Source organism: Paenibacillus sp. FSL E2-0178, assembly GCF_038593005.1.
Lineage (GTDB): Bacteria > Bacillota > Bacilli > Paenibacillales > Paenibacillaceae > Paenibacillus_AQ > Paenibacillus_AQ phytohabitans.
The window spans coordinates 3,861,860-3,977,202 of the sequence record NZ_CP151953.1 but is presented as its reverse complement, the minus strand read 5'-3'; the positions used below and the strand labels follow the sequence as shown (position 1 = coordinate 3,977,202).

Sequence of the window (115,343 nt, the reverse complement as noted above, 5' to 3'; positions counted from 1 at the left end):
TCCGGCGTATTAGTTGGTTTTCCGGTGTATTAGTGAGTTCGGCGTATTAGTTAGTTCATAGTAATTTTCCTGATGTACGCCCGCAGGCCAGCCCTCTGTTCTGTCCAGCATATGACGGCAATCATGAAAGAGAAAATCACTTGTTAGCAGCGGTAACGTCACACCTATCCTCACTATGCAAACGTGGAAGCGGATACCGGTTCCAAGATCTGGATACGTGATTTTCCATGCTCTTCCGAATCGCCCAGCCCCCGCCACATATAGGAAGAATCCTTGTCCATGAGACGTCTCCTTTCCTTGACGCTGAGAATTAACCATGAGTATAATGAATCCAATAATCAAGGGAGGCAAGTAATGAACAAGCCAAATGAAATTATCGTTGTTCTGGATTTCGGGGGACAGTATAACCAGCTTATCGCGCGCAGAATTCGGGACCTGGGGGTATACAGCGAGCTTCTGCCGTACAATACACCAATGGAGAAGATTAAGGCACTGTCGCCAAAAGGGATTGTTTTCTCAGGCGGGCCAAGCAGTGTGTACGCTGAGGATGCACCACATGTAGATCCGGCGATTTATGAACTCGGACTTCCGATCTTCGGAATCTGTTACGGGATGCAACTGATGGCCCAGCAGCAGGGCGGCAAGGTAGAGCGCGCATCCAAGCGGGAATACGGCAAAGCGGATGTGGAATTCTCGCCAGGGTCCGTGCTTGCAGCAGGTCTTGAGAGCAATCAGACCGTATGGATGAGCCACGGGGACCATGTCGTGGAGCTTCCGGAAGGCTTTAAGCTGGATGCCGGGACAGAGAGCGCTCCAATCGCAGCTATGAGCAACGATGCACGCAAATTCTTCGCCGTACAGTTCCATCCTGAGGTGCGCCACTCTGTGAACGGGAATGAGATGATTTCGAACTTCCTGTATGAGGTCTGCGGCTGCGAGGGCAAATGGACGATGGAGTCGTTTATTGACGATGCCATTAAGGATATCCGCGACAAAGTCGGCGACAAAAAAGTGCTCTGCGCACTCAGCGGCGGTGTAGATTCCTCTGTTGTGGCTATGCTGATTCACCGTGCCATCGGCGACCAGCTGACTTGTATGTTCATTGACCATGGCCTTTTGCGCAAAGGTGAAGCGGAGAGCGTTATGGAGACTTTTGTCGGCAAATTCGATATCCATGTGGTCAAAATCGATGCCCGTGACCGCTTCCTCGGCAAGCTGGCCGGTGTTTCCGATCCCGAACAGAAACGTAAGATCATCGGTAATGAATTCATTTATTGCTTCGACGAAGAATCGGCCAAGCTGGGTGATTTCTCATTCCTGGCGCAAGGCACGCTGTATACAGATATCGTGGAGAGCGGTACAGCAACGGCTCAGACGATTAAGTCCCACCATAATGTAGGCGGGCTGCCTGAAGATATGAAATTCAGTCTGATCGAGCCGCTGAACACCCTGTTCAAAGATGAGGTCCGTAAGCTGGGTGAGGAACTCGGCATGCCGCATGCCATCGTTTGGCGTCAGCCTTTCCCGGGTCCGGGTCTGGCCATCCGTGTACTGGGTGAAGTAACCGAAGAGAAGCTGACTATTGTTCGTGATTCGGACTTTATCCTGCGTGAAGAGATTGCCAAAGCCGGTCTCGACCGCGAAATCTGGCAGTATTTCACCGCATTGCCTAACATGAAGAGTGTTGGCGTTATGGGTGACGAGCGTACGTATTCCTATACCGTAGGTATCCGCGCTGTAACTTCCGTAGATGGAATGACCGCAGACTGGGCACGTATTCCGTGGGATATTCTGGAGAAAATCTCCGTGCGTATCGTCAACGAAGTCGATAACGTGAACCGCATCGTGTACGACATTACTTCGAAGCCGCCTGCAACGATTGAGTGGGAGTAGGTCTCAGTAACAGCTGACTATCAAATTCCGGAGCCGGAACGCCTACCTTGGCGTTTCCGGCTTTTTTGTTGATATATGGGCATGCCGTTTCTATTTGAGAAACTTCTCTTTTCTGCTCCGCATACAAACACAAGGACAGTCAAATGCTATACACAGAAAATGATGCCACCCGGCTATCCGGCTTAGCGCTCCACCATACGTGTATAACCTGGCTTGAGTACAGTACCGTCCGCGTTTATACCGCGAGGTTTGGCGGATCATCCCTGAACCAAGCGGAATTTGTCATGAAAATGTTCGATTTACGAACAATTGTATGAACCTTACGCTTAATGTTCGTATTTACCATTGACAACTCATGTCATATACACCTAAAATGATAAAGCGCTACAGCAAATACATATTCGTATAATTCCGGGGATTGGCCCGGAAGTCTCTACGAGGTCACCGTAATGACCTGGCTACGATTAAGAAGAGCAGCTTAGCTGGAAGTCCGGTTAACACCGGATATGCCGGACAAGAATCTCTTTTTTCGGGCCGGTGTCTTCCCAGATGCCGGCTTTTCTGTTGCTGTGATGGCATAACATACACCTTAGGGGGAGAACAATTTGAATCGCTTTTTCAAGTTGAAAGAGAACGGCACCACAGTACGCACAGAGATCATGGCCGGTTTGACCACGTTTATGGCAATGGCTTATATCCTATCGGTTAATCCCAATACCCTGACTGCCTTTGGCCGCATTGATATGGGCTGGTATTCCGTATTCCTGGCTACAGCACTTGCAGCAGGTATTTTCACAATTGCCATGGGATTATTCATTAACTTCCCGGTAGCTCTGGCACCTGGTATGGGCCTTAATGCATATTTTGCTTCCGTAGTGTTGTCTTCGGCAACCACCGAACATGAGTTTACCTGGCAAATGGGTCTTACTGCGGTATTTATCTCCGGTATTATCTTCATCCTGCTGACCGTTACCCGGGTCCGGCAAATATTGCTTACCGCAATTCCTGACAGCCTGAAGCATGCCATCACGGTCGGTATCGGGATGTTCATCACTATTATTGGCCTGAAGAACAGCGGATTGATGACGATCGGCGTTGAAGCCGGTAATGACATTGCCGCTAATAAATTCACGGATGTTCTTTCCTTCGAGACTGTAATTCATATGGGCAGCCTGGAGAACACCGATGTTCAGCTCGTAATCATCGGCCTGCTGCTGATCTCCATCCTGATGGTGCTGCGCGTACGCGGCGCAATCCTGTTCGGTATTCTGGGTACTACGCTGGCTGCGATCCTGATGGGCGCTGTAGATTTCAGTTCCATTAATGATTCACAAGCCCATTGGATTCCGGACTTCACGCAGCTCAACTTCTGGGAATTCGACTGGGAAGGCATTATGCACACCGGTATCGTTTCCGCAATTGCTACCTTTACCTTTGTAGAATTGTTTGATACCTTCGGTACACTTGTAGGTACTGCTGAACGTGCAGGAATCATGAAGGATGCTGAAGAAGGCAAAAGACGTGTTGGTAACGCCATGTTTGTAGATGCAGTAGCCGTTGCCGGTGGTGCGATGCTGGGTACTTCCACAACCACTGCTTATGTTGAGAGTGCTGCCGGTGTAGCTGAAGGCGGACGTACGGGTCTGACTGCAGTAACTACAGGTGTGTGCTTCCTGCTCGCATTGTTCCTGGCTCCGATTGTAGCGCTTATTCCCGGCCCTGCAACAGCCGCTGCACTGATTATTGTCGGTGTCCTGATGGCCCAATCCATCCGCGACATTGATTTCCAGGACATGGTCCTGGCGATCCCGGCCTTCCTGACCTTTGTTATTATGCCTTTCACTTACAACATCGCTAATGGTATTTCATTCGGGATTGTCACTTATGTTATTCTGGCTTGCGTAGCGAATGTGGCTGGCAAGAAGAAATATGATATCCACTGGATGATGTGGGTACTGGCTGTTCTGATTATTCTGCGTTATGTTCTGATCGGCAGCCAAGGCTAAGAGAGAACGAACGACATCCATTTTTAAGTATACGGTTCCTTCATTAATATGAAGGGGCCGTTTTTTTTATAAAAATATAAGAATTTATTTGCTTCACGCTATCAATTATCCTTCTATTTCTCGCTGAAACGGTACCGTCCTTATAAAAGGACGGCAAAGCCGTTTCTACTTGTTATAGAAATGTACAGGTTTCACTTGAGAATCCCTCATAAGGAGGCTGCAGCCGGGGTTAACCTCTGCTTTACCCTTTTCTTCATCCAGTATTTAGATTATATTGTTGAAGAGGTGATAAACGTTGTCCGGCTTACTTACGAGAGCTTACAAATCCTGCATTAACAATCCCTGGCCGTACCTATTGTTTCTGCTGGGGGCAATCGTTCGTATCATATACATAAATTCTATTCCTCCGGGACTGAACCAGGACGAAGCATCTATCGGCTATGATGCCTACGCCATTCTTCACTACGGGATGGACCGCAATGGTGTACATCTGCCCGTTCATCTTATCGCCTGGGGCAGCGGACAGAATGCGCTGTATGCCTACTTGTCCATGCCGTTTATTCTGCTGTTCGGCCTGACGCCGCTGTCTGTGCGGGCACTTAGTCTGGTCATGGGCTTACTGGCCATGATTGTCTTCTACCTGATTATGAAACGGCTGTCCGCCTCATCCGGAGCAGGAATCGCTGCCATATTCTTTATTGCAATCAATCCCTGGCATATTATGATGTCCAGGTGGGCGCTGGAATCGAATCTGTTTCCCACGATGATTCTGATAGCTGTGTACCTTCTGCTAAGATCCTTCGACAATCCGAGATGGTTTTATGCGTTTACCGGCATGCTGGCCCTCTCGCTGTATGCCTATGGAACAGCTTACTTTTTTGTCCCGTTATTTGCACTTGGTACGGCAATTCTTCTATTGTATAGCAAGATACTTAAGCTCAGGACTCTTGTGTGGAACAGCCTGCTGTTTGCAGTAATGGCCCTGCCTATACTATTATTTATTGTTATTAACCGTTACTCCATGCAGGACATAGCCACTCCATTGTTCACTATTCCCAGGCTTACGATGCCGCGTGTGGAGGAAATCTCCTCTGTGTTCAGCGGACAGCTGGGGAGGGCAGCTGCGGATAACTTCAGTGCATTCAGCAAGCTTATGCTTAACGGGACTGACAGCTTGCCATGGAATTCAATTTCTCCTTATGGCTATGCGTACCCGATCGCGCTGCCCTTTGCACTGCTGGGGCTGGTTGTCCTCATACATTCGTGGTGGACCAGACGGCGGGAGAACACAGGGTATGGAGTCTTGCTGCTCTGGTTCCTGATTGCCGTGCTGATGGCGTTTATTACAAGTGTAAACATCAACCGGATCAATATTATTTTTTATCCGTTCATCATGCTGGTAAGCGCCGGATTTGTGTGGCTTGCGGGGAGAGTCAAGGGGGCTGCCGTATTGGCCGCTGCAGTGTTTACAATATTTTTTGCCCTGTTCTCTAATGATTATTTCCGTGAGTTCCCCGGCCGGATCGGACCGGCTTTTTATGATTCTTTCGGCGAGGCGGTGCAGTATGCCTCCGAACACAGCCCGGGAGAAATCTATATTACCAATAATGTGAATATGCCCTACATTTATGTGCTGTTCTATGAGCGGATCAATCCGCATGACTTCCAGGATTCCGCCGTTTATGCCAATCCGGGAGAAGCTTTCCAGCGTGTATCCTCCTTTGGGAGATACAGATTTGATGATTTGAACATGGTGCCTGCAAATGCCGCATATATCTTTGGGAATAGCTCTCCGCTTCCTGCGGCAAGTACAGAATATACAGTTAAGCGTTTCGCCAACTACAGCGTAATGCTTACTAAAGACAAAGCGGACGGGCTTCCGGCAGCTCCGGAGGTTCCTGCTGCTGAATTTAGGAACGGGGGGTTTGAAGAAGGGACTTCGGGCTGGACATTCTCTGCGGGAACGGGAGTGGCTGACAATAAGCCTTACGCCGGAACTAGGCTGGCTTATCTTGATGCGGGAGCTGACAGAAGCGTGTCACAGGTTTTTGCTGCGGCAGCCGGTGACTACAAGCTATCCGCCATGGTTAGTGCAGGCGGCAGCGGCGGCGGGAAGATCGGAATCCGTGCAGCCGGCACTGTGCTGGCAGAAGCCGAACTGCAGGCAGGGGAAGATTATCATCAGGTTACACTTCCTGCGGTCACGCTGGAGCAGGGAATGCAGGCAGAAGTTTACATAACCGGCGGTAACGGCTGGATTAACATTGACGAGGTGAGGGTAGAACGATGACCAAGAATACACGCGCGGCGGCAACCGTTATACTGATGCTCTTATTATTTATTCTTCCTGTAACAAACGTTTATGCTGAGGGGAATTTACTGCAGAATCCGGGTTTTGAGGATGGGGAGGACGGTGCGCCTGCCAGCTGGAGCAAAGATATGTGGATCTCGGGCGATGCCTCCGGTCTGCTGTCCGTTCAGTCCGAGGATGTTCACTCCGGCAGCAAAGCGGCAGTCATTGAGAACCTTGAACCCAATCACCTGAAGTGGGTACAGACGGTTGCCGTTTCGCCGGACAGCTACTATAAGATCTCGGGTTATGTCAAAATAGTCAGTACAGCAGGCGGGGGAATGGGTGCTAATATATTCCCGGTCGGGATTGGCGGCGGTTATCCCGCCACCCAGGATACAGCCGGCGAATGGCAGTATCTCGAGTTCATCGGCCAGACCGGCAAAGAGCAGACCGAGATCGGGATAGGTGCTGCCCTGGGCGGATATGCCAACCTGATTCAGGGCAAGGCCTATTTCGATGATCTGTCCGTAGAACAGCTGGATGCAGCTCCGGAAGGCGCGAACATTGTATCGCTGGACAGCGGGGCGCCGGCGGCCGGGGCGGATGCGGGCGGCGGGAGCCAGCCGGCAGAAACACCGCATAAGGTGTCACCTGCCAAGCTGCTGCTGATATCGGCAGTATTCAGTGTGTTCTTTGCTCTTTTATATCACAGAGCCTTCAGCAGTAAACGCCTGCTGAACCAGCAGGACGTGATCTATACACGCTGGCTGTATGTCCTGTTTGGGGTAGCGTTCATTCTGCGGATCTGGATTGGCCTGACTGCGCAGGGCTATCAGAATGATATGAATACATTCATGGCTTGGAGCCATCGTCTGACTGACCTTGGTCCGGGCAAGTTCTATGAAGAAGGCTATTTCGCGGATTACCCCCCAGGCTACTTATATGTACTGTACCTGCTGAGTCTGCTCCGCGGATTGTTTAATTTTGCGGGCGGATCAGGCGCAGAGACTGTGCTATATAAGCTGCCGGCCATCATCTCCGACCTCGTGCTCGGCTGGATCATCTACAAAGGCGCGCGTGCCAAGATCGGCTCCGGACTTGCGATCGGGCTGATGATGCTGTTCCTGTTTAACCCGGCAGTGCTGATGGACTCTGCAGCGTGGGGACAAGCAGACTCCTTCTTCCTTATCTTCCTGCTGCTCAGCATAATGGGAGTAGTGGATAGAACCTTTGTGCGTGCAGCAATCTTTTTCGCCATTGCCACACTGATCAAACCGCAGGCGCTGATTTTCACACCGGTCCTGCTCTTTGCCTTCTATCATCACCGTGCTTGGAAGCAGCTTGCTCTGGGCGCTGTCTACGGACTGGGGATATTTGCTCTGCTCGCAGCCCCGTTCTTCTGGAATAACGGCGGTTTTGCCGGAGTGATCGATTTATATAAGAGCACTTTATCTTCTTATCCGTATTCTACGGTTAATGCATTCAATCTTTATGCTTTGACGGATCCGATGTGGTCGGCACTTGATGTTACCTGGCTGGGCATACCGTACCGAATATGGGGCTTTGTTTTCATTCTTGTGGCGGTAGCTCTTGCAGCTTATTATTCGTTTAATACCAAGGACCGCAAGGATCTTTCTAAATCGTATTTCCTCGGCATGGTGCTGATCACCGTTGTCTTTGTATTTGGCACCAAAATGCATGAACGCTACCTGTATCCTGTTCTGCTCCTGTCTCTATTCACCTTCATTGAGAGCAAGGACCGGCGTTTCCTGACACTGTTTCTCGGATTCTCGCTGACTCAATATATTAATGTAGGCTATACGCTGGCCTATCTCAATACCGGCAGCAATCCGCCGACAGACGGAATTGTCCTGGTTACAGCGATTACTACCGTAGTTCTGGCATTATATCTGCTGTATGTTGGGTACGATGTATATATCCGCAAAGCAACAAAGCACCTGCCAGAGCCTGTTTCAACGCAGGCTGCATTTGAAGCAGATATGCGGCTTGCAGAGGGGATTCAGCCCCTTGCCAAGCAAGAACGTCGTTCCCCGCTGAAGCTGCAGCGCCGGGACTGGATCTGGATGATCGCGATCACAGTACTCTATGGAGCGCTTGCGCTTTATCATCTGGGGGATACCAAGTCGCCTGAGACCCTGTGGGAGCCTGCCGCCAGCGGCGAGAGCTTCTATGTGGATCTGGGGCAGGCCCACCAGCTGGAGCGGGTAAATATCTTCGGCGGTGTCGGCACAGGCAAGTTTCAGCTGGAGTTCAGCCAGACTCCGGATAATTGGAGCAGCCCGCTTGATGTGAGCGAGGATGTCGGCAATGTCTTCATATGGAAAAGCCAGCCGCTGAACGTATCGGCAAGATACGTCAAGCTGACAGTCACCTCTCCGGGCTTCACCCTGAACGAAGTGGCGTTCTATGGCCAGGAGGCACCGAAGACGCCTCTGCCAATTGCCGGTGTTACACCGGATGCCGCTGCGGCCTCCAAAAGAGGGACGCCGGCCAATCTGTTCGATGAGCAGTCGATGATCCCGGAAAACTCGAATTTCATGAACAGTACGTATTTTGATGAAATCTATCATGCACGGACGGCTTATGAACATTATCATGATATTGTTCCTTATGAGAATACGCACCCGCCGCTTGGCAAGCTGCTGATCGGTGCCGGCATGGAGCTGTTTGGCGTCAATCCGTTTGGCTGGCGTATCATCGGCACCCTGTTCGGCATTGCAATGCTGCCGCTGATCTATATCATGGCGATGCGGCTGTTCCGGAAGACTACCTATGCTGCATTAGCAGCCGGACTGTTCGCCCTGGACTTCATGCATTTCACCCAGACGCGCATTTCGACGATTGATGTATACGGCGTATTCTTCATTATGCTGATGTTCTATTTCATGCAGCGGTATTATACGATGAACTTCTACCGTATGCCGCTGCGCACAACGCTGGTTCCGCTTTTCTGGTCCGGACTGTTCTTCGGAATTGGAGTGGCCTCCAAGTGGATTGTTCTCTACGGTGGAGCAGGACTTGCGGTGATGCTGGCGCTGGCGCTGTTTGAGCGGTATAGGGAGTATAAGGCCGCAGGCCGTCTGCTGGCTGAAGGCAAGCTGACCGGTCAGGAGCTCAAAGCTGCCTGCCGGACAGCGGACCAATCCTTCTGGAAGAACACCATCATCACTTTGGCCAGCTGCATCATATTCTTCATTGCGATCCCGGTTATCATCTATAGTCTGTCCTTTGTCCCGGCGCTCTCTGCTTCGGCGGAAGGCTTCACCATTAAGGGATTGATTGATGCCCAGAAAAATATGTACAACTATCACAGCCAGCTTGTAGCAACGCATCCGTTCGCCTCCTCCTGGTGGGAGTGGCCGTTCATGAAACGTCCGGTATGGTTCTTCAGCGGCGGTGAAGGATTGCCGGAAGGCAAGGCCAGCAGTATCGTGACCATGGGGAATCCCCTCATCTGGTGGACAGGAATCTTCGCTATGCTGGCAGCCGTGTGGCTTACCGTGAAACGCAGGGACAAGAATCTGTACATGATCTGGATCGGGTTCTTCTCACAGTATGTTCCGTGGATGCTTGTGCCGCGTGAGACGTTCCTGTACCATTATTTTGCGATGGTGCCATTTATGATTCTGTCGGTTGTCTATGTCCTGAAGCTGCTTGACAGCAGATTCGGCGACGCCAAATACCTGCGGTATGCCTATGTGGCTGCTGCAGCCATCCTGTTTGTAATGTTCTATCCGGTGTTATCCGGAATGCAGGTTAACAGCAGTTATATCAATACTGTACTGCGCTGGTTCCCTTCCTGGGTATTCTAGGGGCACTATTTAAGAAGGCACATGTTTCAGAAGACAGTTTTATTGCGGGGGATCTCGTAGAAACTTATAGGAGGAACTAAGGTGAAAGCCAGATACAGTGTAATTGTCCCCATGTTCAATGAGGAGGAAGTCATTCAGGTAACCTATGAGCGGCTCAAAAAAGTAATGGATGGTTGCGGCGATTCCTATGAACTGGTTTTCGTCAATGACGGCAGCCGGGACCGCACGGCGGAGATCATGCGCGAGATCAGCAGCCGGGATGAGCATGTCAAGCTGATCGACTTCTCCCGTAATTTCGGCCACCAGGTGGCGATTACGGCTGGTATGGATTATGCCGAAGGCCAGGCAGTCGTGGTGATTGACGCAGACCTCCAGGATCCTCCTGAGGTAATTCTGCAGATGATTGCGAAGTGGAAAGAGGGCTACGAAGTCGTGTATGCCAAGCGGTTGAAGCGTCACGGGGAGACTTTCTTCAAGAAAGTCACCGCTAAGATCTTTTACCGTCTGCTCAGCAGTATGACCAGTGTTGAAATCCCTACCGATACCGGTGACTTCCGGCTGATCGACCGTAAAGTCTGTGATGTGCTGCGCGGTCTGAAGGAGAAGAACCGGTACGTACGGGGTCTGGTGAGCTGGGTAGGCTTCCGGCAGACCATGGTAGAATATGTGCGGGAGGAGCGCTTTGCCGGGGAAACGAAATATCCGCTCAAAAAAATGATCCGGTTTGCGCTCGACGGCATCACCTCCTTTTCCCACAAACCGCTCAAAATCGCATCCTATATCGGATTCTTTCTGTCCTTTTCCAGCTTCATCTATCTGTTCCTGGTATTGTTCCAAAAGGTCTTTACCTCCTGGACTGTACCCGGATGGGCATCTATAGTCGGCGTGAATCTGCTCTTCAACGGGATTGTGCTGATGCTGCTGGGGGTAATTGGTGAGTATATCGGACGGATCTATGATGAGTCGAAGGACAGACCGCTCTATATTGTACGTGAGACCAAAGGCTATCCGGATGCGGAAATAGAAGACACGCGGAAGGAAAGCGATTATGCCAGATAAGAGATGGAGTGCGGGGTTCATCCAGTTCCTGAAATTCAATGCGGTAGGCCTGCTGAATACACTGATTGACTTTGCTGTATTCACACTGCTGCATTCCCTTGGGATGATCAACACCCCTGCGCAGATTATTTCCTATAGCGCCGGTACGGCCAACAGCTTCTTCTGGAATAAAAAGGTGACCTTCCGCGACCGGGACAGAGGCAATAAAGAGGGCTTCGACCGTATGCAGCTGGTCAGGTTTATCGTGCTGAACCTGGTGGTGCTGGGTATATCGGTGCTGCTGATTCATATATTGACCGATTCCCTTGGTATTCAAGTGCTGATCGCCAAAGTGCTGGTCACATTTGTTACGGTGATCATTAATTTCTTCGGAAGCCGGAAATGGGTATTCTGAAAATTAAGAAGCATTGCTTCTTAATTTTTTCCGGGAGGGTAACATCTATTCTATATTACGGAGGCGATTGTCATGCGGAAATTATCCTATTTGATTATACTTGCCGGGGTACTGATTATGCTCTATCCCAAAGGAAGCGAATGGTACAATGACCGTCAGCAGCAAAAGCTGCTGGAAGAGGCTGAACAGGCCTACAGTGAAATCGTTCCGTCTGCCTCAGCTCCGGCCAGTGCTGATCTAAGTAAGCCTTACGCGGAAGTAACCCAGCTGCTGGCGGATGAGTCGGCTGCGGAAGAGCCAGAACCCTCTGCTGCGCCTGAGATTGAAGTCGGAGGCAAGGTGATGGCAATCATCGAAATCGACAAAATAGATCTGAAGCTGCCTGTGCTCGAAGGCGCCACCAAGGCGAATATGAAGCATGCTGCTGCGCATATGAAGGAGACGGCTCCGCTTGGCTCTGCTGGCAATGCTGCAATTGCAGCGCATAGATCAAGAACTACGGGAAGGCTGTTCAACAGATTGAATGAAGTCGGAGTCGGGGACACTATTTCCGTTACAACCGGCAAGCAGGCGTACAATTATGTAGTTTATGATGTGACTATTGTGGAACCAACCGATGTATCCGTATTGAAAGGGAATAAGGATGACAAGATTCTAACACTCATTACTTGTGATCCGCTGGTGAATCCAACGCATAGACTTATCATTCACGCAAAGTTATCGTGATGTTTGTAGAATAATGACGGAAAAACTTAAAATACTTAAAATTTTTATTTGTTTTCGCGGAAATCTAGTGATTTAGGTCTTGATAATAGAAATAGATATGGTAAGATATAACTATACAAAGCTAATACACGATAAACGGCAAACCTATCGAAAGGTAGGGACGCAAAGCTAGAGGGCCTTCCCGTAAGGATGGCAGCCAGCTACCGAATGAAGAGGCTTTTTTTGTTTGTTCTTATTGTGAATCTAGCATTTTATGGTAGAAGCAAGGACAGATAAAGCTTATACGATAACGGCAAACCTATCGAAAGGTAGGGACGCAAAGCTAAAGGGCCTTCCCGTAAGGATGGCAGCCAGCTACCGAAAGGGGTTTTATCCAATGAAGAAGTTCTATTTAATGTTGGTTACACTATTCGTAGTGGTTACGTCGGTGCAGACAGGTACAGCTCAAGCTGCTAATGCAGATGCAAGCTGGTTGAACATAGGTCAACTTGATCAGGGTGTTATCGGAGTTTCTTATAATGTTCCTAAGGATAAGAAGATTAAGCTGATGATCACCAAAGATAATAACAGCTACACCTACAACTTATACACTTCCAAACCAACTGAAACATTCCCGCTTCAACAAGGTAACGGTTCATACAAGGTTTCCGTACTTGAGAACACTACCGGCAACAAATACAAAGTAATCTCTTCCGAGACGGTAGATCTTAGCCTGAGCAACGCCAACGCCGTATATCTGAGCTCCGTACAGAATGTTAAATGGAGTTCTTCCGATAAAGCAGTTCTGAAAGCAACACAGCTTACACAAGGTTTGACATCAGATGAAGACAAAGTGAAGGCTATCTATAATTATATCGTAACCAATGTGAAATATGATTATTCCCTGGCTTCCAGTGTAACTACAGATTACATCCCTAACAACGACAGTACCCTGGCTACCAAGAAGGGGATCTGCTACGATTACGCTTCCTTGTTCGCTACTATGCTTCGCAGTGAAGGCATTCCTACCAAACTGGTTATGGGTAACACAAGTTATGTGACGTCTTACCACGCTTGGAATGAAGTGTTCCTTAATGGCAAATGGGTAACTATTGATACTACAGTTGATGCTGGACTTGCCAAGAACAGCAAAACAGCAGATCTGGTTAAAGTGGCAAGTAAATATACTGCAGCTAAGTTCTACTAAGAGCACAGATGCATTCATAGTTTCATTGAGGATAACCCGCGTATTAATTAAGCGGGTTATTTTTATTTTGGAAAAGGTTGCTTTTTGGTAGAGAGATAGGGTATTATAAATAAGCGTTGTTGGAGCGGCAAACTTAATAAGAAATGACTTAAATAAGTGATTTTAAAATAAAGCTTGCATTACTCGAATGAACGTGATATATTATAAGAGTTGCTGGTGACGCGGTAAGCGCCGCTGACAACGAGCTTGATCTTTGAAAACTGAACAACGAGTGAGTATCGGAAATCACGAAAGTGACTTCCAAAATAGAGAATGTAAATTCTCGTCAGATGTTTCAAAATGAGCAATCGCTCTTTCTAAAACCAATTTGGAGAGTTTGATCCTGGCTCAGGACGAACGCTGGCGGCATGCCTAATACATGCAAGTCGAGCGGAGTAAGAATGGAAGCTTGCTTCCATTCTTACTTAGCGGCGGACGGGTGAGTAACACGTAGGCAACCTGCCCTCAAGACTGGGATAACTACCGGAAACGGTAGCTAATACCGGATAATTTCTTTCCTCTCCTGAAGAGAGAATGAAAGGCGGAGCAATCTGCCACTTGGGGATGGGCCTGCGGCGCATTAGCTAGTTGGTGGGGTAACGGCTCACCAAGGCGACGATGCGTAGCCGACCTGAGAGGGTGAACGGCCACACTGGGACTGAGACACGGCCCAGACTCCTACGGGAGGCAGCAGTAGGGAATCTTCCGCAATGGGCGAAAGCCTGACGGAGCAATGCCGCGTGAGTGATGAAGGTTTTCGGATCGTAAAGCTCTGTTGCCAGGGAAGAACGTCCGGTAGAGTAACTGCTACCGGAGTGACGGTACCTGAGAAGAAAGCCCCGGCTAACTACGTGCCAGCAGCCGCGGTAATACGTAGGGGGCAAGCGTTGTCCGGAATTATTGGGCGTAAAGCGCGCGCAGGCGGTCATTTAAGTCTGGTGTTTAAACCTTGGGCTCAACCTGGGGTCGCACTGGAAACTGGGTGACTTGAGTACAGAAGAGGAAAGTGGAATTCCACGTGTAGCGGTGAAATGCGTAGATATGTGGAGGAACACCAGTGGCGAAGGCGACTTTCTGGGCTGTAACTGACGCTGAGGCGCGAAAGCGTGGGGAGCAAACAGGATTAGATACCCTGGTAGTCCACGCCGTAAACGATGAGTGCTAGGTGTTAGGGGTTTCGATACCCTTGGTGCCGAAGTTAACACAGTAAGCACTCCGCCTGGGGAGTACGGTCGCAAGACTGAAACTCAAAGGAATTGACGGGGACCCGCACAAGCAGTGGAGTATGTGGTTTAATTCGAAGCAACGCGAAGAACCTTACCAGGTCTTGACATCCCGATGAAAGCATTAGAGATAGTGCCCCTCTTCGGAGCATCGGAGACAGGTGGTGCATGGTTGTCGTCAGCTCGTGTCGTGAGATGTTGGGTTAAGTCCCGCAACGAGCGCAACCCTTGACTTTAGTTGCCAGCAGGTTAAGCTGGGCACTCTAGAGTGACTGCCGGTGACAAACCGGAGGAAGGTGGGGATGACGTCAAATCATCATGCCCCTTATGACCTGGGCTACACACGTACTACAATGGCCGGTACAACGGGAAGCGAAACCGCGAGGTGGAGCCAATCCCAGCAAAGCCGGTCTCAGTTCGGATTGCAGGCTGCAACTCGCCTGCATGAAGTCGGAATTGCTAGTAATCGCGGATCAGCATGCCGCGGTGAATACGTTCCCGGGTCTTGTACACACCGCCCGTCACACCACGAGAGTTTACAACACCCGAAGTCGGTGGGGTAACCCGCAAGGGAGCCAGCCGCCGAAGGTGGGGTAGATGATTGGGGTGAAGTCGTAACAAGGTAGCCGTATCGGAAGGTGCGGCTGGATCACCTCCTTTCTATGGAGAATCGTTTCCTGCAACGGAAACATTCAAATCGGAAGTATTACTTCCAAAACTCAGGTTTAGGCCTGTTACTCACTCGTTGGTCAGTTTTGAGAGTTTAAGCTCTCATCTTTACCTTGATCCTTGAAAACTGAATACCGAAACGAATTTGCGTTTTAGAACATCTTTTAGCTGAAACTTGTGAAAGCAAGTTGAAATAGTTATTAGTGCAGAACGAAGGTTTTCGATTGTGCAGCGACCTTTGGCTTTGAATGTGTTGGTGAATGGAGCAATCCATGAGCGGCATTCAAAACAAGAGGAGCAAGCAAGCGAAACACCGGAGTGACGGTTAAGCTAATAAGAGCACACGGAGGATGCCTAGGCGCCAGGAGCCGACGAAGGACGTGGCGAACAACGAAACTGCCTCGGGGAGCTGTAAGCAAGCTTTGATCCGGGGGTGTCCGAATGGGGAAACCCAGCTGTGGTAATTCGCAGTTACTCATTTCTGAATACATAGGAAATGCAGAGGCAGACCAGGGGAACTGAAACATCTAAGTACCCTGAGGAAGAGAAAACAATAGTGATTCCGTCAGTAGCGGCGAGCGAACGCGGAACAGCCTAAACCAAGGGGCTTGCCCCTTGGGGTTGTGGGACGTCTCACATGGAGTTACAAAGGAATATGGTAGGCGAAGAGGTCTGGAAAGGCCCGCGATAGAGGTAAAAGCCCTGTAGCCTAAACTGTGTTCTCTCCGAGACGGATCCCGAGTAGTGCGGGGCACGTGAAACCCCGTATGAATCCAGCAGGACCATCTGCTAAGGCTAAATACTACCTGGCGACCGATAGTGAAACAGTACCGTGAGGGAAAGGTGAAAAGCACCCCGGAAGGGGAGTGAAATAGAACCTGAAACCGTGTGCTTACAAAAAGTCAGAGCCCGATCTATGGGTGATGGCGTGCCTTTTGTAGAATGAACCGGCGAGTTACGTTTAACATGCAAGGTTAAGGTGAGAAGCCGGAGCCGCAGCGAAAGCGAGTCTGAATAGGGCGATTTAGTATGTGGACGTAGACCCGAAACCGTGTGATCTACCCCTGTCCAGGGTGAAGGTGCGGTAACACGCACTGGAGGCCCGAACCCACGCATGTTGAAAAATGCGGGGATGAGGTGGGGGTAGCGGAGAAATTCCAATCGAACTCGGAGATAGCTGGTTCTCCCCGAAATAGCTTTAGGGCTAGCCTCGGTGAATGGAGTGGTGGAGGTAGAGCACTGATTGGGTGCGGGGCCCGCAAGGGTTACCAAGCTCAGTCAAACTCCGAATGCCATTAACTTCTTGCCGGGAGTCAGACAGTGAGTGCTAAGATCCATTGTCAAAAGGGAAACAGCCCAGACCATCAGCTAAGGTCCCCAAGTGTGTGTTAAGTGGGAAAGGATGTGGAGTTGCACAGACAACCAGGATGTTGGCTTAGAAGCAGCCACCATTGAAAGAGTGCGTAATAGCTCACTGGTCGAGTGACTCTGCGCCGAAAATGTAACGGGGCTAAACACACCACCGAAGCTATGGCTAGATGCTTTGCATCTGGGGTAGGGGAGCGTTGTATGTAGGTTGAAGGTGTACCGTAAGGAGCGCTGGACAGCATACAAGTGAGAATGCCGGTATGAGTAACGAAAAGATCAGTGAGAATCTGATCCGCCGAAAGCCCAAGGTTTCCTGAGGAAGGCTCGTCCGCTCAGGGTAAGTCGGGACCTAAGGCGAGGCCGAAAGGCGTAGTCGAAGGACAACAGTTTGAAATTACTGTACCACCGTAATCCGCTATGAGCGATGGGGTGACGCAGGAGGGTAGTGACGCGGACTGATGGATGTGTCCGTCTAAGCAGTGAGGCTGATGTGTAGGCAAATCCGCACATCGATAAGGCTGGGCTGTGATGGGGAGCGAAAATTGTAGTAGCGAAGGTCATGATCTCACACTGCCAAGAAAAGCCTCTAGCCAGGAGAAGGTGCCCGTACCGCAAACCGACACAGGTAGGCGAGAAGAGAATTCTAAGGCGCGCGGAAGAACTCTCGTTAAGGAACTCGGCAAAATGACCTCGTAACTTCGGGAGAAGAGGTGCCTCGGTAGGGTGAATAGCCCGAGGGGGCCGCAGTGAAAAGGCCCAAGCGACTGTTTAGCAAAAACACAGGTCTGTGCGAAGCCGCAAGGCGAAGTATACGGGCTGACGCCTGCCCGGTGCTGGAAGGTTAAGGGGAGTGGTTAGGAGCAATCCGAAGCTGTGAACCGAAGCCCCAGTAAACGGCGGCCGTAACTATAACGGTCCTAAGGTAGCGAAATTCCTTGTCAGGTAAATTCTGACCCGCACGAATGGCGTAACGACTTGGGCGCTGTCTCAACGAGAGATCCGGTGAAATTTTAATACCTGTGAAGATGCAGGTTACCCGCGACAAGACGGAAAGACCCCATGGAGCTTTACTGCAGCTTGATATTGAATTTGGGTACGATCTGTACAGGATAGGTGGGAGCCGTTGAGGCAGGAGCGCAAGCTTCTGCGGAGGCGCCGTTGGGATACCACCCTGATCGTATCTAGGTTCTAACCTAGTGCCCTTACCGGGTACGGGGACCGTGTCAGGCGGGCAGTTTGACTGGGGCGGTCGCCTCCTAAAGAGTAACGGAGGCGTTCAAAGGTTCCCTCAGAATGGTTGGAAATCATTCGAAGAGTGCAAAGGCATAAGGGAGCTTGACTGCGAGACCAACAAGTCGAGCAGGGACGAAAGTCGGACTTAGTGATCCGGTGGTACCGCATGGAAGGGCCATCGCTCAACGGATAAAAGCTACCCTGGGGATAACAGGCTTATCTCCCCCAAGAGTCCACATCGACGGGGAGGTTTGGCACCTCGATGTCGGCTCATCGCATCCTGGGGCTGAAGTAGGTCCCAAGGGTTGGGCTGTTCGCCCATTAAAGCGGTACGCGAGCTGGGTTCAGAACGTCGTGAGACAGTTCGGTCCCTATCTGTCGTGGGCGCAGGAAATTTGAGAGGAGCTGTCCTTAGTACGAGAGGACCGGGATGGACGTACCGCTGGTGCATCAGTTGTTCCGCCAGGAGCATGGCTGAGTAGCTACGTACGGACGGGATAAGCGCTGAAAGCATCTAAGCGTGAAGCCCCCCTCAAGATGAGATTTCCCAATTAGTAAGACCCCTTGAAGACGACGAGGTAGATAGGTTGGAGGTGGAAGTGCAGCAATGCATGGAGCTGACCAATACTAATCGGTCGAGGGCTTATCCAACAATTCTAACACGCAGATTCGTTTCGGATTCAGTTTTCAGGAATCAAATTGTAATTTATAGAGCTCAAGCAGTTCTATAGAGAAAATTTGTTTTCAGCATTTGGCGATGCTGAGACCTGAATTATAGCATTTGTATATCAAATGCCCGTTTGGTGGCGATAGCGGAGGGGTTCCACGCGTACCCATCCCGAACACGACCGTTAAGCCCTCCAGCGCCGATGGTACTTGGACCGAAGGGTCCTGGGAGAGTAGGACGCTGCCAAGCACATGAAGCCATTGTTGAGCAATCGACAATGGCTTTTTTGTGTCCTATAGAGAATAGTATTACAATTACATTACTTATGGCCTTATTTCTGGTGCTTGTTGTGAATTTTGTGCATAGCTTGTGTATAATTCGGTGGTAAATAGAAAGAAATGAAAACTTATACACATGTGGATAGATTATATTTTTTAACAAGTACTCCCCAATTCATGTGGATATCGTATTAGATAATGTGGATACAACAGAGGAAATTGTGGATGGATGCGTAAAGGAGCGTAAAGTTATGGACAAGCACGGCAACCTTTTGTGGACAGAGGATTTTATGGTTCATGCAAGTGACACTGATTTTCGGTCAAGAGGCAAGCTATCTTTTCTTCTTGATATTATGCAGCGTGCTGCGGATTCGGCTGTAAGCAGCCTGGGTCTAAGTATTGATACAATGCTTAATGCAAGAATGGGCTGGATGGTTATCACACTCGATCTGGATCTTCGACATTTACCGTCGCCTAACGAGCTTCTTAATGTGCGTACCTGGAGTAAAGGAAACAAAGGAGCGCTCTGGCAGCGGGATTATCGGATTTTTGATAGTAATGCTGTAGAACTGGCGGCGGCACGCTCAATCTGGGCGCTTGTGGATATGGATAAGCGGAAGATCCTTCGTCCGTCAGCCCTTCCCATTGCTGTAGAGCCTTATTTGGAAGATTCGGTCGGAAGCCTCCCGGACAAAGTAGTGATTCCCGCTGATCTTTCTCTGCAGGAAGCCTTTCGCTATCAAGTAAGGTATAGCGGGCTCGATAATAACGGGCACCTGAACAATGCAAGGTATGTAGATTTATGCTGCGATGCGCTAACCCTGGAGGAATGGGGAGAACTGGAACTCAGAGGTCTTCACATAACCTATGCGCAGGAAGCCCAGTATGGCGAGGAAATCAGTATTTTACGGTCCTCCCGGACTGAAGAAGGAGTATATGTACGCGGCCAAGGCGGGGACAAGGTGTTTTTTGAAGCTTGTCTAAGGTTTGAGAGATAAACCCTTAACAACAACAGACTTAAATGTAATATCTTCTTATGGCAGGCACTCTGTTTTCAGAGAACCCCGCAAATTCCCAAGACGGTCACGGTCAGACCTTATACGTTTACATTGGATAGTAAGCTAAATCTCTTGAAAGATGCCAACGGTGAAAATGTGAAGACTTATTATAAAGAGCTTGAGACTACTATAGTGATTCCTTAAATCATAAACTCCATTGCGTAAAATGAGCTGGGTTCTTGTCCGCATTTGCATAGCAGGTGCGGATTTCTGTGTAATTATAGCAGCGTTAACGGAATGTAGATCTCACTTACCGAGTTGGGATTATCTGGTCCGAGATAGTCTTTGCCATAATATTCAAATTCATAAGTGAGGTTTAGGCGATAATCGGTTCTGGGCAAAAATACACCATAGATATATTTGTATGTAGCGGAGACTTCTGCTGAGGGACCTCTATGCAGAAATCGGAGATACCTCGCCGGAGGTAAGGTGTGGACAGGCAGATTGTTATCTGCGTTTTCTCTGTTTGTCTGAAGCTTAGTACCAGGTGGTAAAGGCAACGAGGCGTTCAACTCACAGGCACAGAGAAGAGAGAATCCGCTATTCTCATAATCATCCGGCCAATAGCCAAGCTGATAATACCTCTCCGGAAGCTTACGTTCGGGTATAGAGGAGATACTGCTGAATATCTGTTCCCAAGCTGCTCCAATAATAGAATGATCGTTGTTAACGGTAATAAATGGTCCCTGGAGCCTGATTTCCCCGAGCTCAATAATTTCGGGAGATGCTGTATTATGGCCTGTCCAGTGCGGAAGATCCATTCCCCGTATGGGATGGAGCAGCATAGGGATATCCGGATTTGATTTTTGGCGGATACGGGTGGGGGTGGTATGGAGCAATCTTTTGAAGGCACGGGTGAAGGTCTCATAATCATTAAAAGAATAATCCAACGAAATATCCTGAAAGGTGCGCCAGGGACTTCTCAGAATCTCACGTGCAGCCTCGGAAATTCGACGTCTTGCGATATAGTCGCCGGGTGTCAGCCCGGTAACCCCCTGGAACAGCCGAATAAAATGATACAGCGAATAACCGCTCACTCTGGAGAGGGTCAGGACAGACAATGGTTGCTTCAGATTGGATTCAATGTACTCAATCGCTTGCAGAATAAGCTTGCAGTTAGTCATGAGCTCTCTCCTCGTACTAATTTACTCTAGAGCCCACTCCCCCCAGGAGGCAGCCCATACAGGGACTCTGACATGACGGACACGGTCGGTAGCAGGAAAATAGGCTTTGATATCGAGCACAGGCGTTCCTGGATAGGCATCCAGTCCGGTAACCTCAACAATTCCCTGTTCAACATCAACGGACACAATTCCGGCAACAGAAAGGCCTATAGGATTAGGGCGTACGGGAGAACGTGTGGCAAATACACCAGTTACCGGAGCCTCATATGGAGGCTCAATCTGCGTAGTACGCCGGAAGGCATCGTCTGCAAATTCATGAATCCACCAGAGAATCTGGCAGTGGCTGAAATCAGCCAGCCCCTTCAAGGCAGGTCTGTATTGCGGTTTAATCTCGAGACGCAGGTTGTGCTGTGATCCGGATACGGATACTACACCTACTGATATAACATTATACGGTTCTGTTGTGAGCATTGGCTGTGACTCCTTTCGGCTGGGGAATAATTCTAGTTTATCTGAAATGAAGCGAAATCAGCCTGATGATATTTGCGGTCTTTTATCCCGTGGTATAATAGGTTGTTGATATGGAGGGGAGAGAATTATGAAGGTACTGGTACTGGCGGAGAAGCCATCGGTTGCCCGGGAGATTGCCCGGGTGCTGGGCTGCGGAAATAAGCAAAAGAGCTATATGGAAGGTCCGAAATATGTGGTTACCTGGGCTCTGGGGCATCTGGTTGGCCTGGCTGAGCCTGAGGACTATAACAATAAATATGCTACCTGGGCATTGGAGGATTTGCCGATTCTTCCGGAGAAGGCCAAGCTTAAGGTGCTGCGGGAGACCAGCCAGCAATACAAAGCGGTACAACAGCTGATGAAACGGCAGGATATTGAGGAGCTGATCGTTGCGACGGATGCTGCGCGTGAGGGTGAGCTGCTGGCACGCTGGATCATGAATATGGCTGGGTGGAAAAAGCCGTTCAAGCGGCTGTGGATCTCCTCGCAGACGGATAAGGCGATTAAGGAAGGCTTCGCCGCACTTCGTCCGGGCAAGGACTTCGACCGGTTGTATGAGTCTGCCCGCTGCCGTGCAGAGGCGGATTGGATGATCGGACTGAACATTACGCGCGCCTTAACCTGTAAGTTCGGTGCGCCGCTCTCGGCAGGACGTGTACAGACACCTACGCTTGGCATGATTATGGACCGGGAAAATGAAATTACGGACTTCCGTTCCCAGGAATATGATCAGCTGACTGCCGATTTCGGCAATTTCCAGGCGGGATGGCGTGCGCAGGGCGGGGACGGCCGGATTTTTGATAGAGACAAGACAGGTATCCTGAAGGAGAAGCTGACCGGCCGCAGCGGACGGATCACCAAGGTGCACAAAAGCGAGAAAAGCGAACCCCATCCGCTGGCCTATGACCTGACGGAGCTGCAGCGGGATGCAAACCGTAAATTTGGCTTTTCGGCCAAACAAACCTCAAGCCTGCTGCAAAAGCTGTATGAACAGCATAAGCTGGTTACTTATCCGCGTACGGACAGCCGCTACCTGACTGCCGATATGACGGGTACGCTAAAAGAAAGATTGGACAGCGTAGCAGTCGGACCGTATGCGGCCCTCGCCAGACCGCTACTGCGCAAACCGCTGCCGGTTACCAAACGTATTGTTGACGACAGTAAGGTCAGTGACCATCACGCAATTATTCCAACAGAGCAGACGGTATTGCTTAATCTATTAAGTGCAGAAGAACGGAAGCTATATGATCTGATTGTACGGCGGTTCATCAGCCTGTTCTATCCTCCGGCACGTTATGATGCAGTAGCTGTGACGGTGAGCGTAGAGGGAGAAACCTTCCAGGTTAAAGGAACCACGGTTAAGGACGCGGGCTGGCGTGAAGTCTATGGCGGGGACATGAGCTCGGATGAGGATGAGGAGAGCTTAGCTGACGAACCGGCAGCGGGCAGCGTGAAGCTGCCGGAGCTGCGGGAGGGCAACAGCGTGAAAATTGAGCGCTGCATCATCAAGCCCGGCCGGACGCAGCCGCCGAAGCGTTATAATGAAGCTTCGCTGCTGACACAGATGGAGAAGTACGGGCTGGGAACACCGGCAACCCGTGCGGATATCATCGAGAAGCTGGTCAGCTCGGATACGATTGAGCGGCAGGGTAATCTGCTGCATCCGACCGGCAAAGGCAAGCAGCTGATCGGACTGGTCTCAGGACAGCTGCGCACTCCGGAGCTTACGGCACGCTGGGAAGCGGAGCTGGAGAAGATCGCGCGCGGGCAAGGGCGTCCGGAGCCTTTTCTGCAGGGCATCCGCAGTATGGCCCAGGAGCTGGTGTCCGGGGTCAAGAATAGCGCAGCGGAATACAAGCCGCATAATGTCTCTAACAGCCATTGTCCGGAATGCGGGACAAGAATGCTGGAGAAGAAGAGCAAACGCGGCAAGCTGCTGGTCTGTCCCAAAGAGGACTGCGGCTATACCCGGGCAGGGGAGAAGCAGCTGTCGAACCGCCGCTGTCCGCAGTGCCATAAGAAGATGGAGCTTAAGGAAGGCAAGGCAGGGATGTATGTGCAGTGCCTCGGCTGCGGGATTACGGAGACAATGGATAAGGATCATAAGCATATCAACAAACGCGAGCAGCAGAAGCTGGTCCAGCAGTACAGCAAGCCGGAAAGCGCCAGCGGCTCTAACCTTGGTGAATTGCTGAAGGCAGCGATGGAAGCCAAGCAGAAGGGGAAATAAAAAAGCCTAAAGTGTAAGGGCAACAGTGCATTAATGAAGTGAGCAGCAAACAACGAGCGAAGATACAACGAAGATAAAAACGAAGATACAACGAATTTAAAAACAAAGATACAAGCAAGATACAACGAAGATAAAAGCAAAATACAACGAAGATGCAAGCCAAGATACAAACGAAGATACAACGAAGATAAAAGCAAAGATAAAAGCAAAGATAAAAGCCAAGATACAAACGAAGATACAAGCGTAAGACTAGTTAACGTAAAAGCAGCATGTTTATTCTAAGCTCTGTTATATAGAAGTTAGTTTCCCTTCCAGAGAGGGAATGCTTCGAGAACAACAAGACTGCCGGAGCATCCGGTGGTTTTGTTGTGTTTATGGAAATCGCGGAGCTGGCTGGTGTATAACAGAAGATTAAGTGTAATGTTACTTTACGAAGGCTGTCCAAGGGGCGGCAGATATGTTTTACTTAGAAGATTGAAGTTGGACAGGGTTATTAGGGTTCCGGCAAATATAGTGGAGCGGGTGATGAAGTGGCGGTGGCTAAGCAATTAGAAGGTGAAGTCCAATCGGTACAAGGCTCAGGCAAGAGGGGGGGCAGCCGGTTTTTCTTTTTGGTGATTGTCTTTATGTTCTGGTTCTCTTCTTATATCTATGTGCCTGTATTGTCTCCGTATGTGGAGCATCTGGGAGCTTCTTATGTCATGGTTGGAGCGGTGCTGGGCGTATACGGCCTGATGCAGATTCTGTTCCGGCTGCCGATCGGGATCGGTTCGGATTATCTTAACCGGCGGCGGCCGTTTATTTATCTGGGGCTGATCGCCAGCGGAGCAAGCTGTCTGCTGTTCCTGGCTGGTGCTCATCCGGGCTGGGCGCTGGCTGCACGTGCCGTCTCAGGGATTGCGGCCTCCGCGTGGGTCGTGTACTCGGTGATGTTCGCGGGGTATTTTCCGAAAGAAGAGGCTGGTAAAGCGATGGGCATGCTGCAGTTCACGACGGTTATTGCCCAATTGACCAGTATGATGATCAGCGGCTATATGGTTGATCACTGGGGCTGGAACACTCCGTTTATTATCGGTGGGATTGTGGCGGCGGCAGCGCTGCTGCTTGCACTACGTCTGCCTGAACAGAAGCAGGAGAAGCGGAATGCGATTCAGATCAAAGATCTTGCCGGAGTAGTCAGGGAACCGCTGCTGGTCAAGGTATCGCTTTTGTCCGTGCTGGCGCATTGTGTACTGTTCATTACGATGTTCGGCTATACGCCGAATCAGGCGCTGGATATTGGAGCGAGCAAAGAAAGTCTCGGCTGGCTGACGCTGGCTTTCATGCTGCCGCATGCGATTGCCACACTGTACGGCTCACGTCTATTCGGCAAATGGCTTGGGGACCGGGGAACGTTAATGCTGGGTTTTGCCGGGAGTGCGGTATTCACGCTGCTGATTCCCTCTATGCCTACTCTAGCCGCTCTCTGTGCAACGCAGATTGGGAACGGCTTCATGCAGGGTCTTATTTTCCCGCTGCTGCTGGGTAAATCGGTGTCGGGAGTCGCTCCGTTCAAACGGGCAACGGCTATGGGCTTCTATCAGGCGGTGTATGCCATAGGGATGTCAGGGGGACCATTTGTTGCGGGATGGATGAGCGCGGCGTATGGACTGACCGGCGGTTTCTGGCTTGGCGGAATTGCGGCGCTGCTTGCTGCGGTGCTGTCCTGGCTATGGATCAGAGAGGCCGGAGAACCGGGCACAGGGAGCAGACAAGAGCGGCGGATACTTGGCAGGCAGGGTTAGGTTTATTGTAATAGAAGGGGTCCCCGCAAAGTACCTGAGTGATCACCTGCGCCAAAACCTCACTTGGTGGGGGAACTTATTGGTTTTTTGCCGGAAAGGGTAATATAATAGAGAGTAGATAGGATGCAAGGAGGAGGGGCCGGAAGGATGGTCAAGGTTGTATTGCTGTGGTTCGCACTGATCAATATTATCGGGTATGTGGTGATGTCGGAAGACAAGAACAAGGCCCGCAAAAGACGGGATCGGGTGCCGGAGAAAACACTGTTTCTGCTCGCGTTCATGGGCGGCGCGCTGGGTGTGCTGATTGCCATGTACCGCAAGCGCCACAAGACGAGGCATACTTCCTTCAGGATCGGAATTCCGCTGCTGCTGCTGCTGAATATCCTGCTGTATGGATATTTTTTGAGTTAAGTTTCTTGTAGTTTGGCTAAGGCTGTACACAATAGAAAGAGGTGGCGTATATGTTATTCTCTAAAATTTTGCTAGCCTATGACGGTTCGAAGGCTTCCAATCAGGCATTGGAACGGGCGATTGAACTGGCCAAGGTAACTCCAGGGTCCTCCCTGTACGTCGTACACGCATTTGAATTCCCGCGGTTCTTCATCGGGGAAGCTCTCGCGCCTCTGCCGGCATCAGTGAACAAGGATTATTATGACCTCGCGGTCCAGACTACGGATGAAGTGAAAAGCCGGCTGGAAGCCGAAGGCCTGAACGCTACTGTGGAATTGCTGCAGGGATCGCCTGCCGAAGTGATTCTGTCCTATGCCAAAGAGCACACGGTGGATGTCATCGTTATCGGCAGCCGCGGGCTTGGCGGAATCCGGGAGTTCGTTCTGGGCAGCGTCAGCCACAATGTAGTGCAAAGTGCGCGCATTCCGGTGCTGGTTGTTAAATAAACTAGACTCAATATATGATAAATATGTATTAAAGGAGCGCTGCGGCGTTCCTTTTTTATTTGACCGAAATACACAAAGAGCTGATAGGGAATGTTGTGGCAGCATTCGTCTTGCCTAACAGGCGGACTGCTGCGGTGAGCAAAATATACGGTAAATCCGGATTAAGCCAAGACCGACAAATGACCGATAAAAAATAGAAAGAGACCACAATACGGAGGATGTATCACCCATTGAACAAGTTAATAAAAGCAGCTTCCATGATCGTACTTCCCTTGATTTTATTGGCACTGGCCTATATGGCTTATCACAATGTCCAGGCTTTATCCGCACCACAGTTGGATCTGGTGAAGCTTGCACCCTATCCGGTCTTTGTGATTGGAGGGGGACTCGCCTGGAAATTCAACCGCAGCCGGGAGTTTTTCCTGCTGCTTATGTTTGCGCTAGCCTCGTTATCGTTGCAGTATTTGCCCAAGCTTCCCGGGAAGGAGGCTTCCATCGCTTTACCCGGTTTATATCTGCTCCTGAGTATTCTGCTGCCGCTCAATATTCTACTCTTTTCCTTGTTGAAAGAGAGAGGGATCTTCAGCTTGTGGGGATGTATCCGGATCGGCGGGATTGCGGCTCAAGCAGCTGCGGGGATCTGGCTGCTGATGCCGGAGCAAAGCGGGGTGCTGCAGCGGTTGAATCAGAATCTGATGCCGCTGAATCTTCCGGTGCAGACGCCATTGTCTCAGGTATCCATGCTTGTCTTTGCTATGGCATGGATCATTCTGCTGGTCAAACAGATTAGGCGCAGATCCTCGCAGGATATCGCCTGTATGGCTGTGCTGCTGGCAATGTTCTATGTAATGAATCTGGAATATCAGCCCGTCGCCTACGCCCTGCTATGGATTGTGTCGGGGATCATTCTGGTGGCTTCGATCATCCAGGATTCCTATGCGATGGCATTCACGGATGAGCTTACCGGCCTTCCCTCCAGACGGGCGCTGAAACAGGATATGATGAAGCTGGGGATGAACTACGCCATTGCCATGCTGGACATCGACCATTTCAAAAAGTTCAATGATACCTATGGCCACGATACCGGTGATGAGGTGCTGCGGCTGGTGGCATCCATAGTTAAAGAGGTAAGCGGAGGCGGTAAAGCGTTCCGTTACGGGGGGGAGGAGTTCAGCATTCTTTTCCCGGGTAAAAGTATCCAGGATACAGTGCCGCATTTGGAGGAGCTGCGGGAACGGGTATCGAAGCGCGGGTTCGCATTGCGGGGGAGCAGCAGGGGAGGCGGCAAGACCAAACAGCGTTCAAAAGCGCGAAGCGCAAAGGCCGTTAAACAAATCTACATCACAATAAGCATCGGGATCGCCCAAAAGAATGAAAAATTCAAGAAGCCGGATGCCGTCATGAAAGCAGCGGATACTGCTTTATACCGGGCTAAGAAGAAAGGGAGAAACTGCGTTAGTAAGTAGATTTTGCGGACAAGTTGTTCTATTAAACCATAAAATACATAACTTCTTAAGATGGCTATCATCCAACCGGCTAAAGCGCCCAATCCACATTGTGATCAAATGAAATACTATCTATTTTTCAGAACAGCGATTCTCCTTAGTCGGAGAATCGCTGTTTTGCTTTTTTTGGAAAAGATTCTGCCAAAAAGCGAACGTTTTTCAGGGAGGGTAAGATAATGTTCGTGTTTAAGTTGACATACAGTGTAGGGGGTTGTTAAACTTAAGGCATAAACCGCTCGTATATATCCGGGGATAGGGCCCGGAAGTTTCTACCCGGGAACCGTAAATTTCCGGACTACGGGGATTTGAAGACATAAGACGACATCGTTTACGGCCTGCCCGTGAGAGTTGATGCTGTCCTTTTTCCTGTCGCTCCTTGAGGGGAGTGGGCGGAAAAATGTCTATTATTTCCTCCGCAGTCCGAATTTCCCGCAAAATGCGTTTGGAAATCGGGCTTTTTTTGTGCGTATTATGGAAAACTATAGCGAAATGGGTCAAGATAGAAGATGAGGTTGCTTAACCATTCATAAGAACGGAAGGCAGGTTGAATCATGTCAGTGCAAGTATCTGTCATCATGGGCAGTAAATCGGACTGGGAAACAATGCAGCATGCTTGTGTTGTGCTGGAAGAGCTTGAGATAGCCTATGAGAAAAAAGTTATATCGGCCCACCGTACGCCAGATCTTATGTTTCAATATGCGGAGGAGGCGGCTGCACGCGGTCTGCGGGTGATCATAGCCGGTGCTGGCGGAGCGGCGCATCTGCCGGGGATGGTGGCAGCGAAAACGATCCTTCCCGTAATCGGAGTGCCTGTGCAGTCCAAGGCGTTGAACGGCCTGGACTCGCTGCTGTCGATTGTGCAGATGCCGGCTGGCATCCCGGTAGCCACGGTAGCCATTGGCCGTGCCGGAGCTACGAATGCAGGGCTGCTGGCTGCGCAGATCATCGGTGCTTTCGAGCCGGAGGTGGCGAGAAAGGTGCAGCTGCGGCGCGAGGCGATCCAGCGCGAAGTGCTGGAAAGCAGCGAGACGCTATGAGACCGGGTGAGTCGAAGACCGGAGGCTCGGAGAGCTTGGCGCAGCAAAGAGCAGAGCGGGATCAAGCTGGAGCTGAGAGAATGGGGCGCCGGGAGGAGGCAGCCGCTGGTGCTGTTGAAGCACCAGGGGCGGGGACGCCCCGGACGCTGCTGCCCGGCGCGACGATCGGCGTGCTCGGCGGCGGGCAGCTCGGGCGCATGATGGCGCTGTCCGGCAGCGCCATGGGGTACCGCTTCGTGGCGCTGGACCCTGCGCCGGATGCGCCCTGCGGGCAGGTTACGCCGCAGATTATTGCGGCGTACAACGACCGGGACGCGGCGCGTGAGCTGGCGCAGCGCGCGGACGTGATCACGTACGAGTTCGAGAACGTCGACGCGGGCGTAGCCGCGCTGCTGACGGAGGAATCGTACGTGCCTCAGGGCAGCGCGCTGCTGTATACGACGCAGCACCGGCTGCGCGAGAAGGCGGCCATCGAGGCGGCGGGCGTGCCCGTTGCCCCGTACCGCAAGGTCGGCAGCCTGGCGGAGCTTGAAGCCGCGGCTGCCGAGCTGGGCCTCCCCTGTGTGCTGAAGACAGCCACAGGGGGGTATGACGGCAAGGGACAAGCCGTCATCCGCCTGCCGGAAGAGCTGGCAGCAGCGTTCCGGCAGGTAGCGCCGGGAGCGGCGGCTCCAGCACCGCAAGCAAGCGGGGCAGCGGCTTCGCCCGACTCGCCGGGAGCGGCTGAAGCGAAAGACGCTGCCGAGGCCACGCCACACGCACCCGAGCTGGTGCTGGAGAAATTTATCGCCTTCCAATGCGAAATTTCGGTCATTGCCGCCCGCAGCGCGTCAGGTGAAGTCAAGAGCTTCCCGCCCGCCGAGAACATCCACGTAGACAATATCCTGCATCTCTCGATTGTGCCCGCCAGGGTGCCGGAGGAGATTCAGCGGCGGGCCTGCGGGCTGGCCGAGCAGATCGTCTCCGGCATGGATGCCGTCGGACTGCTGGCTGTGGAGATGTTCGTGACGGAGGAAGGAGAGCTATTCGTCAACGAGCTGGCTCCGCGTCCGCATAACTCCGGGCATTACACAATGAATGCCTGCGTAACCTCACAGTTCGAGCAGCATGTGCGGGCGATCTGCAATCTGCCGCTGGGCGACACTACGCTGCTTACACCTGTAGTCATGGTGAATGTGCTCGGCCAGCATCTGGAGGGTGCCATTCAGGCGGCCTGCAGCGCGGACGAAGAATCAAACCGGCTTGGGGTATCCCCTAAGCTTCATATATATGGCAAGACTGAGAGCAAGACCGGCCGCAAAATGGGCCATATCAACCTGCTCTGCAAGGACACCGGAGACGGCCTGTCCTGGGTAGAGCAAACTAACCTTTGGAGGAACTGACAAGCTATGATCGAACGTTACAGCAGACCTGAGATGCGGGCCATTTGGACCGAAGAAAATAAATTTAACGCGTGGCTGGAAGTTGAAATTTGCGCCTGTGAGGCTTGGGCCGAGCTGGGAGTGATCCCGCATGAGGATGCCGCGAAGCTGCGCAAGGACGCCAAATTCGACATCGCGCGGATCGACGAAATTGAACAGGAAACGCGTCATGATGTGATTGCTTTTACCCGTGCAGTATCGGAGAGCCTGGGTGCAGAACGCAAATGGGTGCATTACGGACTGACCTCCACGGACGTTGTCGACACGGCACTCGGCTACCTGCTGCGTCAAGCCAACGAAATTCTGGAGCAGGATATTATCCGGTTCATTGAGATTCTTAAAGATAAGGCAGTAGCCTACAAGGATACCCCGATGATGGGCCGCACACACGGCGTACACGCCGAGCCAACGACTTTTGGCCTCAAAATGGCGCTGTGGTATGAGGAAATGAAGCGTAATCTGGAGCGTTTCCGTCATGCGGCGAGCGGCGTCCAATTCGGCAAAATCTCCGGGGCTGTCGGCACCTATGCCAACATCGACCCGTTCGTTGAAGAATTTGTCTGCCGCAAGCTGGGCACCAGCCCGGCACCGATCTCCACGCAGACCCTGCAGCGTGACCGTCATGCGGAGTACATGGCTGCGCTGGCACTGGTTGCCACTTCGCTGGACAAGTTCGCTACTGAAATCCGCGCTTTGCAGAAGAGTGAGATCCGCGAGGTGGAGGAAGCTTTTGCCAAAGGTCAAAAGGGTTCATCCGCTATGCCGCATAAGCGCAACCCGATCGGCTGCGAGAACATCTCCGGCCTGTCCCGCGTGATCCGCGGCCATATGGTTACAGCATACGAGAACGTGCCGCTGTGGCATGAACGCGATATCTCGCATTCCTCGGTAGAGCGGATCATCCTGCCGGATGCGACCATGCTGCTGAACTATATGCTGAACCGCTTCGGCAATATCGTGAAGAACCTGACCGTGTTTCCGGACAATATGAAGCGCAACATGAACCGCACCTTCGGTGTTCCGTTCTCCGGCCGCATCCTGACGAAGCTGATCGACAAAGGCTTCAGCCGCGAGCAGGCATACGACACTGTACAGCCGCGTGCGATGCAGGCCTGGGAGGAACAAACCCAGTTCCGTGACATCGTTGAAGCTACACCGGAAATCACTGCCGTGCTTAGTCCGGAAGAGATCGAGGATGCCTTCAATCCTTCCTGGCACCTCAAGCATGTGGACACCATCTTCCGCAAGCTGGAGCTTATCTAATTAAAAAAGGTGAGTCAGTGGTGAACTGATGAGCTGGAGAAGATATGGGCGGAGTGTTGGGGAGTTGTTCCCTGGAAGCGAAGCAACAGGGGGAATACGATTAGGCATTAGGGTTAAAGGAGGAACGGAGAGGAATTTTGGAACTGGAAGAAGCGTCAGCGTTCGCCTTTATGTTTGGATTTCTACCGCTGCCAGCGGTTCAAATCAGGAAATTCAAACATAACAGCGATCGGAAGTCCAAAATTTCCCGCAGTGACCCTATTAACCCGAAGGAGCTTTCAATTCCTTTGATGCGAAGCGAAGGAAACAAAGCGCCCCAGGCGCTTTTAGCCCAAATATACGCAAGATCATTTGTTCAAGGGAGGAAAGGTCATGACATCAACGGCCGTATCCACTGCCGTGGAACTCGTAAATGCACCGCTGCTCTACAAAGGTAAGGTTCGTGAGCTGTACGATTTGGGGGATGAGGTACTGATTGTCGTTACGGACCGCATTTCCGCATTTGATTACGTGCTGGACCCGGCGGTGCCGGACAAAGGCAATGTGCTTAACCGGCTTAGCGCCTTCTGGTTCGGCCAGACCAAGGAGCTCATTGAGAACCATGTGGTTCATATCGACGTGGACCGGCTCGGGGATATTGTACGGGACCGCGAAGCGCTGAAGAACCGCATCATGGTGGTCCGCAAAGCAGAGCGGATTGATATCGAATGTGTCGTGCGCGGCTGTATTACCGGCGGCGGCTGGCGGCAGTATCAGGAGACCGGCAAAGTGAACGGCATCAAGCTTCCCAAAGGGCTGCGCAAGAATGCGGTGCTGACCGAGCCGATCTTTACGCCGGCGGCCAAGAATGATGTCGGCCATGATGAGGACATTCCTTTTGAGCAGATGCAGGAGCTGATTGGCGCGGAGCTTGCGCTGGAGCTGAAGGAGAAGAGCCTGAAGCTGTTCGCTTTTGCCAGAGAATATTGTAAAGACCGCGGCATCATCCTCGCCGATTGCAAATTCGAGTTCGGGCTGCTGGACGGCAAGGTCATCCTGATTGACGAGATTTTCACACCGGATGCTTCCCGCTTCTGGGCCAAGGACAAATACGCGCTGGATATCGAGATCGACAGCATGGATAAGGAGCCTGTACGGACCTACCTGCTGGCATCCTCCTGGGATAAGAACAGCACGCCGGACCCTCTGCCGCTAGAAGTCGTTGAAGAAACATCACGCCGGTACCTGGACATTTATCACCGCCTTACCGGTAAGTCCTTATAGATTATCTGATACGCCTGTTCCGACCAGCAGCAGCCAACTTTTAATTGCATTCTCTGCAGTTATTTTGCCCGAAAAAGATGCCGTTTGCTCTTTAACTGTATCTGATACAACTAAAATGTGTGAAATGGCCTGAAAAGCAGATTTTCCAGAGAAATAGCTGTACGAAATGCAACTATAGTTGTTTTTACAGGAGATATTGAGATTATAGCTGTACATTATGCAGTTAAGTTAGCTGCCTGCAGTGAAGTGATTTGTTGCAGCTCACCGTTAGAGGTTAGCACATCGTTGTAATGTTGCGTTAGCTCATTAAATTTTAGGAGGAACTACAAGCGTATGTTAAAAGCGACAGTCTACGTCACCATCAAGAAAAGCGTGCTCGATCCCCAAGGTGTAGCCGTGCAAGGGGCGCTGCATTCCGTAGGTTTTCAGGAAGTTGAAAGTCTGCGTATCGGCAAATATATGGAGCTGACCCTCGATACCGACAACCGCGCTGAAGCGGAAGGACGCCTCAAGGATATGTGCGAGAAGCTGCTGGCCAACACGGTGATCGAGGATTACCGCTACGAATTGGAGGACTAAAAGTCATGAAATTTGCTGTACTTGTCTTTCCGGGCTCCAATTGTGACATTGACTGCTACAAAGCAGTAGAAGACAGCCTCGGCGAACCTGTAGATTATGTGTGGCATACGGCGACAGATCTGTCGGCTTATGACTGCATTCTCGTGCCGGGCGGCTTCTCTTATGGTGACTATCTGCGCTGCGGCGCAATTTCCCGGTTCGCTCCGGTGATGGCTGAAGTGGCCAAAGCGGCGGAGCAGGGCAAATTTGTGCTCGGCATCTGCAACGGGTTCCAAATCCTGACCGAAGCCGGCCTCTTGCCAGGCGCTCTGCGCCGCAACATGTCGATGAAGTTCCGCTGTCATGACACGGTGCTCAAGGTAGTGAATAACACAACTCCGTTTACGATCGACTATGCGCAGGATGAAGAAATCGTTATTCCGATTGCGCATGGCGAAGGCAATTACTATTGTGATGAAGAGACGCTGGCTGAGCTCAAAGCTAATAATCAAATCGTATTCACTTACAGCGACAACCCGAACGGTTCAGTCGCCGATATCGCCGGAGTCAGTAATGTAGCAGGCAATGTGGTTGGTATGATGCCTCACCCGGAACGCGCAGCGAATAGCCTGCTTGGTTCGGAAGACGGCAAACGGATGTTCACATCCATTCTTACATCGTGGAGGGATCGTTATGACGCAGCAAGTATCCGCTAAGGAGCCGACCGCAGAGCAGATCGCGGAGCAGAAAATCTACAGTCAGTTCGGTGTATCGGACAGCGAATATGAGCTCATTACTTCCTTCATGGGACGTAAGCCTAACTATACAGAAATCGGTGTGTTCAGCGTGATGTGGTCTGAGCATTGTGCCTATAAAAACTCGAAGCCGCTGCTCAGCCGTTTCCCGACAAGCGGACCGAAGGTGCTGATGGGACCGGGCGAAGGCGCAGGGATTGTTGATATCGGAGACAACCAGGCGGTTGTTTTCAAAATCGAGAGTCACAACCATCCATCGGCAGTTGAGCCTTATCAGGGCGCGGCGACCGGGGTGGGCGGGATTATCCGCGATATTTTCTCCATGGGTGCAAGACCGGTGGCGCTGCTGAATTCCCTGCGTTTCGGAAAGCTTGAGAGCGACCGGGTAAAATATCTGTTCGAGCATGTTGTGTCCGGAATCGCAGGCTACGGCAACTGTATCGGCATCCCGACCGTCGGCGGAGAGATCATGTTCGATGACAGCTATGACGGCAATCCGCTGGTTAATGCGATGTGCGTGGGCCTGATTGATCACGATAAAATCCAGCGCGGTGTCGCCAAAGGGGTAGGTAATCCCGTATTCTACGTGGGTCCTCCTACAGGCCGTGACGGCATTCATGGTGCGACCTTCGCCTCGGTTGAGCTCAGTGAAGAGTCGGAAGCGAAACGTACGGCGGTACAGGTTGGCGATCCGTTCATGGAGAAGCTGGTTATGGAATCTTGCCTGGAGCTGATCGACAGCGGCATCGTACTTGGTATTCAGGATATGGGCGCAGCCGGTCTTACCTGCTCCAGTGCGGAAATGGCAAGTAAAGCAGGCAATGGTCTGGAGCTGTATCTGGATCAGGTGCCGCAGCGCGAAGACGGCATGAGCCCTTATGAGATGATGCTCTCGGAATCCCAGGAGCGGATGCTGTTCGTGGTTGAGCCTAAGGATGAGGCACAGGCTCAGGAAATCTTCGACCGCTGGGGCGTGATTTGCCGCAAAGTGGGTAAGGTAACGGATGACGGCCGCCTGAAGCTGTTCCATCACGGTGAAGTGGTCGGCGACATGCCGGTAACAGCTCTGGTCGATGAATGTCCGATTTATAATAAACCATCGGCAGTTCCTGCTTACTATGAGGAGAATGCCGCGGTGGATACGCTTCGCTATGATGAAGTCACCGATCTGGGCGGCGCTCTGCGCACCGTACTGGGCTCGCCTACGGTAGCAAGCAAAGCATGGGTGTACAACCAGTATGATTATATGGTCCGCACCAGCACGGCGGTTCGTCCGGGTTCCGATGCTGCAGTGGTAACCATCCACGGTACACGCAAAGGCTTGGCGATGACTACGGACTGTAACGGACGTTATGTCTATCTCGACCCTGAAGTAGGCGGACGGATTGCCGTCAGCGAAGCCGCACGTAACATTGTCTGCTCCGGTGCCCAGCCGCTGGCGATTACCGACAACCTGAATTTCGGCAGTCCGGAGAAGCCGGAAATCTTCTGGCAGATGGAACGTGCGGTAGACGGTATGGCTGAAGCCTGCCGTGTGCTGGATACCCCTGTAATTGGCGGTAACGTCAGTCTGTACAATGAAAATGCTTCAGGAGCTATCTATCCGACACCGGTTGTCGGTATGGTGGGTCTTGTAGAAGATACCGATCATATTACAACTCAGGCCTTCAAGCAGGAAGGCGATTCGATTCTGTTGCTTGGTGTTACAAAAGCAGAGCTAGGCGGCAGTGAATTCCAGTATGCTGTTCACGGCCTGACCGAAGGACGTCCGCCAGAACTCGATCTGGCAACGGAACGCAAGCTGCTGGATGCCGTACTTGCTGCGATCCGCAGCGGGCTGGTCCGCTCGGCGCATGACCTATCCGAAGGCGGCCTGGCCGGAGCGCTTGCAGAAAGCTGTATCAGCGGCAAAACCGGAGCGAATATTGAACTGTCTGCCGGCGGACTGCGCCCTGATGTGGCGCTGTTCAGCGAGAGCCAATCCCGGATTATTCTGACTTCGGCGCCTGACCGTGCGGAAGAACTGAAAGCGGCGGTTGCCGCATACGGCGTACCTGTAGAGATCATTGGAACCGTCGGCGGGGACCGCCTGCGTGTTGCTCTGGACGGAGCAGCTGCACTGGATGAAGCAGTTACTGAACTTAAGACCATTTGGGAGGATGCTATTCCATGTCTTATGAAATAAAGACCGGGAAAGAGCAGGAAGCCCCTATCCTGTGGACCGGCGACTTTTACAACGAAGGAACGGGCTCGGGAGATATTTTTGACACATTAAAAGAAGAATGCGGCGTCTTCGGGGTCTTCGGACACCCGGAAGCTGCTTCCATGTCCTATTACGGCCTGCATGCCCTGCAGCACCGGGGCGAAGAGAGCGCGGGCATCTGCGTAGCGGATGGGCGCGACTTCAACTACCACCGCGGCATGGGCCTGGTGAAGGAAGTGTTCGACAAAGACAAGATCGCTTCGCTGATCGGAGATATGTCCATTGGACATGTGCGTTACTCTACCAGTGGAGATAGCCGGCTGACCAATGCGCAGCCGCTGGTCTTCAAATACCGTGACGGTGATCTCGCGATTGCCACAAACGGCAACATCGTGAATGAACCTCTGATCCGCAAACAGCTGGAGCAGGGTGGCTCAATCTTCCAGACCACCAGCGACACCGAGGTGCTGGCGCATCTGATCGCGCGTTCGCAGAAGGATTTTGTCGAAGCCACGAAGGATGCCCTGGCCCAGCTGGTTGGTGGTTTCGCCTTCCTGCTGATGACTAATGACAAGCTGATTGTTGCTTCTGACCCGCATGGCTTGCGTCCCTTAGTGATGGGCCGGTTGGGCGAAGCTTACGTCTTCGCTTCCGAATCCTGTGCACTCGAAGTCATCGGCGCTAAGCTGGTACGCGATATTGAGCCGGGTGAGCTGCTCGTGCTGGATCAAGACGGCTTCCGGGAAGAACGCTTCGCAGAACCTAAACGTAAAGCGCTGTGCGCAATGGAATACATCTACTTCGCCCGCCCGGACAGTGATCTGAACGGCTCCAACCTGCACTCCGCCCGCAAGCGGATGGGCAGCCGGATGGCGCTCGAAGCCTTCGTGGATGCCGATATCGTAACCGGCGTGCCGGATTCCAGTATCTCTGCAGCCATTGGCTACGCCGAGCAGACTGGCATCCCGTACGAGCTTGGACTGATCAAGAACAAGTATACCGGCCGGACCTTCATCCAGCCGAGCCAGGAGCTGCGTGAGCAGGGCGTGAAGATGAAGCTCAGCGCCGTGCGCCGTGTCGTGGAAGGCCAGCGCGTAGTCATGATCGACGATTCCATCGTGCGCGGCACGACCTCTCGCCGGATCGTGAATCTGCTGCGCGAGGCCGGAGCGGCTGAGGTTCACGTGCGGATCACCTCGCCGCCGTTCAAGAATCCCTGCTTCTATGGCATCGATACCCCGGACCGCCGCGAGCTGATCGCCTCTTATAAGACGATCGCCGAGATGTGCGAGGAGATCAATGCGGACTCGCTTGCCTTCCTCTCACCTGATGGACTGATCCAGTCCATCGGCGGCTATAATAGTGACGATTACAAAGGCGGACTATGCCTGTCCTGCTTCGATAATGATTACCCGACGCAGGTGGATTTCGGCGGGGAAGAGAAGGACGGATGCAGTTGTTAAAAGGGTGCCCATCCCCCTAAGTCCCCCTTGCGAAGGGGGATTCCGGAGGGCGCTGCCCTCCGGCCACCCGAAAGTTTGGTGGTAGGAGTTTCCTCTAAACTTGCTAAGAGGGCGTGGGTGCGGGTGCACGCTTTGTCCCTGTGTGCTGCGCACGGCCGGGACACGCTTCACGGCGCTGCGCGCCCTGGCGGCATGCTGCCCGCCGGGCCCTGGCTCCAGAACCTGTCCTGTTTGCTGCCGCAAATCCGGAGGTTCTGTCACCCAAGGATGCGCACGGCTTCGCCCCGTGCGCTAGAGGCTCCCGCCCCCGTCCTGTTTGCTAACGCAAAATCGGGGGGTCTGTCGCCTAAGGATACGCACGGCTTTGCCCCGTGCGCCTGAGGGCTCCCGCCCCCGTCCTGTTTGCTAACGCAAAATCGGGAGGCCTGTCGCCTAAGGGCACGCACGGCTTCGCCCCGTGCGCTTGGAGGCGCTGGGCTTCGCCCACAGCGCCGAAACAGTGCTGCTGTGCAAGGCGCGAAATTTCGGCTTGCGGCACGGGTTTGACCCCGGTGGTTGGAGTCATGAAGAGGAATTTTGGAACTGTAGGAGCGATTGCGTTCGCCTTTATATTTGGATTTCTACCGCGGACAGCGGTTCAAATCAAGGAAATCCAAATATAACAGCGGCCGGAAGTCCAAACATTCTTCGTAATGACGACTATAACCACCAAAACACCCAAATCCCTGCCGCCCCGAACCCGCGCTCTAAACTAATTTAAATGAGGTGTCCAAAAGTGTCGGAAGCTTATAAAAACGCCGGAGTGGATATTGCGGCTGGCAATGAAGCGGTAGAACGCATGAAGAAGCATGTGAAGCGCACCTACCGTCCTGAAGTGATGACGGAGCTGGGCGGATTCGGCGCACTGTTTGGCCTGAATAAGGACAAATATGAAGAGCCTGTTCTCGTATCGGGAACGGACGGCGTGGGCACGAAGCTCAAAATCGCGTTCGCAGCGGACCGCCACGACACGATTGGCATCGATGCGGTAGCCATGTGTGTGAATGACATCGTAGTGCAGGGCGCAGAGCCGCTGTTCTTCCTCGACTATCTGGCCTGCGATAAGGTAGTGCCGGAGAAGATTGAGGCGATCGTTGCCGGAATCGCCGAAGGCTGCCACCAGGCAGGCTGCGCATTAATTGGCGGCGAAACGGCCGAGATGCCCGGCATGTATTCAGCCGGTGAGTACGACATCGCCGGATTTACGGTAGGGGTTGCCGACAAAGCGAAGCTGGTAACTGGCGCAGACATTGCAGCGGGAGACACGGTAATTGGCCTGGCTTCCAGCGGTATCCACAGCAACGGGTTCTCGCTGGTGCGCAAGCTTTTGCTGGAGGAAGACGGCTACGGACTGAATGATGTAGTGCCTGAACTCGGCGCTCCGCTCGTGGATGTACTGCTGGCTCCAACCAGAATCTATGTGAAGCCGCTGCTGGCCCTGCTGGAACAGCTTCCGGTTAAAGGAATGGCCCATATTACCGGAGGCGGGTTCATCGAGAATATCCCGCGCGTACTGCCTGAGAATGTAAATGTAGAGATTAACTACGGCTCCTGGCCGATTCAGCCGGTCTTCGGCTTGATGCAGAGCAAAGGCAATGTAAGCAACCGCGATATGTTTACCACTTTTAATATGGGGATCGGCCTTGTACTGGTGGTGGCTGAAGCGGACGGAGCGCGCGCGCTGGAACTGCTGAAAGCGAGCGGAGAAGAAGCTTACCTTATCGGGACTGTAACAGAAGGTGAACGCAAGGTTACCTTTACAGGAGCTGAAGTCTGATGGAGTGGAGCCGGATCGCTGTATTTGCCTCGGGGCAGGGCAGCAATTTCGCCGCACTGGTTCAGGCGCAGCAGGAGGGGAAGCTCGGCGGAGGCAGCATAGAGCTGCTGGTCTCGGACAAGCCGGAAGCGCCTGTGGCACAGCGGGCGGAGGAAGCGGGAATTCCCGCCCTCCTGCTGCGGCCGAAGGACTTCGCGGGCCGTGAGCTGTATGAGGCGGAAATTGTTGCCGAGCTGCAGCGCCGGGACATCGGACTGATCGTGTTAGCCGGATACATGCGTCTGATCTCACCTGTGCTGCTTGAGCCTTACGCCGGGCGGATCATCAACATCCATCCGTCGCTTTTGCCGGCCTTTGCAGGTAAGGATGCGATTGGCCAGGCGCTGGATTATGGCGTGAAGCTGACGGGAGTGACGGTGCATTTTGTCGACGGAGGCATGGATACCGGACCGGTTATTGCCCAGCGCAGCGTTGAGGTGAAGCCGGGAGACACAGCCGATTCACTTGCAGAACGTATCCACCAGGTAGAGTACGGACTGTATCCTGAAGTGGTTGCTGCTTTTGCCGCCGGGAAAGTGGAATTGAACGGAAGAATAACGACAATCGGCGAATAATAGCAGATGCCATACCAGCCGGATCTGACACACCATTAATATTTCAGGCAGGTGCGGCTGATTCTGATATTTCTCGGGAAATATTGCACAAAGTCTGCAAGATGTCGGATTGGCTGACTGAGCAGTTTGAAATTGCCGGAATTACGGGTTTGCTGACATGCCGGTTGATGTCGATATAGCAGTTGGATTTACACCACTTAATTTGTCTGAATCCCAGCGACCGCGGAACGTAATTGGATAAAGTACAACTAATTCTGGCGTTCGTAGGCTCTAAGGCGCATATGGCATCATTTAGATGGACAATTTCCAACTAATTTCTATCCGGCTGATAACCAGCCGAAATTAAATGACGTAAATCCACTTATTTTATAAACATTATAAACTCAAGTATAAGCATGGGCTAACCGGCGACAATGATCCTGCGATCATTAGCCACAACCTAATCTAGCGTGAATCCAGAGGAGGACTATTCAAAGTGAGTATCAAAAGAGCGCTGGTCAGCGTATCGGACAAACAGGGCATCGTGGATTTTTGCCGCGAGTTGTCTGCACTAGGCGTAGAAATTATCTCCACAGGCGGCACCAGCACACTTCTGGCTAAAGAAGGCGTTCCGGTCATCGGGATTTCCGATGTGACAGGCTTCCCCGAAATTATGGATGGACGCGTCAAAACGCTGCATCCTGCTGTACACAGCGGCCTCCTTGCGGTTCGTGATAACGAAGAGCATACACGGCAGATGACCGAGCTTGGACTCGACTACATCGACCTGGTGGTAGTAAATCTGTATCCGTTCGCGGAAACTATTGCCAAGCCGGATGTGTCGTATGAGGAAGCTATCGAGAACATCGATATCGGCGGACCTACGATGCTGCGTTCGGCGTCGAAGAACCATGCTTTTGTCAGTGTGGTAGTGGACGCGGCGGATTATGCTACAGTGCTTGAGGAAGTGCGTGCAAATGGAGATACCACCCTTGCAACCCGCAAACGTCTTGCGGCCAAAGTCTTCCGCCACACGGCGGCTTACGATGCCCTGATTGCCGATTATCTGGCGAATGTAACCGGTGAACCGCTGCCGGAACGCTATACGGTCACTTACGAGAAAATCCAGGATCTGCGTTACGGCGAGAACCCGCATCAGAAGGCTGCGTTCTACCGCAAGCCGCTGGCTGCGCAGGATACACTCACCGCTGCCGAGCAGCTGCACGGCAAGGAGCTGTCCTACAACAATATTAACGACGCTAATGCGGCACTGCAGATTGTAAAAGAGTTTGAAGAACCGGCTGTAGTGGCTGTGAAGCATATGAATCCTTGCGGCGTAGGCGTGGGTGCGAGTGTATATGAGGCTTATCAAAAAGCGTACAATGCCGATCCAACCTCCATCTTCGGCGGAATTGTTGCGGCGAACCGGATCATTGATGAAGACACGGCTAATATGCTGAAGGATATTTTCCTTGAGATCGTTCTGGCTCCGGGCTTCACGGAAGAAGCACTGGAAATCCTGACGAAGAAAAAGAATATCCGCCTGCTCAAGCTGGGCAACCTCAGCACGGCGGCTTCCCGTAAAACCAGCTTTGTTGTAACCTCCATTGAAGGCGGGATGGTAGTGCAGGAAAGTGACGTGCATTCCGTGAATCCGGAGGAGCTGCAGGTCGTAACTGACCGCAAGCCAACGGAAGAAGAGCTGAAGCAGCTGCTCTTCAGCTGGAAGGTGGTTAAGCATGTGAAGTCGAACGCGATTGTGCTGGCGGCTGATAATATGACCGTAGGCGTAGGTGCCGGACAGATGAACCGTGTCGGCGCGGCCAAGATTGCGATCGAGCAGGCCGGAGAGAAATCCAAAGGCGCTGTACTGGCTTCCGATGCCTTCTTCCCAATGGGAGATACCCTGGAGATGGCTGCCAAGGCTGGTATTACGGCAGTTATTCAGCCGGGCGGGTCGATTAAGGACGAGGAATCCATTAAGGTTGCTAACGAATACGGCATTGCCATGGTCTTCACCGGCGTTCGCCATTTCAAACACTAGAACGCTGGGAGGGGTTCATACTGATGGATATTTTAGTGGTCGGCGGCGGAGGCCGGGAGCATGCGATCATCTGGAGCTTAACCCGCAGCCCCAAGGCCGGTAAAATCTACTGCGCACCCGGCAACGCCGGGATCGCGCAGCTTGCGGAATGTGTGCCGATCGGCGTATTCGAATTCGATAAGCTGACTGCTTTTGCCAAGGAACGGGAGATCGGTCTGGTCGTTATCGGACCGGATGATCCGCTGGCAGCGGGGATCGTCGATGCATTCGAAGCGCAGGATATTCCTGTATTCGGCCCGCGGAAGAATGCGGCGGAAATCGAAGGCAGCAAGACCTTTATGAAGGATCTGCTCCATAAATACAGCATCCCGACAGCAGCGTATGAGAAGTTCAGCGATTACGGGAATGCACTTGCCTATCTGCGTACTCAGGAGCTGCCGATTGTAATCAAGGCGGACGGATTGGCTGCAGGCAAAGGTGTGACCGTGGCGTATTCCCGTGAGGAAGCGGAGGCGGCTCTGCGGGATATCATGGTGGCTAAGGTCTTCGGTGAAGCCGGCGCACAGGTCGTGATCGAGGAGTTTCTTGCCGGGCAGGAAATGTCGATTCTGGCCTTTGTGGATGGCGAGACGGTGCGGCCGATGGCGGCTGCACAGGACCATAAGCCGGTATTCGACGGCGATAAAGGACCTAATACGGGAGGCATGGGGACATACTCCCCGCTTCCGCATATCGATGAGGACATTATCCGCGAAGCGGTGGAGACCATCATCGAGCCGACGGCGAGAGCCATGGTGGCTGAGGGGCGCCCCTTCAGCGGCGTACTGTTCGCAGGGCTCATGATCTCGCCGGACGGCAGACCAAAAACGATAGAATTCAATGCCCGCTTCGGTGATCCCGAGACGCAGGTTGTTCTTCCCCGGCTACAAAGCGACTTGCTGGAGATCTTTCTGGCTGTTACAGAAGGCAGGCTGGCGGATATTCAGATTGAATGGAGCGATGAGGCCGCAGTCTGCGTGGTCCTGGCTTCGGAAGGTTATCCCGGTCCGTATCCGAAGGGTGTGCCGATCAGCGGACTTGAAGCGGATACGGACGGACTCGTCTTCCATGCGGGAACTGCACGCGGTGAGGATGGCAGCTGGGTAACCAGCGGCGGCCGGGTGCTTGGAGTTGTAGGCATGGGGCCTACGATTGCCGAAGCGCGTGCAGCAGCATATGCCAGTGCCGGAAAGATCACCTTCCCGGGCAAACAGTGCCGGAGTGACATCGCTATGAAGGCTCTGATCTGAGGATAAAGCACTGTATTTCAGCCAGATAAAGAGTGCCTATGCTTTGGGGCCAATGCAAATTACCTGTATACTCATCGAAGCTAAAGCCCCACTTTGCGGGGTTAGTTTATGCTATTAGTCCCAAAAAAAGGACTGACAAGTAGTAGGAGAAGTGCTATAATACAACTCGTACGGGGGAAAATGTGCGGATATATACAGATAAAGGGTCTTTCCTTTCATGGAAAGGCCTTTTTTAAAATTTAGGGATTTATATTTTTAAACTGTCCTTAACAGGACGGCCAAGCCGTTTCCACTTGCTGAATGTTCAGGGGATATAGAAAACCCCATGCCGGGAAATGATACTTAAATAATAAGTACAATAACAGCGATGCCGTTTTTTTACGGATGCTTAGTTACAGATTTAAGGGGGAATTGTTTTTGAGTAAGGTCGGAAGAAATGACTTATGCCCATGCGGAAGCGGGAAAAAATATAAGAAGTGCTGCTTGGATAAAGAAACGTCAGCGGTCGAATCCATACTGCGGCTGGTAACGACGGAGGATGCGGCAGCACAAGAGGCTGTATTCAGCGAATCCGTACAGGAACAGTCAGCAGCGGAGGCCGCGGTACGTACCGAGAGTAAGCTTACACTGCCCAAGCTGAAAAAGATGGTCGCACGCGAACTGAAATGGGAGCATCCGGCCCATGAACAGCTGGCGCTGCAGCTCATTGAGAGCATGAGAAATCAATACGACCGGGAACTGATTCTGGAAGCCCTGGTGCTGTGGAATGGCTTCTCCCGGCAGACCAAACCTGCGGTGAAGAAAGCCGGCTCGTTCTGCGCGGCCATCGAATATCTGCTGTCAGAGGAATACGGCTTCATGCTGTCGCAGACGGATCTTGCCGATAAATACGAAGTTACGGCGGCCACCATCTCCCGTAAGGTCAAAGAATTATATAATTATGTCGAAGAATACGGAATGGGCGGAGAAGCTGATGAGCTGATCGCGCTGAATGGTCCGGGCACTCCACAGGAGAAGGCCCAAGCCCTTCTGTACAAAGCGGTGGAGGCCACTTCTGCGAAACGCCGTGTTCAGCTGGCGGAGACGGCACTGGAGATTTATCCGGACAGTCCGGATGCCTATCTTATCCTGGCCGAGGAATCGGAGAATGAGCATGAGGCGCGTAAATTCCTCAAAGCGGGAATCGCAGCAGGCAGACGTGAACTGGGCGAGCTTTATTTTACCAAGAACAAAGGGTATTTCTGGGGGCTTACGGAGACCCGTCCTTATATCCGTATCTGCCAAAGCTATGCGGAATCCTGCTGGTTTGGCGGGAAGGCAGAGGAAGCAGCGGAGATTCTGGAGCATATTCTCGAGCTTAACCCGGATGACAATACCGGTGCACGCTATCTTTTGGCCGCTGTCTACTTGTACAGCAATCAGTTGAAGGAAGCGGAGCGGGTGATCAAGAACTACGGGGAAGACGATGCGGCGGCAGCTTTTGCCTATGACCGGATTGTGCTGGAGTTCAAGAAGAACGGAATTACCTCGCAGCTCAAAATGCTGTATCGTGTTGCGCGCGGAGTGAACAAGCATGTGCCTGATTATCTGCTGGGCGTAAAGCGCCTGCCGCATAATCTCCCGGATTTTGTCGGAATGGGCGATTCCAATGAAGCCATTGAATATGTCATTATGCATTCGCGTTTGTGGGCAAGCATGCCGGATCTGCTCAAATGGATGCTGAAACAATAGAATATAGATGATCTATATATGATCTGAACATGAAATATCCAACACAGTCCTCCGGGCTGTGTTTTTTTGTAGATAACCTGACATGGATTAACCCTCCGACCTACATTATCCAAAAAAACTAGTAAAACAAGCCTATTTTCAAATGAAAATGTTTGTTTAATGCTGTGTTTTTCTGAAAATACCTGACATGGTCACACTTATTTCACAGCTCGAAGTAAAACGTTAAAGGGATAAAGAGTTTTTTTGCAGAAATAAGTCGAAAAGACAGGGAGCATTCGAGTGAGAGTATTACCTGAGCCTATTTACATTTGAAGGTGGGGAGTCCTATGGCACAGAAGAAGAGCAAGAAAGATAAGGCGCTGCTGACATTATCTTTAAGCAATATGGGGATTCGCGCCAAGCTGTTTTTGTCGGTGATTATCTCTGTAGTTGCTATTTTTGTTATTGTATCCGTAGTGATTTACAGCAATGCCAAGCAGATTATAGTCAATGGCCTGAACAATTCGCTGACCTATGAGAAAGGAGAGATAAGCGTTAAGGTCAATGAGCTGCTGCAGCCCGCTTCGGACAGTGTAGAGCTTCTGAATGCCAACGCCTATATCCGTGACTATATCGCCAGTGTAAGTGATCCGGAAACAGCGAAGACCACCAGCGGGTACAGTGAACTGATCCGCACCCTGAATCTGGTCAAGAACAACAATAAGAACCTGCTGAATGTGTATATAGGTCTGGATGCTGCGAACAAGGTGATTACGCAGGATGAGTTCGAGCCGCCGGCGGACTTCGTGCTGAAGGAGCGGGGCTGGTATGCCAATACAGCCAAGAATAAGCGTGTTACGGTTACGGACCCCTATATTGATGCCGGCTCCGGCAAAATGGTCGTCAGCGTCAGCGCACCGATTCTCGACGATGCCGGCAAGCTGATCGGTGTCGCGGGTGCGGATATCTCCACGGAGCAGATTACCCAGGCGCTGAGCGCTTTTAATTACAATGGCAGCGGGTATGCCGTACTGATTGATAAGACAGGAACCTTCATCTACCATCCGGATACAGACAATATTCTGCTGAAGAAAATGTCCGATCTTGGCGAAGACTGGAAAGCTGTCGGGGATAAGATGGTACAGTGGGGCTCGAATGTGATAAAGACGGATATTGACGGAGAGGCCAGTTATGTGTCGTATTCGCCGGCTGTAGAGAATCAGTGGTCCGTGGCGCTGATTGTGCCGGAGAAAAAAGCGGAGCAGGAATTGAAGAAATTCGAGCTGATCTTTATTCTCTCGATTATTGCTTCGATTGTAGTGATGTCCGTGCTGCTGTACTTTGTCTCCAATAGTATATTGAAGCAGATTCCTATCCTTACAGCTGCCTTCCGAAAAGCGATGTCCGGCGACCTGTCGGTAAGAGCGAAGGTTACCGCCAAAGGGGAAATCGGCGTACTGGCAGAGGGCTTCAACGATATGATCTCCTCACAGCAGTCGCTGATTCAGGAAATCATGCGCAGCTCGCAGAGCATCTCTGGCGCAGTGGAGAATACGGAGAAGAATGTGTTCGTGCTCGACGGCAGCATCACCGATATTTCGGGGATTACGGAAGAGCTGTCAGCAGGTATGCAACAGACGGCGGCTTCGATGGAGGAAATGAATGCCAGCACGATCGAATTCGAGCATGCCATTAACGGTATCGCCCGCAAAGCCCAAGAGGGTGCAGATGCGGCCCGGGAAATTAATGTACGGGCGGATAAGCTGAAAGAGGGCGCATTTGAGTCACGCAGGCAGGCGGATCATATCTACGGACAGAGTGAAGAGAAGCTGCGCATGGCGCTTGAGCAGTCGAAGTCGATCTCGCAGATAGGCGCGCTCACAGGAGCAATTCTGGAAATTGCCGCCCAGACCAATCTGCTGTCGCTGAACGCTTCCATTGAGGCTGCGAGGGCCGGGGATGCGGGCAGAGGCTTCGCCGTTGTGGCGGAGGAGATCCGCAAGCTGGCTGATAACTCGCGGGAGACGGTGACCGAAATCCAGGGAGTTACTGAAGCGGTAGTCCAGGCGGTATCCAATCTGGTCGAGGGTGCGGAGAGCATGCTGCGCTTCATGGACCGGCAGGTGCTGAAGGATTACGATGCGATGCAGGAGACGGGTGAGCGGTACAGCGAAGATGCCAAGTATATTGATGAGCTGGTTACAGACTTCAGTGCCACCTCCGAAGAGCTGCTGGCTTCCATTCAGAGCATGCTGACTGCGATCAGCGAGACGGGCAGTGCAACGAATGAAGGCGCAGAAGGGGCCGGGGTCATCGCCGTCCAGGCGGAGCAGATCATCGGCAAGTCCGGCAGTATTGTTGCCGAGATGGAGGAGATCAAGATCAGCTCGGCGCAGCTGCTGCAGACGGTCTCGCGGTTTAAGGTCTAGGTATAGCAAGCTAGGGGACGGTCCTGCTGATGTATGGCGGGGCCGTTTGCTTGTTGCGTTTGGAAAGTAAGCATAACGCATAGGCGGGGTGTTTGGAGTGCGATATGAGGAAATGAGGAAATGAGGATATGAAGATATGAGGGTAGAACGCCGTGACCGGATTACGGTATATGCCTAGGAGTGTCTTCCGGTGGGTTTAATTGCACTTTGTACAACTAAAACGTCTGATTCTCCACCTATTATCCGTTTAGTTGTATTTCGTGCAACTAAAAAGCACTATGTAGACGGTTCTTGCCCATTCGGGCAGATTTAGTTGTACAGAATACAGTTATAAGAGGCGAGCCTCCCTTTTCGCTGTTTTTAATTGCACATTATACAACTATATAAGATGAACTTAAGAATGGAGGAGTGGAGTTGCAGGGTTCCACCGGCAGTGGATGCTGTATTGTGTGACGAGGACAAGGGTTGAAAAAATGTCTCTGGAAGAGTATGTTACAAGAAGCGAAACGATAAGAAAGAGACAGTGAGGCGAGGAAAAGATGAGAGAAGGCGAAAACCGGATCGTAGGGATGGAAGATATTGTACGCGCACATCATGTGCTGCGGGAGGTTATCGTCCGTACGCCGCTGCAGCTGGATGCGGTACTGTCAGCTAAATACGGCTGTAATGTGTATTTGAAACGCGAAGATTTGCAGATTGTACGCTCCTTCAAGATCCGCGGGGCCTACAATATGATCCGCAGTCTGTCCGACGAGGACAGAGCGAAGGGGATTGTCTGTGCAAGTGCGGGTAACCACGCCCAGGGTGTGGCGTATTCCTGTAAGGCACTGGGAATCAAAGGGAAAATCTTTATGCCGAGCACTACACCTAATCAGAAGATTAAGCAGGTCCGGCGTTTTGGCGGCGAATTCGTGGAAGTGATTCTGAAGGGGGATACCTTCGACGATGCTTACGATGAAGCGCTACAGGCTTGTATAGACTATAGCATGACGCTGATTCACCCGTTTGATGAGCCGCGCATTATCGCCGGCAATGGTACGATTGCGATGGAGATTATGGAGAGCCTGGACAAGCCGGCTGACTTTGTATTTGTTACGATTGGCGGAGGCGGCCTGGCGGCAGGTGTAGCCACCTATGTGAAGACCGTGAGCCCGGCGACTAAGGTGATCGGTGTGGAGCCTACCGGAGCAGCTTCCATGAGCGAGGCCATGGAGTGCGGTGAGGTGATCACCCTGAAGGAAATCAATAAGTTTGTTGACGGTGCGGCGGTGAAACGTGTCGGCGGCTTGACCTTCGACATCTGTTCGAAGCTCCTGGATGATGTAGTCAAAGTGCCGGAAGGCAAGGCTTGTACAACCATTCTGGAGCTGTATAACGAGAATGCGATTGTTGTGGAGCCGGCAGGCTCGCTTCCGATTGCTGCGCTGGACATGTACCGGGATCAGATCCGCGGCAAAAGCGTGGTCTGCATCGTCAGCGGCGGCAATAATGATATCGACCGGATGCAGGAGATCAAGGAGCGTTCACTGATCTATGAAGGCCTGAAGCATTATTTCATGGTTAATTTTCCGCAGCGCGCGGGTGCCCTGCGTGAATTCCTGACTGAGGTAGTCGGACCCGACGATGACATTACCCGGTTCGAATACACGAAGAAGAACGAGAAGGAGAACGGCCCGGCATTGGTGGGCATTGAGCTGATGTCTACAGATGCCTACGCCCCGCTGATTGAGCGGATGCAGCAGAAGGGCGTGGATTACGTAGAGATCAACAAGGATGTCAATTTATTCAGCATGCTGATCTAATATAATCGTTGTCAGCGGCAATAGCCGTTTATATGGATATGAAGAAGACCCGCCCGGGTTCAACCCGGGCGGGTCTTCTTTCATAGCGATAAGATTGCTGCGCACATCCGGTGCTGCTGAGTTATACGCTTATCAGGACTGGGGCACCTCTGTCTTCAGATACTGCTCAGCATCATCATCCAAGAGATAGCCGTTGCTCTTCATCAGCTTCATGAAGCCGTCGAGCTTCTGCAGGAACGGGCTGGTGCTGCTGTTTTTGGCCAGGATGCTACTGTAGGCTTTCTGTGCCTCCAGATCCATTTCCAGATTATCGTAATGGAAGAGCGGCGTGTTGTTCTGGCCATAGAATGTATTCACTGCGTACATGTTATAAAGTGTCTTGACTGCTGATAGACGGTTGGAGTTGGGGTAGGTCTGAATGAACTGCTCCTGGGTTAGTGCGCGGGAAGCGACATCCCCCCAGGCGATCACAAGCCCGTTATCCTTGGAAGGGGGCAGATCCGACTCGGTCGCCATTATTGAAATATAATCACGGATATCCTCCGTCACGTACAGTTTATATTTGCGGTAAGCGGCATAATCAATCACCGGGAAAAAAGTGCCTTCGGCCGTCTCCAGCTTATAGCCGCTCTCTCCCGCGCTTTTCAGCAGCGCACGCAGTGAAGCATTCTCCGTACTCTCGGCCAGTTTCACCATGCTGACTCCCGCCTTATAGACGGAGATGAGCTTCCGCTGTACTTCACTGCTGCTGAATTTCTTCTCCCAGGAAGGCAGGAGCGATTTGTGCAGGTTCTCCAGCTTCAGCGTCAGAACGGTCGCCTGATAAGGAGTGACAGCATACAGATTGGTATTCATATAAGTAATAGCACCCGGCAGGTTGCCTGAGGAGAACAGCGGCAGCGCAGCCCTGTAGACAGCCTCAGCATGGCTGAGGACGGCCGCACCGGTAACACCCGCCTTAGTGCTGGCAGCAGCCTCAGACGTGCCTGTGCCGCGGCCCGCGCTGCTCTCAGCACGGGCAGGAGCGGAGCTTGCTGCCTCCAGCCCCATGAGCAGAGCAATAGCGGCGGTTAGAACGACGTGCTTCTTCATACAAGTCTCCTCCTGTGTGGAATAAAAGTTGAATATATTCTCTATGATTTGAAAAATATTAATTTCAGTCCAAGACCACCGGCTGCGGCAAGAACCAGACTGACCCAAGGCGCAATCCGGATGACCGGGAACAGATTATCGAGGAACATTCCGGCAAATACGGCAGCAATCGCAATTCCGACATAGAGCCCAAGGCCTTTGATATCAAAAGCCTTGGGCTTCGGGCTATCGTCCTCAGACAACGAGGCCATCCATTTCATAATAAGCTCAATCAGAACAATCGAGCCGATACCTACTATGATAAGGGTGAAAATACTGATCTGGCCGAAGATTTCATCCGGACCTCCGCTCCACTGCATGATCAGTCCGGCAGCGCCCATCACTCCGAACAGAATGGTCAGGGCGGATAAAGAGATCATCAGGGAGTTCTTCAGCTTGCTGCGCGGAGAGCGCGGGGGGCTGCTGTTCATCACATCTTTGAAATAATCTCCGGGGTTCTCGCCGAAGATCTGCTTGGCATTCCTGCCTTTGGCCTGCCCCTTCAGCAGCAGTTCAGCCGCCTCCAGCAGCAGCTCCTCCGCACGGACAGAGTCTACCGAGCTGGCCCGCATGGCGAGAATCATATCTTCAAAAAAAGAGCGGTTAAATGGCGTCATCTGCTCACGCAGCAGGTTGTTTTGCTTAATCATAGCTTTAACTTTCATAGTATGGACGTATACCTCCAAGGTGGATTGATCAGGTTAGCCTTTAACCTAGAGTATACGTTTGTGCAGCAGTGGTGTGCAAGGACAACCCTTGCAGGCGGATAAGAAGTTCCGCTTCTGAGTAACTTTTCTTTCGGCAATCCCTGAATAATCCGTTTGGAAGAGTGAACACTGAAGAGGTGGTTGCTTCACCAAATATAGCTAGAGGAAGGCAGGGAGCGTTATGAAACAGGAGAACAAACAGGAACCCGGCAAATTTGTGGGCGACGGCTTCGCGCCTGCACCTGCTAATGAAGTGGGGGATTGGGGTAATTCTGACGGCTTCAGTCTTTGGGATGCTGCGGGCGTGACACCGGAGAACGGACTTGAAGACTGGGAAGGCCGGCAGGAGACCCATGATATGTTTCACGACAGCTATGACTGAGTGAAGCTCAAGCTTGACCCACGGCCTCTTTTGCTCCTGCGGGAGCGGAAGGGGCTCTTTTCAGGAAATCCGGAGGACTATGGTTATTGACAAGAAATTAATGAGAATCGTATAATAAAGATATAAATCATACTAAATTAATCGGAATAATTATAATTTGAAATAAATCAGCTTTCAGGGAGGGCGCAGCAATGGAACGGAATATTATCATCCGGCATAATGGAGAGGAACTGACAGCGAGCATACACTATCCATCCGCAGACAAGGCAGGCACCGGACGGTGCAAGAACCGCGTGCCGCTTGCAGTGATCTGCCACGGCTTCGTGGGCAGCCGGATTGGTGTAGACCGGATCTTCGTTAAGGCAGCCCGTGAGCTGGCGCAGGATGGCTATATGGTTATCCGCTTTGACTACGTAGGCTGCGGGGAGAGCAGCGGTAATTACGGGAGCGAAGATATGGAGTCGATGATCAGCCAGACCCGGGCGGTGCTGGATTACGGCATCAGCTCGGCCGATGTGGACCCGCAGCGTGTGACGCTGATCGGACATAGTCTGGGCGGTGCAGTAGCGCTGCTGACCGGTGTCCGTGACCGGCGGGTGAAGAACCTGGTGCTGTGGTCTGCGGTCGGCTATCCGTTCAATGATATCGTAAAGATTGTCGGAAGGGAAGCCTATGACCGGTCGGTGAAGAGCGGCTCAGCCGATTATTCCGGCTATTCGTTCACCCCGGTGTACTTCAACTCACTGGCAGCGTTCCAGCCGTTCCAGGAGGCCGGGAAATTCAGCGGTGATGTGCTGGTCATCCACGGAACCTCCGATGATGTTATACCAGTTGACTATGCCTTCCTCTACCAGAAGCTGTTCTGGACACGTCCTGAAGGCCGCTGCGACAAGGAGATTATTTTCCAGGGCGACCATACCTTCTCGTCAGGTCCGGCACAGGAGCAGGTGCTTAAGCGCACCAGGGAATGGATGAATCAGCAGGAGCATCTGCAGGAGGAATGGCAGAACTGGATGATATAGGAGAAGTCCCATGCGTGCAATACGTAAGAATAAGCGGTAAAATAAAAGGGCAGACCATATACTGGGTTATGGAGGTTGGCACCCTATGAAATTACCGGCATTCTTTATTGCGCATGGCTCTCCGCTGCTGGCTCTTGAGGATAACGAATACACACGTTTCCTGGAGCGGCTGGGTTCTGATCTGGGGAAGCCCCGCGGCATTGTAGTTTTCTCGGCGCACTGGGACAGTCCCCAGCAGCTGATTACAGTGGACGCACAGCATGAAACGCAGCATGATTTCTATGGTTTTCCGGAAGAGATGTATAAGCTGGCCTACCCGGCCCCGGGCGATCCCGCCTTAAGCAGCAGGGTTTCCGCACTCTTCAAGGATAGCAATCTTTGTCATCAGCCTATACTCGGCCGGGGCCTTGACCATGGGGTCTGGGTTATTCTGAAGAAAATGTTCCCGCAGGCCGACATTCCCGTAGTAGCCTTATCCGTCGATTCGATGCGTTCTCCCGAAGAGCAGTACAATATCGGACGGATGCTGGCCCCGCTGCGCGATGAAGGAATCCTCCTGATCGGAAGCGGAGGACTGGTCCACAATCTCAGGCTGCTGAAGCAGGATGATCAGCCCGAGCCTTGGGCGCTCGACTTCGATGCCTGGATCGCTGAGCGGCTCGAAGCATGGGATCTGGCTTCACTTTTTGCTTTTGAGAAGCAGGCTCCGCATGTGCGGGAGGCCGTTCCCACCTACGGGAAGGAACATTTCGTACCGCTCTTCTATGTAATGGGTACAGCCGATGAGGGCAGACGGGCGCAGTTAATGATTCAGGCCTATCAATACGGTACTCTAAGCTTAAACTGCTGGATGGTCGACTAATACACAAATAAATGCAGGATACAGCCGCTTTAATGGCTGTATCCTTTTTTGTATGCAGAATTTCCGGTGTGCTCAAGACAAACTCTGCCAGCTATGATTAAATGAAAGAAAGCTTACTGACAAAACTTTAGGAGGAACAACAAGTTTATGACGATAAACCGGTCTTCAGCCCGTCCTATATCTGTCTTCGTCCTTGCTGCCGCCCTGCTCTCCGCCTGCGGGACAGAGAATGCAGTAACGGTTCCAGTGCCGACTACAGTAGCAGCTACTGCTGAACCCCAGCCGACAGAAGCTGCGCAGCCCACTCCGACAATAGCGCCTGCAGCGGGAATAGTCTCCGGATTAACGGGGCTTCCGGCTACGGACGGAACGCTGCCCCGGCCGCTCGCAGTCATGATCAATAATGCCCCGGCTGCCCGGCCGCAATCCGGAGTCAGCGAAGCGGATATCCTCTACGAAGTACTGGCGGAGGGCGGAATTACCCGCCTGATCGGAATCTTCCAGAGTCATACCGGGGTGGTGAAGATCGGCCCGATCCGCAGTATCCGCCCTTATCTGCTCGACATTGGCGAGAGCTACGGCGGTGTGACTGTGCATGCGGGAGGCAGTCCGGCGGCTTACGCCATTCTGCAGAAGCAGAAGAAGGAGGACATGGACGAGATCGGACGTGCAGGTGCCTACTTCTGGCGGGACAAGGAGCGCAAAGCCCCGCATAATCTGTACAGCAATGCTGCCAAGCTGCGGGAAGGTGCCGGGAAGCTGGGATTTGCCGAGAGCGTGGAGGTTCCCGGTTTGCTTTTCACAGATCCGGATTATGCGCCTACTGAGGGAGAGCCCGCGCTGGAATTCAATGTAAGCTTCCTGCTGAAGAGCTATACGGTGGGGTATAAATATAATGCTGAGCAGCGTACCTATGTCCGCTGGGTGAACGGCAAACCGCATCTGGATCTGAATAATAACAGTCCGGTGGCAGCGGCGAACGTAATCGTAATGGGCTCTGACCATAAGGTGCTCGATGATGTCGGCAGGCTGCAGGTGGATGTGGAGCTGGGCGGGGAAGCGCTGCTGTTTCAGCGCGGAGTAGCGATTCCCGGCAAATGGTCGCGCAGGCCCGGGGACATCATCCGGTTCGTGAAAGAAGACGGCAAGGAAGCGCTGATGTACCCCGGCATAACGCATATTCTGATTGTACCTAACAGCCCATCCTTCGGCAGCCATGTCGATTATGCGCTGGCACCTAGTCCCACCTGATAAGCGCCGGATAATTAACCGTTTATATGATTATTTTCGCAATTACAGGGAATTGTTATTATAGTGTAAAAAAGTTCGGTTTTTTACTTCTATCCATTCTATTGATATGATAAGATAACAAGGGTTGTCATTCATTTTCATGCTGTTTACATTTGGGTGGCTTCACGTTTTCACGGCAATTTTATGTAAAGGGGTTTAAAGCTAATGAAGTTGAGAAAAAAGGATATATTCTTTGAGACGCTGGAAAACATGGCCGATACCATTGTTCAGGCGGCAGATTACTTCGCTCAGAATATTTCAACTCTCCAGGACAATGTTGAGAATTTCGCCGGGGTGATGAAGAAATACGAATCCCAGTGCGATACCTACACGCACACCGTCATCAAGGAACTGAACAAAACTTTTATTACGCCGCTGGAACGTGATGACATCATGGACCTGATCACAAGCATGGATGATGTTATTGATGGTCTGGAGGCTTCTGCCTCGCGTTTCTATATGTATAACCTGCTGGATGCGGATGAGTATATCGTCCAGTTCGCGGAAATTCTGCGTCAAAGTGCGTATGAAATCCAAAAAGCGGTTCATTTGCTCTCCCAGAAGAAGCTGCTGGCGATCCGTGAATACACGATCCGTCTGAATGATCTGGAGAACCAAGGCGATGAAGTGCTTCGTATCTGTACGAAGGCCCTGTTCGAAACTGTAAAAGACCCGATTGAACTGATTAAGCGCAAAGAATTGTACGAGCGGTTGGAGACGACCACGGATAAATGTGAAGACGTAGCCAACATGCTGGAATCGATCATCATGCGCAATTCATAAGGGGCTCTGAAATATGGATACATCTATATATATACTAGGTTTTGTTATATTTCTTGCGCTGGCGTTTGACTTTATCAACGGTTTCCATGATACGGCCAACGCAATCGCTACCTCGGTCTCTACACGCGCGCTGAAGCCGCGTACAGCCATTATGATGGCAGCAAGCATGAACTTTATCGGTGCGCTGATGTTTGAAGGCGTAGCGAAGAAGATCGGCGGCAGCATTGCTGACCCGGCACTCCTGGATAACGGGATAGATATTCTTATTGCGACGCTCATTGCGGCGATTATCTGGAATCTGGTAACCTGGTGGCTCGGGATTCCATCATCGTCCTCCCACGCGCTTATCGGAGCTTTGGCCGGAGCGGTATATGTAGGTGCAGGTTCGGAGAATGTGAAATGGCATGGGTTCATTGAGATTGTGGAGGGGCTGATCTTCTCCCCGCTGATCGCTTTTGCCATCGGTTATGTTGTGATGATGATTCTAAAGTGGATCTTTGCCAAGCGCAGTCCGCATACCGTGAACAAGGGTTTCCGTTCCATGCAGATTATTACGGCGGCGCTCCAATCCTTCACACATGGTACGAATGACGCCCAGAAGGCGATGGGGATTATCACCTTTGCCCTCGTTACGTCGGGACGGCTCGAAACTATGCATGTACCACTCTGGGTTAAGATTGCAGCGGCAACATCCATGGCGCTCGGAACGTCCATCGGCGGCTGGAAGATCATTAAGACCATGGGCACCAAAATTTTCAAAATTGAGCCGATTAACGGCTTCGCAGCTGATATTTCGGCCGCGTCCGTTATCTTCTCAGCTACACTGCTTCATCTGCCGGTAAGTACGACACATGCCATTACCTCTGCGATCCTCGGGGTAGGCTCAGCCAAACGCTTCTCCGCCGTGAAATGGGGAGTAGCCGGACGTATCGTGGTGACCTGGTTTATTACCATTCCGATCAGCGCAGTGCTGGCGGGAGTAATCTTCAAAATCTTTTTCTAGATTTGAATTGAATAGATTGCCCGTTCAAGATGTCGCGGAAGCCATGAATGGCTGCGGACATCTTTTTTTGTGTTTCCAGCTTTTCTTGAGTTTGCGGGGAGTATTTTAATTTTTCAAGAGAGGAATGTCACAATAAGTTACAGCAAACTGATAAAAAACATTAATAGGCGTAAAAAGAAAATGAAATACGTCACATTTCGAAAAGAAAATGACATGAGTGATTAAAGGTTTTCGTAGTTTTTTGTAGTTTTCGGTAGTCTTTAAAGTAAGGTGTGTTTTAAGTGTTACCATAGCTGACAAACACATAATGATATACAAAGGAGGCCCTGTCGTTGATCGACTTTCATCAGGTAGACAAACATTACGGACATTTCCATGTACTGAAAGCCATTGACCTGCATGTTCAGGAAGGGGAAGTGGTTGTCGTAGTCGGTCCTTCCGGCTCCGGCAAGAGCACTATGCTGCGCTGCATTAACCGACTGGAGGCTATTACGAGCGGCGGACTGACCGTTGACGGTATAACTGTAAATGAACGCAAGACAGATATCAACAAGCTGCGCAAAGAGATCGGAATGGTCTTCCAGCATTTCAATCTGTACCCGCATAAAAAAGTAATCGATAATATCACACTCGCGCCGATTAAGGTGCTTGGACTAAGCAAAGCGGAAGCCGAGAAGACGGCGATGTATTATCTGGAGAAGGTCGGGATTGCCGATAAAGCACAGTCCTATCCTTCACAGCTGTCCGGCGGACAGCAGCAGCGTGTGGCGATAGCCCGGGGGCTGGCGATGAAGCCGAAGATTATGCTGTTCGATGAGCCGACCTCGGCGCTTGACCCGGAAATGGTCGGGGAAGTGCTCGATGTGATGCGGACTCTGGCCCGCGAGGGCATGACAATGGTTGTCGTTACCCATGAGATGGGCTTCGCCCGCGAGGTGGCCGACCGGGTAATCTTCATGGATCAGGGACAGATCGTGGAAGAAGCGGAGCCGGAGCAATTCTTCGCCAGTCCGCGTGAAGACCGGACACGAACGTTTCTCAGCCGTGTATTAAGCCATTAAACAAATATATAGGATTCAGGGGAGGAACAGAAATGAAAATGTCCAAAAGCTTCAAAATGTTAAGTGTACTGATGATCGCGGCTATGCTCGTGATTGCCGGCTGCGGCAACAACAATGCCAAGAACAATGCCGGAGGGAATGACGCTGCTGCAGGAGCGGCTACTGACTCTGAGGCGATTGCCAAGATCAAGGAACGCGGCAAGCTGCTCGTAGGCGTGAAGTACGACACCCGCCTGTTCGGTCTGAAGGACCCTGCATCCGGCAACGTAGAGGGCTTCGACATTGATGTATCCAAAGCCATCGCCAAAAAAATTCTGGGTGACGAGAACGCGATCGAGCTGAAGGAAGTTACCTCCAAGACACGTATTCCGATGCTGAATAACGGCGAAATCGATATGGTTGTAGCTACCATGACCATCACTGAAGAACGCAAGAAGGAAGTTGATTTCTCCGACGTCTATTTCCAGGCAGGCCAATCCCTGCTGGTGAAGAAGGGCAGCCCGATTACCGGACTGGATGACGTAACGAAGGATACGAAGATCCTGGGCTCCAAAGGCGCAACCTCCATTAAGAATATCAAAGAAAAAGTGCCGGGTGTAACCGTGCTTGAATTCGATAACTATCAGGATGCATTCAGCGCCCTGAAGGCCGGCCAAGGCGATGCACTGACTACAGATGATGCAATTCTATACGGTATGGCTTCGCAGGACCCGGGCTATGAAGTTGTAGGCGAGCCGTTCACCGATGAGCCTTACGGCATTGCAGTACAAAAGGGCAATACCGATGTAGTTAAAGCCGTGAATGATACACTGGCTGAACTGAAAACAAACGGTGAGTATGATGCCATTTATACGAAATGGATTGGTAAAGCTCCAGCGAAATAAGCATGTTCTAAGCTTCAGCTTACTTAACAACCTGCCTTATATTACTCGCAGAAACGGATGCCATCCCATGAGGATGGCACTGCCGTTTCTACTTGTTTATAGGAAGGATTCCTATATGGGGCAAGAATGAACTCATCTTTGGGCAAAGGCAGGTGAAATCTATGGAATTTTCAATATTAACGAATTATTTCGGGCTGTATATGGAAGGGTTCTACGGCACCGTGCTGTCCAGTGTATTGGCCCTGATCGGCAGCTTCCTGATCGGAGCGGTGATTGCCGTCTTCCGCATTACTACCGTGAGAGCGCTGCGCTGGTTCGGAACGGTGTATGTGGAGTTCATCCGCAATATCCCGCTGCTGCTTGTAGTGTACATCTTCTATTATGGACCTTCTGCTCTGGGCTTTACGCTGGACGGCTTCAAGGCAGGAACGATCGGACTTGCGGTATACACCTCGGCCTTCATCGCCGAAGCGATCCGTGCCGGAATCATGGCTGTTCCCAAGGGACAAATGGAGGCCTCACGTTCATCCGGCCTAAGCTACATACAGACGATGCTGCATATCATCCTGCCGCAGGCGATCAAGCTGGTCATCCCGCCGCTCGGCAACCAGTTCATCAACCTGATCAAGAACTCCTCGGTACTGACGCTGGTAGCCGGCCTTGATCTGATGTACTTCGCGGACAGTATCTCAACAGAGACTTACCGTACCTTCGATACTTATATCTTCGTGGCGTTGTTCTATCTGGTGCTTACCCTTCCGCTCAGCTACGGCGTACGCGTGTGGGAACGCAGACTGCAGCGCAAATATTAAGAAGCCACTCAAAGCATAAAGGAGGGATATCATGGATTTTATTGGTGCATACTCCGCCGATAATTTGAAGTTTTTGCTGGACGGACTGTATATTACGCTGATCGTTGCCTTTGTATCAATCATTCTGAGTTTTGTCATTGGCTGTATTATTGGAGTCATCCGCTATTCGGAAGTGCCGGTATTGTCTCCGGTGATGTTCTACCTGGTCGAGCTGATCCGTAATCTGCCGCTGCTGCTGATCATATTCTTCATCCGCTTCGCCCTGCCGGAGGTAGGGATTAAGCTTGGACTGATTACGGCGGCGATTGCTGCACTAACGATATTCGAGGCGGCGATGATCGCTGAGATTGTCCGGGGCGGGTTGACGTCCATTGATAAAGGGCAGATTGAGGCTGCACGTTCCTCCGGTCTCAGCAATTTTCAGACTCTGTGGCATATCGTGCTCCCCCAGGGACTGCGGCGGATGGTTCCGCCACTGGTCAGCCAGTTCATTTCGCTGCTGAAGGATACCTCGCTCGCGGTAGTCATTTCATTGCCGGAGCTGATGCACAATGCCAATATCGTCATCGGGCACAGCTATGGCTATGCTATACCGACGCTCGCGCTTGTGGCACTGATCTATTTCACCGTAAACTTCCTGCTGTCGATGCTCTCCAGAAGACTTGAGAACAAAACAGCATAAATAGGATAGAATCGGGGCAAAGCCGTATAAAATAAAGTGCGGGTATGATACTATAATTGTCAACATCTCTAGGCAGGAGCAGTGGCGATGGGACAATCTATTCTGAGAATGAGAGTTGCACAGATTCTGCTGGTGGCAGTCGTTACGGCTGTAGCCGGTGAATTCAAAATAAATCCGTTTGACGGGGACATCTTCCGGATCGCTATGGGCAGCAGCGCTTTTCTGCTGTTTTTGCTTTTAATGAGGCAGTTGCCGTATATCAGTACAGGCATTGCTACGGGTGTGGTCGTCCTGCTGTTCCGGACGGCAATGGATGCAGTGGAAGGAAGCGGACTGACGTTTGAGCAGAGCCTGAGCAGTCATTTCTCCGCGATGGTCTATTATATTGTGTTCGCCTTGCTGATGCATGCCATCAAAAGCCGGCTGGATACCTTCCATCCGCTGGTGCTGGGCGCTGTTGCCGCGGTAATCGATCTTTTGTCGAATGAAATGGAGCTGCTGACGCGGCTGATTGTGCTGGATTCGGCCTCCTTCCGGCTGAACGAGTGGACTTATCTGATGGCGATTGCTGTCCTGCGTACGTATTTCACAACCGGGGTATACAGTAGTATCTCGGTCAGCCAGATGCGGATCAGAGCGCGTGAGCAGAATGAGCGGATTGAGCAGATGCTCGGATTCGGCTCCGGCCTGTACGGCGAAGTATTCTATCTGAAGAAATCCATCGGAACACTGGAGAATGTGACGCTAAACAGCTTCGAGCTGTACCGCAATCTGAAGGCCGGGGAAGGACCGGAGCCGTATAGCCGGCAGGTGCTGGATATCACCCAGCAGATTCATGAGGTGAAGAAGGATTCCCAGCGGATTCTGGCCGGGCTTGTGAAGCTGGTGGAGCGCGAGGTTACCGGTGATATGCAGTTATCGGGAATTCTGCGGTTCACGGTCAAGAGCAATGCCAAATACGCCGAAATGCTGGACAAGCAGATCGATTTTCATATTCATATTACCTCCGATTACACAACCGACAGTTATATTCCTCTGCTGACTCTGCTTAACAACCTCACTGCCAATGCGGTGGAAGTCATCAAACGTAAAGGCAGCATCAACCTGGATGCTTATGAGAAAGACGGCATGACCATTTTTACAGTGACCGATAGCGGGGCAGGGATTCAAAAGCGTGACCTGGAGCTGCTGTTCGAGCCGGGTTTTACTACGAAATTTGATGAAGAGGGAATCGCCGCTACGGGGATTGGACTCTCTCATGTACGGGATATAGTGAATATGTTCGGGGGAACGATTACCGTTCAGCCGGTGTCGCATGCCGGAGGGGCGATGTTCCAGATTATTGTGCCGAGTGCAAAGCTGCGGAAGGAGGAATAGAGAATGCCGCTTTCTTTCTGTATTGTAGATGATGACGCGTCGGCAAGAAGAATGCTGCAGCATATTATTGAGGATAGCGGACTTGGCGAAGTGGTGGGTACGGCGGAATGCGGGCAGGAGGGGGTAGCCCTGATCCTGAGTGAGACGCCGGATATTGTGCTGATGGATCTGCTGATGCCGGACCAGGATGGTATTGAGACGATCATTTCCCTTCAGGCGCAGGGCTGCCGTTCCAAGTTCGTGATGATCTCACAGATTGAGAATGGTGATATGGTCAGCCGCGCATACAAAAGCGGAATTGAATTCTTCATCCGTAAGCCGATCAACAAGATTGAAGTCGAATCTGTGCTGTACAAGGTGAATGAACGTTATGCGATGGGCCGTTATCTGGATGAGATCAAGCTGACGCTCGGCAAGCTGGAGGGGCTGCAGTTCGGAATGCCGCAGATGCCATCCGGTAAACGTACGGTCAAAGAGATTATCCAGCCGATACTGATGAATATGGGAATGATCTCGGAGAACGGCAGCAGGGATATTATCACGATCATGGAGCTGGCGGTAGCGGGCGGGAACAGCGGGAGCCTTCCGCCGCTGAAGGAATTATACGAAATGGCCGCCGCTACGTACAAGCCGGTGCCGGCTGATGCCGCCAAAGAAGTCAAAGCCATTGAACAGCGGCTGCGCCGCGCGCTCGCGGCCGGACTGGCGAACCTGGCTTCCATCGGTCTGACGGATTACGGCAATCCGAAGTTCGAGCATTATGCGCCGCTGTATTTCGACTTTGAAGAAGTGCGCCTGAAGATGAAAGAGATTGAACAGGGGCGCGACACCGGCAAGGTGAAGGTGAACATCAAGAAGTTCCTGCAGGTGCTTCATCTGGAGGTACTGGAGGGTATGGGCCGCTAGAGCGGAATTGATACGGAAAATGAAGCAAAGAATAAACCTCCGGAACCGCTGCCAGCGGACTGGCGGTTATTTTTTTGAGATAACAGGAGTCGGGGCGGATACAGAGGTTTCATAATAGTAGGCCTCATGCGTTACAATAGTAGCAGGCCGACAGGCAACGGGCTGTTGCAAGGCGGATAGCAGGATAAGGTGGAGGACTCATATATGATACGAACGCTTGCGGTAACACATAAGGGCGAGGTGCTGACTGACCTGCCGCTTCAGAGTATAGTGCTGGATAACTATGCCTGGATTTGGGCGGATTTTGCCATGCCTACGGAAGAAGAGACATTGCTGCTGGACACTTATTTTCATTTTCACCCGCTGGCTATTGAAGACTGTATGCATGTGCTGCAGCGTCCGAAGCTGGATTATTACGAGGATGTGCAGTTCTTCGTGCTGCATGCGCTTAATGAGCGTACACTGGAGGCGGAAGAGGTCGACCTTTTTCTCAGCAAAAAATTCCTCGTCTCCTACCATCACCAGAATAAATCGGAAATGGAGGAAGCGTGGCAGATGGTCCAAGCTGAAATTCATAGCCGTAAGGGCTGGTCGGGCGGGCCGATGGCTGCTGCCTACACGGTAATGGACAAGCTGGTCGACAGGTATTTCCCGTCGCTGTACACCCTGGAGGATGAACTGGCAGATCTGGAGAGCAAGAGCGACAGTGAATCGGTGGAAGAGCTGATGAGTCAGGTGTTCAACGTGCGCGGAAGACTGCTCAAGCTGCGCCGGACGATCGTGCCGATGCGTGATCTGATGTACCGGATCGTCAACTCGCAGCATGTGCAGAGCAACGGGGAAGAACGGATCTACTTCGGTGATATTTATGATCATCTGCTGAAGCTGACCGACATGATTGAAGTTGACCGGGAAATGACCGCCGATCTGCGTGACAGCTACATCTCGCTCAACTCCAACCGGATGAATTCCATTATGAAGACACTGACGGTGATTACTACCGTATTTATGCCGCTGACGCTGATCGCCGGAATCTACGGGATGAACTTCAGGGTGATGCCGGAGCTGGACTGGGATTATGGTTATTTCGCGGTGCTGCTGCTGATGCTGGTGTTAGGAGTAGGGATGTTCAGGTGGTTCCGGCGGAGCGGCTGGTTTAAGTGAAACCGTGCAGAGAACCGGACAAGGACCGTGTGATAAAAGAATGGTTATGGCTGACGACGCATGGGTATTCATGGAATACAGCGGTCCGGCAGCAGACAGAGAAGGCGTGTTAAACGCCGCCGCTTAAGAACGGCGACGCTTAACAGAGGAAGGGGCCCCGGTTTTGCGGCTCTTGGAGGTATTTTTGCGGCGCTGCGTGGTTGGGCGTCTTTTTTTGCGCCGTTTGGGGGTATACAGTGCCGCATCTTCTTCCGCCGCAAGTGCTCCCGCTGCGCTTCCCTTGCCTTTGCCGAATCCGCCCATCACCAGCTTCACCATCGGAGCCATCTGCGAAAAGCCCTGCATGACCTTCTGTACCTTGCCCATGGAGTTGACGATTCCGTCAATCCCGCCCATCCGGTCGACAATTCCCTTGATCTGCTCCATATTCGCGAGACTCCCGAGGTTGCCCAGCCCGCCCAGCAGACCGCCGGCTTTCGCAGTAGCAGCTTCGGCAGCGGGTATAGCAAGTGCAGTATCGGCAACTTCTGCACCGAAGGCAGGCAGTATTCCGGGTTCTCCTGGAAGCGGGGCAGGCGCGTAGGAAGAGAGGCCCGGATAGGGTGACGGATTGTACGGCTCAGCCAGTGAACGCCCTTCCCTGCGGGAATGATTATAGTAATGCTCAGGCATAATATCACATTCCTTCGTTAGTGGTTTGCTATACTGTATGTCATGGGCGAACATACGGTATAGACGAATGCCCGGGTAACCGGGATACTAGCGGAAAAGGGCGAATGCCTACAAGAACCCTCCGGAAGTGAAGAAACCGTGTCCATGCTTGATTTCGTGAGGTTTTGTAGTACTATAGTTAAGGCGGTAGAACCTAGGAATCAGAGGAAGAAGGCCGTAAGCTCCATTAGTGGTGTGCGCCCGGGGTGGACGTTTGTCCATCATTTTCGTTCTTTACAGCGTGAAACCGTTAATGCTTGAAAAATGTGCTCCAGTGCAATATAGTAGAGGCAAGATAGTCACATTAAGTTTATGCTTCCGAGTATCTAATTTGTACGAAGCCTAATCAGTGATGCTAATGCTGACCAAACTTTTAGGGGATGATTAACGATGCAGCTTAAGAAGCTAAACGATAAAAGTATCGATCAATTATTTGAGGCTATTTTAACATTGAAAAATATGGAAGAATGCTATGTGTTCTTTGATGATTTGTGCACGGTGAACGAAATTCAATCGCTCTCGCAGCGCCTTGAAGTCGCGCGGATGCTGGGCAAAGGGTCTACATACAATCAAATTGAAGCAGAAACAGGTGCCAGCACAGCAACAATCTCCCGTGTGAAACGCTGCCTGAACTACGGCAATGACGGCTACAAGCTCACGCTGGAACGTCTGGGACGTTAATTGATGCAGCCGGGTGTGCTGATGATCAGTCACGGCTCTCGCGATAAGACCTGGGTGTCGATCGTAGAGGAAGCCGTGAGTCATTTATCGCTGGGGGAAGAGATTCCCGTAGCGGTATCTTTCCTGGAGCTGGTAGAAGGACGATTGATTCAGGACGGTATAGACGAGCTGGAACATGCAGGGGTCACAGATATTATTGTGATCCCCTTGTTTGTGTCCTCCGGCAGTACGCATATCGATGAGATAGAGTATGCACTGGGCGCTAAGCCGGTTCCAGAACGGGAGACGGATCTGGAACGGTTCCGGGTTACAGCGCAGATTCACTTCGGCTATCCCGTTGACGACGATCCGGACATTGCGCTGATGATCTGGGATAAGCTCCGGGAACTCTCGAAGAATCCGGAGCGGGAGACCCTGCTGCTTGTCGGACACGGCAGCAGGCATGAGGGCTTCCGGCAGCGCTGGGAGCAGGGGATCTCCTCACTCGCGGTGCGGGTACGGGACATAAGCGGGCTGGCTGCGGCCGATTACGGGCTGCTGAACCCGGACAGCGTAAGAAGCAGAGTGGAGTATTGGCAGGAGCAGGGCCATGATGTACTGGTGGCTCCGCTCTTTTTAAGTGAGGGGTATTTCACCAAGGTTGTCATCCCGCAGCGGCTGGAAGGGCTCGAATATGCCTACTCCGGCCAGACCCTGCTGCCGCATCCGCTGCTGCCGCGCTGGATTGAACGGCAGGTGGAGGCGGCGCTACTGCGTCTGCGGGGCCGGGGTTAGAAAATAACATATGTGAGAAGGATCGAAGGGGATTTTGGAACTGTAGGAGCGTTAGCGATCGCCTGAAAGCTTTCCGCAGGAAAGCTCGCTACGGAAGCGGCGTGCCCAGTCACCGGATATTCACCGTAGTGACGATTGAGCTTGAGGTTAGTATTTTAAGTTCAGCTTATATAGAAAAAATAGAATGCGTCCAGTATTTATTTTGGCAGCCGCCGCATACATATATCTATACTTTCTGCCGGGCTGAGGAGTCTTCGGCGCTGCACGGGAGTATAAATATAATCCTCTAAAGCTCCCTGACATTGCTTGTGGGGTCCTGAATTGGGTATAATCAGTAAGGTTATCCATTATATAAACAGGTGGCGTTCCGGTAATGAAAACTGCGAGATTGATTTATAATCCCACTTCTGGTCGGGAAGAAATGAAAAGACGACTCGCCGATATTTTAGACCGGCTGGATGTTGGCGGCATTGAAGCCTCCTGTCATGCAACAACCGGAGAGGGCGATGCCACAGCAGCCGCAGCTGAGGCTGTAGAGCGCGGTACGTATGATCTGATCATAGCTGCCGGAGGCGACGGTACGCTCAATGAAGTAATCAACGGGATGGCTGAGAAGCCTAACCTTCCCCCGCTCGGCTTATTACCGCTCGGGACTACCAACGATTTTGCCAGGGCCATGGGCATTCCGAAGAATTGGGAGGATTCCTGCGACCTGATTCTGCGCCAGGAGTCGCGCCTGATTGACCTCGGCAAAGCCAATGACCGTTATTTCATTAATATAGCCGGCGGCGGCCAGCTGACGGAGCTTACCTATGAGGTTCCCAGTAAGCTGAAAACCATGATGGGCCAGCTTGCCTATTACCTGAAGGGTATTGAGAAGATGGCCAGCCTTGCTCCGCAGGAGCTGTACATCCGCGCGAACGGCCAAGAGATGATCCATGACGAGTTCATGCTCTTCCTGATCGCCAATACGAACTCCGTCGGCGGCTTCGAGAAGCTGGCTCCGGGTGCCAGAATCGACGACGGTCTGCTCGACGTAATTGCCGTCAAGAAATGCAACCTGGCCGAATTCATCCGGCTGGTCCGGCTTACGATCCGTGGCGATCATCTGAATGACAAGAAGGTTATCCATTTCCGCACGGATGCGATGGAGGTTACCTCCCCAGGCTACGTCCAGCTTAATCTGGACGGCGAACTCGGCGGCACACTGCCGGGCAATTTCAGTATTCTGCCGCATCATCTGCGGATCTTCGCGCAGAATAATTAACAAGATTAATAGTGAAGATAATGAAAGAAGTGAACCTATACACATGAGTAAACACCGCAGCGGGCGCAGCGCAAGCCGCCGGGAACAAGGGCCGGCTTCTGTCGCCGGACTGCCAGTGAATAAGAATGATGAGGTCCTGCTCGATATTATCGGCATGACGCATGAAGGTGAAGGGGTAGGCCGTGTAGAGGGCTTTACCCTTTTTGTGCAGGGTGCTCTTCCCGGTGAGAAGGTCCGTGCCAGAGTGCTGAAGACCAAGAAGCAGTATGGCTATGCCAAGCTGATGGAGCTGGTGCAGGCCAGCCCTGACCGTATAGGGCCGCCTTGCCCGATCTATGATCAATGCGGCGGCTGCCAGCTGCAGCATATGGACTATACCGCCCAGCTGGCGTGGAAACGGCAGCTGGTGGTGGACAACCTGCAGCGGATCGGGAAGCTGCAGGTGGCGGATGCGGCTGACGGTAATGCCGCAACAGCTGAAGGGACCCGAGTCCTGCCTACCCTTGGCATGGACGAGCCTTGGCGTTACCGCAACAAGGCTCAGGTGCCAATTGGCGTGACCGATGGCGGCCTGGTCGGCGGCTTCTACGCACGCGGCAGCCACCGGATCATCGACATGGAGACCTGTCTGATCCAGCATGAAGATAATGACAAGGTCGTCGCCACCGTGAAGAGCCTAGGCCGCGAGCTTGGCATTACCGCCTATGACGAAGAGACCGGCCGCGGGCTGCTGCGCCACGTTGTGGTGAAGAAGGCCTTCCGCACCGGGCAGATGATGCTGGTGCTGGTAACCAATGGCCGGGATATCCCGCATCTGGATGCCTGGCTCGGCAGTATCCGTGAGCAGCTTCCTGAAGTGGCGAGCATCTGCCAGAACATTAACACCCAGAAGACCAATGTAATCTTCGGTAACGATACCCGCGTCTTATGGGGCAGCGATGTGATCTACGATTATATCGGAGATGTGCAATTCGCTATTTCAGCGCGTTCCTTCTATCAGGTGAATCCGGTACAGACCGAGGTACTGTACGGCAGAACCCTGGACTACGCTGCGTTAACCGGCAGCGAGACTGTGATCGACGCCTACTGCGGCATCGGAACCATTTCCCTGTTCCTGGCCCAGCATGCCGACCAGGTCTACGGCGTGGAAATTGTGCCTGAGGCAATCGAGGATGCCCGCGCGAACGCGAAGCTTAACAACATGAACAATGTTAAGTTTGAAGTCGGTGCATCTGAGGATGTTATCCCTGCGTGGAAAGAGCAGGGCATCACCCCGGATGTTATCGTCGTCGATCCGCCGCGCAAGGGCTGCGACCCGCGTCTGCTGGAAACGATCCTGCTGATGCAGCCGGAGCGTGTGGTGTATGTATCGTGTAACCCGTCCACCCTGGCCCGCGATTTGCGGGTCCTGGAAGATGGCGGGTACAGAACCGTGGAGGTCACTCCGGTGGATATGTTTCCGCATACGGTGCATGTGGAGTCGGTGGCTTGGCTGGAGCGGAAGTTAATAGAATAGTGGGTTTAATCGTTCGTTGATGTGAAATTGATGTGGAAAGCTAAACACTCGCCAGTAACTGGAGATATTTCGACATAAAAGAAAACAAGAAGACGCTCTTTCCTTATTAGACAACAGGAAGTCGAGTTTATCTGCCGCAGCTTGGTCAGCAGAGTGATAAGCAAATTGGTACGGTGTCGTTCCAATTGAAATAATTTAAAACTTTTAAATGTAGTAATGTAGCGTAGTAATTGTACGTTACTACATTATTACTTTATTAATTTATTTGTGGTATAGTAAAGGCAGAAAAGACGTACAATGCAAAGAGAGCCGTGCGTCAACACGACTCCCCGTTTGCAATAGCCGCTTTTAAGGGCGGCGGCTCGGTAATAGGTTTAGGCAGAAATAGACCGTCTCCTTTGACCAGGGCGGTCTATTTCTTTTTGAGGTAATTCAGCAGAGCAATAATGAACATGCCAAACATGAATATCAGTGACAACGCTTGATAAACCTCCATGAGCATCACCTCCCTTCCGGGAGATTAGCCGACCGCCCCTTGCAAGCCTTCTATTGCTCCTGCGATTATAACACGCTTACAGGCCCTTGGATAGATTGCGAAAGGCAACCTTGTTGATGTGAAACTTTGGCGGGGGATGATAAATGTGGAAATAGTATATAAGCAGGATGAAGCTGTAACTGGTGAACAAGTAGCTGAGCTATTTAGAAAGTCTGGAATTAAGCGACTTGTGCACGATGCAGACCGTATTCAAAAAATGATTCAGAACGCAGATGTAATGATAAGCGCATGGCATGAAGATAAACTTGTTGGCATTGCACGTTCCATTACTGATTTCTATTATTGTTGTTATCTATCTGATTTGGCTGTAGACAAAGAGTCTCAAAAAATGGTGTGGGTAAACGGCTTGTTGAACTGACACAAGAAAAATTAGGAGAAGAAGTTTCTTTGGTTTTACTTTCTTCACCGGTAGCTATGGAATTTTACCCTCGCATTGGATTTGAAATTCTGATAAAGCCTTTGTTATTCCTAGAAAAAAGTAGTTTTTGGATAAGTATTGATATGTTCGTTAAAAAAGCCATTCCGCCTGGGGATGGCTTTTTCTTAATAGACCATTAACCTTCAGGGGAATTAATATACATGCACGCCCGCACCAAGTACGGATTTGTTCAACACGGAATTGCCGGCCAGAAATACCTTTTGCAGATTAGGCAGCCCGCTTAAGGTTTCTATATTGGAAATGGCATTGTTCTCCAGATGAAGCTCTTCGATGGCCTGCCACTTGCTCATGAACTCCAGAGAAGCCAAATTGCTGTCTTGCAGGGTGAAGGAACGCAGAGCGGACAGGTTGGCGAAATAAGGAAGCGCCTGGTCAACTTCACTGACGGAGTTATTGTTCATGCTAAAAGAGGGCCGGTCTAAGGTCAAATGCTCAAGCACGCTGTTCGCCGCGCCTGCCTCTGAGCCGAAATCCAGACGGCATTCCGAGCATACCAGCGTATTCACCTGCTTCAAACGAAATAAGGCATCGCTCTCCTTATACAGTGACGAATCGTAGATGCTTAGTGTCTGCAGGCGGGTCAAGTCGTTCAGGGCGTCAAGCTGGGTCATTTCGTCGATGTCCCAGAGAGAAAGCTGCGCAAGCTCCGGGAATTTCCCCAGAGCGGCCATATCGAGCTCCTCACTTCCGCCCCGGATTGTCAGGGCAGTTACGGCAGGCGCTTTCAGTCCGGGGAGAAAGTCGCCGGGTATTTCGACCCGTCTTACGCCCGGCAATGTCAGCGCTTCTGCCTTCTCGTAGTACCCGGACAACGTGAATTCCCGCAAAGAGGGCAGGCTGTTCACGGCCGCTACCGAGCTAAGCTGGCTTAAGGAAGCCAGGCGGAGTGTGGTAATGGAAGTCTTTCCGGCCAGAGGCTTCAGATTAGAAAAATTCAAATTTTCCGTGTCAAGCGTTTGCAGAGCAGGCATGTTTTGCACAAAGTCGATGGACTTTACATTGGTCAGATAAGAAAGGTGAAGCTCCTGAAGCTGCGTTAAGGCGTATAGCGGCTGCAGGTCTGTGGCTTCACTGTAATGGATGGCCAGGGATGACAGCCCGGTCATGGACGATAACCACCCCAGTTCATCGACAAAGGTAAGCGACAGGGACTTCAGCGGTAGCTTATTCAATAAATGAAAATCCGTCACAGACTCATCCACATAGGTAATGGACAGAGAGCTTAGATTGGGGAATTCCAGCAACATCGCCAACTCCTGATTGCTGCGAAGCTGGGTGGTTAGCTCCGTAATTTTAGACTTATCGCCAAAGTAGCGGGAAAATGTGCTGAAGGATTCGTTAAAGGCACCGCCATAGCTTTTTAATCCGGCCATATGGGCAAACGTTGTTTGGTCCGCCTGGGAGATTTCGTAGGTATCCATCAGGTTCAGTGCCGTCAGCCCCTTAAAGGCTTCGAAATCCCGCTGATCGATCCGCTGGGTATTCAGTCTTTTGTCCTGGGTAACATATGTGATCTTCTCGGCCCGCTCATTGCTGAAGGGGTCGGAGAGGCTGTAGGTGAAACGCCACTGGTCATTCTCCGATTGATCTACGGTTAAATAGCGCAGAGAGGCCAATTCTTCTTCTGTCGGCATTGCAGAGCCTTTATCCAAGATCTCCCGCAAAAAGGAGAGCAGGACCTCGCTTTCGGGCATCTTCCGCACAGACAGATTGGCTTCTGTTGTGTGCTGAGGGGAGTCTAAGCCGTAATAGAAATAAGTACCGATGGCGCCTGATATGACGAGCAGCAGGATAAGTACCAGCCTTAGGGGGACGGAGACAGAGACGGACGGCTTTGGCGTGGCCGTGGCCTCAGGAACTGTCCCGTGATAATGGTTAATGGTCTGATCCACATAGTAGACATGATTTTGCTTCAATAGAAGCTCTGTATGGCAATAGGGACACTTGAGAATCGCACCTTCCTTGTATTCAATTCTTCCGCTGCAATTGGGGCAGTTTAACGGAATAAATGCCACGAATGCCTCCTCCTTCATGATGTGATGATGATAAGCTCATACTGAGCTGGCATCTGAGTTTATTATACTTCTTCTATTCTATTACACTTTCCAGAGAGGATAGAGCCAGCTGTTGTCAAAAAGCAAGTGATTTGTAGGTGGCTTGGTTGGTGAGGGCAGGTAAAGGTGATACAGATGGCGGGAGACAGATTTGACATAATATTAATGTGGAAATCCACCAATTTCAACCTATTTCCCCCAAAATGAAAAGAAGCCCCCAGGAAACTGCAAGTCCTGGGGGCTTCTTTTTTGTACTTATGTTTCATCATAGAGAATTAATAATGCTTGCTGACGGACTTACCGGGCCCGTCCAGCCTGCATCGTCAACTGTACCAATTCCTCCAGCAGCTGCTCCTCCAGACTGATGATTTCACACATTCTTCTGTGAATCTTCTCCCGCCCGGCCGACTTATTGCCGGAGCACATCACCTTGATCATGAATTGATTAATCAGATCCCACTGCTCTCCTGCATGACGGTAGCCCTCGGCGGCCCGGGAGAGTGCAGGTTCAGAGGCCTCGCGGTTAAGCAGCTGCAGGAACTGGCTGAACCGGATCCGGCTGATGGGCAGGGCGTTGGCGTACAGCTTGAAGCGGGAACCGGCTTCGGCGGAGTTGTCGGCGGGGATTCCTGTATGCAGATAGGTCCCGGCATAGGATCGGAGATTAGTAGCAACCTCGCCCGGCTGAACCTGATTGGCTGGATTCGTCAGCATTTCATGAAGTGTTGTCTGCCAATCTGTGTAGGAACGCGAAGTATCACAAAGCTCAAAGATGGCATAGAAATGGCAGGCTTGCTCAAGGATATTGAAATCTATGGCCTCAAGCTCTTTGCCATAGTAGGCATCCGTCAGATAGATGATGTTGCCGGGCCGGTCCAGTCCAACCGCGAGACAGGCGTGGCTGGTATGCAGCCTGCGGAAGGCCACACACCAGGGGCAGTCATAAGAATCGAAGCCGACCAGAACCGGCATTCCCGAAGACAGCCGGCTCTCCAGAAGGTCAAGCATAAATTCCTTATCCATCGCCGGACCCTTCCGTTCAATATAATTGAATAGAAGGCCATGATACGCAGATAGGGATTCTGTACTGATCCGCGGCAGCACTAACCGCTCAATGAGCGGCTGATCCGGGGACTGCTGTTCTGCAAAGGACATCTGCCAGGCATTGCCGTACATGCACTTGCTGTCCTTGCCCTGCCACTCTGCAACAGACTGGATACAGTCATCAATACAGCTGCGCAGGGTAGGATAGGGCGTACTTTTAATGGGAGCAATGTTCAGCACTGCTCATCATCTCCTTCGCCGACAAAAAGTGACTCTGCAACCGGTTTCGATAAGAGGCAGGAGTCATACCGCTATATTCACGAAATAGCCGGTAGAAATATTTCATGTCATAAATTCCGACCTCCAGGGCAATGGACTGTATCCCAAGCTCTGTGAACATCAGCAGGAGGCAGCTATATTTCATGCGGATTTCCTGGAGCATCTGGATATAGGACCTGCCGGTCTTAATTTTGAATAATCTCTGAAACTGGCGGGAGCTCACCGCAATCTGGCGGCTCATCTCCTTCAGAGTGATTTTCTCTCTGAAATGACTGATCATATACAGGATGACTTCATGCAGCGGATCATAGTCTATTTCGGGCTGCTGAGCGAACGGAAGGGCGGCTGCGGGCATTATGAGGTCTGCGAGTTCAAATAGCAACGGGTATAGCTGCTGTTCGTCCCCAAGGGAGCCGCAGCTCTGCATCTCATGCATACGGCGGAGCAATAAGGCCAGCTCCATGCTGCTCTCCCTATACCCGAACCATTGCTTCACCTCCAGTAGCTCCAGGAGCGGGAACATCTCTTCTTCAGAAAAGGGTTCCGGCAGCCTCCTGAGCATCCTGCCAAGCTCAGGCCTGAGCATACAATTGTAGATGAGGAGCGGCTCTGCACCGGTCAGATCCTGCGGCTGGAAGACATGGGAAACCCCGGGCGGTATAACTAACAAATCCCCTTGCATAACCTGCATTTTATCCTCATCCGCTTGGTGGATGCCTTCCCCCTGAACCACATAGGCGAGCTCTACAAAATCGTGCTGATGACGTACGGAAGTGACCGTTTCCTGAGTCAGGAGCATTTGTACCGGCGAACAGGAGTCAAATAGATATTCCCCAGTAAAGACCGGAAAAACTTCCATAACACAAACCTCCGTTTCCTGCTTCCTTAAGATAGACATCTGGAATCCATCCTAGTATATCTGAATATTTTGGCGTATTCAACCATATATTAACAGTCTGCTATTTGGTATATTCATCCTATTCATTCCTATCATGCCTACTGAAAGGGGTATACACATGCAGCAAAAGGTTATTGAGATTATCGCGGAAATCAAGGAGGAGCCGGGCCTGCTTCAGACGCTGAGCGGAGCTTCCGATCTGACGCTGGACGCCGCACTGGATTCGCTGCAAATCATCAACTTTATTCTGAGAATCGAAGACGAATTCGATGTCGAAGTAGACTTTGATACCTTTGATCTTGAGCATTTGAAATCGGTGGACCGCTTCTCCGCGTATGTCGCCGAGCTTGCTGTACGATGAAGCACGCTGTACACTGCGGCAGCCTGGAGTCGGAACGGTACTGGCGGGAGGAAGACCTGGCTGCGCTGCCATCCGTTCCTGATGCGAAGGCTCTGGCTATCGTGCAGGCCATGGATGAACTGCTGTTTGTCTTCTGCGGGAGCGGAGATATTCTATTAACCCGCCATGGGATGGACAAGGCTCAATATGACTATCTGCAATCTCTCAATTATTCATTCAAGACCAATATGAATCCATTAACCCTGGGTGTGGAGGCACCTGGCACAGCACAGAACGCACTGAATGCAATGAATGTATTCGAGCTGCTGGGCAGGCTGAACCCCGGGCAGGAGCCGGACAGGTTAATACCGGAAGGAGCATGGCTTGAGCCCTTTGCCGTGCTTCCCGGAACGCATGAGGCGGTTAAGCGGTATAAGCTTCAGCCCGCTCTCCCGGATGAACAGACTGTGCGCAAAGTGAACACCAAAACCTACTCTGCTGCTATGCGGGACAGGCTGCTGCTGCCGAATATCGCTGTTGTTGTCCATAGCGCGGAAGAGTTGCTGCAATCAGGACAAGCGCTGCTGGAGGAGGGGGCTTTTCTGATCAAGGATGAGTATGGTGTATCCGGCAAAGGCAATCAGCTCGTGGACTCTGAGCGGATATTGCGCCGGATTGCCGGGTACCTGGAATCCAGCCGGAACCAGGACAAACGAATAAAGTTTGTGCTCGAACCGCTGCTGGACCGGGAGACCGACTTCTCCTGCCAATTTCACATTGATCTGGAAGGCCGGATCTCGATATTGTCCGTTCAGCAGCTGGTCAACCATGGCTTTGCCTTCGGAGAGTCCCACTCCCCGGAGCCGGCTCTGCTCGAAAGGCTGGACCGGGAAGACTATTGGGAGATCATGCACAGCATTGGGCGGGAGCTGTATGCAGACGGTTACTTCGGTGATGTATGCGTGGATTCCATGCTGCTGCGTGACGGAAGCCTCGCCCCTCTGGTCGAGATCAATGCCCGGAAGTCGATGAGTCTGATCAAGCATAATGTAGACCGCCAGCTCAAGCAGGAAGGAATGCATACCTGCCTGTTACAGGTGCCGCTGGCAACCATGGGCGAGGTTCATTATGCAGATCTGCTGGGGCGGCTTGAGCGGGAAGGCATATTATTTTCGCTGGGAGCGGGGGAAGGCGTGATTCCTTTGGCTTCGGGCACACTTCAGCCTCCTGACCCGTCCCGGTCTGCCGGCTCCACTAAGGGCAAGCTGTATGCCGCACTCGCTTACCGGGATGAAGACAGCAAGCACAGACTCACCCGCAAGCTGGACGAATCGCTTCTGCGCTCGGGCTACACTATACTGCGATAAAGAAAGGGACCCTCCAATGAATAACACCGTGACGATTCTATGCTCTGGTTTTGGTCTGGGCTTCTATGTCCCCGGCCTGCTGATGGAACGGAGACTTACCGCACTTGGCATCCAGGCGGAGATTGAGGTTTTTGAAACACTCATGTCCGACAGCAAAAAACAGCAGACAGACAACAGCCGCAAAGCGTACCAGCAGAGCTTTGCCGTAGCCTTGACCTCGCAGAAAATACCGGGTGATATCCGGGGCAGCCTGGATGCTGCGGCCGTGGAACATTTATTGCAGCAATGGAAGCAGCAAGAACGGCAGCGCTTCATTGTGTTATCCGGGCATTGGGTGCATGTCATGGACAGGTACCGTGAACTGGCCGGCTTTCCTGTGGAGGCTGACCTGCTCTATATTGATGCCGACCTCTCGCCGTCATGGAAGAATCTCCGCAGGCTGAATCCCGGTTATGCGGAAGGTTATCGTGAAGTAAGTATGTATGACCCTGCGGCAAGGGAGATTCTATGCAGCATAGATGCCGGAACCGCGGAGGCGCTGCCCGCTGCGGCCAAGAACGGGAGACTGGTTGTTCATGGCGGCGGCTGGGGAATTGGCACCTTCCGCGAGAAGTTTGATAGCCTGGAGTCGGCAGGGTATGAACTGGATATTGCCGCGTACAGTCCTCAGGAGATTGGAGAGGCCATCCATGGAAGACGTTATTATATGAACGATCCGGAGTGGCGGACCTGGAAGCGTGACAGCAGCGGGCAGTATACCTTCCCGCCTTTTGCAGAAGTAACCGTCAGCCAGCCGGACCACTATCCGCCCTGCCGTAACTACCAGGACGGGATGTATGGCGTCATCCGGCAGGCATCCGCAGTTATCAGCAAGCCGGGTGGAGGCGCCCTGATTGATTCACTGGCCTCGGGCACACCGCTGGTGCTGCTGGACCCCTTCGGCCCGCATGAGAAGATTAACAGCGATCTGTGGGTAGAGCTTGGGTACGGTATCCGTTACGGGGAGTGGGCCGAGATGGGCTTTGACCGTGAGGCGCTGCGGAAGCTGGCGGACAACCTCCAGTCAGCCAAGGGCCGGTACCCGGATTATTCGGCAAGCTATGCGGAGCAGCTATCCGCAGCAGAAGGGAGAAGCTAATGCAGCCTACCAGTAGAGTGAGCCTGGACGCCAAGTCCTTTGAGGCCCTGAAACGCACGATTAAGAATGTGGTGGTCCCGCACAGGGAACGCAAGCTAGATCCAGGGTTCAAAACCGTTATGCCGGAGATTATGTCCCTGAAGCTGACCAACCGCTGTAATCTCCGCTGCAAGCATTGCTACCAGTGGAATGAATCCGGCTATCATCATGATATGGACACCGCCGAGCAGAATCTCGATATGGATGTGGAGATGATCCGGAGGCTGCTCGAGGAGACAGATGAAGCGCAGTCCCGCTTGTATTTATGGGGCGGCGAGCCGCTGTTTCACCGGAATACCAAGCAGATTCTGGAGCTCCTGCAAGAGCATCCCCGGGACACCACGATCTGTACCAATGCCTATCTGATTCCTAAGTATGAAGAGGAGCTGTGTGCAATCTCCGACAACCTGGAGCTGCTGATTCCGATCGAGGGGTTCGAGGCGGAGCATGATTTGCTGCGCGGCAAAGGTTCCTTTCAGAAGGTGATCGAGAGCGTCGAACGGCTGCTCGAGCTGCGCAGGCAAGGCCGCTTCCGCGGCCGGATCTCTGTGCACAATGTGATTAACGACAATATGATCGGCCGATTGTATGAGCTGGTGGAGTTTTTTGAGCACAAGGGCGTCGATCTGGTACTGCTCTGCTTCCCGTGGTATATCTCTGCGGACACGAGCCTGGAAATGGACCGGTTCTACGATGAACACTTCCAGTGGCTGGCGGAGCTTCCGCCGGATCACCGGAGCAGCTGGCATGCCTTCAAATACCATATCAAGCCTGAGAATGTCACAAGGCTGACCGAAGACCTGAAGCGGATCAACAGCAACACCTGGCATAATACCCGAATCCGTTACCAGCCGGGGCTCGACTTTGATGAAATCGAGGATTTTGTGGCCGGCAAGCCGATGCTCTCCCGCAGTACATCGAAATGTCTGGCGCTCAGTACCCGGGTGGATATTGCTCCCAACGGCATGGTGAGTGCCTGCAAATTTTTTGGCGAGCTGGCTATTGGCAATGTGAAGGAGCAACCGCTGACGGAAATATGGAATTCAGCCCGCTACGACAGGCTGCGGCGGATTCTGGATGAAGGCTTGTCGCCGGCCTGCTCCAAATGCAATGTGCTGTACCTGAATACCTATGCTGCCCTGACGCATGTATGAAGAACGGGTATGATCAGCCTGCCTATAGGCTCGGTATCCTGGGTGCCTCGAATATTGCTGTACCTGCCATGCTGGAGCCTGCGCGGGTTGTGGAGAAGGTGCGGATAACCGCAATCGCCAACCGGACACGGGACAAGGCAGCGAGACTGGCGGAAGCCTACCAGATTCCTTATGTGGCGGGCAGTCTGGAGGAGCTGCTGGAGCTTGGCGATCTGGAGGGGGTATATATTGCACTCAGCAATGACCTTCATGCAGAATGGGCAGTCCGGGCATTGGAGGCGGGGAAGCATGTATTGGTAGAGAAGCCGATGTGCCTGCATCCCGAAGAAGCTGAACGGTTACGGCTGGTAAAAGAAAGCTCCGTCGTCCCGAAGCTCGCCGAAGGTCTGATGATTGCCTTCCACCCCTGGCAGCAAGCCTTGAAATCCATTGTCGACTCCGGGCAATTCGGCCCGCTCTACAAGATCAGTACAAGAATATCCGTACCTGCCAAGGACAGATATGCCGGGAATTACCGCAGTGTTAAGGCGAAGGGCGGAGGCGCTTTTGCCGATCTGGGCTGCTATTGGCTGCAGTTCCTGCAGGCCCTTATCGGTCTTCAGCCTAGTGAGATCAGGGCGCAGTCGGCGTTTGACGGGCCGGAGGGCTGTGACTGGACCTTTCAGGCGGCGCTGCAGTATGAGAACGGTCTGGAAGCTGAATGTCTGACTTCCTTCGAGCTACCCTTCCGGGCTTCGCATACCCTGCATTTTGCGCAGACAGTGCTGACGGTCCCGGATTTCTTCCGGCCGGTCAAAGGCTTCTACAAAATCAAGATACGGCATGATCTGCCGGACAACCGCAGCACCCTGTGCGAATTCGAACCGATGAACTATTATGTCAGCCAGTTGAATGCCTTCGCAGAAATCATGAGCGGGCAAAGGGCAGAGCAGCTGGAAGCTACATGGGAACGGATACACCTGCAATCCCTAATCATGGCCGAGGCGCAGCAGCACCGGGTTTATCTATGAAGAAGCAATCTGCCCCTGGCCCAAACGTCAAAACAGCGATTCTCCATCATCGGAGAGTCGCTGTTTGTTGTTAACGGTCCTGCAAGGAAGGGGGCTGCTCTATCCAAGAGCGCTCGTTGCTCAGCACATAAATGCCCAGCGCCTGCTCGAAGGTAAGGCCGTGATTATAGAAAGCCAGCACCTTCGCGGCGAAGCGCATACTCTTATCTGCGCCGGGCGACTGCAGCAGCTCTGCAGCGAGCTTACGAAAGTCCTTCGGCTTAGCTTCTGCAGCCTCAACGGCATCCAGCAGCCCCTTGTGGCTTGGAAAGAGCATGCGGTTATAAGCCAGGATCATTCGCCCGCTGAAGAAGACCAGGTTGCTGGCCGTGTGAGCGAGCAGGTAGGCGTCGTTCTTCCGGGCCGCTTCTTTGGCGAAATAGAAAGCATACAGGAAGATCTGGGCGCAAAAGTCCTGCAGATTGTGTTCCCGGTTCTCTTCAGGATAGAGCGGAATTCGGGCGACCAGTTCACCCAGCTCCGGGATTCTGGAGAATAGTACATCCGATCCGGTAAAAGCATACCTCGTAGGCTCGTTGCCCCGCCCCGCGGCAAGCTCCAGGAACCGGAGGTTGATCACTTTGATATCGGCGTATCCGCCTTCATAGGTACTGACTTCCCGGTCCACGTAGGACAGCCTATTCTTCCGGTCATACTCTTCATAGGCTTCATCGGTGAATACCAGGTGAACATCCACATCCGAGGTCTCCTTGGCGGTTCCCTGGGCTACCGAACCGCTGGTGATTACTGCCAGGCAGGAAGGGTCCTTCTCCTGCTTCTCCACCAGCTTCTCCAGCGTCTGTCTATGGTGCGCATACATCTCTTTCATCCTCCCTTAACGTGCTCCTGCACATTAAGCGTAACCATTAGACAGCTCACCTGCTATGGTCAATTCAGACATTTAGGGTTCAATTCCGTAGATCAGCTGGCCTTGATGATAAATCGTGATGTGGTCATTCGCGGCGTAGCTGATGATGGCGGGCTGGAATGAGTAGTCATTAGCCTGGTTGAGATTCGCCCAATTCGAGTTGTGAATGCGGAACTGAATATCTCCGGTTGTGCCGGAAGCTGCGAGTGAGCCTGCACCTGCCGTAAATCCGATCTCCGCATAGGTATCGGCACCTGCCCGCGGTGTAGCCAAGGGGACGATTTGCGTCAGCAATTTTTCTTTGCCGATGACCGCGTAATCAAATTCCAGGGTCTGTGCAGCATTCCCATCTCTGTTGTACCAATAACGTATCGTAAGCTCATTCAGCGGAATAGAGCTACCGGACTCGTTCTTCAGCTGTAGACTCGCCCGGATTGAGCCCACGGCCGTCCCCGTCTCACCGGCACGGTAGAGCAGTGTGGCATGAGGGTCGCCAGATCCGGGGCCTTCACCGGGTCCGCCAGGATCACCAATAGGGGTGAAGGTGACCGGCTTCATAATAAGGTCCAGCATAGCCTGCTTCGGCGCATTCCAGGAGGTCCAGTCATCCAGCAGCAGACCTCCGGTATCTCCGCTATTGGGATTCAGACTCCAGTACGTCCAGTAGAGATTGTTCTGGCCGATGTAGCTTACGAGCGCATGCTGCCATTTCCCTTCCGCCGATAAGGTATCTACGCTGCGCCCGCCGAATTCTCCGGCAAGAATGGGGGCAATTTGTTCCTTGCTGATGTATCCCCAGGTATCATCCCACAGCTTCGGCAGATTATTGGGGAAGTCGGCAGCACTGAACCAGGTCTGTGAGGCAACGCCGGGACCATAATCATGCGGGGAATAGACCACCCGGTCCGGCACAGTAAGCGTGACCGGGTAATTACGCACGCCTGTCAGATTACCGCCCCACCAATAGCTGCTGGAGTTGCCCTGAACGTTGGTCTCAATGCCTTCGACAATAATGAGCCAGTTCGGATTCGCGGCGAGAATGGCATTGCCTGCCCGTTGACTGGCCAGCCGCCAGTCTGTGGCAGGATTACCTGTTCCCCAGCTTGCCGTACCATGCGGTTCGTTATGCAGGTCGGCTCCAATGACGGTAGGATTATCTGCATAGCGCTGGGCCAGCATCACCCAGTCACTGATCCAGCGGGTTTCGGGATAGGCCGCAGTATACCACAGTGCCGATTGTCCGCCGGAATCCGGCCGGTGCCGGTCAAGGAAAATCCGGATGCCGCGGTTCCCGGCTTTCTCAATCAGTTTATCCATAATCTGCACCGGCGTAAGGCCGGCCAGATCAGGATTTTTGGCATAATCGATACTATTGGCTGCAGAGCCTGCATCGAACATCTGGTTGCAGTAGGGCAGCCGGATCAGGTTATAGCCTTCCGTCTTGATCTGGTCGAGCACATCATCCATGGAACGGGACCACAGCCCATGCGGAGAGTAATTCGCGGTTTCGAAGCCAAACCAGTTCAGTCCGTTGAATACGGCCGGATTCCCGGCGGAATCCACGATTTTGTTGCCTGAGGTGTGATAATAGCCTGCTGCACCTTCAGCCTTCACTTCATAACCCGGATACGCATAAGCACCTGCCAGCAATATCAAAGCTGCAAACCATACACTGAGCTTCCGGAACCCGAACGACATCCATTTTCCTCCTCTTAGTGATTTCAGTGAGGTCAGACTTTATAGCATACGATCCGAATGTTAACGTATTCATCTGAATTAGGATGAATTATGAATAATTGGAAACGTTTATGTTAATTCGCATTTGGGATATATTCGGAAATTGAAAAAGCACAGGGCAGCCTTAGAGCCACCCTGTGCTAATTGCAGTTGGGGTAAGTTGGGGGAGGAGAAGCTATTCCTCCAACCTCCAGATATGTTTGTCCGCCCGGAACGGCAGACAAGATAATGCACCGGTAATTCCGATTACCAGGAATAGCAGAGCTGCTCCGGAGCCTTTGCCTGTTCCGACCAGTGCGACCCACAGGCTGCCTAGCGGCTGCCCTGCCATAAAGGGTTCAAACACCCTGTCTACCAATATACCGCCGCACAGATATCCCAATGGAATGGTGAAAAACTGCAAGGTATTCCTTGCCGAATAGACACGCCCCTGCATCTCAATTGGAATTGTGGAGCGGAACAGCACATCCATATTAGCGTTCATAACAGGAATGAATATCCATCCGAGGATTGCACCCAAACACCATATAGGCGTGCTTCTGCCAAAGGCAAGGAAGAAATTCTCGGTGCTCATGGAAAAAAGCAGGCAATTACAAATGACCCGGACCCGGCTTTTGGGCGGCGGCAGGATAGCAACTGAAATACTCCCAAGCATCAGGGCTATCCCTGTAACGGTGTTGACCATCCCCAGCGCCAGCTCTCCGCCACCCGTCCGTGAGAGCATCATTGCGGGCAGGGCAGCATTGAAGATGGAGGCGGTGAAATTGATCAAGGCCAAAAAAAGGATCAAATCCAGAATGCCACGGTTATCCCTGAGATACCGCAGGCCGCTTGAAGCCGATTGCAATATCGTCTCGCTACCGGTGCTGCTCCGCTTAGGAACCTGCGGGATATGGACACAGCATAGCAATGCCGTGAACGCCGTGGCAAAGGTAATCAGATCAAACAGGATCACAACCCGGATACTGGTGAAGGAAAGTATTGAAGTAGCGAGTATAGGCGTCAATATGGTAACCAGCGAATTAGAAAAGGAACGCATTCCGCTAACCTTCTGGTAATGTTGCTGCGGAGCCAGCAGGCTAATGGCTACATCCGACGCCGGCTGCTGTACAGTGTTCATCACGCCAGTCAAGGTATTAACCAGATACAGATGCCAGATCTGGAGTTTACCCATTGTCATCAGTATAAGGACCGTGACGGTACAAAGTGCCGCAAAGCTGTCACTGATCAGCATCGTAGCCTTCTTGTTCCACCGGTCGCTCAGTGCACCTGCGAAGATACTGAGCAGCACATAAGGTGCGTAAGAACAGATAACCAACAGAGAGCTGGTTAGAGCCGATCCATGCTGCTGATAAGACCAGATCACCAGGGCAAAGGCGGTCATTGCACTGCCCAGTGCCGAGAAGGACTGTGTAATCCATAAAATCAGGAAAGTACGAAGCTCCCTGAGGTTGACTTTGAATTTTGTTATCATGACTCTGCTCCTCTTTCAATGAATTCTTAACAATTCAATGAAAGTGCAAAGCCGAACGGACGAGCTGTAATCCGCTCCGTGCAGTTTCGTCCGGTTCAGACTTTGCACGGAGCGTTGTCACTGCATATTCTCATATTCATTCTCCTTCTTGATCGCTTGAAGTTACATTCATCTGGAAAGTAAATTCTGCTTTATTTTACCATATGCGAGCTGTTCCGTCTTACATGAATTAATTGGGTAAGTATGTTTCCTCCGGGATTATGATATAATTTGCTTTAATATCTTGCTATTTATAGAGAGGTTTTTAATATGATGAATAATTTCTGGCGTGAACTACCACGCCCTTTTTTCATACTGGCACCCATGGAGGATGTGACGGATGTTGTGTTTCGCCATGTCGTAAGTGAAGCGGGCAGACCGGATGTGTTCTTCACGGAGTTTGCGAATTCAGAGAGCTATTGTCACCCGGAGGGGCACCATGCTGTGCGCGGGCGTCTGACTTATACTGAGGATGAACAGCCGATTGTCGCTCATATCTGGGGTGATAAGCCGGAATACTTCCGGCAGATGAGCATCGGCATGGCTGAGGAAGGCTTCAAGGGCATCGATATAAATATGGGTTGTCCTGTAGCGAATGTAGCCGAGAACGGGAAGGGAAGCGGTCTGATCTGCCGTCCCGAACTCGCAGCAGAGATCATCCAGGCGGCCAAAGCCGGAGGACTGCCCGTCAGTGTCAAGACAAGGCTCGGGTTCACTGACCTGGGCGAATGGCGAGGCTGGTTAACCCATATTTTGCAGCAGGACATTGTGAATCTGTCGATTCATCTGCGTACAAGGGAGGAAATGAGCAAGGTGGATGCCCATTGGGAGCTGATTCCGGAGATTAAGAAGCTTCGTGATGAGATCGCACCGCATACCCTGCTGACTATTAACGGGGATATCCCCGACCGTCAGACCGGCCTGAGGCTCGCTGAAGAGTACGGTGTGGACGGGATTATGATCGGGCGCGGGATTTTTCAGAATCCGTTTGCGTTTGAACAGGAGCCGAAGGAGCATAGCAGCGCGGAACTGCTTGATCTGTTGCGGCTACATCTGGATCTCTATGATGAGTATTCAGGACAGAAGCCCCGTTCTTTCAGTCCGCTCCAGCGGTTCTTCAAGATTTATGTCCGCGGCTTCCGCGGGGCCAGTGAATTAAGAAATAACTTAATGAACACGAAGTCGACAAGTGAAGTGCGTGCGCTGCTGGAGGAGTTCGGGAGCAGGGAGCAGGACGGGGCGGACGAGCTTGGGAATTAGACGGCCGGGATTCTAGAATTCCGGGTGGAAGGGGGGATTACATGTCCTGGAGCAAATTGAAGCAGCAACTGGAGGGCTTTCTCAGTCCTGCGTTAGAGGGCAGGGTAGAATACCGCGCGCCGGGTTACCGTTATCTGCCTGATAAATCGGGAATCTGTTACATCTCAGTAGACAGAAGGAACATACTCAATATGGGTGATAAAACAAACACGATCCGATGGTATCAGACAGAGCTGGAGATTAAGAATGATCCGGATATCCGCATTCCTGTCAGTAAGGAAGAGATTGAAGCGGTCAGACAAGCTGCCAAGGGACCCGTGCCGGAGGATCGCCTAATCATAATGGCCAGAAGCAGATTAAGTACAGAGCATGCCAAAGAGCTAATGTCAGCGCAGGCAACACTCGTTAAATCGAATTTCATCGTGGCCGCGAATAAGTTCCTGACTACTCCTATTGAGGAGAGCCTGGAGAGCAGGGACATGGTACTTAATATTCTTGCGCTGGTGGATCGAAGAGTCGGGAAAAAGCGGATTTTGAGTATGACGGAGAAGATGGAGTTGAAGCATCCGGTGGTGCAGTATTTCTATGAGCTGCGGCGGGGGGCGTTGTGAATAGTATGCCAAAGGTTCAAGCAAGAGTTCATGCTTGAACCTTTATTATGGGAACATTGCTATGCTCAACGCTTGCCGGCAACCAGCATATATCCGGCCCCCCGAATCGTAAGGATTCTCTCCGGATTGACAGGATCAGCCTCGATTTTTTTGCGTAAATTACTGATGTGTACGGCGACCGTTCTAGTATCCTCCAGACTCTTCATTCCCCAGATGAGATGAAACAACGTATCGACCGTGACGACTTGATTCACATTTTGGGCCATATAGGAGAGTAGACTGAACTCTTTCTTCGATAAAAAAATCGTTTTACTGCCCAGGTTGACAGACTGTGCGTAGAAATCCAGCGTCAAACCCGGTAACTCCAGCAGTTGTTCCCTTCTGCCCGTCGATACTCTGCGAAGGTGAGCCTTAATCTTGGCCATGAGGACTCCCGGACTGAACGGCTTGGTCACATAATCATCGCCGCCATAAGCTAAAGCGCTGATCTTCACCTCGTCCTCCTCCTGACTGCTCAGAAACACAATCGGCGCATTCGTGAAGCTGCGTGCGTTCCTGCACCAGTCAATGCCGTTCTCATTAGCGAGCAGTACATCCAGTACAATCAGATCCGGATTAAACGATGCAAGCAGCAGCATGGCTTCTGTCCCGCTATGGCTATACGAGGATACGAAGCCTTCCCGTTCACAATACGCCTGGACAATCTCGCAGATATGGGGATCATCATCGACGATCATAATTTTGTACGTGTCCATCATGTTGTCACCTTCCTGCTTCCCGGATACAAAGGCAGCGATACATAGAATACCGACCCCGTCTTGCCGTCGCTCTCCGCCCGGACCGTTCCGCCATGCGCTTGTACGATTTCCCTGCAAATCGCCAGCCCAAGGCCGCTGCCCTCTACTCCCATGTCCATACCCGGCCGGTCAACCCTGTAATTGCGGTCGAAGATTTGCTCGAGCTGCTCAGGGGGAATGCCCGTACCAGAGTCTTGTACGCTAATGATTGCAGTGCGGGTATCCTTCACCTCATCCCAGGTTAGAGCAAGACGCACCATCCCGCCGCTAGAGGTGAACTTCATCGCATTCGACACCAGATTAAATAGCGCCTGCGTTAATCTTTGCGCATCGATCCCGGCAACAGGCAAGGAGGCTCCCAGATCCTCCGTATGTCCGGTATCCAGGTTGAAATCAAGCCCCGCGTCACGCACTACCAGCTCATATTGTTCATAGAAACCGCGCAGGAAATGAATCACATGAACCGGCTCCATACGGTATTCTACCTGCCCCGTCTCCAGATGGGACAAGAAGGACAACTCCCCGATCATGCGGTTAATCCTTACCGTGTTATCCCGGATATACTCCAGGTACTGTTCATTGCGTTCCGGCTTAACCATGTCGATCACAGCCTCGACATAACCAAGCATGCTGGACAGCGGCATTCGCAGATCATGTGTAATGTAGGCAAGCAGCTTTTTCCTGCCTTGCTCGGATTGAAGTAACCGCTCATACGACATGCGGAGGTCTTCGTGGGCTGCGGATAAGGCATGTGTACGCTCCATTACGAGCTGCTCCAGATTGGAATTCATTTCAGTCAGCTTGTTATTGGCTTCGTACAGCTCACGTGCAATTCTCTCTTCGTTCGTTACCGCCCGCGTATATCTGGAAGACAGCAGAATCATCTGTGCGATCGTGAATATGAGCAGCCCAAACGGAGAGGTATTACCGATGAGTGACCATTCATTGAAATACAGGAAATCGTTGATCACCGTTACCAGAGCAACCATCGACACGAGCAGGAAGATCAGCGCACCCTCCATACGCCGCACAGCCGCTTCAGCCAGACCCACCATCAGATACACCATGTGAAGAACAACGATTACACCGATCAGCAGTAACATTCTTGAATATATAATTGCAGGGGTCAGTACAACGACCAGACAGAGTGCGCTCGTTACGATCCGGCTGCCCAGACGAAACCACCGCGACACATAATTCGGGAAAATGCATTCAAAATACATGGTGATGATATAACCACTGACACATAGAATCAGATACTCGAGCTTGAACTGCAATTCCCACGGAAAACGGGGAAACCATTGTGTGAACATGAGCTCGCCGACCAGCAAGGACCGGATACCGAACAACACAGTGAACAGTCCAAAATAAAGTGGTGCCCTGTCCTTGCGCCGCAGCATGTAGAGTAGCAGATGATACACGCCGATGACCAGCAGGCTTGCGGTTATGAACATCTCTGCGGCAACCTTCCGAGTGGTCTTGGCCGCTAATACGTTACTGCCACCCAGCTCTATAGACGTGGTGATGCCGCCCCGCTTATGATGGAAGTTTGCAACCTGCATAACCAGCTCTACGGTATCGCTCCCGGGCTGGAAGAATACCAGCTTCGTTGCCAGACGCGGTGTCACGCTACTCTTGTCCTGACCAACCTCGCCAACTTCCGCCAGCAGCTCTCCATTCACCCATAATTTATATGCATGAAAAATGGTAGGCAGCCGCAGCGCAAGCCGCTCATTCCTGTCCTGCCCGCTAAGCCGGGTGACCAGCCGAAAGGTTGCAAAGCCCTGCCCTTCCAGCTCTTGACCATCAAGCTTGTAGCCCAGCCAAGAGCTGGGGATGCTGATATACCGGTCAGCCATTTCCCCGCTTGCCATCCGGCTCCGTATATCCTCTGGCGAGAGCAGCTCCTGCCAGTAGAACTCCCATTCTCCCTGTAACTTTAGCGGAGTCTTAAGGATAGAAGCCTGCGTTAGATCCAGAACGCCTTCTTCGCTTCGAAGCTTGGGGGCGCCTGGCGTTACAGGCACGATGGCATAGCTTATGGCCAGACCGATAACAACGGCAACCGCTATATGAAAGAAGATATTACGAGAAACGAACCTTAGAATACCCCTCATCATGAAGCCGACCCCAATCTACAAAATTCGCTATAAATGAGTTGATTGTTTCATGATAGCATCATTACAGGAAGCTGTGTTGATGAAAACGCGGAATTTGTCATAACAGCAAGGGGGTGGGGAGTAAAATTGATGGAATTATTTTCACAAACGACAATACAATATACCTGTGGTTCGCCTAATGGGCGAAACCGGTAAATTAAATAAAGGAGGTTTAAGATTGATTAAAAAAGTTCCAGCCAGAGCCTTATCCCTTTTGGTAGTTGCAGCCATATTCCTGTCCCTGTTCTTCACAGCCTTACCGCAGGCAAACGCGGCCGCCAGAGGAGCATGGGCTCCTAATACGGCTTATGCAGTAAATGATACAGTAACCTATAGCGGAAGCACGTATAGCTGTCTTCAGGCCCATACTTCCCTCACAGGCTGGGAGCCGCCTAATGTTCCTGCACTTTGGAAGAGCGGAACAACAACAACACCGACCCCCACACCGGCACCCACAACACCCCCAGCAACAAACGGAGTCACATTCTATGCAGATATCAACTATGGCGGGAAGGCAGTAACCCTGGGAGTAGGCAATTATGTATTGTCCCAGTTGAATGCTGCAGGCATTCCGAATGACTGGATGTCCTCGCTCAAGGTTCCCGGCGGCTGGACGGTTGAAGTCTATGAGAATGATAGCTTTGGAGGAGCCAAATGGACCTATTCGGCAGATTCCTCCTGGGTTGGCGACAGTGTCAATGACAAGATGACCTCGGTTAAGATCTATACCGGATCACAGCCTCCTTCTGTAACCAAACCTTCTGAGGTTCCAAGCCAAATCTGGACCTATGTCGTAAATGCAGACAATGCCTATGGCAAGGGTGGAGATTTCGCACTGCTGCTGAGTGCGGTGATTAAGAAGGAGAGCAGCTTCGGAGCAGGCCTGCCGGGCAGCCCATCTGCCGGCGACGGGTTGATGCAGGTCGAACCTAACACCCGGGGTGCCTATGCCTCACAATTCAGCGCCAAATTCGGCCGCGCGTATAATCACAGCAGCGAACAGGATCAGGTATACCTGGGCGCATTGATCCTGAATGAGAAGATTGTCAGATTCGGAGATATCTATAACGGATTGCTGCATTATAACGGAGGCGACAACTGGTATCCGGGCGCTACCGACTCCTATGGCCGCCCTATCCTGGCAGATCAATATGCCAATGCCGTTTACGCTACATATAAGGGGTATGGGGGGAAGAACTAAGGGGTTATCTTCTATAAAAGAAGGAGAAAGACGCTCGGGAGGAGTCTCGAAGCGTCTTTATTATATGTTCAGCTAAAATAGCTTCACTGACAGCAGCTGTCAGTGAAGCTATTTTATAATACAGGAAAGGACTTGAAGGAGGACGTACAAATGAATAATAAGGTATATCTATATGTGCTCGACACCATGGCAGACTGGGAGATAGGGTACTTAACTGCCGAACTGAACTCGGGAAGGTATTACAAGAAGGGGCAAGCCCCCACTGAAATAGTAACCGTAGCCAATGAGAAGACGCTTATCACTACAATGGGCGGACTGGCAATAATGCCTGACATCACGGTGGATGAGTGCAGCATTGCAAGCACAGATGCCTTGATTCTACCCGGTGGAGAGACATGGATCGAAGCCATCCACAAGCCTATTCTCCAACTTGCTGAGAGATGCATACAGGAAGATATATTAGTGGCAGCGATTTGTGGGGCTACAATTGCGCTTGCCCAGGCCGGACTGCTGAACTCACGCCCGCATACAAGCAATGATCTGGAGTACCTCAAAATGATCTGTCCCGCGTACACCGGCGAAGAGCTCTACCAGATGCAGTCTGCTGTAACGGATGGGAAGCTGATCACTGCCTCTGGAATAGCGCCGCTAGAATTCGCGGTACATGTCTTGAAAGCCCTGGATGTATTGGATTCAGACAGATTAAAGGCCTGGTATAGTCTCTACAAGACCCAGGAAGCTAAGTATTTCTATGAGTTGATGGGATAAGAGTAGTTAATGAAGCGCCCTCTCTTTACGGAGAGGGTTTTTCTGTTTGTCCGGCCAGGGATGGCAGGACATCTTCTGGACATCTATAAGTAGTTGTGGGGGGATTTGCCGTGCTCCACTATAGGGTGAATTTAAGTTGCAGTTTTCATGTTACTGCGTAGAGTTTTGAAATCTTCTAATATATTGGAGATTCTTAGAATCATATCTCTATTCATATCTTGTTCTGTAGGGTTATTTGGTAAGTACAAGCCCTACTGCTGAAACTTGCCCTCTAATAGAACAAATCCGGATACATGAGCTCCAAAACCATTTATTCTTGCGGATTCAAGAGTTAATCTGTCGTCATGAAATACATTCACCAGTAGATTCTCAGTCCCCATGAAAAATACCGGATACGTTATGTTACTGAAAAAATCTTTATATTCCTGCTTGGCTGCTTCAGCCAGATAATCCTTTGCAATGATTAAGCCATCATAATTTATATTAGTGTCTTCAATAATATCTTTGAGGCAAGGAACATCACCAACAACTGCAATTTCTAACTGGATTGATGGAGGGTTATAAAGCTCCTCCGACTGAGGCTCATTTACAATTGTGCTGTCACAGCTTACAAACAACACGGATAATAATGAAAGAAGTAATAACATTTTGTTTTTCATTAGAGGGTATCCTTTTTGTTTTATGATAATGGTTACTTTATATTTAAAAATATAGAAAAATAATCCTTTTTGCAAGTGGATAATTAACTCGTTTGAGCCTCGAATGATAGGGGGAAGGCAAATGAATGAAATAACCTCTCATCATTGTAATCTGAATATTTGGGCTCATCTGCCTGATGAAGTATGGAATACAGTTGCTAATATTTATGAGCGTATGCCTGGTTGGAGAGGGTACATAGATGGGATTCCACACTGGTTTGGGCAAGAAGATGAGGATGTTTATATTCAGGCATCCGTTGAGCCAAGCGGATTACTGTCGCCTTAGATATCCCCAAGGGAACTATGATTGTGGCAATTTCGGAAGGAACATAAGGCTCCTCGTTCTTCGAGTTAGGGTATAGACTATACCAGCTTCCTACTTATGAAAAAAAAGGGGGGGGCCGCCCGTTCAGGCCGCCAGAGGAGGTGAACTCTGCGTTGGACGAAGAGTATTATTATGTAAAAAAGGACACTTAGAGCCTGTATTGGACACAACGATTAGAGCAAACTAGCCTTTTCGTGCCTCTTTACGTCAGCAACAATGGACCTGGATCGGGAAACGCATATATTTGCGCGATACGTACTATATCTTAGAATGGAGTGTATCTCTCTCCGGATTTATTCTATCAGATCGTTGACCGCTGGAATATTACGGTTCTTGGTGCAATGGGGATTATCGCAGTTGTTTGTTAAGGGCAATTTTAGGAGGTGTCCGAATTCGAAGATAGAAAGAGATTATGAGTCACTTGTTTGAGAAACCAATGATAATAATACCTTGATGAAGAATTTATATAAAAGATACTACCATTTTATGAATAAGAAATATGTAACGAGTGTCGATTAACTGATTTAACATATTTTGAAAATACAATTCTACATTTGATTGTTTATTCTTAATTTTCTATTTTTGTGCTATGATATTTTTTGAAGCTTTTTGGGAATGTTTGTTCGGTTGAGAAGTGTAGCTATCAGCTACAGCAAGCTCAAGTGATTTCACTTCCTATTAGAATTAATAGAAGTTATAAATAGTATCAGGATTATTTTTGGGGCTGTTTTTAAATTAATTAGAAGAGATAAAGCTATTTAATTCTTAAAAAAATATTGTGATATCGGTGATGTGATTTGATATGGTAAGCGAAAACTAAACGCAATAGTGGGAAAGATATAAGTATACATTTTCTTATATATAATAAACATATAAAGAGGAGATACAATAATTTATGAATAAGCAACAACTCGCCACGAAAATATGGGAATCTGCTAATAAAATGCGCTCAAAAATTGAGGCCAACGAATATAAAGATTACATCCTTGGCTTCATATTTTATAAATATCTTTCGGACAGGGAATTAAAGTTTCTGAAAGAAGAAGGCTTTCCCCAGGAAGACATCGAGACGCTTGTTGAAGATGATGCCGAAACCGTAAAGTATGTTCGTGAACGAATCGGATATTTTATTGCTTACAAAGATTTGTTCTCAACTTGGCTCAAAATGGGCAAAGACTTTGATGTGTCTAATGTCACAGATGCCTTGTCAGCATTCAATCGTCTAATTAATCCCTTTTATAAGATGGTATTTGAGGGTATATTCAATACCTTGCAGGCCGGTTTGAGCAAACTCGGTGAAAGTTCTGCATCTCGAACCAAAGCGATCAGCGATCTGATTCATATGATTAAAGATATACCAATGAATGGAAAGCAGGACTATGATGTCCTTGGCTTCATTTATGAATATCTGATTAGCATGTTTGCAGCCAATGCTGGAAAAAAGGCTGGCGAGTTTTACACCCCGCAAGAAGTATCCCTTCTTATGTCCGAAATTGTTGCAAACCATTTGAAGGACAGAACAGAAATCAATATTTATGACCCAACGAGCGGTTCGGGCTCTCTTTTGATCAACATCGGTCGTTCTGTTGCGAAATATATTGATGATGAAGAAAACATCAAATACTTTGCACAGGAGTTAAAGCAGAATACATATAACCTGACTCGTATGAATTTAGTAATGCGAGGTATCCTTCCGGATAATATTATAACCCGTAATGGTGACACTTTGGAAGATGATTGGCCATACTTTGATGAAGCCAACCAGATTGAAACGTATAACCCACTTTATGTGGATGCGGTCGTTTCGAATCCTCCATATTCTCAGCATTGGGATCCGATCAATAAGGAAACAGACCCTCGCTACGCGCGGTTTGGCCTCGCTCCGAAATCAAAAGCCGATTATGCTTTCTTGCTCCACGACTTGTTTCATCTTAAGCCGGATGGCATCATGACGATCGTTCTCCCGCATGGAGTCCTATTTCGCGGCGGTGAAGAGGGCGGGATTCGCAGAAATTTAATCGAAGGCAATCACATTGATGTTATCATCGGACTCCCCGCCAATATATTCTTTGGCACGGGTATTCCGACAGTCATCATTGTGTTGAAGCAAAAGCGTGAGAATACCGATGTTCTGTTTGTTGATGCATCCAAAAGCTTTATGAAAGCTGGCAAGAACAACAAACTCAGAGCTTCTGATATCAAGAAAATAGTTGATACCGTAACGGCCAGAGCGGATCTTGACAAATTCGCAAGAAAAGTCAGCCGTGAGGAAATTCGACGAAATGAATATAACTTGAATATTCCGAGGTACGTTGATTCCTTCGAAGATGCAGAGAAATGGGATCTCTATGCTTCTATGTTCGGCGGCATTCCCCTGAGTGAAGTAGCTAAACTCGATATGTACTGGAGTGCTTTCCCGGGATTAAAGGAGGCATTGTTTACATATGGTGTGGGTCCTTATGTTAAATTGACAGTTGGAGACATTGAACAGATCGTCAATGATAATCTTACTGTAAAAACTTTTATTTCCAATTTCATGGATGCTTTCGAAGACTTCGAAGATTTCATGAAAAACGAGCTTATAACCAATATGGCGAGGTTGAATGTTTCAAAAGAAGAGACTGTACTGAGTACTGAAATTTTTTTCCGGCTTGCCTCCATTCCGCTTATTAACAAATATGAAGCTTATCAATATCTTGCAGATGAGTGGGCAAAAGCATCTGTTGATCTTGAAGTTATTCAGATAGAGGGCTTCAACGCTGTTAAGAAGGTTGATCCCAACATGGTCATCAAGAAGAAAGACGGCAAAGAGGAAGAAGTACAGGACGGTTGGATCGGTCATGTTATTCCATTTGAACTTGTGCAGCGGACACTTCTTTCGGATGAATATGAAGCGATTATGCAAAAAGAGGGCCGCCTTACCGAAATCTCCTCTGAATATGAAGAAATACTCGACTCATTATCTGAAGAAGAAAAGGATTTAAGTGTGACAACAGACTCCAGTGATGCGTTCGTCGCGAAAGAAGTCAGCGAAAGGCTTAAAGTAATCTATGATGATCTCGATAACCAGGAAATTAATGCTCTTAAAGACTATTCCTCACTTTCCAGGAAAGCTGACAAGCTTGCCTTTATCAGCACACAGGACAATGTCGTATGGTCTAATATGGAAGTGAGCCATGATGGCACCTATACTAAAAAAGCAGTAAATACTTATTTAGCAGAGCTTCGATCTGTTTTTGAATTCCCGGAAGAATCTTTTGAAGCAAAAATTATAAAGGTAAGTAAGCTGATGGCCGAAGAAAAGGAAGTAAAAATACTGTTTAAAACTGATGCTGCAGCCTTGCATATGAAAACAAAGCAAACCATTGAATCGCTGTCCGACGATCAAGCGCTTGAATTGCTTGAACAAAAATGGATTGTTCCACTTACGGAGAATATTAAACGGCTTCCCTGCGCAGAAATTAATGTTTTGATAAACAAGGTCAAAGCTCTTTCTGAGAAATATGCCGTCACATACTCTGCGGTTGAAACAGAGATACGGGAAACGGAAACAAATCTCTCGGTACTCATTGATGGACTCGTCGGCAACGAGTATGATATGAAAGGTCTCAGCGAACTCCAGAAGCTATTAAAGGGTGAATGATATTATGGCAGGAAAAGATAAAAAACCAGATGTTCGTTTCAGTGGATTAACCGATGCTTGGGAACAGAGGAGAGTGGAAGATTTGCTTTCTGAAGTCAAACGTCCGATTCGTATGAAAGATGAAGAAGAGTACCAACTCGTTACAGTTAAGCGGCGAAACGAAGGTATTGTATCTCGTGGATTTTTTAAGGGGAAGGATATTCTTGTAAAAAGTTATTTTAAACTACGTTCAGGTGATTACTTAATTTCAAAACGACAAGTTGTGCATGGTGCAAATGGAATTGTCCCTAAAAATCTGGATGGAGCCATTGTTTCTAATGAATATTTAATTGCTTTTGGAAACAAGAGCATAACAAGCGAATTCTTATCCTTAATTTCAAAGTTACCTCAAATGTACAAGTTGTTTTTCCTAAGCTCCTATGGGGTTGACATTGAAAAGTTGGTATTTGATGTTGAGGACTGGAAAAAAAGAGGGATAACAATTCCTTCAGTTAATGAACAAAATAAAATAATGCTTTTTTTCAATAATTTAGATAACCTTATTTCTCTTCATCAGCGTAAGTATGACAAGCTGATGATCGTCAAAAAATCCATGCTCGAAAAAATGTTCCCTAAGCATGGAGCGAATGTTCCGGAAATTCGCTTTTCTGGATTTATCAATGCTTGGGAACGGTATCAGTTGGGGGAATTAGGAAGAACTCAAGGGGGAATTGGCTTTCCAGATGATGAACAAGGTGGGACTGAAGGTATTCCTTTCTTTAAAATTTCAGATATGAACAGTGTAGGGAATGAACATGAGATGGTTATCTCGAACAATTATGTTAATAAAGATCAATTAAAACGTAAGAAATGGAAACCTATTGAAAATGTACCAGCTATCATTTTTGCCAAAGTAGGGGCTGCGATAATGCTTAATAGAAAGCGGCTTGTGCGGACTCCATTCTTAATTGACAATAATATAATGGCTTATATATATGACGAAAGCTGGGATACAAACTTCGGTAAAGCGTTATTTGAAACTGTTAATTTGCCACTTTACGCACAAGTTGGTGCATTGCCATCATATAACGGCTCAGACATTGAACGCATAGAAGTGAAAGTACCGAGCAAAGATGAACAAGAGTTAATAGGAGAGTTTTTTAGAAATATCGAAAACCTCATCACCCTTCATCGGCGTAAGCTAGAAAAATTGAAAAATATAAAAAAAGCTATGCTCGAAAAAATGTTTGTGTAGGAGGGTGTGAACGCACAATGGTCTTTTATAAAGAATCTGATTTTGAAGAATGCTTAATTGAGGTGCTGTCGCATAAAGGCTGGGAATGTAATGTTTTAAAGAACCCCTCTGAAGAAGATTTGATAAAAAATTGGGCGGATATTCTTTTTGAAAACAACAGAGGGATTGACCGTTTGAATAATTATCCTCTGACAAGCGGCGAGATGCAACAGATTATGGGACAGATCACAACACTACGTACGCCTTTGAAATTAAATGGATTTATAAATGGGAGAACTGTAGCCATTGTTCGTGATAATCCGGATGACACTCTGCACTTCGGAAAAGAAGTCAGCCTTAAAATTTACGATCGCCGTGAAATCGCTGCTGGACAAAGTCGCTATCAGATCGCACAACAGCCTAAATATAAGAGCAAGTCCAAAATATTAAATGATCGCCGCGGCGACTTGATGCTTTTGATCAACGGTATGCCAGTTATTCATATCGAGTTGAAGCGTAGCGGCGTTTCGGTCAGTCAGGCTTATAATCAAATCGAAAAATATTCCTATGAAGGGGTTTTCACTGGAATATTTGCGTTGATTCAAATATTTGTTGCTATGGAACCGGCAGAAACCGTTTATTTCGCTAATCCCGGAATGGACGGAAAGTTTAACAAGGATTTCTACTTTCGCTGGGCAGATTTTAATAACGAGCCTATTAAAGATTGGAATAAGATTGCTTCTTCACTGCTTTCCATTCCGATGGCACACCGGCTTATCGGCTTTTACACTGTTGCTGATGACACCGATGGCATATTGAAAGTCATGCGTAGTTATCAATATTATGCGGCAAATGCTATTTCTGATCGTGTTTCCAAAACGAACTGGGATGGTCGAGATAGGCTTGGCGGATATGTTTGGCATACCACAGGTTCCGGAAAGACGATGACAAGCTTTAAGTCGGCGCAACTGATTGCAAACTCCAAAGATGCCGATAAGGTCATCTTCCTAATGGACAGAATCGAACTCGGAACTCAATCCTTGAAAGAGTATCGCGGTTTTGCAGATGAAAATGAGTCCGTTCAGGCAACGGAAGATACCATTGTATTAATTTCAAAACTAAAAAGCGACAATCCTTCCAACACGCTTATCGTCACATCTATTCAGAAAATGAGCAATATTAAAGACGAAGAAGGCGGATTAAACGCTCATGATATTGAGATAATAAGTTCCAAGAGAATCGTTATTATTGTCGATGAGGCGCATCGTACTACCTTCGGAGATATGCTTCAAGGTATAAAGGATACTTTCCCATCTGCCGTTTTCTTTGGATTTTCAGGAACGCCGATTCAGGATGAAAACCAGAAAAAAATGAGCACTACCTCGACTATCTTTGGTAACGAGTTGCATAGGTACAGCATTGCCGACGGTATTCGTGATAAGAATGTTCTAGGATTCGATCCTTATAAAGTGTTGACCTACAGAGATAGGGATATTCGGCAGGCTGTTGCTTTGGAGAGGGCGAGAGCGTCTACCGTTGAAGAAGCTCTAGCTGATACTGTTAAGAGCGAAGTCTTTTATAAATACATGAATTCCTCTCAAATAAGAATGGCGGGCTATATTGGTGATGATGGAGAGTACGTGAAGGGTATTGAGGACTATTTACCTAAATCCCAATATCAAAGGGAAGAACATTGGAGTACCGTTATTCGTGACATTGCAGATAACTGGGTGACGTTAAGTCATAATAGCAAGTTTCATGCAATCTTTGCTACAAGCAGCATTCCGGAGGCGATCCGTTATTATCGAATAATTAAACAAGCCATACCAACATTAAAAGCTACCTGCTTGTTTGACCCAAGCATCGACAATAACGGCGGAGTAGCTTTTAAAGAGGATGGTCTTGTTGAAATAATCGAGGATTATAATGCTAGATATAAACAAGAGTTTAGTCTGAAGAGGTACGACAAATTGAAAAAGGACATTGCCACGCGGTTTGCTCACAAAAAACCATATCAATTTATTGAAAGAAAATCTGAAATGCAGCTCGATCTTCTGATTGTCGTCAACCAGATGCTTACAGGCTTCGATTCTAGGTGGATTAACACGCTGTATATGGATAAGAAGCTTCAGTATGAAAATATTATTCAGGCATTCTCTCGTACAAATCGGTTATTTGGCCCGGATAAGCCTTTTGGTACTATACGATACTACAGGTATCCGCATACGATGGAACAAAGTATCGAAGAAGCTGTGAAACTCTATTCTGGCGATAAGCCTATTGGATTATTTGTAGAAAAGCTTGAGTATAATTTAAATAAATTGAATGCAATTTTTGATGATATCAGCGAGCTGTTCGCCCGTTCCGGGATTCCGAACTTTGAAAAGATGCCGGATGATCGTTCGGAGCGCGGGAAATTTGCATCTCTCTTCAAATCATTCAATGACTATCTGGAAGCTGCAAAAATTCAAGGCTTTAAATGGAATCAATCGACATACCCGTTCAGTCATGGCAATGGTAAGCCAAAGACTCAAGTCGAAATGAGACTGGATGAAAATACTTATTTGGTTCTTGCTATGCGGTATAAAGAGCTGTTCTGCGGCAGCAGCGGAGGTGGCAGCGACGATGTTCCTTTCGAGATAGTTGGTTATCTAACGGAGATTGATACCGGGAGAATTGACTCAGATTATATGAACTCACGTTTTGAAAAATTTCAGAAAATCCTTACTCAAAATAATGTAGTTGAATCGCAAATGCGGAAGACGCTTGATGATTTGCATAAGTCATTCGCCACATTGACGCAGGAAGAGCAAAAGTATGCAAATATCTTTCTTCACGATGTAGAAAGCGGTAATGCCAAGATGGAAAGGGGGAAAACTTTCAGGGAATACGTCACAGAATACCAATTCAGAGCAAAGAATGACCAGATCCGGCGTATATCGCAACTTTTAGGGGTGAATGAAAGAAAGCTCCGCAACTTGATGGCTGCTAATGTAACTGAGGCAAGCATCAATGAATTTGGCCGCTTCGATGATCTGAAAGCTTCTATAGACAAAGTTAAGGCAAAAGAATACTTTGAAAAACTGGATGATTCAATAATACCATTATTTAGAATTAATATAAGAGTGCACAAATTGCTTAAGGATTTCGTACTTAAAGGTGGAATCGATATTGAAGAGCTGAAAGAACAAAATGGGAGAGGCTCATGACTGTAAGAGGAAATAGACAAATCTTTTTATGGTTCATAACTGGTAAAAACTTTGCTCCAGAATTAATAAAAAACAATTCACTGGTTGGTGCTAAACTGTCACTTTGATCACGAGAAATAAAACATAATCCTTCTAAAAAAGGTAGAACTCTTTAATAATCAATGTGTTATTTTGCTGGCGTAAATGAGAACCCAATAGCTTATGTTTTATGGTGTAATCTGGGAGGAGAGTAGTGATAACTAGTGTAGAGTGGAAAAAGTAAAATGCAGAACAAAGAGGGTTTCAATATTCGCAGTTGATTGGCGATAGATAATATTGAAACCCTAGTTTTTATTGTTTAGCGTAATGGATATTCTGAGTGGCGAGGGGGGCTGTTTTTTAGGAATTATCATTGCAGATTATAATTAAATTTGTAAATCCCCGTTATTCTCTATCTCTTTTAGTGTTTTCCCATCTGCAGTTTTCCACTCAGTTAGACCATTAGCATGGCCGCCGATTACAAACGCTGCAGCATACGATGGACTACGAAAAAGGGTGTCTTCCTGTAAAATTCCGTTTTGATCAATCGTAGCTTTTTTACGAATATCTTTAACTCCTGGTGGAACACTTTCAGAATTAATTATTTCAATGCGGCTCCCCTTTAGTACGACAAAACCCTCATTTGTCTGCTTACAACTTGCCTCGATTATTAATCCGCTTTTTCTACTTTTACGTTTTAAATATAACAACAAGCCATCGTTAGACATGGCAGTAGGCTCGGAAAAAGATAGTTTGGTTGCTGTTAGTTTCTCAAATACCTTATATCCTAAGGTACCCATAACTATCCTAGAATAATCAATGAACTCTTCAAGTTCACTTTCCTTTTCCTCAGTAATGTTACCCGGGGTAGGGTCATTCGCATTCTTAACAGTGTAGCGCTTTGCTTCAGAGGCCAATGCACAAAAGCGATTTTCAAGATAGCTTATTTCCGTTGGTCCGAAAGAATTGTTGGAGGTGGTGAATACAACAGCTTCTGTCCAGTAGTCTTTATTTGGGTTACGTTTATGTTCCAGAAGACGGTAAAGAATCCCCTCTCCGTTTTTTCTTACGCCAGCCTGTCCAATATAAACTATATTTTCACCACTTTCATCAGAAGTGCCGAATAGGAAGTATACGCCGCTTTGAGTAAGATCATTACGTCCCTTACATTTCTCTAGTTCTGTTCGTGGAATTTTATAGGCGACTCCTGTCCAATTAGAAAGGGTAGACTTGATTCGACCGTTTGGAGTTCCGTCCATTAAAAATAAGTTTATACTCTTACTTCTAGTAGTCATTCCTAACCCCCATATTTCTTTTAGTGAACCGCTCTACTGAGCGGGTGAAGTTTTTTGTTAGATAAAAATACTTGTAACAATAATACTTTCAAATGTTTTTGTGTTTAATTATAAAACAAGAGAGTATCAAGCAGAATATTCTTGCCTACATTCATAACAAAATAATATTATATCGAAGGATAAAAAGCTGGGTTGGATGTTACTCCAGTAATTTATTCTTCTGAGATATAAATATAGAGCTACATATTAATCAGATTTATATCTAATATCCTAGCTCCTATCCAATTCCTCCCAACAATTCTCCAACAGAAACCTCTAATGCTTTCGCAATAGCCACCACCTCATAATCTTGCACAAGCCTATATTGACCTTCCAAGCGCGATAAACTAGTCGGGCTAATATCTAAGCCGAAGGTTTGCAACCTGGCGAGAAAATCCTTTTGCTTCATTCGCTTAGCTTTTCGAATAGCTACAACTCGGGTACCGATAATGTTTTTGTCACCTGGGGGCTCTTTGCGATGTCTCATTTCCGTGTCACCTCACAATTTAACCAAATTGTATGCGAGGTAACTGTTGTTTTAATGCGAATATCGAATTAAAATAAAATAAACCGATAAACGCATTAAAATATCTGCACATCGTCTACAGACATAGCTTTTCCAGGAAGGAGGGTTTGTAATGCAACATCTGATGCAGAAATATGAGGAGGAAAAGCGCAAGCTGAATGAACTTGGCCAGAGATCACTGGAGCAAGGAATTCCACTAAGCGGCAATGAAGCAGTTCAAGCCCAGAGTCGTAGAGTGGATGAACTTATTAATCAGATGTATCTAGAAAAGAACGGATATTCAGAGGCTTTTCGTTTAAACTTCTGTCTTGGAGGAGATGTGGTGAGCTTTCCAGTATGGTTTGTACAAACGATTCAAGGTCGATTAAATGAGGTAACAGCACAGATTGAATATCAATCTGAATCTAGGCATGTTTTTGAAGAAGAGAGCAAGGCCTTTCAGGCGTTGTTTGACTCCATGGATATTATACACATGCCAGAGTTTGAGTATTGGGAGGATAAGCTGCAATTGAAGCAAGCTGCTCTTAATGAACGTCTATATCTACAAGGACTAAAAGATGGTATGCAGCTCGCAAATGCCTTTACTGCTCCTTCTATTCTCTCCGATTAAGACAGAATCAAAAACGTATACGCAAATTTTATTTTTGGACTGTCCAGGCGACAGTCCTTTTTCTTGTGTCTGGAAGGGATACTTTCCCATATTGTCGAATAACCATACATATTGTAAATCAAGACTAGAAAAATATTGTAAATCAAGACTAGAAAAGGCTTTGCCATATTTAATGAATAACTGAATCAGTCGAACGTCACAGACTGAACCATTCGCTAACTTCATTTTGAAAAGCTTCCAACTAATAATAATCGTTAACCACCTTGGAGGACTCACATGCCATTACCGGAAACAATCACACAGATATTCAAACGTAAGCAAAAATCATACAAGATGGTTTTGATCCTATCCTTGATTGAAGAGCTACGAGCCTTTCATCAGGAGCGCGTGTCGTACGACCGCGTTAAGCAGCGGTTTCTTAACTACTTTATAGTTGAACAGGATAGTGGGAACCGGGTAGATCTGCCACCAGGGCGGGAGCAATGGAGGGAGGCTCCAAAGAGTCAACTGAAGGATATCATTAACAGTCCTGTTAATGCTCTTTCTCATATTTTGTTTGTGAATTCAGAAGATAACACCATAGGTTTTCATAGCCAGATTCATAGGCAGCTAGGGAAAGAGGAGCTTTCGCAGTTAGAGAGTCTAGCCAACGAGGAGCTCCAGTTGTACAACGCTGCTCTGCAGCGGTTCTCTTTGCAAGGTTATCTGGAGAAAATCCTGGCGGAGTACACTTCTGCCAAAATGGAAGCCTTCGCGGGTCATACACTTGGTGCATTGTTTCGTCAGACACTTCCTGCCGAGCTAAAAGCGTTACCTTTCATAGATGAGCAATACAAGGTTCAAGGTTCAGTTGGACAAGGGAATTGGGCAACGGTACCATGGTTGGCAGTTCTGGATAAACGAATTACGGAAACGACTCAGCATGGGGAATATGTTGTGTATCTGTTTGCTGAGGATATGAGTGCTGTGTATCTTACGTTTAATCAGGGTGTAACGAAACCAATTCAAGAGAAGGGGCGCAGAGACGGCTATGCTTATCTGAGAGACCGCAAAGAAGCGCTTCTAGACCTTCTTGCTCTGACCAATATGAATAAGGATGAGAACATTCGTCTGGTGGATAGCGGATTAGGACAAGACTATCAGGTATCTACGGTTGCTTACATTAAGTACGAAAGAGGAAACGTCCCGAACGATGAGCAGCTCATTCAAGATCTTGAGAATGTAATCGAAGATTACCGTCTATATGTGGAATCGGCGATCGCTCCCAGTGATGACGAAGCCATTGACGAGGAAGTGGAACTATTGCCACAACAAGCCGAGCCTATGAAGGATGAGGAAGTTATAAGTCTCCTCCACCAAATCCAATCCCACATCCGCCGCCAAGGCTTCTTCTTCCCTGAGCATCTAATCGAGAACTTCTACCTCTCGCTGAAGGCCAAGCCTTTTGTCATCCTGGCAGGCATCTCAGGCACGGGGAAGACGAGGCTGGTGAAGCTGTTCGCCGAGGCGCTGGGGGCGATGCGTGATAATGGGCAGTATACTTTGATTCCGGTGCGGCCGGATTGGAGTGATCCTGCGGATCTGCTGGGGTATAAGGATCTGTCGGGCAGGTTCCAGCCGGGTCCGATGACGCAGGTGTTCGTGGAGGCGCGGCAGCAGGAGAATCGGCATAAGCCTTATTTTATCTGCCTGGATGAGATGAATTTGGCCCGGGTGGAGCATTATTTCAGTGATCTATTAAGTGTGCTGGAGACGCAGGAGTGGCGGGACAGTGAGATTCAGACGCAGGAGCTTATCTCTCGTGCCTTGCTGGGTACACCTGAGGATCGAGAGACCTATGGCGGCCTGGGCATCCCGGAGAATGTGTTCCTGATCGGGACGGTGAATATGGACGAGACTACGCATCCTTTTAGCAAAAAAGTTCTCGACCGCGCAAGCACCCTGGAGTTCAATTACATCAATCTGCAGCAGTATCCGCACGGTGCTGAGCAGGACGTGGGCGATCCCGCTGATCTTAATGAGCTGAATCATCTCTTCCTCCGTTCTGATTATTTGCAGCTGGTGGATGCTTATGATACCCATCAGGAGCTCGTTGTGCGGACAACGGAGAGATTGGTGAAGATTAATACGCTGCTGGAGGATATCCATGCTCATGTGGGCTTCCGGGTGCGGGATGCGATTTGCTTCTATATGATCTATAACGAGCGCTTTGGCCTGATGGATGAGGAAGAGGCGTTCGACTGGCAGCTGCTGCAAAAGATTCTGCCGCGTATCCAGGGGAGTCATTCCTCGGTACGACGGGTTCTGCTGGGCCTGATGAAGGTTGCGATAGGCAGCGCTGCTGGCATTACGGTTAATGTTCAAGAACTCATGGACGATGATGCTTCTCCGCTCTATCTGAGATGGGCTGCCGGGCAGAATCCGCCTGGGGTTAAGCATCCGCAAAGTGCCCGTAAACTGGCTTATATGCTGAGGAGGCTGGAGGAAGATGGATTCACCTCATACTGGCTCTCTTAATCAGGCGGTGGAATTGCTCCGTATCGAGACGGAGCTTTTTACGCTATATGTGCAGGGGCGGCCCTATCATCCTACGGTGGAGACGTTGCAGCTGCATCGCTCCCCGGAGCAGGAGTGGGTGAATGCTCAGCTTGGGATTACCTGCGCGCAGCGGCTTGGTGAAGTACAGATTAAGGTGTTCTCGCCTGAAGCCTATGGGCTGATCGACTGGCAGCCGGGGGAGTCGTCCTTTCCTTGCTTTTATGAGACGCAGTCGTATGAACTGGTGATTCAGAATAAGAAGGCGGCCAAGCTTACTTTCTATCATGAAAATGTACTGCTCCGGCAAGCGGTTAAGCCCCTGGGTGATTCGATCCTTGCGGGTGTGCTGAACTTTGGGAATGAGGTTGGGCTGACGGAATGGGAGATCCGGGGCGAGGGGCAGACACTGCTGCGGGTGGAGATGGAGATTTTCCCCTCGAAGATGGATTACAAGCGGGATTACCAGAACATTCTGAATGAAGTGAACGGGCAGATCTATAATTTAGCCTTTGACTTTCTGCGCCGGACCTACCAGCTAACCGGATTGCGGGAGACGCAGCATCAGAGCCTTACAGAGTTCTTCGCGATCCTACAGCATGTATTTAGACAGCTTCTGGATGCCGTTGAGCGGATCAACAAGAATCCTAATTATGCGCTGCTCCAGGAACGCCGATTAATGGATGCAGGCCGGGTCAAAAAAGCCGGAAGAGAGAACATCCGCGAGCTCGCGAAGCATCCTGAACGATTAAGAGAAGACATGGACCATGGCTTCTTAACCATCGGCAACCGGAACTACACAGCATCGCACTTAATAGAGACACGGAAGCGCCTTGCCTATGATACAAGTGAGAACCGGTTCATCCGCTGGATGCTGGAACGGGTTCATGGCAAACTGAAGGAGCTTAAAAGCCGCTGGAAAGAGAACAGCCGAACCTCAGATCCGCTGCTCATCCGAAGAATCGACACGATGCTCACTCATCTGGAGCGGGTACTTAAGATTGATTTTCTGCGGGAGGCTGGAGCACTGAAGCAGATGTCCGTTACGCTGGTGCTGCAGATGGCCCCTGGATACCGTGAGGTCTATCGCAGTTATCTCATGCTGCTCAAAGGCCTGTCGATCCAAGGCGACCTGCTTCGCCTATCCATGAAGGATGTCGCGCAGCTCTATGAATACTGGTGCTTCCTTAAGCTGAATCAGCTTCTGGGGCAGAAGTATAAGCTGGTGAAGCAGGATATCATTAAGGTGAACCGGAACGGGATCTTTGTGACGCTGGACCGCTCGCAGACTGCTCAGATGGTATATGAGAATCCGCTCAATGGGGAACAGTTCATCCTGTACTACAATACGATTCCTGGAACAGATAGGACCCCAACGCTCAGTCAACGTCCTGACAATGTGCTTACCTTGAAGAAGAAGGATGCGGGTCAGATCAAGGAGTATAAGTACGTTTTCGATGCGAAGTATCGGTTGAATCCGGCGTATGAGGGGACTTCCTATCATCAGAAATATAGACAGCCTGGACCGGAAGAGGATGATATTAATACGATGCACCGCTACCGGGACGCGATAGTCTATCAGGAGACAGGCTCCGGGGAATACGAGCGAAGCATGTTCGGGGCGTATGTGTTATTTCCGTATCCTGATGAGGAGCGGTACAAGACCCACCGTTTCTACAAAAGCATCGGGCTGCTGAACATTGGCGCCTTGCCGTTCCTGCCGAATTCCACAAGCCTGGTGGAGCAATTCTTAGCTGAAATTATTCAGGATAGTCCGGAAAAAGCTTATGAACGCTCAACTCGTCCGCGCGGCACGAAGGAATACTACGTCAATCAGCTTGCGGGCAAAAATGTGCTGGTCGGCTCTGTCCGGGGACCGGAGCAGGTGGCGGTGGCGGTGCGGAAAGCTTTTTATCATATGCCGCTTAAGAATCTTGCCAGCCAGAAGCTCCTAACCCAAATCGAATATATTGCCATGTGCCAATCCCGCAAGAAGTTCATTGATCCCGCCAAAACAGGCATTCACTGGGTAGGGAAGGTAGCGGACTGGAAGGTGCTGCGGCGTAAAGAGATTAAGGAAGTTCCTTGTCGGCCGGGTACCGAGGAGGAGCTGTATGTACGCTTTACGGTTGAGGAATGGAAGAGCTTAGCTACTCCAATTACGTTAGGCGGACAAGGGATATATACGGTGCTCTACACCAGTAAGTATATCCTGGACCGGGCTTTGGAGATTGCCGAGCTCCGGCTGGAGACGGAGGAAGCACTGCGGGAATGGCGGGAGAAGCGCCGCAAGGGCAGAGTGAAGGTGAAGCTGGATCATGAGCAGTATGTGGATTTGGGTAGGGTTGTGGAGGTTAGGAATATTTGAAGTAGATGACATTAAACAAAAAAACAATAAGTAGTTTTTATACAGATGACTGAGGTGGTCTTATGCCAGTTGAGAGAAGTTTGCCAAATTATTATCAGAGCTTTAGCAAGGAATTAGATGTTGCGAAAAATCGAGTGAGAGATATCATCGGAAATGCTCATTGGATTTCCGATGGAACACATAAAGAGGCTATTTTACAAGATGTATTAAAGAGGTTTATCCCCAAGAAATACGTAATATCAAGTGGATTCATTCTCTCAAATGATGGAGAAACATGCAGTAAGCAATTGGATATTATTATTTATGATCAAGCGTCCCCTTTACTATTTAACGGACCTAACTTTGTAATTATTCCAGATCAATATGTTAGAGCAGTAATAGAAGTGAAGACTAGTTTAAGCGTAGGTTCGAAACTTATAGATGCTCTAGAGAATCTTTATACCGTACAATCAATAATGGAACGGGCTTCTGATAGTGTTTATTTTGGGATCTTTTCATTTGGTTTTCAGGATTATCGTAACATTGGCCCAGTGAATGTCGCACAACGATTATTCACTAAAATTAAAGAGTTTTACCGGGATAAGAGGGTGCAGTATGAAGGGACGGACCTGCAATTTTTGCAAACACGAACGTTAACATCTTTGTGTATGAATGGACTGCTTTATGGCCTACATTGGAATGATACAACCCAAAGTAGTCCTGAATTTGGATTCTATGATACTGGAGAACAATCCTTCAATTATTTTATGTCCAATTTATTAAGTACATTAGATAGTAATACTATTACACTTTCTAAGCCATTATGGTTTCCTCAATCCAAGGATTCCAGGCTGCTTCTTAAAGAAAAAATTGGGTTTTGATCAAGTGGGGCCAATGTCTTAAAGACGGTGGCGGCTCCATGATACCCACACAATACTGGAGAAGACTCATTTCGTTTTCGATGAATGCAGAACTGAGAATTTCTTACTTTATGAAATGACTTGTGGTAGTAAAGGCAGAAAAAAGTATAATACAAAGAGAGCCGTGCTGGACACACGACTCTCTGCGCAATAGCCGCTTTTAAGGGCGTAGGCTTTTAAAGGTAAACCAGTCAAAGAATAGACCGCTTCCCTTGAGCAGGGCGGTCTATTTCTTTTTGAGGTAATTTAACAGCGCGATAATGAACATGCCGAACATGAACATTACGGACCACGAATGAATAAATTTTAATATACGAACCCAATCCTCCAAAAAAGCTCAAGCGCAGGCTTCCCATCCCTGCCTTTGAGCTTTTTTCTATGCCTCCCAAGACTCCCCTCTGGAAATTTATTCTTCCGTCGTAATACTTTCGCCATGTTCGTTGCGCTGGATTTCAGCGATGATAGAGCCTGTAAGATAACGCCGAGCGCGTTCATCATACATCCGGTTCTTATCCGGGCGGGCGTAACGAGGCGGGGATCTCAGGTGATCCCGCAGTGCCGGCATGTATGTCACGGTATCCTGTACGGTCCGTTTCGGTAAGAGTCACCTTTGGGGTTCGATTCCCCAATCGCCTTGGGAGCGATTCTGGTAGAGTACTCGATTTCCATCGAGCGACTATTGAAGCACAATCTGAGTAAGGAAACCAATGGACAGAATCTCTGGCGGCTGGTATAGCGCACTGCGGAAGGGCTTTGCAATCCGTGGATACCGATGGTGCGGTAGCTGGGAGGCTGTGGCAAGGAAAGAAGGGAACGAAGGCCGGCTGAAGTATGGGTTAGCCTCGGACCTCAAGTAGTCCTCCCGGACCTCCCGGCAGGGCCGCCTGTCTCAAACGTGATTCCGCCTGAGCTGCAGCGGGATTCTGTCAGCCATTGGTCAAACATGAAGGGGGCATACATATGTTGAAGCAAATAACGATTCAAGCGGACCAGCGCGGTCTGCTCTTTCATAAGGGAAGTTATGTGAAGCGGCTGCTGCCGGGAACCTACCGTTACTTCTCATGGTCGCAGCATACAGTGGCAGTACTGAATATTGGCAAACCGTTTAGTGTCGAGGGCAAAGACCTGCAGCTATTTTTACAGGATGATGAACTCCTCCGGGAGCTCGATGTCGTACGCGTACAGGATCATGAGATTGTTCTGCACTATGAGGATGGCCAATTCATGCAAGTGCTGAAGCCGGGTGTGTATGCTTATTGGAACCTCCTGAGAAAGCATATCTTCGTACATACGGATATAGGGCAGCCGGAGCTGCCTGCCGGGATCGACCGCTCGATTATCCCGAAGCTTACTCCGTATGTGCAGTGCTGCGAAATCGCAAGCTACGAGCAGGGATTCCTGTTCTATGATCATACGCTCGAGCGGGAGCTTACGCCTGGTAAGTATTATTTCTGGAAGGGACCGGTCTCGGTACTGACGAAAACGGTCGATCTAAGACAACAGCAGATGGATCTGGTCGGCCAGGAAATGATGACAGAAGATAAGGTCTCGCTGCGTCTGAACTTCGTATGCCAGTACACAATCGTAAGTCCGCAACGCGTTCTGGAGATGAAGGCTTTTGACGAGCAGATACACATCCAGCTTCAGCTCCTGCTTCGGGAGTATGTCGGGACGCTGAAATTGGACGATCTTCTGAAACGAAAAGAGGATGTTGCCACATTCATTCTGTCCCGTATCCAGGAGAAGGAAGAAGCGTTCGGGGTACGTTTCCTCGGGGCGGGGGTGAAGGATGTAATTCTGCCGGGGGAAATGAAGGACATCCTAAATACCGTCCTGCTCGCAGAAAAGAAGGCGCAGGCGAACCTGCTTACCCGCCGGGAAGAGACGGCTTCCACGCGCAGCCTGCTGAATACAGCGAAGCTGATGGACGAGAATCAGACCCTGTTCCGTCTTAAGGAGCTGGAATTCCTCGAGAAGATATGCGACAAAATCGGTTCTATCTCTGTAACCGGCGGTGGAGACCTCCTGGAGCGGTTAAGCTCGCTTATCGGCAGTAATAAGTAGATCGCCTCCTGGCGGTCTATTATTTTATGCAGATAGAGAGAAGTAAGCTTAGTCAAAGTTCCGCAAAACAGGTAATTATATAGAAGCTATAGAACTAAGCTATAGAGCGGTTTAAGCCAAACCCGAGGAAGTGATCCCATGGACAACAAAGCAAAGAAAATCCTTATGAACACCTTCTGGACCTCCGCCGGCTGGAAGAATAGTCCTGCTGCCTTCACCGGTGAGGATTTCGACTATGCCAAAAGCAAAGGTCTGATGTTCGATCCTGTGACGATTACTCATGACGAGATTGTCCTGCGGCTGTATGAGCTGCATCAGACGATTACCAAGGAGCGGGTAGCGGCCGCGTTCCTGCACAGTTTGTCGACGAAGAATGTGCATTTGCGGAGTGCCTTATCCAGCTGGGCCCTGACTTCCGATTTACCTGTACATACCTATGAGCAGCGGAGTTCAGTCCGGCCCAATTATAGCAGCTGCGGGGATTGTAACTTTTACAGATTAATGTCTGACCGGGAATATATAAATAATGATCTGAATGTGCTGAATTTCGAACGGGTCAAATGGGGCGGGATTCGTCTGAACTGGCTTTTATACTGCTGGCTGGACCTTGAATTATTCAGTAAAGAAGAAGAGTTCGAGGTTACCGCCGAGGATACTGCCATACTCTCCGGGATGCTCGAAGCGATACGGGATTGTGCGGACCATGAGAGTGCGCGGATGCTGGAGAAGCGGTGGAAGGACGTGATTCTCTCCAGTAAGAATGAACGGGATGTGATCATGGAGATCTGGGGCTATGCCGGAGTGCTGGTACCGCGGGACACACCCCGGAAGCGCAGAGGCGGGAGTTCTGATTTTAACTCTATGGCGGAGTGGCAGGGGGAAGACGGTTATTCTCAGGAGGCGGTAGAGTTGTATTTCGGCGCGTTTTTGTAGATTTACTATGAACTTGAATGACGGTTAGATGATATTCGGACAAGGAGGCACGCTCTTTATGAACACCCCGGAACACATCCAGAAGATCCTTGAAGACAACAGAAGAAAGCTGCTGGCTCTCAATCCCGAAGAACGCTTTATACGCTTCTATGAAACAGATAAGCCTTACGGTTGTTTCTCTAATTTTGCCAAGTACCCCATAGTGTTAAAAGGCAAGGCGTGGGCAACCACGGAGCATTATTTTCAGGCGCAGAAGTTCGCAGGCACTGAGCATGAGGAAGAGGTCCGGCTCGCCGGAACGCCGATGGAGACAGCACGGTTGGGGCGGGACCGGAGTAAGCCGCTTCGTTCCGATTGGGAAGAATGCAAGGTTGAGGTTATGAGAGAAGCGCTGATGGCTAAGGTTGAGCAGCATCCCGCTATAAAGTCCATCCTGTTGTCGACGGGCGATTGTACCTTAGTTGAACATACGGCCAATGATGCCTACTGGGGAGACGGCGGTAACGGCCAAGGCGGCAATATGCTGGGCAAGCTGCTGATGGAGATTCGGAACGGATTAGATGAATATGTGCCGGAATTCTTGCTGCCGCAATGGCTGGTGTATCCCGAAATTGAGCCGTTCAGCATTGGCTGGAGAATGGGGGATGGTGAAGATTACTTGATGCACTTATGGGAATGGAGAGAGCAGCAGTCGCCGGAGGCGCTGAAGGAGTATGATGCGTACTTCACTCCGCCGGAGGAGTGGGCTGAGGCTATGAATTTGGATTAATGCTGGGAACCTGTTGTGAAATATCAATCCCCATTACATATTCTTACTTTATGAAATGATTTGTGGTATAGTAAAGGCAGAAAAAACGTAGAATACAAAGAGAGCCGTGCGGCTAACACGACTCTCGGAGCAATAGCCGCTTTTAAGGGCGGCGGCTTTCGGAATAGCAGTCATGAGATAGACCGAATCCTTTGGACAGGGCGGTCTATTTCTTTTTGAGGTAATTTAGCAGCGCGATAATGAACATTCCGAACATGAACATCAGTGACAGTGCTTGATAAACCTCCATGGGCTTCACCTCCCTCCCGGGAGATTAGCCGACCGCCCTTGCAAGCCTTCCATTGCTGCTGCGATTATACCATGACATCATACATATGGAAAGATTATGAAGTTTAACGTTGTAAAGATTACTTAAGGTATCTAAGCTTCACTGTGTTTTTCTAAGAACCTCCATCATCCATTACTTCATGCCGCCACTCTTCGTGGCGGTTTTCTTGTTTATTCTACGTTTAGCGCTGTCGTGTAGAATAAATTAATGTAGAAAAAATGAAAATAATGGAGGAAAAGGCATTGAGATTTAAACGGATTATCGCCTTGTTGCTAGTGTTTGCCATGGTCATACCGACGGGCTTGATACATGCGGCTGATCTGGTATTGAAAGAGGATGCAAATATTATGAAGTATACTCCTGCTGGATTGAGAGACCTGGAGGATACTATTGATGTTACGGATGAATCGTATGAGGCAGAGATACTTGTTACCTTTGAGTACGGGGAGGCGTCTTATCCTCCAGATTATGTTCAATTATCCATTGTGGAAGAAAATTCGGTAGGCAAGCGGATTGTGGGCAATACACTGTTCGTTGATAAAGGAGCACCAGCTGGAACGATTACCATCAAAGCTGTATTGCCGGATAATTTTTATACTACTCATACTATTACTGTGAATTCAGGTGGGGGTACTCCGCAACCGGCGCAGCCAAGAATAGCCCCTACGCCGCTGGATACAAGTGATCTTAATCATCTCATCGTAAGTGCAACGGCACTGGATGGCGGAATTCACAATGTACAGATAAGAACATTTTTTAAGCATGCCTATGGTATGGTGCCGGGTGACATTATTAGCCTGACGCGGGAAGACGACAATAGTTCAGTATTTTCTGCTGACATTACCTATCAAGTCAAGAGTAAGATAAGAGAATTCAATGCGTATGAAATGACTTATTTTTTCACTATGTTAGATGAAGATGGGGGATTCCTGCAATACCCCGAGGTTATTGACATGAACTCGTTGGAAGGAGCTTTGACGGTTAAGTTGGCTGATCCGCCGGACTTTTCCACAGCAGCTATAGTCGAGCACACCCCGCCTGTTGTTACCAGTTTCGACAATATACCCGCTACATTCAAGATTACGCAGTTGCAGGAAGGCGAAGTTCCAACAATCAATGTCTATTACAGGTCAGAATTAACTTCCGATGGATTAAGTATAGTGAAGGGTATGGGCCAATTAACCCATGTGGACGGCGATACGTACACCGTTAATTTGGCTGATCCCGAATTTAAACAAATGGAAGCCTATACGATAGAGTATTATATATCCACCAATCGGGGCTACCAATGGTACTATTATCCGCAGGGCATGAATCCTTATGCTCTTACCGGCTTATATAGCACCTCTATCCCGCGTGAATTATACGGTTCGGAGGAACCGGAAGAGCCGGAAGAACCAGAAAGTCCCGAGATCACTAGGGATGACTTGTATTTAAAAGTTATCGAGGCATCCGACCTTTATCTATATAGTCTTGAGGGAGATGGCGAAGGACAATACTCAAGACAAGCAAAAGACGCTTTAAACGATGCCATTATGCAAGCAGTAGATGTGTACCACTATTCAGATAATCAAGCAGAGATTAAAAATGCACATCAAATGTTATCCGATGCCATAGAGATATTTCGCGCGGCAGCAGTGACACCGTTTCAGGCCAAGATTAGCTATGCGCAAAGGATATTCGATTATACTACTGTGGGGACTGACTTCGGTCAATATCCGGCTGAGGCAAGAGATACGTTAGGAGCTGCTATTACTTCGGCTAAAGAATGGAATAATCCCACCTCTACCGAAGCTGAGCTAGATGCTGCCTATCAAGCTTTGGATGCCGCAATTACAAAATTCATAGACTCTGAAATTAAGGAAGGAGATACCTCGGTACTCCAGGAGGAAATTGGTGAGATATGGGATTTCCTGAGGTTTGCTTCGGAAGGAGATGGACCAGGACAGTATCCTTCATCAGCTTACACAGATTTGTACAGTGTCATCGATGCAGCAAATGTTCTGATTAGGAATTCAGGGACCGAAGCACAAATTAATGAAGCCTATGAAAATTTGGTGAATGCACTACAGGTTTTTAAGGATTCAAAGAATCCCGATACTAATAAAGTAGCGCTCCAGGCTGGCATCGAGACTGCCCGGGCATTTTTGGATGCCAGTGAAGTAGGTACCAAAGTTGGACAATATCCGGCAGATTCGAAGGACATCTTCCAAAGCTCCATAGATGCTGCGTGGGATACGTTAATCAACCTGATGTCTACACAAATTGAGGTTGATCAAGCGTTAACTTCTGTGAATAATACATTGGCGGATTTCAAGGCATCTGTCCTCGTACAAGGAAATCAGCTATTCCTTCACGTAACCATCATTGATGCGAAAGAGCTCCTGGATAATAGTCCAGTAGGAGAGGGTGCTGGTCAATTCCCATCTGATGCTATGCATGCACTTGAAGCAGCAATTGGTGTGGCGGAAACGGCAATCAGCGGACCGATGACGCAAGTCGAGCTTGATGAAGCGCGGCAAGCGCTGGAAACAGCAGTCACGACCTTTAAAGCTGCAGAAATCAAGGCAGTAGATAAAACAGCGTTACAGGGCAAAATTGACGACGCGACATCTGCTTACAATATGAGCCGAGTTGGCACTGATTTTGGAGAATATCCGGCTGAAGCAAAAACGGCTTTGAAGGCAGCCATTGACGCTGCTAAAGTTCTGATCGACAAGTCAGCAGCTTCGCAAGCTGAGATTGACGCGGCAACTCAAACACTAAATGCTGCAATTACAACCTTTTATGCTGCAGCGGTCGAAATGGGAGATTACCTTAAACTTCAAGAAAAAGTTATAGAAGCGCGATCCCTATATCGGGAAAGTCCACGAGGCGATGGGATCGGTGCATACCCAGATGCGGCATTTAATGACTTTGATGAAGCTATAGAGCTAGCTAATGAAATAGCGACCTATCTAGCCAGCCAAACCAAACTGGATAAGGCCCTCCAGGCATTATCGGATGCAATGGAGAAATTCGAAGAATCTGTAATTAAGGCTGGAGACAATACAGCACTACAAGCCGCAATTACTGAGGCGAAAATCCTTTTGGAGGGAAGTACTGAAGGAAATGCTGTAGGAGAATATCCGCTAGAAGCCATGGACTTACTGGCATCCGCGATTACAGATGCAGAAAACTTGGCAAATGAAGAAGCGACTCAAGTAGCAATGGATGAGGCTATCCTAACTCTGAACAACGCAGTTGCAGCTTTTGAAGCTGCGGTGATCAAGGAAGGGAACAGCACAGAGCTCCAACTCAAAATTGAAGCAGCAAGAAATCTTTTGAGTTTTAGCGCAGAGGGTGATCGCCCTGGAGAGTATCCGTCAGAAGCCTTCGATGCTTTGGATAAGGCTGTTGAAGCTGCCGAGTCTCTGATGGATTCCCCCGGGACACAGCAACAGATTGATGATGCCCATCATGATTTGGTACAAGCAATCGAAGCTTTCGAAAATGCTAAGATTCAGGAGGGCGAGTATGCCCCGCTTCTAATCGCGTTATCGGAGGCAATGACACTCTATGATGCTAGCCCGGAGGGCTACGGTGCAGGGCAATATTGGCCGGAAGTCAAAGAGTTGTTCATGACAGCCATTGAGGCGGCAAACATAGTAGCAGGCGGACCGTCAACTCAAGAAGAAATAGAGGAAGCACTCCAAACACTTGCAGATGCGGTTGAAGATTTTCAGAAATCCGTAGTTCGTGCCGGGGACAGCACAAATCTTCAATTGGCCATTACGGATTTGACCACTCTTTTGAGCAACAGCAAAGAGGGGGATGACGCAGGAGAATATCCGGCAGGTTCAAAAGCGATTTTGCAGGCAGCGGTTACGGCAGCATCGAATGTGATCAGCGAACCGGCTACCCAGCAGGAGATTGATCAGGCTTATGAGGAACTGATAGATGCCGCAGGTATTTTCATCGCTAAA

Annotated in this window: 85 protein-coding genes, 3 rRNA genes, 1 pseudogene and 4 riboswitches (1 of these 93 cut by a window edge); of the genes and pseudogenes, 71 read left to right on the top strand and 18 right to left on the bottom strand. The window is 50.1% G+C overall.

What is annotated here, in order from left to right; translation table 11 throughout:
- Positions 1–354 precede the first annotated feature (354 nt).
- The 12 genes from guaA to MHI42_RS17160 all read left to right on the top strand — a co-directional run bounded on the left by guaA (position 355) and on the right by MHI42_RS17160 (position 19,865).
- The gene (gene guaA / locus MHI42_RS17215) at positions 355–1,893 is read left to right on the top strand and encodes a glutamine-hydrolyzing GMP synthase (protein WP_171719925.1); all 1,539 of its coding nucleotides are present in this window, start codon (positions 355–357) and stop codon (positions 1,891–1,893) included.
- Positions 1,894–2,274: 381 nt separating this feature from the next.
- Positions 2,275–2,374, top strand: a riboswitch (purine riboswitch).
- A gap of 124 nt (positions 2,375–2,498) precedes the next feature.
- Positions 2,499–3,899, top strand: a complete 1,401-nt coding sequence (locus MHI42_RS17210) for an NCS2 family permease (RefSeq protein WP_340990490.1) — start codon at positions 2,499–2,501, stop codon at positions 3,897–3,899.
- Positions 3,900–4,194: 295 nt separating this feature from the next.
- Positions 4,195–6,189, top strand: a complete 1,995-nt coding sequence (locus MHI42_RS17205) for a hypothetical protein (protein ID WP_342424572.1) — start codon at positions 4,195–4,197, stop codon at positions 6,187–6,189.
- A complete protein-coding gene (locus MHI42_RS17200; protein WP_342424571.1) occupies positions 6,186–10,025 on the top strand; it encodes a glycosyltransferase family 39 protein in 3,840 nt (1,279 codons plus the stop codon). Before MHI42_RS17205 ends, MHI42_RS17200 begins: the two co-directional genes overlap by 4 nt.
- Positions 10,026–10,106: 81 nt before the next feature.
- The gene (locus tag MHI42_RS17195; protein ID WP_342424570.1) at positions 10,107–11,084 is read left to right on the top strand and encodes a glycosyltransferase family 2 protein; all 978 of its coding nucleotides are present in this window, start codon (positions 10,107–10,109) and stop codon (positions 11,082–11,084) included.
- Positions 11,074–11,478 carry a GtrA family protein gene (locus MHI42_RS17190; protein ID WP_340990496.1) on the top strand — a complete coding sequence of 135 codons (405 nt, stop codon included), beginning with the start codon at positions 11,074–11,076 and terminating at the stop codon, positions 11,476–11,478. Before MHI42_RS17195 ends, MHI42_RS17190 begins: the two co-directional genes overlap by 11 nt.
- A 72-nt stretch (positions 11,479–11,550) precedes the next feature.
- Complete coding sequence (locus MHI42_RS17185) at positions 11,551–12,204, top strand: class D sortase (protein ID WP_042133377.1); 654 nt, start codon at positions 11,551–11,553, stop codon at positions 12,202–12,204.
- A gap of 127 nt (positions 12,205–12,331) precedes the next feature.
- A riboswitch (cyclic di-GMP riboswitch) is annotated at positions 12,332–12,412 on the top strand.
- Between the two features lie 73 nt (positions 12,413–12,485).
- Positions 12,486–12,566, top strand: a riboswitch (cyclic di-GMP riboswitch).
- Between the two features lie 14 nt (positions 12,567–12,580).
- Positions 12,581–13,390: a transglutaminase-like domain-containing protein gene (locus tag MHI42_RS17180; RefSeq protein WP_342424569.1), complete on the top strand. Its 810-nt coding sequence runs from the start codon at positions 12,581–12,583 to the stop codon at positions 13,388–13,390.
- A gap of 364 nt (positions 13,391–13,754) precedes the next feature.
- Positions 13,755–15,312: ribosomal RNA gene (locus tag MHI42_RS17175) — 16S ribosomal RNA — on the top strand.
- A gap of 332 nt (positions 15,313–15,644) precedes the next feature.
- Positions 15,645–18,573, top strand: a 23S ribosomal RNA gene (locus tag MHI42_RS17170).
- 148 nt (positions 18,574–18,721) lie between these two features.
- Positions 18,722–18,838: ribosomal RNA gene (rrf, locus tag MHI42_RS17165) — 5S ribosomal RNA — on the top strand.
- Together the 16S, 23S and 5S rRNA genes form the textbook arrangement of a ribosomal RNA operon.
- A 208-nt stretch (positions 18,839–19,046) precedes the next feature.
- The gene (locus MHI42_RS17160; protein WP_342424568.1) at positions 19,047–19,865 is read left to right on the top strand and encodes an acyl-ACP thioesterase domain-containing protein; all 819 of its coding nucleotides are present in this window, start codon (positions 19,047–19,049) and stop codon (positions 19,863–19,865) included.
- Between the two features lie 278 nt (positions 19,866–20,143).
- Here MHI42_RS17160 and MHI42_RS17155 read toward each other — a convergent pair whose 3' ends face one another.
- Complete coding sequence (locus MHI42_RS17155; RefSeq protein ID WP_342424567.1) at positions 20,144–21,049, bottom strand: AraC family transcriptional regulator; 906 nt, start codon at positions 21,047–21,049, stop codon at positions 20,144–20,146.
- 21 nt (positions 21,050–21,070) lie between these two features.
- Positions 21,071–21,520, bottom strand: coding sequence for a tRNA (N6-threonylcarbamoyladenosine(37)-N6)-methyltransferase TrmO (gene tsaA / locus MHI42_RS17150; protein ID WP_342424566.1), 450 nt, complete (start codon positions 21,518–21,520; stop codon positions 21,071–21,073).
- Positions 21,521–21,647: 127 nt separating this feature from the next.
- Here tsaA and MHI42_RS17145 point away from each other — a divergent pair, with 127 nt between their 5' ends.
- The 20 genes from MHI42_RS17145 to ilvA all read left to right on the top strand — a co-directional run bounded on the left by MHI42_RS17145 (position 21,648) and on the right by ilvA (position 49,620).
- Positions 21,648–23,789 carry a DNA topoisomerase III gene (locus MHI42_RS17145; RefSeq protein ID WP_342424565.1) on the top strand — a complete coding sequence of 714 codons (2,142 nt, stop codon included), beginning with the start codon at positions 21,648–21,650 and terminating at the stop codon, positions 23,787–23,789.
- 536 nt (positions 23,790–24,325) lie between these two features.
- Complete coding sequence (locus MHI42_RS17140; RefSeq protein ID WP_342424564.1) at positions 24,326–25,573, top strand: MFS transporter; 1,248 nt, start codon at positions 24,326–24,328, stop codon at positions 25,571–25,573.
- A 147-nt stretch (positions 25,574–25,720) separates the two neighbouring features.
- Entirely contained in the window at positions 25,721–25,984 is a 264-nt protein-coding gene (locus tag MHI42_RS17135) for a DUF1294 domain-containing protein (RefSeq protein ID WP_039310312.1), read from the top strand.
- Between the two features lie 50 nt (positions 25,985–26,034).
- A complete protein-coding gene (locus tag MHI42_RS17130; protein ID WP_171719864.1) occupies positions 26,035–26,469 on the top strand; it encodes a universal stress protein in 435 nt (144 codons plus the stop codon).
- 230 nt (positions 26,470–26,699) lie between these two features.
- Positions 26,700–27,935: a GGDEF domain-containing protein gene (locus MHI42_RS17125; protein ID WP_342424563.1), complete on the top strand. Its 1,236-nt coding sequence runs from the start codon at positions 26,700–26,702 to the stop codon at positions 27,933–27,935.
- 255 nt (positions 27,936–28,190) lie between these two features.
- Positions 28,191–28,292, top strand: a riboswitch (purine riboswitch).
- Positions 28,293–28,525: 233 nt separating this feature from the next.
- Entirely contained in the window at positions 28,526–29,011 is a 486-nt protein-coding gene (gene purE / locus MHI42_RS17120) for a 5-(carboxyamino)imidazole ribonucleotide mutase (protein ID WP_342424562.1), read from the top strand.
- 80 nt (positions 29,012–29,091) lie between these two features.
- Positions 29,092–30,393, top strand: coding sequence for a 5-(carboxyamino)imidazole ribonucleotide synthase (locus MHI42_RS17115; RefSeq protein ID WP_342424760.1), 1,302 nt, complete (start codon positions 29,092–29,094; stop codon positions 30,391–30,393).
- A gap of 6 nt (positions 30,394–30,399) precedes the next feature.
- A complete protein-coding gene (purB, locus tag MHI42_RS17110; protein WP_042133396.1) occupies positions 30,400–31,695 on the top strand; it encodes an adenylosuccinate lyase in 1,296 nt (431 codons plus the stop codon).
- A 372-nt stretch (positions 31,696–32,067) separates the two neighbouring features.
- Complete coding sequence (locus MHI42_RS17105; RefSeq protein ID WP_342424561.1) at positions 32,068–32,958, top strand: phosphoribosylaminoimidazolesuccinocarboxamide synthase; 891 nt, start codon at positions 32,068–32,070, stop codon at positions 32,956–32,958.
- A 333-nt stretch (positions 32,959–33,291) separates the two neighbouring features.
- Complete coding sequence (gene purS, locus MHI42_RS17100; RefSeq protein WP_039298247.1) at positions 33,292–33,537, top strand: phosphoribosylformylglycinamidine synthase subunit PurS; 246 nt, start codon at positions 33,292–33,294, stop codon at positions 33,535–33,537.
- A gap of 5 nt (positions 33,538–33,542) precedes the next feature.
- Complete coding sequence (gene purQ / locus MHI42_RS17095; protein WP_039298250.1) at positions 33,543–34,232, top strand: phosphoribosylformylglycinamidine synthase subunit PurQ; 690 nt, start codon at positions 33,543–33,545, stop codon at positions 34,230–34,232.
- The gene (gene purL, locus MHI42_RS17090; RefSeq protein ID WP_342424560.1) at positions 34,210–36,456 is read left to right on the top strand and encodes a phosphoribosylformylglycinamidine synthase subunit PurL; all 2,247 of its coding nucleotides are present in this window, start codon (positions 34,210–34,212) and stop codon (positions 36,454–36,456) included. Before purQ ends, purL begins: the two co-directional genes overlap by 23 nt.
- Positions 36,441–37,937 (top strand): amidophosphoribosyltransferase, encoded by a 1,497-nt coding sequence (gene purF, locus MHI42_RS17085; protein ID WP_342424559.1) that lies wholly within the window; start codon positions 36,441–36,443, stop codon positions 37,935–37,937. The genes purL and purF overlap by 16 nt, the downstream gene beginning before the upstream one ends.
- A gap of 775 nt (positions 37,938–38,712) precedes the next feature.
- A complete protein-coding gene (gene purM / locus MHI42_RS17080; RefSeq protein ID WP_342424558.1) occupies positions 38,713–39,753 on the top strand; it encodes a phosphoribosylformylglycinamidine cyclo-ligase in 1,041 nt (346 codons plus the stop codon).
- Positions 39,753–40,367 carry a phosphoribosylglycinamide formyltransferase gene (gene purN, locus MHI42_RS17075; RefSeq protein ID WP_342424557.1) on the top strand — a complete coding sequence of 205 codons (615 nt, stop codon included), beginning with the start codon at positions 39,753–39,755 and terminating at the stop codon, positions 40,365–40,367. The genes purM and purN overlap by 1 nt, the downstream gene beginning before the upstream one ends.
- Before the next feature lie 475 nt (positions 40,368–40,842).
- Positions 40,843–42,390, top strand: coding sequence for a bifunctional phosphoribosylaminoimidazolecarboxamide formyltransferase/IMP cyclohydrolase (gene purH, locus MHI42_RS17070; protein ID WP_171719873.1), 1,548 nt, complete (start codon positions 40,843–40,845; stop codon positions 42,388–42,390).
- Positions 42,391–42,413: 23 nt separating this feature from the next.
- A complete protein-coding gene (gene purD / locus MHI42_RS17065) occupies positions 42,414–43,679 on the top strand; it encodes a phosphoribosylamine--glycine ligase (RefSeq protein ID WP_342424556.1) in 1,266 nt (421 codons plus the stop codon).
- Positions 43,680–44,063: 384 nt separating this feature from the next.
- On the top strand, positions 44,064–45,410 hold the full coding sequence (locus MHI42_RS17060) for an SEC-C metal-binding domain-containing protein (RefSeq protein WP_342424555.1): 1,347 nt from the start codon (positions 44,064–44,066) through the stop codon (positions 45,408–45,410).
- A gap of 326 nt (positions 45,411–45,736) precedes the next feature.
- Positions 45,737–47,818 carry a methyl-accepting chemotaxis protein gene (locus MHI42_RS17055; protein ID WP_342424554.1) on the top strand — a complete coding sequence of 694 codons (2,082 nt, stop codon included), beginning with the start codon at positions 45,737–45,739 and terminating at the stop codon, positions 47,816–47,818.
- 539 nt (positions 47,819–48,357) lie between these two features.
- Complete coding sequence (gene ilvA, locus MHI42_RS17050; protein WP_171719877.1) at positions 48,358–49,620, top strand: threonine ammonia-lyase IlvA; 1,263 nt, start codon at positions 48,358–48,360, stop codon at positions 49,618–49,620.
- A gap of 132 nt (positions 49,621–49,752) precedes the next feature.
- Here ilvA and MHI42_RS17045 read toward each other — a convergent pair whose 3' ends face one another.
- Both MHI42_RS17045 and MHI42_RS17040 read right to left on the bottom strand, forming a co-directional pair.
- Positions 49,753–50,712: a hypothetical protein gene (locus MHI42_RS17045; protein ID WP_342424553.1), complete on the bottom strand. Its 960-nt coding sequence runs from the start codon at positions 50,710–50,712 to the stop codon at positions 49,753–49,755.
- Positions 50,713–50,753: 41 nt separating this feature from the next.
- Positions 50,754–51,401: a DUF1129 family protein gene (locus tag MHI42_RS17040; protein WP_179093633.1), complete on the bottom strand. Its 648-nt coding sequence runs from the start codon at positions 51,399–51,401 to the stop codon at positions 50,754–50,756.
- 238 nt (positions 51,402–51,639) lie between these two features.
- Here MHI42_RS17040 and MHI42_RS17035 point away from each other — a divergent pair, with 238 nt between their 5' ends.
- The 13 genes from MHI42_RS17035 to corA all read left to right on the top strand — a co-directional run bounded on the left by MHI42_RS17035 (position 51,640) and on the right by corA (position 63,686).
- Positions 51,640–51,840, top strand: a complete 201-nt coding sequence (locus tag MHI42_RS17035) for a hypothetical protein (protein ID WP_042133422.1) — start codon at positions 51,640–51,642, stop codon at positions 51,838–51,840.
- Positions 51,841–52,031: 191 nt separating this feature from the next.
- Positions 52,032–52,862 carry an alpha/beta fold hydrolase gene (locus MHI42_RS17030; protein WP_039298286.1) on the top strand — a complete coding sequence of 277 codons (831 nt, stop codon included), beginning with the start codon at positions 52,032–52,034 and terminating at the stop codon, positions 52,860–52,862.
- An 85-nt stretch (positions 52,863–52,947) separates the two neighbouring features.
- The gene (locus tag MHI42_RS17025; protein WP_171719879.1) at positions 52,948–53,724 is read left to right on the top strand and encodes a class III extradiol ring-cleavage dioxygenase; all 777 of its coding nucleotides are present in this window, start codon (positions 52,948–52,950) and stop codon (positions 53,722–53,724) included.
- 147 nt (positions 53,725–53,871) lie between these two features.
- A complete protein-coding gene (locus MHI42_RS17020; protein ID WP_342424552.1) occupies positions 53,872–54,975 on the top strand; it encodes a DUF3048 domain-containing protein in 1,104 nt (367 codons plus the stop codon).
- A gap of 204 nt (positions 54,976–55,179) precedes the next feature.
- Positions 55,180–55,797 carry a DUF47 family protein gene (locus MHI42_RS17015; protein WP_039298293.1) on the top strand — a complete coding sequence of 206 codons (618 nt, stop codon included), beginning with the start codon at positions 55,180–55,182 and terminating at the stop codon, positions 55,795–55,797.
- A gap of 13 nt (positions 55,798–55,810) precedes the next feature.
- Positions 55,811–56,800 carry an inorganic phosphate transporter gene (locus MHI42_RS17010; protein ID WP_171719881.1) on the top strand — a complete coding sequence of 330 codons (990 nt, stop codon included), beginning with the start codon at positions 55,811–55,813 and terminating at the stop codon, positions 56,798–56,800.
- 332 nt (positions 56,801–57,132) lie between these two features.
- Positions 57,133–57,861, top strand: a complete 729-nt coding sequence (locus MHI42_RS17005; protein ID WP_039298298.1) for an amino acid ABC transporter ATP-binding protein — start codon at positions 57,133–57,135, stop codon at positions 57,859–57,861.
- 32 nt (positions 57,862–57,893) lie between these two features.
- A complete protein-coding gene (locus MHI42_RS17000; RefSeq protein WP_281365926.1) occupies positions 57,894–58,745 on the top strand; it encodes a glutamate ABC transporter substrate-binding protein in 852 nt (283 codons plus the stop codon).
- Positions 58,746–58,906: 161 nt separating this feature from the next.
- On the top strand, positions 58,907–59,557 hold the full coding sequence (locus tag MHI42_RS16995) for an amino acid ABC transporter permease (RefSeq protein WP_342424551.1): 651 nt from the start codon (positions 58,907–58,909) through the stop codon (positions 59,555–59,557).
- Between the two features lie 31 nt (positions 59,558–59,588).
- Positions 59,589–60,239 (top strand): amino acid ABC transporter permease, encoded by a 651-nt coding sequence (locus tag MHI42_RS16990; RefSeq protein WP_042133429.1) that lies wholly within the window; start codon positions 59,589–59,591, stop codon positions 60,237–60,239.
- Positions 60,240–60,326: 87 nt separating this feature from the next.
- A complete protein-coding gene (locus tag MHI42_RS16985) occupies positions 60,327–61,616 on the top strand; it encodes an ATP-binding protein (RefSeq protein ID WP_171719882.1) in 1,290 nt (429 codons plus the stop codon).
- Positions 61,617–61,619: 3 nt separating this feature from the next.
- A complete protein-coding gene (locus tag MHI42_RS16980) occupies positions 61,620–62,522 on the top strand; it encodes a response regulator (RefSeq protein WP_171719883.1) in 903 nt (300 codons plus the stop codon).
- Between the two features lie 204 nt (positions 62,523–62,726).
- The gene (gene corA, locus MHI42_RS16975; protein WP_042210486.1) at positions 62,727–63,686 is read left to right on the top strand and encodes a magnesium/cobalt transporter CorA; all 960 of its coding nucleotides are present in this window, start codon (positions 62,727–62,729) and stop codon (positions 63,684–63,686) included.
- A gap of 123 nt (positions 63,687–63,809) precedes the next feature.
- Here the strand turns inward: corA and MHI42_RS16970 are convergent, their stop codons facing one another.
- Positions 63,810–64,358 carry a tyrosine protein kinase gene (locus MHI42_RS16970; protein WP_171719884.1) on the bottom strand — a complete coding sequence of 183 codons (549 nt, stop codon included), beginning with the start codon at positions 64,356–64,358 and terminating at the stop codon, positions 63,810–63,812.
- Between the two features lie 429 nt (positions 64,359–64,787).
- Between MHI42_RS16970 and MHI42_RS16965 the strand changes: the two genes are divergently transcribed.
- The 4 genes from MHI42_RS16965 (at position 64,788) to rlmD (ending at position 68,635) form a co-directional block, all read left to right on the top strand.
- Positions 64,788–65,078 carry a YerC/YecD family TrpR-related protein gene (locus MHI42_RS16965; protein WP_019913624.1) on the top strand — a complete coding sequence of 97 codons (291 nt, stop codon included), beginning with the start codon at positions 64,788–64,790 and terminating at the stop codon, positions 65,076–65,078.
- A 3-nt stretch (positions 65,079–65,081) separates the two neighbouring features.
- On the top strand, positions 65,082–65,852 hold the full coding sequence (locus MHI42_RS16960) for a CbiX/SirB N-terminal domain-containing protein (protein WP_342424550.1): 771 nt from the start codon (positions 65,082–65,084) through the stop codon (positions 65,850–65,852).
- A 373-nt stretch (positions 65,853–66,225) separates the two neighbouring features.
- Complete coding sequence (locus MHI42_RS16955) at positions 66,226–67,119, top strand: diacylglycerol kinase (protein WP_042133438.1); 894 nt, start codon at positions 66,226–66,228, stop codon at positions 67,117–67,119.
- A 43-nt stretch (positions 67,120–67,162) separates the two neighbouring features.
- Complete coding sequence (gene rlmD / locus MHI42_RS16950) at positions 67,163–68,635, top strand: 23S rRNA (uracil(1939)-C(5))-methyltransferase RlmD (protein ID WP_342424549.1); 1,473 nt, start codon at positions 67,163–67,165, stop codon at positions 68,633–68,635.
- A gap of 412 nt (positions 68,636–69,047) precedes the next feature.
- Here rlmD and MHI42_RS16945 read toward each other — a convergent pair whose 3' ends face one another.
- Positions 69,048–69,098: a hypothetical protein gene (locus MHI42_RS16945; RefSeq protein WP_229521449.1), complete on the bottom strand. Its 51-nt coding sequence runs from the start codon at positions 69,096–69,098 to the stop codon at positions 69,048–69,050.
- Between the two features lie 169 nt (positions 69,099–69,267).
- Between MHI42_RS16945 and MHI42_RS16940 the strand changes: the two are divergent.
- Positions 69,268–69,673 (top strand): annotated as a pseudogene (locus tag MHI42_RS16940) (GNAT family N-acetyltransferase).
- Positions 69,674–69,761: 88 nt separating this feature from the next.
- Here MHI42_RS16940 and MHI42_RS16935 read toward each other — a convergent pair.
- The 3 genes from MHI42_RS16935 to MHI42_RS16925 all read right to left on the bottom strand — a co-directional run bounded on the left by MHI42_RS16935 (position 69,762) and on the right by MHI42_RS16925 (position 73,866).
- On the bottom strand, positions 69,762–71,645 hold the full coding sequence (locus MHI42_RS16935; RefSeq protein ID WP_342424548.1) for a leucine-rich repeat domain-containing protein: 1,884 nt from the start codon (positions 71,643–71,645) through the stop codon (positions 69,762–69,764).
- A gap of 336 nt (positions 71,646–71,981) precedes the next feature.
- A complete protein-coding gene (locus MHI42_RS16930) occupies positions 71,982–72,968 on the bottom strand; it encodes a hypothetical protein (protein ID WP_342424547.1) in 987 nt (328 codons plus the stop codon).
- Positions 72,946–73,866 carry an AraC family transcriptional regulator gene (locus MHI42_RS16925; protein WP_342424546.1) on the bottom strand — a complete coding sequence of 307 codons (921 nt, stop codon included), beginning with the start codon at positions 73,864–73,866 and terminating at the stop codon, positions 72,946–72,948. Before MHI42_RS16925 ends, MHI42_RS16930 begins: the two co-directional genes overlap by 23 nt.
- 157 nt (positions 73,867–74,023) lie before the next feature.
- Here MHI42_RS16925 and MHI42_RS16920 point away from each other — a divergent pair, with 157 nt between their 5' ends.
- The 5 genes from MHI42_RS16920 to MHI42_RS16900 are packed head-to-tail and all read left to right on the top strand — an operon-like array spanning position 74,024 to position 78,953.
- Entirely contained in the window at positions 74,024–74,266 is a 243-nt protein-coding gene (locus tag MHI42_RS16920; RefSeq protein ID WP_042133457.1) for an acyl carrier protein, read from the top strand.
- On the top strand, positions 74,263–75,612 hold the full coding sequence (locus tag MHI42_RS16915) for a hypothetical protein (protein WP_342424545.1): 1,350 nt from the start codon (positions 74,263–74,265) through the stop codon (positions 75,610–75,612). Before MHI42_RS16920 ends, MHI42_RS16915 begins: the two co-directional genes overlap by 4 nt.
- A gap of 16 nt (positions 75,613–75,628) precedes the next feature.
- On the top strand, positions 75,629–76,750 hold the full coding sequence (locus MHI42_RS16910) for a UDP-glucuronosyltransferase (protein ID WP_342424544.1): 1,122 nt from the start codon (positions 75,629–75,631) through the stop codon (positions 76,748–76,750).
- Positions 76,750–77,943, top strand: a complete 1,194-nt coding sequence (locus MHI42_RS16905) for a radical SAM protein (RefSeq protein ID WP_042133462.1) — start codon at positions 76,750–76,752, stop codon at positions 77,941–77,943. The genes MHI42_RS16910 and MHI42_RS16905 overlap by 1 nt, the downstream gene beginning before the upstream one ends.
- Positions 77,940–78,953, top strand: a complete 1,014-nt coding sequence (locus tag MHI42_RS16900; protein ID WP_342424543.1) for a Gfo/Idh/MocA family oxidoreductase — start codon at positions 77,940–77,942, stop codon at positions 78,951–78,953. Before MHI42_RS16905 ends, MHI42_RS16900 begins: the two co-directional genes overlap by 4 nt.
- A gap of 70 nt (positions 78,954–79,023) precedes the next feature.
- On the opposite strand, the gene MHI42_RS16895 is transcribed toward MHI42_RS16900, so the two are convergent.
- The 3 genes from MHI42_RS16895 to MHI42_RS16885 all read right to left on the bottom strand — a co-directional run bounded on the left by MHI42_RS16895 (position 79,024) and on the right by MHI42_RS16885 (position 83,071).
- Positions 79,024–79,821 carry a nucleotidyltransferase domain-containing protein gene (locus MHI42_RS16895; RefSeq protein ID WP_342424542.1) on the bottom strand — a complete coding sequence of 266 codons (798 nt, stop codon included), beginning with the start codon at positions 79,819–79,821 and terminating at the stop codon, positions 79,024–79,026.
- Between the two features lie 72 nt (positions 79,822–79,893).
- Positions 79,894–81,558: a cellulase family glycosylhydrolase gene (locus tag MHI42_RS16890; RefSeq protein ID WP_342424541.1), complete on the bottom strand. Its 1,665-nt coding sequence runs from the start codon at positions 81,556–81,558 to the stop codon at positions 79,894–79,896.
- Between the two features lie 214 nt (positions 81,559–81,772).
- Positions 81,773–83,071, bottom strand: a complete 1,299-nt coding sequence (locus MHI42_RS16885; RefSeq protein WP_342424540.1) for an MFS transporter — start codon at positions 83,069–83,071, stop codon at positions 81,773–81,775.
- A 309-nt stretch (positions 83,072–83,380) separates the two neighbouring features.
- On the opposite strand from MHI42_RS16885, the gene MHI42_RS16880 reads away from it, so the two are divergent.
- Both MHI42_RS16880 and MHI42_RS16875 read left to right on the top strand, forming a co-directional pair.
- Positions 83,381–84,370, top strand: a complete 990-nt coding sequence (locus MHI42_RS16880; RefSeq protein WP_342424539.1) for a tRNA-dihydrouridine synthase — start codon at positions 83,381–83,383, stop codon at positions 84,368–84,370.
- Between the two features lie 41 nt (positions 84,371–84,411).
- Positions 84,412–84,981 (top strand): hypothetical protein, encoded by a 570-nt coding sequence (locus MHI42_RS16875; RefSeq protein WP_342424538.1) that lies wholly within the window; start codon positions 84,412–84,414, stop codon positions 84,979–84,981.
- Between the two features lie 65 nt (positions 84,982–85,046).
- On the opposite strand, the gene MHI42_RS16870 is transcribed toward MHI42_RS16875, so the two are convergent.
- Together MHI42_RS16870 and MHI42_RS16865 are read right to left on the bottom strand one after the other, a co-directional pair.
- A complete protein-coding gene (locus MHI42_RS16870) occupies positions 85,047–85,739 on the bottom strand; it encodes a response regulator transcription factor (protein WP_342424537.1) in 693 nt (230 codons plus the stop codon).
- Positions 85,736–87,898: an ATP-binding protein gene (locus MHI42_RS16865; protein ID WP_342424536.1), complete on the bottom strand. Its 2,163-nt coding sequence runs from the start codon at positions 87,896–87,898 to the stop codon at positions 85,736–85,738. The genes MHI42_RS16870 and MHI42_RS16865 overlap by 4 nt, the downstream gene beginning before the upstream one ends.
- A gap of 217 nt (positions 87,899–88,115) precedes the next feature.
- Here MHI42_RS16865 and MHI42_RS16860 point away from each other — a divergent pair, with 217 nt between their 5' ends.
- Both MHI42_RS16860 and MHI42_RS16855 read left to right on the top strand, forming a co-directional pair.
- A complete protein-coding gene (locus MHI42_RS16860) occupies positions 88,116–89,138 on the top strand; it encodes a carbohydrate-binding protein (protein WP_342424535.1) in 1,023 nt (340 codons plus the stop codon).
- Positions 89,139–89,288: 150 nt separating this feature from the next.
- Positions 89,289–89,906, top strand: coding sequence for a type 1 glutamine amidotransferase family protein (locus MHI42_RS16855; RefSeq protein ID WP_342424534.1), 618 nt, complete (start codon positions 89,289–89,291; stop codon positions 89,904–89,906).
- Between the two features lie 251 nt (positions 89,907–90,157).
- On the opposite strand, the gene MHI42_RS16850 is transcribed toward MHI42_RS16855, so the two are convergent.
- Positions 90,158–90,565 (bottom strand): hypothetical protein, encoded by a 408-nt coding sequence (locus tag MHI42_RS16850; RefSeq protein ID WP_342424533.1) that lies wholly within the window; start codon positions 90,563–90,565, stop codon positions 90,158–90,160.
- A gap of 121 nt (positions 90,566–90,686) precedes the next feature.
- Here MHI42_RS16850 and MHI42_RS16845 point away from each other — a divergent pair, with 121 nt between their 5' ends.
- From MHI42_RS16845 to MHI42_RS16830, 4 genes are all read left to right on the top strand, one after another.
- The gene (locus tag MHI42_RS16845) at positions 90,687–90,890 is read left to right on the top strand and encodes a hypothetical protein (protein WP_342424532.1); all 204 of its coding nucleotides are present in this window, start codon (positions 90,687–90,689) and stop codon (positions 90,888–90,890) included.
- Positions 90,891–91,824: 934 nt separating this feature from the next.
- Positions 91,825–94,572 (top strand): type I restriction-modification system subunit M, encoded by a 2,748-nt coding sequence (locus MHI42_RS16840; RefSeq protein ID WP_342424531.1) that lies wholly within the window; start codon positions 91,825–91,827, stop codon positions 94,570–94,572.
- Positions 94,573–94,576: 4 nt separating this feature from the next.
- Complete coding sequence (locus MHI42_RS16835) at positions 94,577–95,806, top strand: restriction endonuclease subunit S (protein ID WP_342424530.1); 1,230 nt, start codon at positions 94,577–94,579, stop codon at positions 95,804–95,806.
- 17 nt (positions 95,807–95,823) lie between these two features.
- On the top strand, positions 95,824–98,994 hold the full coding sequence (locus tag MHI42_RS16830; RefSeq protein ID WP_342424529.1) for an HsdR family type I site-specific deoxyribonuclease: 3,171 nt from the start codon (positions 95,824–95,826) through the stop codon (positions 98,992–98,994).
- 404 nt (positions 98,995–99,398) lie between these two features.
- On the opposite strand, the gene MHI42_RS16825 is transcribed toward MHI42_RS16830, so the two are convergent.
- On the bottom strand, positions 99,399–100,307 hold the full coding sequence (locus MHI42_RS16825; protein ID WP_342424528.1) for a GIY-YIG nuclease family protein: 909 nt from the start codon (positions 100,305–100,307) through the stop codon (positions 99,399–99,401).
- 277 nt (positions 100,308–100,584) lie between these two features.
- Positions 100,585–100,833, bottom strand: a complete 249-nt coding sequence (locus tag MHI42_RS16820; RefSeq protein ID WP_342424527.1) for a helix-turn-helix transcriptional regulator — start codon at positions 100,831–100,833, stop codon at positions 100,585–100,587.
- Between the two features lie 151 nt (positions 100,834–100,984).
- Here MHI42_RS16820 and MHI42_RS16815 point away from each other — a divergent pair, with 151 nt between their 5' ends.
- The 7 genes from MHI42_RS16815 to MHI42_RS16785 all read left to right on the top strand — a co-directional run bounded on the left by MHI42_RS16815 (position 100,985) and on the right by MHI42_RS16785 (position 111,050).
- The gene (locus MHI42_RS16815; RefSeq protein ID WP_342424526.1) at positions 100,985–101,482 is read left to right on the top strand and encodes a hypothetical protein; all 498 of its coding nucleotides are present in this window, start codon (positions 100,985–100,987) and stop codon (positions 101,480–101,482) included.
- A gap of 663 nt (positions 101,483–102,145) precedes the next feature.
- Positions 102,146–103,999: a DUF3578 domain-containing protein gene (locus MHI42_RS16810; RefSeq protein WP_342424525.1), complete on the top strand. Its 1,854-nt coding sequence runs from the start codon at positions 102,146–102,148 to the stop codon at positions 103,997–103,999.
- Positions 103,971–106,385, top strand: a complete 2,415-nt coding sequence (locus MHI42_RS16805; RefSeq protein ID WP_342424524.1) for a restriction endonuclease-like protein — start codon at positions 103,971–103,973, stop codon at positions 106,383–106,385. The genes MHI42_RS16810 and MHI42_RS16805 overlap by 29 nt, the downstream gene beginning before the upstream one ends.
- 62 nt (positions 106,386–106,447) lie before the next feature.
- The gene (locus tag MHI42_RS16800) at positions 106,448–107,245 is read left to right on the top strand and encodes a DUF6602 domain-containing protein (protein WP_342424523.1); all 798 of its coding nucleotides are present in this window, start codon (positions 106,448–106,450) and stop codon (positions 107,243–107,245) included.
- 999 nt (positions 107,246–108,244) lie between these two features.
- Positions 108,245–109,348, top strand: a complete 1,104-nt coding sequence (locus MHI42_RS16795) for a slipin family protein (protein ID WP_342424522.1) — start codon at positions 108,245–108,247, stop codon at positions 109,346–109,348.
- A 138-nt stretch (positions 109,349–109,486) separates the two neighbouring features.
- The gene (locus MHI42_RS16790) at positions 109,487–110,281 is read left to right on the top strand and encodes a hypothetical protein (protein WP_342424521.1); all 795 of its coding nucleotides are present in this window, start codon (positions 109,487–109,489) and stop codon (positions 110,279–110,281) included.
- Between the two features lie 58 nt (positions 110,282–110,339).
- Complete coding sequence (locus MHI42_RS16785; protein WP_342424520.1) at positions 110,340–111,050, top strand: NADAR family protein; 711 nt, start codon at positions 110,340–110,342, stop codon at positions 111,048–111,050.
- Between the two features lie 205 nt (positions 111,051–111,255).
- On the opposite strand, the gene MHI42_RS16780 is transcribed toward MHI42_RS16785, so the two are convergent.
- Positions 111,256–111,339, bottom strand: a complete 84-nt coding sequence (locus MHI42_RS16780) for a putative holin-like toxin (protein ID WP_219214875.1) — start codon at positions 111,337–111,339, stop codon at positions 111,256–111,258.
- Between the two features lie 281 nt (positions 111,340–111,620).
- Between MHI42_RS16780 and MHI42_RS16775 the strand changes: the two genes are divergently transcribed.
- Positions 111,621–115,343, top strand: partial view of a stalk domain-containing protein gene (locus MHI42_RS16775; protein WP_342424519.1) — the start only. Its footprint extends 4,971 nt past the window's final position; 3,723 of the gene's 8,694 nt are visible here — the first part of the coding sequence; the start codon lies at positions 111,621–111,623; the stop codon falls past the right edge of the window.

Excerpts from the sequence above, each read along its gene's own strand:
- MHI42_RS16995 (WP_342424551.1), top strand. The coding sequence starts at position 58,907 with ATGGAATTTTCAATATTAACGAATTATTTCGGGCTGTATATGGAAGGG.
- MHI42_RS17135 (WP_039310312.1), top strand. The coding sequence starts at position 25,721 with ATGGTCAAGGTTGTATTGCTGTGGTTCGCACTGATCAATATTATCGGG.
- MHI42_RS16925 (WP_342424546.1), bottom strand. The coding sequence starts at position 73,866 with ATGGAAGTTTTTCCGGTCTTTACTGGGGAATATCTATTTGACTCCTGT.
- MHI42_RS16915 (WP_342424545.1), top strand. The coding sequence starts at position 74,263 with ATGAAGCACGCTGTACACTGCGGCAGCCTGGAGTCGGAACGGTACTGG.
- corA (WP_042210486.1), top strand. The coding sequence starts at position 62,727 with ATGATACGAACGCTTGCGGTAACACATAAGGGCGAGGTGCTGACTGAC.
- purE (WP_342424562.1), top strand. The coding sequence starts at position 28,526 with ATGTCAGTGCAAGTATCTGTCATCATGGGCAGTAAATCGGACTGGGAA.
- MHI42_RS17130 (WP_171719864.1), top strand. The coding sequence starts at position 26,035 with ATGTTATTCTCTAAAATTTTGCTAGCCTATGACGGTTCGAAGGCTTCC.
- MHI42_RS17000 (WP_281365926.1), top strand. The coding sequence starts at position 57,894 with ATGAAAATGTCCAAAAGCTTCAAAATGTTAAGTGTACTGATGATCGCG.
- MHI42_RS16880 (WP_342424539.1), top strand. The coding sequence starts at position 83,381 with ATGATGAATAATTTCTGGCGTGAACTACCACGCCCTTTTTTCATACTG.
- MHI42_RS16800 (WP_342424523.1), top strand. The coding sequence starts at position 106,448 with ATGCCAGTTGAGAGAAGTTTGCCAAATTATTATCAGAGCTTTAGCAAG.
- MHI42_RS17190 (WP_340990496.1), top strand. The coding sequence starts at position 11,074 with ATGCCAGATAAGAGATGGAGTGCGGGGTTCATCCAGTTCCTGAAATTC.
- MHI42_RS16850 (WP_342424533.1), bottom strand. The coding sequence starts at position 90,565 with ATGAAAAACAAAATGTTATTACTTCTTTCATTATTATCCGTGTTGTTT.
- MHI42_RS17115 (WP_342424760.1), top strand. The coding sequence starts at position 29,092 with ATGGGGCGCCGGGAGGAGGCAGCCGCTGGTGCTGTTGAAGCACCAGGG.
- MHI42_RS17030 (WP_039298286.1), top strand. The coding sequence starts at position 52,032 with ATGGAACGGAATATTATCATCCGGCATAATGGAGAGGAACTGACAGCG.
- MHI42_RS16920 (WP_042133457.1), top strand. The coding sequence starts at position 74,024 with ATGCAGCAAAAGGTTATTGAGATTATCGCGGAAATCAAGGAGGAGCCG.
- purF (WP_342424559.1), top strand. The coding sequence starts at position 36,441 with ATGTCTTATGAAATAAAGACCGGGAAAGAGCAGGAAGCCCCTATCCTG.
- MHI42_RS16865 (WP_342424536.1), bottom strand. The coding sequence starts at position 87,898 with ATGATGAGGGGTATTCTAAGGTTCGTTTCTCGTAATATCTTCTTTCAT.
- MHI42_RS17025 (WP_171719879.1), top strand. The coding sequence starts at position 52,948 with ATGAAATTACCGGCATTCTTTATTGCGCATGGCTCTCCGCTGCTGGCT.
- MHI42_RS16905 (WP_042133462.1), top strand. The coding sequence starts at position 76,750 with ATGCAGCCTACCAGTAGAGTGAGCCTGGACGCCAAGTCCTTTGAGGCC.
- MHI42_RS16840 (WP_342424531.1), top strand. The coding sequence starts at position 91,825 with ATGAATAAGCAACAACTCGCCACGAAAATATGGGAATCTGCTAATAAA.
- MHI42_RS16985 (WP_171719882.1), top strand. The coding sequence starts at position 60,327 with ATGGGACAATCTATTCTGAGAATGAGAGTTGCACAGATTCTGCTGGTG.
- MHI42_RS16845 (WP_342424532.1), top strand. The coding sequence starts at position 90,687 with ATGAATGAAATAACCTCTCATCATTGTAATCTGAATATTTGGGCTCAT.
- tsaA (WP_342424566.1), bottom strand. The coding sequence starts at position 21,520 with ATGCTCACAACAGAACCGTATAATGTTATATCAGTAGGTGTAGTATCC.
- MHI42_RS16835 (WP_342424530.1), top strand. The coding sequence starts at position 94,577 with ATGGCAGGAAAAGATAAAAAACCAGATGTTCGTTTCAGTGGATTAACC.
- MHI42_RS17015 (WP_039298293.1), top strand. The coding sequence starts at position 55,180 with ATGAAGTTGAGAAAAAAGGATATATTCTTTGAGACGCTGGAAAACATG.
- MHI42_RS17155 (WP_342424567.1), bottom strand. The coding sequence starts at position 21,049 with ATGACTAACTGCAAGCTTATTCTGCAAGCGATTGAGTACATTGAATCC.
- rlmD (WP_342424549.1), top strand. The coding sequence starts at position 67,163 with ATGAGTAAACACCGCAGCGGGCGCAGCGCAAGCCGCCGGGAACAAGGG.
- MHI42_RS16825 (WP_342424528.1), bottom strand. The coding sequence starts at position 100,307 with ATGACTACTAGAAGTAAGAGTATAAACTTATTTTTAATGGACGGAACT.
- MHI42_RS16830 (WP_342424529.1), top strand. The coding sequence starts at position 95,824 with ATGGTCTTTTATAAAGAATCTGATTTTGAAGAATGCTTAATTGAGGTG.
- MHI42_RS16795 (WP_342424522.1), top strand. The coding sequence starts at position 108,245 with ATGTTGAAGCAAATAACGATTCAAGCGGACCAGCGCGGTCTGCTCTTT.
- MHI42_RS16990 (WP_042133429.1), top strand. The coding sequence starts at position 59,589 with ATGGATTTTATTGGTGCATACTCCGCCGATAATTTGAAGTTTTTGCTG.
- MHI42_RS16815 (WP_342424526.1), top strand. The coding sequence starts at position 100,985 with ATGCAACATCTGATGCAGAAATATGAGGAGGAAAAGCGCAAGCTGAAT.
- MHI42_RS16780 (WP_219214875.1), bottom strand. The coding sequence starts at position 111,339 with ATGGAGGTTTATCAAGCACTGTCACTGATGTTCATGTTCGGAATGTTC.
- MHI42_RS16885 (WP_342424540.1), bottom strand. The coding sequence starts at position 83,071 with ATGATAACAAAATTCAAAGTCAACCTCAGGGAGCTTCGTACTTTCCTG.
- purB (WP_042133396.1), top strand. The coding sequence starts at position 30,400 with ATGATCGAACGTTACAGCAGACCTGAGATGCGGGCCATTTGGACCGAA.
- purS (WP_039298247.1), top strand. The coding sequence starts at position 33,292 with ATGTTAAAAGCGACAGTCTACGTCACCATCAAGAAAAGCGTGCTCGAT.
- MHI42_RS17035 (WP_042133422.1), top strand. The coding sequence starts at position 51,640 with ATGAAACAGGAGAACAAACAGGAACCCGGCAAATTTGTGGGCGACGGC.
- MHI42_RS16900 (WP_342424543.1), top strand. The coding sequence starts at position 77,940 with ATGAAGAACGGGTATGATCAGCCTGCCTATAGGCTCGGTATCCTGGGT.
- MHI42_RS16875 (WP_342424538.1), top strand. The coding sequence starts at position 84,412 with ATGTCCTGGAGCAAATTGAAGCAGCAACTGGAGGGCTTTCTCAGTCCT.
- ilvA (WP_171719877.1), top strand. The coding sequence starts at position 48,358 with ATGAGAGAAGGCGAAAACCGGATCGTAGGGATGGAAGATATTGTACGC.
- MHI42_RS17145 (WP_342424565.1), top strand. The coding sequence starts at position 21,648 with ATGAAGGTACTGGTACTGGCGGAGAAGCCATCGGTTGCCCGGGAGATT.
- MHI42_RS16870 (WP_342424537.1), bottom strand. The coding sequence starts at position 85,739 with ATGATGGACACGTACAAAATTATGATCGTCGATGATGATCCCCATATC.
- MHI42_RS16955 (WP_042133438.1), top strand. The coding sequence starts at position 66,226 with ATGAAAACTGCGAGATTGATTTATAATCCCACTTCTGGTCGGGAAGAA.
- MHI42_RS16910 (WP_342424544.1), top strand. The coding sequence starts at position 75,629 with ATGAATAACACCGTGACGATTCTATGCTCTGGTTTTGGTCTGGGCTTC.
- MHI42_RS16805 (WP_342424524.1), top strand. The coding sequence starts at position 103,971 with ATGGATTCACCTCATACTGGCTCTCTTAATCAGGCGGTGGAATTGCTC.
- MHI42_RS16960 (WP_342424550.1), top strand. The coding sequence starts at position 65,082 with ATGCAGCCGGGTGTGCTGATGATCAGTCACGGCTCTCGCGATAAGACC.
- MHI42_RS16980 (WP_171719883.1), top strand. The coding sequence starts at position 61,620 with ATGCCGCTTTCTTTCTGTATTGTAGATGATGACGCGTCGGCAAGAAGA.
- guaA (WP_171719925.1), top strand. The coding sequence starts at position 355 with ATGAACAAGCCAAATGAAATTATCGTTGTTCTGGATTTCGGGGGACAG.
- MHI42_RS17020 (WP_342424552.1), top strand. The coding sequence starts at position 53,872 with ATGACGATAAACCGGTCTTCAGCCCGTCCTATATCTGTCTTCGTCCTT.
- MHI42_RS16855 (WP_342424534.1), top strand. The coding sequence starts at position 89,289 with ATGAATAATAAGGTATATCTATATGTGCTCGACACCATGGCAGACTGG.
- purL (WP_342424560.1), top strand. The coding sequence starts at position 34,210 with ATGACGCAGCAAGTATCCGCTAAGGAGCCGACCGCAGAGCAGATCGCG.
- MHI42_RS16890 (WP_342424541.1), bottom strand. The coding sequence starts at position 81,558 with ATGTCGTTCGGGTTCCGGAAGCTCAGTGTATGGTTTGCAGCTTTGATA.
- MHI42_RS16970 (WP_171719884.1), bottom strand. The coding sequence starts at position 64,358 with ATGCCTGAGCATTACTATAATCATTCCCGCAGGGAAGGGCGTTCACTG.
- MHI42_RS17040 (WP_179093633.1), bottom strand. The coding sequence starts at position 51,401 with ATGATTAAGCAAAACAACCTGCTGCGTGAGCAGATGACGCCATTTAAC.
- MHI42_RS16895 (WP_342424542.1), bottom strand. The coding sequence starts at position 79,821 with ATGAAAGAGATGTATGCGCACCATAGACAGACGCTGGAGAAGCTGGTG.
- MHI42_RS17185 (WP_042133377.1), top strand. The coding sequence starts at position 11,551 with ATGCGGAAATTATCCTATTTGATTATACTTGCCGGGGTACTGATTATG.
- MHI42_RS17045 (WP_342424553.1), bottom strand. The coding sequence starts at position 50,712 with ATGAAGAAGCACGTCGTTCTAACCGCCGCTATTGCTCTGCTCATGGGG.
- MHI42_RS16790 (WP_342424521.1), top strand. The coding sequence starts at position 109,487 with ATGGACAACAAAGCAAAGAAAATCCTTATGAACACCTTCTGGACCTCC.
- purD (WP_342424556.1), top strand. The coding sequence starts at position 42,414 with ATGGATATTTTAGTGGTCGGCGGCGGAGGCCGGGAGCATGCGATCATC.
- MHI42_RS16785 (WP_342424520.1), top strand. The coding sequence starts at position 110,340 with ATGAACACCCCGGAACACATCCAGAAGATCCTTGAAGACAACAGAAGA.
- MHI42_RS17200 (WP_342424571.1), top strand. The coding sequence starts at position 6,186 with ATGACCAAGAATACACGCGCGGCGGCAACCGTTATACTGATGCTCTTA.
- MHI42_RS16965 (WP_019913624.1), top strand. The coding sequence starts at position 64,788 with ATGCAGCTTAAGAAGCTAAACGATAAAAGTATCGATCAATTATTTGAG.
- purN (WP_342424557.1), top strand. The coding sequence starts at position 39,753 with ATGGAGTGGAGCCGGATCGCTGTATTTGCCTCGGGGCAGGGCAGCAAT.
- MHI42_RS17105 (WP_342424561.1), top strand. The coding sequence starts at position 32,068 with ATGACATCAACGGCCGTATCCACTGCCGTGGAACTCGTAAATGCACCG.
- MHI42_RS17055 (WP_342424554.1), top strand. The coding sequence starts at position 45,737 with ATGGCACAGAAGAAGAGCAAGAAAGATAAGGCGCTGCTGACATTATCT.
- purQ (WP_039298250.1), top strand. The coding sequence starts at position 33,543 with ATGAAATTTGCTGTACTTGTCTTTCCGGGCTCCAATTGTGACATTGAC.
- MHI42_RS17060 (WP_342424555.1), top strand. The coding sequence starts at position 44,064 with ATGCTTAGTTACAGATTTAAGGGGGAATTGTTTTTGAGTAAGGTCGGA.
- MHI42_RS17180 (WP_342424569.1), top strand. The coding sequence starts at position 12,581 with ATGAAGAAGTTCTATTTAATGTTGGTTACACTATTCGTAGTGGTTACG.
- MHI42_RS17010 (WP_171719881.1), top strand. The coding sequence starts at position 55,811 with ATGGATACATCTATATATATACTAGGTTTTGTTATATTTCTTGCGCTG.
- MHI42_RS16820 (WP_342424527.1), bottom strand. The coding sequence starts at position 100,833 with ATGAGACATCGCAAAGAGCCCCCAGGTGACAAAAACATTATCGGTACC.